The sequence below is a fragment of the Dorea sp. YH-dor226 genome (genome assembly GCF_039832105.1).
Taxonomy (GTDB): Bacteria; Bacillota; Clostridia; order Lachnospirales; family Lachnospiraceae; genus Dorea_A.
The window spans coordinates 1-115,343 of record NZ_JBDOHS010000009.1 but is presented as its reverse complement, the minus strand read 5'-3'; the positions used below and the strand labels follow the sequence as shown (position 1 = coordinate 115,343).

Annotated in this window: 108 protein-coding genes and 5 pseudogenes (1 of these 113 running past the window's edge); 14 read left to right on the top strand and 99 right to left on the bottom strand. The window is 43.9% G+C overall.

The genetic code is table 11. The features are described 5' to 3' along the window. Nucleotides 1–974, bottom strand: the 5' portion of a protein-coding gene (locus ABE547_RS09550) for a transglutaminase domain-containing protein (RefSeq protein WP_347378553.1). It extends 238 nt beyond the left edge of the window; 974 of the gene's 1,212 nt are visible here — the first part of the coding sequence; the start codon lies at nucleotides 972–974; the stop codon falls past the left edge of the window. A gap of 152 nt (nucleotides 975–1,126) precedes the next feature. Here ABE547_RS09550 and ABE547_RS09545 point away from each other — a divergent pair, with 152 nt between their 5' ends. Then, nucleotides 1,127–2,392, top strand: coding sequence for a peptidoglycan-binding protein (locus ABE547_RS09545; RefSeq protein WP_347378552.1), 1,266 nt, complete (start codon nucleotides 1,127–1,129; stop codon nucleotides 2,390–2,392). A gap of 81 nt (nucleotides 2,393–2,473) precedes the next feature. Here ABE547_RS09545 and ABE547_RS09540 read toward each other — a convergent pair whose 3' ends face one another. From ABE547_RS09540 to ABE547_RS09530, 3 genes are all read right to left on the bottom strand, one after another. Then, a complete protein-coding gene (locus tag ABE547_RS09540; protein WP_347378551.1) occupies nucleotides 2,474–3,487 on the bottom strand; it encodes a cytidylate kinase family protein in 1,014 nt (337 codons plus the stop codon). Between the two features lie 141 nt (nucleotides 3,488–3,628). Continuing rightward, complete coding sequence (locus tag ABE547_RS09535; protein ID WP_347378550.1) at nucleotides 3,629–3,814, bottom strand: hypothetical protein; 186 nt, start codon at nucleotides 3,812–3,814, stop codon at nucleotides 3,629–3,631. A gap of 147 nt (nucleotides 3,815–3,961) precedes the next feature. Beyond that, nucleotides 3,962–4,585, bottom strand: a complete 624-nt coding sequence (locus ABE547_RS09530; RefSeq protein ID WP_347378549.1) for a DUF4867 family protein — start codon at nucleotides 4,583–4,585, stop codon at nucleotides 3,962–3,964. Nucleotides 4,586–4,835: 250 nt separating this feature from the next. Between ABE547_RS09530 and ABE547_RS09525 the strand changes: the two genes are divergently transcribed. Further along, nucleotides 4,836–5,129, top strand: coding sequence for a MerR family transcriptional regulator (locus ABE547_RS09525; protein ID WP_347378548.1), 294 nt, complete (start codon nucleotides 4,836–4,838; stop codon nucleotides 5,127–5,129). Between the two features lie 32 nt (nucleotides 5,130–5,161). Here ABE547_RS09525 and ABE547_RS09520 read toward each other — a convergent pair whose 3' ends face one another. The 14 genes from ABE547_RS09520 to ABE547_RS09455 all read right to left on the bottom strand — a co-directional run bounded on the left by ABE547_RS09520 (nucleotide 5,162) and on the right by ABE547_RS09455 (nucleotide 18,020). Next, entirely contained in the window at nucleotides 5,162–5,887 is a 726-nt protein-coding gene (locus ABE547_RS09520; RefSeq protein WP_347378547.1) for a MerR family transcriptional regulator, read from the bottom strand. 85 nt (nucleotides 5,888–5,972) lie between these two features. After that, a complete protein-coding gene (locus ABE547_RS09515) occupies nucleotides 5,973–7,202 on the bottom strand; it encodes a threonine/serine exporter family protein (RefSeq protein ID WP_347378546.1) in 1,230 nt (409 codons plus the stop codon). After that, complete coding sequence (locus ABE547_RS09510) at nucleotides 7,199–7,585, bottom strand: DUF6483 family protein (RefSeq protein WP_347378545.1); 387 nt, start codon at nucleotides 7,583–7,585, stop codon at nucleotides 7,199–7,201. The genes ABE547_RS09515 and ABE547_RS09510 overlap by 4 nt, the downstream gene beginning before the upstream one ends. A gap of 21 nt (nucleotides 7,586–7,606) precedes the next feature. Continuing rightward, nucleotides 7,607–8,386 (bottom strand): arsenite methyltransferase, encoded by a 780-nt coding sequence (arsM, locus tag ABE547_RS09505; protein WP_347378544.1) that lies wholly within the window; start codon nucleotides 8,384–8,386, stop codon nucleotides 7,607–7,609. Nucleotides 8,387–8,445: 59 nt separating this feature from the next. Then, a complete protein-coding gene (locus ABE547_RS09500; RefSeq protein WP_347378543.1) occupies nucleotides 8,446–9,312 on the bottom strand; it encodes a DMT family transporter in 867 nt (288 codons plus the stop codon). A 79-nt stretch (nucleotides 9,313–9,391) separates the two neighbouring features. Continuing rightward, on the bottom strand, nucleotides 9,392–10,423 hold the full coding sequence (gene rseP / locus ABE547_RS09495) for an RIP metalloprotease RseP (RefSeq protein ID WP_347378542.1): 1,032 nt from the start codon (nucleotides 10,421–10,423) through the stop codon (nucleotides 9,392–9,394). A gap of 8 nt (nucleotides 10,424–10,431) precedes the next feature. Further along, a complete protein-coding gene (locus ABE547_RS09490) occupies nucleotides 10,432–11,574 on the bottom strand; it encodes a 1-deoxy-D-xylulose-5-phosphate reductoisomerase (protein ID WP_347378541.1) in 1,143 nt (380 codons plus the stop codon). A 34-nt stretch (nucleotides 11,575–11,608) separates the two neighbouring features. Then, nucleotides 11,609–12,415, bottom strand: coding sequence for a phosphatidate cytidylyltransferase (locus tag ABE547_RS09485; protein WP_347378540.1), 807 nt, complete (start codon nucleotides 12,413–12,415; stop codon nucleotides 11,609–11,611). Next, nucleotides 12,408–13,160, bottom strand: a complete 753-nt coding sequence (locus tag ABE547_RS09480) for an isoprenyl transferase (protein ID WP_347378581.1) — start codon at nucleotides 13,158–13,160, stop codon at nucleotides 12,408–12,410. The genes ABE547_RS09485 and ABE547_RS09480 overlap by 8 nt, the downstream gene beginning before the upstream one ends. Nucleotides 13,161–13,191: 31 nt before the next feature. Then, entirely contained in the window at nucleotides 13,192–13,743 is a 552-nt protein-coding gene (frr, locus tag ABE547_RS09475; protein ID WP_347378539.1) for a ribosome recycling factor, read from the bottom strand. Between the two features lie 16 nt (nucleotides 13,744–13,759). Then, complete coding sequence (pyrH, locus tag ABE547_RS09470; protein WP_347378538.1) at nucleotides 13,760–14,458, bottom strand: UMP kinase; 699 nt, start codon at nucleotides 14,456–14,458, stop codon at nucleotides 13,760–13,762. A gap of 87 nt (nucleotides 14,459–14,545) precedes the next feature. Continuing rightward, nucleotides 14,546–15,904, bottom strand: coding sequence for an MATE family efflux transporter (locus ABE547_RS09465; RefSeq protein ID WP_347378537.1), 1,359 nt, complete (start codon nucleotides 15,902–15,904; stop codon nucleotides 14,546–14,548). 173 nt (nucleotides 15,905–16,077) lie between these two features. Further along, on the bottom strand, nucleotides 16,078–17,400 hold the full coding sequence (locus ABE547_RS09460) for a sodium-dependent transporter (protein ID WP_347378536.1): 1,323 nt from the start codon (nucleotides 17,398–17,400) through the stop codon (nucleotides 16,078–16,080). Nucleotides 17,401–17,456: 56 nt separating this feature from the next. Next, nucleotides 17,457–18,020, bottom strand: coding sequence for a TetR/AcrR family transcriptional regulator (locus ABE547_RS09455; protein WP_347378535.1), 564 nt, complete (start codon nucleotides 18,018–18,020; stop codon nucleotides 17,457–17,459). A 170-nt stretch (nucleotides 18,021–18,190) separates the two neighbouring features. Between ABE547_RS09455 and ABE547_RS09450 the strand changes: the two genes are divergently transcribed. Both ABE547_RS09450 and ABE547_RS09445 read left to right on the top strand, forming a co-directional pair. Next, nucleotides 18,191–18,742: a flavodoxin domain-containing protein gene (locus tag ABE547_RS09450; RefSeq protein ID WP_347378534.1), complete on the top strand. Its 552-nt coding sequence runs from the start codon at nucleotides 18,191–18,193 to the stop codon at nucleotides 18,740–18,742. A 39-nt stretch (nucleotides 18,743–18,781) separates the two neighbouring features. Further along, a complete protein-coding gene (locus tag ABE547_RS09445) occupies nucleotides 18,782–20,026 on the top strand; it encodes an amidohydrolase family protein (RefSeq protein ID WP_347378533.1) in 1,245 nt (414 codons plus the stop codon). A 298-nt stretch (nucleotides 20,027–20,324) separates the two neighbouring features. Here the strand turns inward: ABE547_RS09445 and ABE547_RS09440 are convergent, their stop codons facing one another. From ABE547_RS09440 to ABE547_RS09265, 36 genes are all read right to left on the bottom strand, one after another. Further along, entirely contained in the window at nucleotides 20,325–21,869 is a 1,545-nt protein-coding gene (locus tag ABE547_RS09440) for an amino acid carrier protein (protein WP_347378532.1), read from the bottom strand. A 20-nt stretch (nucleotides 21,870–21,889) separates the two neighbouring features. After that, nucleotides 21,890–23,116 (bottom strand): glycoside hydrolase family 3 protein, encoded by a 1,227-nt coding sequence (locus ABE547_RS09435; protein WP_347378531.1) that lies wholly within the window; start codon nucleotides 23,114–23,116, stop codon nucleotides 21,890–21,892. Continuing rightward, nucleotides 23,106–23,936, bottom strand: a complete 831-nt coding sequence (locus tag ABE547_RS09430) for a zinc-ribbon domain-containing protein (RefSeq protein WP_347378530.1) — start codon at nucleotides 23,934–23,936, stop codon at nucleotides 23,106–23,108. The genes ABE547_RS09435 and ABE547_RS09430 overlap by 11 nt, the downstream gene beginning before the upstream one ends. A gap of 26 nt (nucleotides 23,937–23,962) precedes the next feature. Next, on the bottom strand, nucleotides 23,963–24,766 hold the full coding sequence (locus tag ABE547_RS09425) for a M15 family metallopeptidase (protein WP_347378529.1): 804 nt from the start codon (nucleotides 24,764–24,766) through the stop codon (nucleotides 23,963–23,965). Between the two features lie 22 nt (nucleotides 24,767–24,788). Next, nucleotides 24,789–25,619: a zinc-ribbon domain-containing protein gene (locus ABE547_RS09420; protein ID WP_347378528.1), complete on the bottom strand. Its 831-nt coding sequence runs from the start codon at nucleotides 25,617–25,619 to the stop codon at nucleotides 24,789–24,791. Between the two features lie 23 nt (nucleotides 25,620–25,642). Beyond that, nucleotides 25,643–26,140, bottom strand: a complete 498-nt coding sequence (locus ABE547_RS09415) for a hypothetical protein (RefSeq protein ID WP_347378527.1) — start codon at nucleotides 26,138–26,140, stop codon at nucleotides 25,643–25,645. A gap of 27 nt (nucleotides 26,141–26,167) precedes the next feature. Next, on the bottom strand, nucleotides 26,168–26,419 hold the full coding sequence (locus tag ABE547_RS09410) for a hypothetical protein (protein ID WP_347378526.1): 252 nt from the start codon (nucleotides 26,417–26,419) through the stop codon (nucleotides 26,168–26,170). 1 nt (nucleotide 26,420) lies between these two features. Continuing rightward, a complete protein-coding gene (locus tag ABE547_RS09405) occupies nucleotides 26,421–27,608 on the bottom strand; it encodes a toxin glutamine deamidase domain-containing protein (protein WP_347378525.1) in 1,188 nt (395 codons plus the stop codon). 111 nt (nucleotides 27,609–27,719) lie between these two features. Further along, nucleotides 27,720–29,297 carry an AAA family ATPase gene (locus tag ABE547_RS09400; RefSeq protein ID WP_347378524.1) on the bottom strand — a complete coding sequence of 526 codons (1,578 nt, stop codon included), beginning with the start codon at nucleotides 29,295–29,297 and terminating at the stop codon, nucleotides 27,720–27,722. Nucleotides 29,298–29,313: 16 nt separating this feature from the next. Continuing rightward, on the bottom strand, nucleotides 29,314–29,778 hold the full coding sequence (locus tag ABE547_RS09395; protein ID WP_347378523.1) for a hypothetical protein: 465 nt from the start codon (nucleotides 29,776–29,778) through the stop codon (nucleotides 29,314–29,316). Further along, nucleotides 29,778–30,359 carry a zinc-ribbon domain-containing protein gene (locus ABE547_RS09390; protein ID WP_347378522.1) on the bottom strand — a complete coding sequence of 194 codons (582 nt, stop codon included), beginning with the start codon at nucleotides 30,357–30,359 and terminating at the stop codon, nucleotides 29,778–29,780. Before ABE547_RS09390 ends, ABE547_RS09395 begins: the two co-directional genes overlap by 1 nt. Before the next feature lie 11 nt (nucleotides 30,360–30,370). Further along, entirely contained in the window at nucleotides 30,371–31,741 is a 1,371-nt protein-coding gene (locus tag ABE547_RS09385; RefSeq protein WP_347378521.1) for a hypothetical protein, read from the bottom strand. 174 nt (nucleotides 31,742–31,915) lie between these two features. Continuing rightward, nucleotides 31,916–32,098, bottom strand: a complete 183-nt coding sequence (locus ABE547_RS09380; RefSeq protein ID WP_347378520.1) for a hypothetical protein — start codon at nucleotides 32,096–32,098, stop codon at nucleotides 31,916–31,918. A gap of 2 nt (nucleotides 32,099–32,100) precedes the next feature. Then, nucleotides 32,101–34,779: a DUF87 domain-containing protein gene (locus tag ABE547_RS09375; RefSeq protein WP_347378519.1), complete on the bottom strand. Its 2,679-nt coding sequence runs from the start codon at nucleotides 34,777–34,779 to the stop codon at nucleotides 32,101–32,103. Between the two features lie 21 nt (nucleotides 34,780–34,800). Continuing rightward, a complete protein-coding gene (locus ABE547_RS09370; protein ID WP_347378518.1) occupies nucleotides 34,801–35,715 on the bottom strand; it encodes a DUF5336 domain-containing protein in 915 nt (304 codons plus the stop codon). Nucleotides 35,716–35,939: 224 nt separating this feature from the next. Next, nucleotides 35,940–38,183 carry an excinuclease ABC subunit UvrA gene (locus tag ABE547_RS09365; RefSeq protein ID WP_347378517.1) on the bottom strand — a complete coding sequence of 748 codons (2,244 nt, stop codon included), beginning with the start codon at nucleotides 38,181–38,183 and terminating at the stop codon, nucleotides 35,940–35,942. Beyond that, nucleotides 38,173–39,039 (bottom strand): MerR family transcriptional regulator, encoded by an 867-nt coding sequence (locus tag ABE547_RS09360; RefSeq protein WP_347378516.1) that lies wholly within the window; start codon nucleotides 39,037–39,039, stop codon nucleotides 38,173–38,175. The genes ABE547_RS09365 and ABE547_RS09360 overlap by 11 nt, the downstream gene beginning before the upstream one ends. 156 nt (nucleotides 39,040–39,195) lie before the next feature. Then, nucleotides 39,196–40,026, bottom strand: a complete 831-nt coding sequence (locus ABE547_RS09355; RefSeq protein ID WP_347378515.1) for an MBL fold metallo-hydrolase — start codon at nucleotides 40,024–40,026, stop codon at nucleotides 39,196–39,198. After that, nucleotides 40,026–41,165, bottom strand: a complete 1,140-nt coding sequence (locus tag ABE547_RS09350) for a 2-dehydropantoate 2-reductase N-terminal domain-containing protein (RefSeq protein WP_347378514.1) — start codon at nucleotides 41,163–41,165, stop codon at nucleotides 40,026–40,028. Before ABE547_RS09350 ends, ABE547_RS09355 begins: the two co-directional genes overlap by 1 nt. Next, the gene (locus ABE547_RS09345; protein WP_347378513.1) at nucleotides 41,158–42,330 is read right to left on the bottom strand and encodes a hypothetical protein; all 1,173 of its coding nucleotides are present in this window, start codon (nucleotides 42,328–42,330) and stop codon (nucleotides 41,158–41,160) included. Before ABE547_RS09345 ends, ABE547_RS09350 begins: the two co-directional genes overlap by 8 nt. A gap of 27 nt (nucleotides 42,331–42,357) precedes the next feature. Beyond that, nucleotides 42,358–43,764 (bottom strand): FGGY-family carbohydrate kinase, encoded by a 1,407-nt coding sequence (locus ABE547_RS09340; RefSeq protein WP_347378512.1) that lies wholly within the window; start codon nucleotides 43,762–43,764, stop codon nucleotides 42,358–42,360. Beyond that, entirely contained in the window at nucleotides 43,761–44,774 is a 1,014-nt protein-coding gene (locus ABE547_RS09335) for an alcohol dehydrogenase catalytic domain-containing protein (RefSeq protein WP_347378511.1), read from the bottom strand. The genes ABE547_RS09340 and ABE547_RS09335 overlap by 4 nt, the downstream gene beginning before the upstream one ends. Nucleotides 44,775–44,795: 21 nt before the next feature. Continuing rightward, on the bottom strand, nucleotides 44,796–45,959 hold the full coding sequence (locus ABE547_RS09330) for an ROK family protein (RefSeq protein ID WP_347378510.1): 1,164 nt from the start codon (nucleotides 45,957–45,959) through the stop codon (nucleotides 44,796–44,798). Nucleotides 45,960–46,046: 87 nt separating this feature from the next. After that, nucleotides 46,047–46,946, bottom strand: coding sequence for an ABC transporter permease (locus ABE547_RS09325; protein WP_347378509.1), 900 nt, complete (start codon nucleotides 46,944–46,946; stop codon nucleotides 46,047–46,049). 3 nt (nucleotides 46,947–46,949) lie between these two features. Further along, complete coding sequence (locus tag ABE547_RS09320) at nucleotides 46,950–47,870, bottom strand: ABC transporter ATP-binding protein (protein ID WP_347378508.1); 921 nt, start codon at nucleotides 47,868–47,870, stop codon at nucleotides 46,950–46,952. A gap of 101 nt (nucleotides 47,871–47,971) precedes the next feature. Further along, entirely contained in the window at nucleotides 47,972–48,157 is a 186-nt protein-coding gene (locus tag ABE547_RS09315; RefSeq protein WP_235248266.1) for a PspC domain-containing protein, read from the bottom strand. 230 nt (nucleotides 48,158–48,387) lie between these two features. After that, entirely contained in the window at nucleotides 48,388–48,603 is a 216-nt protein-coding gene (locus tag ABE547_RS09310; RefSeq protein WP_347378507.1) for a hypothetical protein, read from the bottom strand. 91 nt (nucleotides 48,604–48,694) lie between these two features. Beyond that, nucleotides 48,695–49,138, bottom strand: coding sequence for a helix-turn-helix domain-containing protein (locus ABE547_RS09305; RefSeq protein WP_347378506.1), 444 nt, complete (start codon nucleotides 49,136–49,138; stop codon nucleotides 48,695–48,697). 10 nt (nucleotides 49,139–49,148) lie between these two features. After that, the gene (locus tag ABE547_RS09300) at nucleotides 49,149–50,210 is read right to left on the bottom strand and encodes an alpha/beta hydrolase (protein WP_347378505.1); all 1,062 of its coding nucleotides are present in this window, start codon (nucleotides 50,208–50,210) and stop codon (nucleotides 49,149–49,151) included. A gap of 119 nt (nucleotides 50,211–50,329) precedes the next feature. After that, complete coding sequence (locus ABE547_RS09295) at nucleotides 50,330–50,965, bottom strand: N-acetyltransferase (protein ID WP_347378504.1); 636 nt, start codon at nucleotides 50,963–50,965, stop codon at nucleotides 50,330–50,332. A 2-nt stretch (nucleotides 50,966–50,967) separates the two neighbouring features. Further along, nucleotides 50,968–52,029, bottom strand: coding sequence for a ribosome small subunit-dependent GTPase A (rsgA, locus tag ABE547_RS09290; protein ID WP_347378503.1), 1,062 nt, complete (start codon nucleotides 52,027–52,029; stop codon nucleotides 50,968–50,970). A gap of 1 nt (nucleotide 52,030) precedes the next feature. Then, on the bottom strand, nucleotides 52,031–52,663 hold the full coding sequence (locus tag ABE547_RS09285; RefSeq protein ID WP_347378502.1) for a TetR/AcrR family transcriptional regulator: 633 nt from the start codon (nucleotides 52,661–52,663) through the stop codon (nucleotides 52,031–52,033). 115 nt (nucleotides 52,664–52,778) lie between these two features. Further along, complete coding sequence (locus ABE547_RS09280; protein ID WP_347378501.1) at nucleotides 52,779–53,162, bottom strand: hypothetical protein; 384 nt, start codon at nucleotides 53,160–53,162, stop codon at nucleotides 52,779–52,781. Beyond that, on the bottom strand, nucleotides 53,163–53,315 hold the full coding sequence (locus ABE547_RS09275) for a hypothetical protein (RefSeq protein WP_347378500.1): 153 nt from the start codon (nucleotides 53,313–53,315) through the stop codon (nucleotides 53,163–53,165). A gap of 272 nt (nucleotides 53,316–53,587) precedes the next feature. Beyond that, the gene (locus ABE547_RS09270) at nucleotides 53,588–55,387 is read right to left on the bottom strand and encodes a 3'-5' exonuclease (RefSeq protein ID WP_347378499.1); all 1,800 of its coding nucleotides are present in this window, start codon (nucleotides 55,385–55,387) and stop codon (nucleotides 53,588–53,590) included. A 96-nt stretch (nucleotides 55,388–55,483) separates the two neighbouring features. After that, on the bottom strand, nucleotides 55,484–56,101 hold the full coding sequence (locus ABE547_RS09265; protein ID WP_347378498.1) for a MerR family transcriptional regulator: 618 nt from the start codon (nucleotides 56,099–56,101) through the stop codon (nucleotides 55,484–55,486). 221 nt (nucleotides 56,102–56,322) lie between these two features. Between ABE547_RS09265 and ABE547_RS09260 the strand changes: the two genes are divergently transcribed. The 3 genes from ABE547_RS09260 to ABE547_RS09250 all read left to right on the top strand — a co-directional run bounded on the left by ABE547_RS09260 (nucleotide 56,323) and on the right by ABE547_RS09250 (nucleotide 59,992). Continuing rightward, nucleotides 56,323–57,024, top strand: a complete 702-nt coding sequence (locus tag ABE547_RS09260) for a TetR/AcrR family transcriptional regulator (protein ID WP_347378497.1) — start codon at nucleotides 56,323–56,325, stop codon at nucleotides 57,022–57,024. 122 nt (nucleotides 57,025–57,146) lie between these two features. Further along, nucleotides 57,147–58,418 carry a hypothetical protein gene (locus ABE547_RS09255; protein WP_347378496.1) on the top strand — a complete coding sequence of 424 codons (1,272 nt, stop codon included), beginning with the start codon at nucleotides 57,147–57,149 and terminating at the stop codon, nucleotides 58,416–58,418. Nucleotides 58,419–58,693: 275 nt separating this feature from the next. Continuing rightward, a complete protein-coding gene (locus ABE547_RS09250) occupies nucleotides 58,694–59,992 on the top strand; it encodes a hypothetical protein (protein ID WP_347378495.1) in 1,299 nt (432 codons plus the stop codon). Between the two features lie 57 nt (nucleotides 59,993–60,049). Here the strand turns inward: ABE547_RS09250 and ABE547_RS09245 are convergent, their stop codons facing one another. The 7 genes and pseudogenes from ABE547_RS09245 to ABE547_RS09215 form a co-directional block, all read right to left on the bottom strand. Beyond that, nucleotides 60,050–60,814 (bottom strand): SDR family NAD(P)-dependent oxidoreductase, encoded by a 765-nt coding sequence (locus ABE547_RS09245; protein WP_347378494.1) that lies wholly within the window; start codon nucleotides 60,812–60,814, stop codon nucleotides 60,050–60,052. A 469-nt stretch (nucleotides 60,815–61,283) separates the two neighbouring features. After that, complete coding sequence (locus ABE547_RS09240; RefSeq protein ID WP_347378493.1) at nucleotides 61,284–61,493, bottom strand: hypothetical protein; 210 nt, start codon at nucleotides 61,491–61,493, stop codon at nucleotides 61,284–61,286. 100 nt (nucleotides 61,494–61,593) lie between these two features. Then, a pseudogene (locus ABE547_RS09235) lies at nucleotides 61,594–61,782 on the bottom strand (VOC family protein); the annotation flags it as partial. Nucleotides 61,783–62,158: 376 nt separating this feature from the next. Beyond that, on the bottom strand, nucleotides 62,159–62,947 hold the full coding sequence (locus ABE547_RS09230; protein WP_347378492.1) for an ABC transporter permease: 789 nt from the start codon (nucleotides 62,945–62,947) through the stop codon (nucleotides 62,159–62,161). Next, the gene (locus ABE547_RS09225) at nucleotides 62,944–63,867 is read right to left on the bottom strand and encodes an ABC transporter ATP-binding protein (protein WP_347378491.1); all 924 of its coding nucleotides are present in this window, start codon (nucleotides 63,865–63,867) and stop codon (nucleotides 62,944–62,946) included. Before ABE547_RS09225 ends, ABE547_RS09230 begins: the two co-directional genes overlap by 4 nt. Continuing rightward, nucleotides 63,864–64,985 carry a helix-turn-helix domain-containing protein gene (locus ABE547_RS09220; protein ID WP_347378490.1) on the bottom strand — a complete coding sequence of 374 codons (1,122 nt, stop codon included), beginning with the start codon at nucleotides 64,983–64,985 and terminating at the stop codon, nucleotides 63,864–63,866. Before ABE547_RS09220 ends, ABE547_RS09225 begins: the two co-directional genes overlap by 4 nt. 92 nt (nucleotides 64,986–65,077) lie before the next feature. Further along, nucleotides 65,078–65,341 (bottom strand): hypothetical protein, encoded by a 264-nt coding sequence (locus ABE547_RS09215; protein ID WP_347378489.1) that lies wholly within the window; start codon nucleotides 65,339–65,341, stop codon nucleotides 65,078–65,080. A 384-nt stretch (nucleotides 65,342–65,725) separates the two neighbouring features. Here ABE547_RS09215 and ABE547_RS09210 point away from each other — a divergent pair, with 384 nt between their 5' ends. After that, complete coding sequence (locus ABE547_RS09210; protein ID WP_347378488.1) at nucleotides 65,726–65,983, top strand: AbrB/MazE/SpoVT family DNA-binding domain-containing protein; 258 nt, start codon at nucleotides 65,726–65,728, stop codon at nucleotides 65,981–65,983. A 72-nt stretch (nucleotides 65,984–66,055) separates the two neighbouring features. On the opposite strand, the pseudogene ABE547_RS09205 reads toward ABE547_RS09210, so the two are convergent. The 6 genes and pseudogenes from ABE547_RS09205 to ilvD all read right to left on the bottom strand — a co-directional run. Beyond that, nucleotides 66,056–66,520: pseudogene (locus tag ABE547_RS09205) on the bottom strand (GNAT family N-acetyltransferase); the annotation flags it as partial. Nucleotides 66,521–66,571: 51 nt separating this feature from the next. Further along, nucleotides 66,572–66,826 (bottom strand): annotated as a pseudogene (locus tag ABE547_RS09200) (GyrI-like domain-containing protein); the annotation flags it as partial. Next, nucleotides 66,826–67,176 carry a TIGR04076 family protein gene (locus ABE547_RS09195; protein ID WP_235415436.1) on the bottom strand — a complete coding sequence of 117 codons (351 nt, stop codon included), beginning with the start codon at nucleotides 67,174–67,176 and terminating at the stop codon, nucleotides 66,826–66,828. The gene ABE547_RS09195 and the pseudogene ABE547_RS09200, both read right to left, overlap by 1 nt. Nucleotides 67,177–67,189: 13 nt before the next feature. Continuing rightward, a complete protein-coding gene (locus tag ABE547_RS09190) occupies nucleotides 67,190–68,101 on the bottom strand; it encodes a YafY family protein (protein WP_347378487.1) in 912 nt (303 codons plus the stop codon). A 324-nt stretch (nucleotides 68,102–68,425) separates the two neighbouring features. Next, a complete protein-coding gene (locus ABE547_RS09185; RefSeq protein ID WP_347378486.1) occupies nucleotides 68,426–69,412 on the bottom strand; it encodes an ornithine cyclodeaminase family protein in 987 nt (328 codons plus the stop codon). Between the two features lie 132 nt (nucleotides 69,413–69,544). Further along, nucleotides 69,545–71,224, bottom strand: coding sequence for a dihydroxy-acid dehydratase (gene ilvD, locus ABE547_RS09180; protein WP_347378485.1), 1,680 nt, complete (start codon nucleotides 71,222–71,224; stop codon nucleotides 69,545–69,547). A 243-nt stretch (nucleotides 71,225–71,467) separates the two neighbouring features. On the opposite strand from ilvD, the gene ABE547_RS09175 reads away from it, so the two are divergent. After that, nucleotides 71,468–72,337: a LysR family transcriptional regulator gene (locus ABE547_RS09175; protein ID WP_347378484.1), complete on the top strand. Its 870-nt coding sequence runs from the start codon at nucleotides 71,468–71,470 to the stop codon at nucleotides 72,335–72,337. A gap of 78 nt (nucleotides 72,338–72,415) precedes the next feature. Here ABE547_RS09175 and ABE547_RS09170 read toward each other — a convergent pair whose 3' ends face one another. The 10 genes and pseudogenes from ABE547_RS09170 to ABE547_RS09125 form a co-directional block, all read right to left on the bottom strand. Further along, nucleotides 72,416–73,123, bottom strand: a complete 708-nt coding sequence (locus ABE547_RS09170) for a GntR family transcriptional regulator (RefSeq protein ID WP_347378483.1) — start codon at nucleotides 73,121–73,123, stop codon at nucleotides 72,416–72,418. 100 nt (nucleotides 73,124–73,223) lie between these two features. Then, the gene (locus ABE547_RS09165) at nucleotides 73,224–73,904 is read right to left on the bottom strand and encodes an aminotransferase class V-fold PLP-dependent enzyme (RefSeq protein ID WP_347378482.1); all 681 of its coding nucleotides are present in this window, start codon (nucleotides 73,902–73,904) and stop codon (nucleotides 73,224–73,226) included. 11 nt (nucleotides 73,905–73,915) lie between these two features. Then, complete coding sequence (locus tag ABE547_RS09160) at nucleotides 73,916–74,104, bottom strand: hypothetical protein (RefSeq protein ID WP_347378481.1); 189 nt, start codon at nucleotides 74,102–74,104, stop codon at nucleotides 73,916–73,918. Further along, nucleotides 74,104–74,412, bottom strand: a pseudogene (locus ABE547_RS09155) (group II intron reverse transcriptase/maturase); the annotation flags it as partial. The pseudogene ABE547_RS09155 and the gene ABE547_RS09160, both read right to left, overlap by 1 nt. Nucleotides 74,413–74,933: 521 nt before the next feature. After that, a complete protein-coding gene (locus ABE547_RS09150; protein WP_347378480.1) occupies nucleotides 74,934–75,218 on the bottom strand; it encodes a hypothetical protein in 285 nt (94 codons plus the stop codon). A gap of 20 nt (nucleotides 75,219–75,238) precedes the next feature. Further along, nucleotides 75,239–75,862: a response regulator transcription factor gene (locus tag ABE547_RS09145; protein ID WP_235232906.1), complete on the bottom strand. Its 624-nt coding sequence runs from the start codon at nucleotides 75,860–75,862 to the stop codon at nucleotides 75,239–75,241. After that, the gene (locus tag ABE547_RS09140; protein ID WP_235232905.1) at nucleotides 75,859–76,890 is read right to left on the bottom strand and encodes an ATP-binding protein; all 1,032 of its coding nucleotides are present in this window, start codon (nucleotides 76,888–76,890) and stop codon (nucleotides 75,859–75,861) included. The genes ABE547_RS09145 and ABE547_RS09140 overlap by 4 nt, the downstream gene beginning before the upstream one ends. Continuing rightward, on the bottom strand, nucleotides 76,887–78,527 hold the full coding sequence (locus ABE547_RS09135; protein WP_347378479.1) for a hypothetical protein: 1,641 nt from the start codon (nucleotides 78,525–78,527) through the stop codon (nucleotides 76,887–76,889). Before ABE547_RS09135 ends, ABE547_RS09140 begins: the two co-directional genes overlap by 4 nt. A 142-nt stretch (nucleotides 78,528–78,669) precedes the next feature. After that, nucleotides 78,670–84,432, bottom strand: coding sequence for a hypothetical protein (locus tag ABE547_RS09130; protein WP_347378478.1), 5,763 nt, complete (start codon nucleotides 84,430–84,432; stop codon nucleotides 78,670–78,672). A gap of 235 nt (nucleotides 84,433–84,667) precedes the next feature. After that, nucleotides 84,668–85,582 (bottom strand): annotated as a pseudogene (locus tag ABE547_RS09125) (reverse transcriptase domain-containing protein); the annotation flags it as partial. Nucleotides 85,583–85,755: 173 nt separating this feature from the next. Between ABE547_RS09125 and ABE547_RS09120 the strand changes: the two are divergent. Next, nucleotides 85,756–86,307 (top strand): hypothetical protein, encoded by a 552-nt coding sequence (locus ABE547_RS09120; protein ID WP_235232902.1) that lies wholly within the window; start codon nucleotides 85,756–85,758, stop codon nucleotides 86,305–86,307. Nucleotides 86,308–86,368: 61 nt separating this feature from the next. Next, nucleotides 86,369–86,986, top strand: coding sequence for a hypothetical protein (locus ABE547_RS09115; RefSeq protein ID WP_235232901.1), 618 nt, complete (start codon nucleotides 86,369–86,371; stop codon nucleotides 86,984–86,986). A gap of 359 nt (nucleotides 86,987–87,345) precedes the next feature. On the opposite strand, the gene tsf is transcribed toward ABE547_RS09115, so the two are convergent. The 17 genes from tsf to larB all read right to left on the bottom strand — a co-directional run bounded on the left by tsf (nucleotide 87,346) and on the right by larB (nucleotide 107,225). Then, the gene (gene tsf / locus ABE547_RS09110; RefSeq protein WP_347378477.1) at nucleotides 87,346–88,281 is read right to left on the bottom strand and encodes a translation elongation factor Ts; all 936 of its coding nucleotides are present in this window, start codon (nucleotides 88,279–88,281) and stop codon (nucleotides 87,346–87,348) included. A 34-nt stretch (nucleotides 88,282–88,315) separates the two neighbouring features. Further along, the gene (gene rpsB / locus ABE547_RS09105; protein ID WP_347378476.1) at nucleotides 88,316–89,050 is read right to left on the bottom strand and encodes a 30S ribosomal protein S2; all 735 of its coding nucleotides are present in this window, start codon (nucleotides 89,048–89,050) and stop codon (nucleotides 88,316–88,318) included. A 196-nt stretch (nucleotides 89,051–89,246) separates the two neighbouring features. Further along, complete coding sequence (locus ABE547_RS09100; protein ID WP_347378475.1) at nucleotides 89,247–90,374, bottom strand: NlpC/P60 family protein; 1,128 nt, start codon at nucleotides 90,372–90,374, stop codon at nucleotides 89,247–89,249. A gap of 167 nt (nucleotides 90,375–90,541) precedes the next feature. Further along, a complete protein-coding gene (locus ABE547_RS09095) occupies nucleotides 90,542–92,068 on the bottom strand; it encodes a glutamate synthase subunit beta (RefSeq protein ID WP_347378474.1) in 1,527 nt (508 codons plus the stop codon). A gap of 12 nt (nucleotides 92,069–92,080) precedes the next feature. Further along, on the bottom strand, nucleotides 92,081–96,610 hold the full coding sequence (gene gltB / locus ABE547_RS09090; RefSeq protein WP_347378473.1) for a glutamate synthase large subunit: 4,530 nt from the start codon (nucleotides 96,608–96,610) through the stop codon (nucleotides 92,081–92,083). A gap of 135 nt (nucleotides 96,611–96,745) precedes the next feature. Next, nucleotides 96,746–97,696, bottom strand: a complete 951-nt coding sequence (locus tag ABE547_RS09085; RefSeq protein WP_347378472.1) for a CPBP family intramembrane glutamic endopeptidase — start codon at nucleotides 97,694–97,696, stop codon at nucleotides 96,746–96,748. A 139-nt stretch (nucleotides 97,697–97,835) separates the two neighbouring features. Further along, a complete protein-coding gene (locus ABE547_RS09080; protein ID WP_235250214.1) occupies nucleotides 97,836–98,327 on the bottom strand; it encodes a prolyl-tRNA synthetase associated domain-containing protein in 492 nt (163 codons plus the stop codon). A 16-nt stretch (nucleotides 98,328–98,343) separates the two neighbouring features. Further along, complete coding sequence (locus ABE547_RS09075; protein ID WP_235250216.1) at nucleotides 98,344–98,898, bottom strand: XRE family transcriptional regulator; 555 nt, start codon at nucleotides 98,896–98,898, stop codon at nucleotides 98,344–98,346. 79 nt (nucleotides 98,899–98,977) lie between these two features. Further along, the gene (locus ABE547_RS09070; protein WP_347378471.1) at nucleotides 98,978–99,904 is read right to left on the bottom strand and encodes a tRNA-dihydrouridine synthase family protein; all 927 of its coding nucleotides are present in this window, start codon (nucleotides 99,902–99,904) and stop codon (nucleotides 98,978–98,980) included. 10 nt (nucleotides 99,905–99,914) lie between these two features. Further along, nucleotides 99,915–101,144: a [Fe-Fe] hydrogenase large subunit C-terminal domain-containing protein gene (locus tag ABE547_RS09065; protein WP_347378580.1), complete on the bottom strand. Its 1,230-nt coding sequence runs from the start codon at nucleotides 101,142–101,144 to the stop codon at nucleotides 99,915–99,917. A 67-nt stretch (nucleotides 101,145–101,211) separates the two neighbouring features. Further along, nucleotides 101,212–101,730, bottom strand: coding sequence for a GNAT family N-acetyltransferase (locus ABE547_RS09060; RefSeq protein ID WP_347378470.1), 519 nt, complete (start codon nucleotides 101,728–101,730; stop codon nucleotides 101,212–101,214). Nucleotides 101,731–101,767: 37 nt separating this feature from the next. Next, on the bottom strand, nucleotides 101,768–102,469 hold the full coding sequence (gene tsaA, locus ABE547_RS09055) for a tRNA (N6-threonylcarbamoyladenosine(37)-N6)-methyltransferase TrmO (protein ID WP_347378469.1): 702 nt from the start codon (nucleotides 102,467–102,469) through the stop codon (nucleotides 101,768–101,770). A 13-nt stretch (nucleotides 102,470–102,482) separates the two neighbouring features. Then, a complete protein-coding gene (locus tag ABE547_RS09050; protein WP_347378579.1) occupies nucleotides 102,483–103,337 on the bottom strand; it encodes an aldo/keto reductase in 855 nt (284 codons plus the stop codon). Nucleotides 103,338–103,386: 49 nt separating this feature from the next. Next, the gene (locus ABE547_RS09045; RefSeq protein WP_347378468.1) at nucleotides 103,387–104,220 is read right to left on the bottom strand and encodes a deoxyribonuclease IV; all 834 of its coding nucleotides are present in this window, start codon (nucleotides 104,218–104,220) and stop codon (nucleotides 103,387–103,389) included. A gap of 3 nt (nucleotides 104,221–104,223) precedes the next feature. Then, the gene (larE, locus tag ABE547_RS09040; protein WP_347378578.1) at nucleotides 104,224–104,991 is read right to left on the bottom strand and encodes an ATP-dependent sacrificial sulfur transferase LarE; all 768 of its coding nucleotides are present in this window, start codon (nucleotides 104,989–104,991) and stop codon (nucleotides 104,224–104,226) included. A 55-nt stretch (nucleotides 104,992–105,046) separates the two neighbouring features. After that, on the bottom strand, nucleotides 105,047–106,480 hold the full coding sequence (larC, locus tag ABE547_RS09035) for a nickel pincer cofactor biosynthesis protein LarC (RefSeq protein WP_347378467.1): 1,434 nt from the start codon (nucleotides 106,478–106,480) through the stop codon (nucleotides 105,047–105,049). Beyond that, the gene (gene larB, locus ABE547_RS09030) at nucleotides 106,464–107,225 is read right to left on the bottom strand and encodes a nickel pincer cofactor biosynthesis protein LarB (protein WP_235250234.1); all 762 of its coding nucleotides are present in this window, start codon (nucleotides 107,223–107,225) and stop codon (nucleotides 106,464–106,466) included. The genes larC and larB overlap by 17 nt, the downstream gene beginning before the upstream one ends. Before the next feature lie 166 nt (nucleotides 107,226–107,391). Here larB and ABE547_RS09025 point away from each other — a divergent pair, with 166 nt between their 5' ends. After that, nucleotides 107,392–108,297, top strand: coding sequence for a DegV family protein (locus ABE547_RS09025; protein ID WP_347378466.1), 906 nt, complete (start codon nucleotides 107,392–107,394; stop codon nucleotides 108,295–108,297). Between the two features lie 54 nt (nucleotides 108,298–108,351). Here ABE547_RS09025 and ABE547_RS09020 read toward each other — a convergent pair whose 3' ends face one another. The 5 genes from ABE547_RS09020 to ABE547_RS09000 form a co-directional block, all read right to left on the bottom strand. After that, nucleotides 108,352–109,053, bottom strand: coding sequence for a DUF5714 domain-containing protein (locus ABE547_RS09020; protein ID WP_347378465.1), 702 nt, complete (start codon nucleotides 109,051–109,053; stop codon nucleotides 108,352–108,354). Nucleotides 109,054–109,158: 105 nt separating this feature from the next. Then, nucleotides 109,159–110,082 (bottom strand): alpha/beta hydrolase, encoded by a 924-nt coding sequence (locus tag ABE547_RS09015; protein ID WP_347378464.1) that lies wholly within the window; start codon nucleotides 110,080–110,082, stop codon nucleotides 109,159–109,161. Nucleotides 110,083–110,261: 179 nt separating this feature from the next. Then, complete coding sequence (locus ABE547_RS09010) at nucleotides 110,262–111,050, bottom strand: ABC transporter permease subunit (RefSeq protein WP_347378463.1); 789 nt, start codon at nucleotides 111,048–111,050, stop codon at nucleotides 110,262–110,264. Then, nucleotides 111,047–111,931 (bottom strand): ABC transporter ATP-binding protein, encoded by an 885-nt coding sequence (locus ABE547_RS09005; protein WP_347378462.1) that lies wholly within the window; start codon nucleotides 111,929–111,931, stop codon nucleotides 111,047–111,049. Before ABE547_RS09005 ends, ABE547_RS09010 begins: the two co-directional genes overlap by 4 nt. Then, entirely contained in the window at nucleotides 111,931–112,545 is a 615-nt protein-coding gene (locus ABE547_RS09000) for a TetR/AcrR family transcriptional regulator (RefSeq protein WP_347378461.1), read from the bottom strand. Before ABE547_RS09000 ends, ABE547_RS09005 begins: the two co-directional genes overlap by 1 nt. 235 nt (nucleotides 112,546–112,780) lie before the next feature. Here ABE547_RS09000 and ABE547_RS08995 point away from each other — a divergent pair, with 235 nt between their 5' ends. Then, entirely contained in the window at nucleotides 112,781–113,860 is a 1,080-nt protein-coding gene (locus ABE547_RS08995; protein ID WP_347378460.1) for an acyltransferase family protein, read from the top strand. 76 nt (nucleotides 113,861–113,936) lie between these two features. After that, nucleotides 113,937–114,866, top strand: a complete 930-nt coding sequence (locus tag ABE547_RS08990; protein ID WP_347378459.1) for an alpha/beta fold hydrolase — start codon at nucleotides 113,937–113,939, stop codon at nucleotides 114,864–114,866. Nucleotides 114,867–115,343 lie beyond the last annotated feature (477 nt).

Sequence of the window (115,343 nt, the reverse complement as noted above, 5' to 3'; positions counted from 1 at the left end):
TATTCCGTATAGTACAGTCCATTTACCACATAATAATTATAATCCATCTTTGTACATGCCGGAAGTGCTGCATCAGTATCCGGGATATGTGTGCCGGAGATCTGTGTATCATCACAACACATATAATCATAACTTACGTTGCCCTGCCAGGCAGCAGTATCTTCCCCTTCCGACTCCTGGAATACCGGATCCCCCCAGGTTGTATCCACATAATAATAATCCCCATTGCAGAGAACGAGATTCCACGCATGCGTCTGACCTTCTTTTGTAGTTCCGGTTACATAAGTACAAAATACTCCCATACGCTCCAGAAGATACTGTGTTGCTTTCGAATATCCCGCACATACAGAACGATGATTGACAAATACACTGTAGATATTCTGGTTGTCAGAAGCATTCATATCGTAATCCACCAGATTAACAATATACTCGTATACATACAGAATCTTCTGATAATCATCTGCTCCCTCAGGCACTCCTGACAGGCACTGATCCGCTGCCATCTGAATCTCCTGTTCCATCTCAGACTTTTTCTGTTCATCGTACAGATATCCCGGTTCCAGTATTGTATACATTTCATTTCCGTCATATGCTGTAGCCGTCGTTGTACCATCACACCAGAAGATCTCCGGAAAATCTTTCATCACATATTGGAACAGCGCATTGGCCCGGTCTGCTTTCGAAGCATGAATACAGATCGCATCGATATGATCTCTTACTCCCTGCAGAATCTCCTGATACGCCTGTCGTTCTTCCTCCGCAATCTGCTGATAGTAATACTTTCCTTCCAGTTCTTCCTGGCCGACCCGAACCTCCTGATATACAATCTCACTCCCGAACAACTGCTCCCGAATCCAGGAAATGCCTTCACTTCCCGCTGTTCTGATACAAAGAACGGCGAGAATCAGACATAACACAGTCAGAATACCCGACAGGAAACGCATCAGACAGCCTCGTTTTTTCTTCTTATTCATAGCTTCCCCCATATGTATTATGATGAATTATTATACCTTTTTTCATACAATTATACAAGTTTTATAAATGACAGGGAGCACACTTCAGCTAATGTAACCAATTCATTTCCCCTTCATATTATATAAGTGACAGATTTTTCATGAGGTAATATATGAACGCTTTCAACGCCACCGCGCAGGATACTCCCGACAAGGGGCGGCTGCAGATCAATATAACATCTGACATCACTGCCTACCCCGTGTCCGGCGCCTCCATCTCTATCTCTTATACCGGAGTCCCTGACAGTCCGATCGAACAGCTTAAGACAGATTCCTCCGGGCAGACCGAGACCATTGAACTGGATGCTCCTCCCCTCGACTACAGTCTGGATTCCCGCAGTGAAGAACAGCCTTATGCCGAATATACGCTAAATGTCTCTGCCCCCGGATATGAACCGGTCAGTATTGCAGGAACAGAGATTCTTCCAACCATTACAGCAATTCAGAATATTTCTCTCAGACCAATGGACACTCCTGAACCTTCAGAAAGCGTCTTTGTGATTCCTGCACATACATTATATGGAACTTATCCGGCAAAAATACCCGAAGAAGAGATCAAACCAACTACAGAAACCGGCGAGATCGTATTAAGCCGTGTCGTTGTCCCGGAATACATCGTCGTTCACGACGGAAGCCCCCGTGATACGACTGCCCGCAATTATTATGTGAAATACAAGGACTATATTAAAAATGTTGCTTCCAGCGAGATTTACGCCACATGGCCTGCTGATACTATTCGGGCAAATGTTCTGGCGATCATGTCTTTTACTCTGAACCGTGTGTATACGGAGTGGTACCGAAACAAAGGCTACGACTTTACGATCACATCCTCTACTGCATTCGATCACAAGTGGATTCCGGAGCGCAACATCTATGACACGATCTCACTGATCGTGGATGAATTATTTGCAGATTATCTGTCCCGTCCCAATGTGCGCCAGCCAATTCTGACCCAGTACTGTGACGGAAGACAGGTACAGTGTCCGAACTGGATGACCCAATGGGGCAGTCTGTCTCTTGGAGAACAGGGATATTCCCCGATTGAGATCCTTCGCTATTATTATGGGGATGATATGTACATCAACACAGCAGAAGCCATCTCCGGCATCCCTTCCTCCTGGCCGGGTTATACCCTTGAGATCGGCTCTTCCGGTCAGAAAGTCCGCCAGATGCAGGAACAGCTCAATGTCATCGCCGGTGCTTACCCTGCAATTCCAAAGGTTACGATGGATGGCGTCTACGGTCCTGCAACCGCCGAAGCTGTCCGGGTATTTCAATCTGTCTTTGGACTGCCACAGACCGGAGAAGTTGATTATCGTACCTGGTTTAAGATATCCGAAATCTACGTTGGAGTATCCAGAATTGCCGAGTTAGTATGAGTATATTGATTACTTTGATAAAGCCGGGAAGAAATCCTTTTTGCTGATTTCTTCCCGGCTTCTGGATCATATCCATGATTCTTAATACAGACTCTGAAGAATCTCCACGCATTTATCAATTCCAAGTTCTCCACTGTCCAGAGTTATATGATAGTTCTGTGCGTGTCCCCACTTCATATCCGTGTAAAAACGATGATAAGCCGCGCGGCGTTTGTCCTTTTCCTTTAGACGCTGCATCGGAGTTTTCTCCTGCTCTCCATATATCTCAACAATTCGTTTTGCACGAAAATCCATACTTGCATGAATAAACACTTTCAGACAATCGGCCTTATCACGCAGAATATAATCCGCACATCTTCCTACGATTACACAGGGGCCCTTTTCTGCCAGTTCTGTTATGATCTTATATTGAATCTGCCACAGATAATCTTCATTGGTAGGACCAAATGCCCGGTTGGAAAATGCAGGAGAAAGGAATCCACCCGGTGCATACTTACCGGCATCCTCAATATACTTTTCTGCAAATCCGCTTTCTACAGCAATTTTATGAATTAACTCGCTGTCATAGCAAGGAATCTCCAGTTTTTCTGCCACTTTTTTTCCTATCGTTCGTCCTCCGCTTCCGAACTCACGACTGATTGTAATAATTCCAAGAGAAATATAGAAGAAATATTCTTTTGAATGCAGATACGTTTCTTCATTAACGGTTCCGCCAAACATTGCGATAATCTGATCAGAAAAGATCAGATATATTACAGTCAGAACAATACTGCTGACAAGCAGCATGACAACTGCATTTCCAACACTCTGTTTTGCAGTCTTTGTTTCCTTTTTTCCCAGAGAGATACTGACAAATGCACAGCATCCGTCTCCAATCATAACTGCAATGGCCAGTGCAACAACCGTCAGTGGAAATACCACTGTATTGGCCGCATTTCCATATGAACCCAGATAACTGGCATTGGCAATGAAGATCTGATCCACGATATTATACAATGCACCTACCAGTAACGAAATGATACAGGGAACCGCATATTTTCTCATTAATATGCCAATTTCTGTCTCCCCTAAAAATTGATTTGATTTTGTTTCCATTGGTTTCACCTTCTTTTCATTTTTTATCACTAAAAAAAGCGTGCATCCTCTTTTGCCGGATTTACGCCAGAGGCTACACGCTTTCTTATTAGTCCAGATAATTTCCAACCGGACTTGCATTATACTGTTTGATTATCTTTATCATAATAGATCCATCTGACTGTTCCGTCTCTTCGATGATCTTATACTGTGTATGATGTCGCTCCAGTCCTTTTTGTACTGTTCTACCTCATGCTTTACAAGATCCACAGCATAATCATGACCCACATCTTCTTTCAACATAAAATGCAATGTCTGACATATACATGCCGCTTTTACACGTTTCATTCGAAAACCTCCGTTTCACATAATAAAAAGAGCAGCATTCCCAACTGGATTTACGCGGGAATGCTACTCGTTGTATATGGATTATATCATATTTTTAAAATATTTTTCAAAGGTCATTTTGAACAAAAACAGAACATATATCTCACATTATTTTGCCAGATCGATGTTCTCTCCTACCAATCCATTGACTGCACCCTCGATCTTTGCTTCTTCATGTGCGATCAGCCATTTGTTCTTTGCAAAAAGCAACTTGTCGTCAAAAGATCTACTGTGGCATGTCATCAGGTCTGTATTCGTATCTTTCGGCAGAGCTACTACACATTTGAAACCGTTGTCATCTGCATTACAAGGTGCATAATGTAAAGTGGTCGCATAAAGTTCTACGCCAACGCCGGCCGGGACAAAAAATGCCTCTACCTTGCTTGTATCATATGTAAACAAATCCTCAATATCCTGCTGTTTTCCAAGAAGAAGAATCAAATCTGTAATTGCAATATCAATCTCAGAAGATCTGTGATATTCCAGAGCATTCAGTTTTGTATTCTTTCCAATACAATATCCGATCTGTGTCGGCATCTCCCCAAAGAAGCGCATCTTAATATCAATCGAAGTTCTTCCGGTCTCCAGTTCCGGAACAGACGGTACATATACTACATCCTCCGGGATCTCATAATTGCCCATGGTCTCGATGATTGCATTAAAATCATAATGTGCATCGAGAACACGTCCATATTGTGCAAATTCTTTGTCAGTAATTTTTTTAATTTCCATAATGCTTCTCTCCTTTATTTCACCTAGAGATTCCCTTGCATGGAGCAAATATTCATCTCATGTTTCTATTGCTTATATTATACTCCTGTTTGGCATAGATTTCGACCTAAATTTTTGTGACTTATCTCTAAAAATCTACGCATGTTTTCTATTTTAGAAAATTTACGCTATTTTTTTGAAAAATCTCTTGACCTTCCAGTTACTCCACCCCATATAATGTCCATAACATCAATGAAAGAGGTGAATTCCAATGAAGATAAAAGAACTGGAAACCCGAACCGGCATCAAAAAAACAAACATCCGTTATTATGAAAGAGAAGGTCTTATGACTCCTCATCGAAACGATGAAAATAATTATCGGGAATATTCCGAAGAAGATCTGCGGCAACTGGAACGAATCAAGGTTCTTCGCCTTCTCGGCATATCGATCACAGATATCAAAGATTTGAATAAAAGAGGATTGGCTCTGGAGGACGCGGTAAAAGAACGGCTGCAGCAGCTGGATGAAGAAGAAAAGATGCTTCCATTTAATCCTTCAAAGTAAACAGGAGGCAATTACTGGTTGCCTCCTGTTTACTAATGTACAAATATCTCGATTGCCTGAGCGGCAAATTCAGCGGTTCCGTCGCCGCCGGCTTTATCAATATTACGCTTCATACGCTCATCACCGACATACATCTGTCCCAGGCCGCTTAATATTTCCTTGGTGCAGGTATAATAATGTTCTGAAATAAATGACTGTAATGTTTCGATCTTTTCCTGTACACGGTTATCCTCAGGTGAAAGATGCTGCAATTTTCCGATTTCCGCAAAGATCTCCATCATCTGATCTGCTGTGTCTCTGACCTCATTCTCTGTTTTTTCTTTCATTTTCTCCTCACATTCTTCGTAGGCTCTGGTCTGTCCCCATCTTTCCTTAACTTCCTCGGCATACTGGTTCCATTCACTTTTATCAAAAGCGTCAAACTCCATTTTATAGACTCCTTTCTCCTGGATTTCACGGGCAAATGCGATCAGTTTTTCGATGTGCTTCTTCTGCAGCTCCAGAAGTGTGATCTGCTGTTCCAATGCTTCTGCCGGATTAAAATTTGGACTGTCCAGTATCTCCCTGATCTCCTTCAGAGGGAACCTAAGCTCCCGAAACAGTAATATACTCTGTAAACGACCAAGCGCTGTATCGTCATACAGCCGATAGCCTGCTTCTGTCACCTTTGCCGGTTTTAACAGATCTATTGCATCATAATAATGAAGTGTGCGCACACTTACACCTGTGAGTTTACTGACTTCATGTACTGTTCTCATTTTCCCTCTCCTCCTGCTTCCTCCCGTGTGAGTACATTATGAGGTATGACGCAACGTCAGGGTCAAGTGATTTTTCAATTTTCTTCTATACTTTTTTTGCACGCACATACCGTGTGGCGATCTCCACAATCAGAAATCCAAATGCAATCGCCGCACACGTCTGCCCGAGCGCAATCGTCTGCTGCTTCGCCATCACATAGTCCGCCTGAACGATCCCATGCATCAGGTAGAACAGGGTTGCTCCCGGAATCACGGGCATGATCGACGTGGTAAGAAATATAGTTGCCGGTGCTTTGTGAACCCGGGACATTATGTAGGAATAAGCTGCCACAAATGTTGCTCCTGCAAGTACAGCTGCCATATCATTTTCATAATAATGCTGAACCAGAAGATAGCACCCACAGTTAATCAGGCCGCCGATTCCCGCCCAGAAAGACTGCCACAGTGCCGCCTTAAAAACCAGTGCAAATCCCATACTTGCCACACCACAGGATATCAGCTGTACCGCAATGCTTGGTGCAATATACATTTCATACATATCCCCTTCAAACAACAGCATTGCAAGCCCGGTCCCACAGGCAATCGCGACTGCTCCAAGACACGCATGAGCAATGTTCAGTATTCCTGAAAGATAAGCCCGGTCCAGCACATCCCGAATCCCGTTTGTAACGCCAAGACCACTGATCAGTACCATATTCAATCCCAGAACGATTCTGTCCGGATGATGCCCCAGTCCGAACCTGGCCACCAGAAAAACTGCAGCCGCCGACAGAAAGGCGACGATAATATTATATACCGCAAGGTTGTCTTCCTTTTTCCCAAGTATATTTCCAAAATATACTTCTACAAGAGCACAGATTACAATACCGACCAGAGTATCCACCACATCACATCCGAAATATACACCGAATCCAACGCCTCCCAGAATCGCCGCAAGATATGCGAGATATACCGGCTGAGGCTTTCGGTTCATAACTTCGTTGTATTTCTCTCTGATCTCTTTTACTGACGGTTGATTCTGACAGATATATCTGGACAGATTGTTCAGATAGTCCAGACGGTCATAATTGAACCCAACCTTATGTATCCTCCGAATCTGTGTAATATAAGGCTTTCCCGGCGGTTTTATTGTCGCCTGTATATTACTCTGGATCACAAAAGCATTGCACTGTTCTGTGCCGTAACTCTCCATCATTCGATAGATACTGTCTTCCGCACGGTTCGTTTCTGCCCCGCTTTTTACCATCTCTTTTCCGATATCCAGAACTACATTCAGTAATGCTTCGAAATCCATATCCTTTTGTCCTTCTCTCATTCTATCATCTCCAGAATTCCTGCATATCCACTTCGCCTCGCAAGATTCTTTAATCCCTCCAGAACCTCTTCTTCCGAATAATTACATTGCTTCAGAAAATCATTCCCTTTCCTGCTGACATACTCATAAAAGAGCAACGCTTCCTCCACATCCGCCTGATTCTGATAGTCGATCTTTTCAAGCAAACTATTTTCCGCTTCATTGATATGCCCATTGTCTGTCAGTTCCTTCCATTCCGGTTCTTTCGAACCGGATACCTGATATTTATTTTCCGGTGGAAGGGTCACCTGAACATATTTCTTTCCCAATATCAGACTGGCAAGTACACGGACTGATTCTTTGATCATACGCATGATATAATCCTGCTCATCTTCGTATTGCATAACGGATACCTCCTGGTAAAGTCAATCATTTTTTTCCTGCTGCGTCTTCCTTGCCGTAACAGATGAAGACATAATATATTCACCAATAGAAAGTTCCCGTCCCCATCGTTCCTCGTATTCTTGTGATACATGCTTTGTCGTGATCTCCACATCCTGAAATCCGGCCATTTTTACAATATTTTCCAGTTCTTCCACCGAAGAAGCGCCGGACACTCAGCAGGAATGCATCTCTTCACTTTCCTTCATCTCCTCCGTAAGCTCTTTCATGATTACAATATCACAGATGGAGATTCTTCCTCCCGGTTTGAGCGCACGATAAATCTCCCGGTATACGCGCGGCTTGTTATCTGAAAGATTGATGACACAGTTGGATATGCATACATCCGCTGTATGATCTGCAACAGGAAGATTCTCGATCTCTCCCAGTCGAAACTCTACATTACGGATCCGGTTTTCCTTCGCTATTTTCCGGGATTTTGACAACATCTCCGGCGTCATATCCACGCCGATCACCCGTCCTCTTCTTCCAACTGCTTTTCCGGCAATAAAACAGTCCAGACCGGCACCGCTCCCCAGATCCAGAACCACTTCTCCGGTCTGAATATGCGCTTTCCGATGCGGATTGCCACATCCAAGTCCCATATTCGCACCTTCCGGAGCCATCGCCAGTTCTTCTGCCGTATATCCGATACTGGCTGACATCTCTTCCGATGAAACGACTTCATTTAAAATGGTTTCCTGATTCCCTCCCAGAGCAATCTTTCCATAATCTTTTCTTACCTGTTCCTGTACTGATTCCATAACGTTCCCCTTTTTACATCATGTTCTTATATCCAATATATACTGCCTGTCTGTTTTCGTCAATTCTGAGTATCTTCCTTCCGGGCCAGAGTTGTATACATGGCAACTCCCAGTATGACCATTCCTCCGATGATCTCCCGTATCGTCGGGATCTCTCTCAGAAACAAAAATGCATACACAATTCCGTATACTGTTTCCAGACCGGAGATCAATCCGGCCGTCTGCGCCTTAACTTTCTTCTGAGCCGATACAAACAGTGTATATGCAAATGCGGTACAGATACAGCCGATAAACAGTATTCCTGCCGCGTCCTGAATCCGCATGCGGATTCTGACAAAAAATACGACCGGAAGAAGTACAAGCGCTGCCGTTCCCTGTTCATAGAAACAGATCAGCTTCCCATCGTATTTTACCGCAAAGTAACGATTTGCCAATGTCAGGATCGCATAAGTGACACTGCAGATCATTCCCCAGATGATTCCCATCGTCATTCGGTTTTCAAGAGAAAACTCCGGAATTGTAATGAACACTCCGACCAGAAGAAGAACCGCTCCCATTACACTCTCTTTACGTATCTTCTCATGATAAACGATCGGCTCAAGAAATGTCAGAAACAACGGATATGTAGAGAACGTGATTGTTCCGATTGCCACAGAAGACACCTGAATGGACTGAAAAAAAGTAGTCCAGTGTATCGCAAGCACTGCCCCGATCACCATGATCAACAGATAATCTTTCCGCTGGTCCAATCGGAGTTTTTCCTTTTTTATCAGAATCATACACAGTAGAAGTATCGAAGAACACACGACTCTCCCCAGTGCAACAAACACTGACGGCACTTCCACAAACTGTCCGATTACTCCTGACAGTCCAAACAGCATTACCGCCACATGAAGATATATAATTGATTTCTTATCTTGTTTCATTCTCTCTTCCTTTCATAACCATAAAAAAGATATATCCGATAACCGGAACCATCCCGGCCATCGGATATCACATCTTCTGTTACATAAATATTCGGCGTATATCGTTATACATTACAAACACCATCAGCACCATCAGCAGCACAATTCCGACCAGATGTACATACCCTTCTTTTTCCGGTGGTATTCTCTTTCTTCTCACAGCTTCTACTGCCAGAAATACCAGCCTTCCTCCATCAAGAGCCGGAAGCGGCAGCAGGTTCATGACACCCAGATTCGCGGACAACAGAATCGCAATATTCAAAAGCTCTGCCAGTACCACAAAGGTTCCGTAAGACTTGCTCTCCTGATAGGTATCATCCACCACATTTACGATTCCGACAGGCCCGGACAACTGGTCCGCACCAATCTGCCCCGTGATCAGCATTTTCAGGCTGTCCAGCGTCGTACATATCCAGAACTTCACCTGATAAGCGCCGTATTGAACTGCCGTAACCGGATTGGCTTTGAAGTAACCGGAACTTGTAACACCAATTCTGGTATATCCCCGTTCTTCGTCCATCTTTGGTGTCAATGTTACCGTCATCTTCTCTCCGTCACGGATAAACGTGACTTCCACATCCTCTCCCTGATGGAACTGATTATAGAAGTTCACCTCCCGGAAGAGATTGATCTTTTTGCTGCCCATCCGGACAATCCTGTCACCGGCCTGCATTCCTGCCTCCGCAACCGGATAGCCACTCTCCACTTCACTGACCACAGGTTTGTCATATCCGATCATCGCAGTAAGTATCACGGAAAAAACCAGCGCCAGAATGAAATTAAAAACAGGGCCTGCAGCGATCACTGAGATTCTTGCCCACACAGACTTATTGTTAAAATTGTTCGGAGAATCTGTTGCTTCCTCATCCTCTCCCATTGCACAGAATCCACCGATCGGAAGAATCCTGACAGAATACTTCGTTCCTTTGTATTCTCTGGAATAGATTGCAGGTCCCATGCCAATTGCAAATTCATCTACATCGATTCCATTCTTTTTTGCAAGCAGAAAATGTCCCAGTTCATGAAAGAACACAATGAAACTGAAGATTAATATTGCCAATATAATACCCAAATTATTCCTTACCTCCTGCTGTTGATTCTCTCATAGGTTGCCGCCTCGGTCTCCAGAATCTGTTCCAGAGTCGGGTTATCTATATTTTTATGAGCCTTCATACAGTCTTCTATGATTTCCATGATTTCCAGATATTTGATTTCCCGTTTCAGGAACTGGCTGACTGCCAGTTCATTTGCCGCATTGAAAACAGTCGGAAGGCTTCCTCCTGTTCTGCCAGCCTCATATGCAAGCTTCAATCCATAGAAAGTCTCCATATCCGGTTTCTCAAACTCCAGCTTTCCAAGACTCCAGAAGTCAACACGTTCTCCCGGAAGATATCTTCTCTCCGGATAATACAGCGCATACTGAATCGGAAGCTTCATGTCCGGAGTCCCAAGCTCTGCCATAATAGCTCCATCCACATATTCAACCATCGAATGAATGATACTCTGTGGCTGCACTACAACCTGTACCTGATCCACGTCTACACCAAACAGCCATTTTGCCTCGATTACTTCCAATCCTTTATTGATCATCGTGGAAGAATCAATCGTAATCTTCTGACCCATGGACCAGTTCGGATGCTTCAGCGCATCTTCCACTTTGATCTCCAACAGCTCCTCTGCCTTTCTTCCACGGAACGGTCCGCCGGAAGCAGTAAGAAGAATCTTGTGAATAGCTTTCTGTTCATTTCCCTGCAGGGACTGAAATATTGCACTGTGTTCACTGTCCACCGGCAGAATGGATACTCCTTTTTCCTTCGCCAGAGGCATGATCAGATGTCCGGCTGTTACCAGCGTCTCTTTGTTGGCAAGCGCAATATCTTTTCCTGCATTGATCGCTTCAATCGTCGGACGGATTCCGATCATTCCGACCACTGCTGTTACCAGTATTTCCGTTCCGGACATGGTTGATACATCCAGAAGCCCCTCCATACCGGACACAACCTTTGTATCCGTATCTGCAATCTTTACTCTCAGCTCCTGTGCTTTATCCTCAGACCACACAGCCACAAGCCTCGGATGAAATTCCCGGATCTGCTCTTCCAGAAGTCGGATATTACTTCCGGCTGCAAGTCCGAGCACTTCGATATCTCCATTCTCCCGGGCCACCTCAAGCGTCTGAGTCCCTATCGAACCCGTCGAACCTAATATCGCTATTTTCTTCATATTCTACCTCTTTCATGAATGCTTTCATATAAGATTACAATGTTCCGGCAAGGAATGTTGCCAGATAATAGATGACAGGTGCCGTAAATATTACACTGTCAAAACGATCCAGAATACCGCCATGTCCCGGAATCAGCTTACCATAATCTTTAATCTCATGATTTCTTTTAATTGCAGAAGCAGCCAGATCTCCGACCTGAGAGATCATGCCGCCGACTCCGCAGATGATCGCATAATGCAGCACATTGGCATCTGCACCTGCCCAATGATTGGCTGCCAGAGCAAAAAGTGCACCAAGGAGTGCAGCTCCGACTACTCCTCCGATTCCGCCTTCTACCGACTTTTTCGGACTGAGCTTCGGCGCCATCTTATGCTTTCCGATCAGCATACCCACACAATATGCACAGGTATCACATCCCCAGGAGCTTAAAAAGATCAGCCACACAACAACCGCCCCATCCGCAAGCATTCTCGTCTGATATACGTAAGAAAGCATAACCGCCACGTAAAACAGCCCAAAGAACACCGTCATAACCTGCTCTGCTCTGTATGTCGGAAATGTAAATACATACACTGCCATAACAACTACAAGGAAAAGAATGGTGAGCAGGGTTACATATTCCATATGCGAACTAATCACCAGAGCATAATAAACGACTGCCGCAAGATATCCTGTCAGTCCCGGCAGTTTATTGTGCACTCCCACAACCTTGTATAATTCTGATAACCCGATCAGACTGATCAGAGCCAGGAATCCAAACAACAGTCCCCCACCGTTTCCGACCGTAAGAATCAGTACAATTACAAGCACAATTCCGCTTAACAATCTTGTCTTAAACATTCTGTTTTTCCTCCTTTACGCCTCCGTACCTTCGATCTCTGGCGTTATACTGCTCAATCGCCTTTAACAGCTCTTCTTTCGTGAAATCAGGCCACGGAACGTCTGTAAAATAGAATTCTGTATATGCCAGCTGCCATAACAGATAATTGGAAAGTCGGAGTTCTCCGCTGGTTCGGATCATAAGATCCGGATCCGGTATATCATGCGTATCCAGATAATGTTCAAAGATCTCTTCATCAATCGCTTCTGTCTTTATCTTTCCGGCAATGCAATCATCTGCAATCCTGCGGACTGCGCGAAGGATCTCATCTCTGCTTCCATAATTAATGGCAATCTGAAAATTCAGGCCGCCATTCTCCTTTGTCGCCTCCTCAAGCTCCAGAATCCGTTTTCTGATATCCTCATCTAATCTTGATATATCCCCGATCACACGCACCTTCATGTCATTCTTTGCAGCCGTTTTCAGGCAAGTCTTCATATAATTTCTCAAAAGCGACATCAGTGCATCCACTTCATCCTTCGGACGGTTCCAGTTCTCTGTAGAAAATGCATATACCGTCAGATACTTGATCCCCATGCGCCATGCTTCCTCGCAGATACGTTCTACATTCTTGCTTCCCTGTGCATGACCATAATTACGCGGCATTCCCTTCGCTCTGGCCCAACGCCCGTTTCCATCCAAGATAATCGCAACATGCTGCGGTACATTCATATTGTCTAATCTCCTTCTATAACGTAAGGACAGCCCCAGTCACCCTGGGCTGCCCTCATCTTACTTATACTGTCATTACTTCTTTGGACTTCTTCTCCACTGACTTATCAATCTCTTTTACATATTTGTCTGTCATCTTCTGAAGATCATCTTCCATATCCTTGATCTCATCTTCAGATACTTCAGAACCTTTCAGTTTCTTTACTGCGTCAATTCCGTCACGGCGGATGTTACGGATTGCAACCTTTGCAGCCTCTCCTTTTTTCTTAACATCCTTTACCAGCTCTTTTCTTCGCTCCTCTGTAAGTTCCGGAAAAACAAGACGGATCGTAGAACCATCATTGGTCGGATTGATTCCAAGATCAGATACCTGAATTGCTTTTTCAATGACCTTCAGCATCTTCTTCTCCCATGGCTGGATCTGGATCATACGTGCTTCCGGAACGGATACATTCGCAACCTGCTGAATCGGAGTCGGTGTTCCATAATAATCTACAACAATCTTGTTCAATACATTCGGATTGGCACGTCCGGCACGGATTGCACTGAGCTCTCCGTCAAGATTCCCCAGCGTCTTTTTCATCTTTTCTTCATAAACATTCAGTCTTGCATTCATAGTTTTTCCTCCTCATTTATGATACGGTCACTTTTGTTCCCGTAAATGTTCCCTTCATAGTTTCTACAATGCTGTTCTCTTCATTCAGTCCGAACACCAGCATCGGCATCTTATTCTCCAGGCACATGATCGACGCGGTAAGATCAACCGCCATCAACTTTTTGTCGATGATCTCCTGAATTGAGATCTCATCATACTTTTTCGCCTGCGGATTTACCTTCGGATCACTGTCATAGATTCCGTCAATCGCCTTTGCCAGAAGCATTGCATCTGCCTCAATCTCAATCGCACGAAGAACTGCTCCTGTATCCGTAGAAAAATACGGATGTCCGGTTCCTCCGGCGAAGAAGATGACCTTTCCCTCATTCAGCGCTTCTACTGCAGCGTCCTTGGAAAACAGAGTCGTAAATGCTCCGCATACAAACGGCGTAAATACTTCTGTCTTCATTCCTGCATAACGAAAGATATCGGACACGTAGATACAGTTCATGACCGTCGCCAGCATGCCGATCTGATCTGCTTTTACACGGTCAATCGTCTCACTGGTTCTTCCCCTCCAGAAATTGCCTCCTCCGGTCACAATCGCAACCTGAATTCCATCATCTACCAACTGCTTTACCTGCTTTGCTACGCCCATACAGGTTGCTTCATCAAATCCGGTCTTTTTATCTCCTGCGAGAGCTTCCCCGCTGAGTTTCAACAATACTCTTTTCATAAGTTCATGCTCCTTAATTGTATGTTCTATGCTTTCTTTGCATAATTATTATAAATTATATCACAGGAAAACGAAAAAGGGAATATCTTACCTGTGAACTCCGGAATTATCTTCTGTTTTTTTCGTGACATTTTTCATAATCCCACAATACATGATGATAAGAAGACCTCCTGCGAGTATCCATGCCGTCGGACTGGCCAGACAAATTCCGGTATAGCTTCCAACGCGGGATGCTGCGATCGCTGCCACACTTCTTCCGATTAATTCTGCAATCCCTGCTGTCATCGGCAGCAGACCATATCCCATTCCCTGGATGCCATTCCGATATATATTGACGAATGTCAGGAAGATCAGAGAACCTCCAATACATTTCAGATAGATATCCACATATCCGGTGATCTGACTGATATTCTCTGATACAAATAATCCTGTCATATATTTTCCGGCAAAAGCAAGAACAGAACCTGCCACAACAGAATATGCAATCCCGATCCATACAGCACTTCGAAATCCATCGCGGACTCGTTCTACCCGCCGTGCTCCCATGTTCTGTGCACAATAAGTCGCCATTGTGGTTCCAATGGCAATATATGCCTGTGTAAATACCTGCTCAATCTTGTTGGCGGCTGAGAACCCTGCAACTGCCACAGATCCGAGCAGATTCAGTGCAGACTGAACAACAATCGTTCCAATCGCTGTGATAGAGTACTGGAATGCCATCGGAAGACCGATTCCCATCTGCCATTTTGCCAGATTCCAGTTCATTTTCCATTCTTCCTTCCCCGGATGCAGAATCGGAACCTTCTTTACAATATAGATCAGACACAGAATTCCGGATATCCCCTGTGAGATCACAGTCGCATATGCAGCCCCTGCCGCGCCCATCTGAAATACAATGATAAAGAGAAGATCCAGGATCATGTTTAACAGTGCTGCCAGGATAAGAAAATACAAAGGTCGCTTACTGTCTCCCACCGCCCTTAAAAGACTGGAAAGAAGATTATAAAGTACCTGTGCCACAATTCCTCCACAGATGATCATGATATAGCTGTAGGCCTGATCATACATGTCGGCCGGTGTATTCATCCAGCACAGGATCTTCTTCATCAATATCATACTTAAAAATGTGAGAACGACTGAGATGATTGCAGAGAGAATGGCCGCTGATACCACAGACTGGCGCACCGCCCGCATATTTCCTGCCCCGAAGTGCTGTGCCGTAATTACGGTGAATCCTGCAGTCAGTCCCATCAGAAATCCAAGAATCAGAAACATCAGCGTTCCACAGGATCCAACTGCCGCAAGAGCCGTATTGCCGACAAATTTACCAACTATTACGGTATCCACCATACTATATAACTGCTGAAATATATTTCCGACCAGAATCGGAAATGTAAAGTTCAATATAATCTTTGTCGGGTTGCCTGTTGTCATATCATTGTGCATCTGTATATCCTCCAACTTCAAAAGATTTTTGGCATATGACAGGACTGTCGCAAATTTAATTCATTTGCGACAGTCCTGTCAAAAAAACTTTATTCATTATATAGATCGTATGTGTCAATTTCAAGATGTATTTTCCACAAAAAATATGACTTTTTAAAATACTTTTTTATAATTTAGCCGATTCCGCCCATCACAATTCCCAGAATCAGAACCAGAAAACAGATCGGACAAAACAGATATTTGCTTACATAATAGACCTTGCTGCTTATTTTCTTTTCCCGTCCTTTATTTACCTGTTCTTCTACATATTCCTTACCGCAGATCCAGAAGAACATGATCGCAGCAAGTCCTGCTCCCAGCGGGCAGATGTAGATGGACAGTACATCCATCCATCCGGACACGATCCCCTGAATGCAGACTGCCACAACAGCGCTGAAAACACCCGTAAGCGCACATGCTTGCACCCGTCCGAGGCCGAACTTTTCCTGTACAGTCGCAATTGGTGCCTCATAAAGATTGATCAGGGAAGACATTCCCGCAAACAACACTGCCACAAAGAATATAATCGCAACCACATGTCCGCCCGGCATGGATTTGAACAGATTGGGCAGGAAGATAAACATCAGTCCCGGTCCCCCCTGATTCAGCTGGCTTCCGGTTGTTGCCATCGCCGGTATGATCACCAGCGCTGCGAGAAGTGCCGCCAGAGTATCAAAGAATGCCACACGCCCTGCGGATGCAGGAATATTCTCCTCATCAGACAGATAGGATCCATAGATCAGCGTTCCGTTTCCGGCAATTGACAGGGAGAAAAATGCCTGCCCAAGCGCAAAGATCCAGGTGGTCGGATCCGCAAGCGCTTTTGGATCCACACGGAAAATATATCGATATCCTTCACTTGCTCCCGGCTGAAAAAAGACATAGATTCCCAGTATCAGAAACAGAATGAAAAACACCGGCATCATGACTTTATTGGCTTTTTCAATCCCGCTTTTCACACCCAGCATCAGAATCAATACAGCCAGAACCAGAGCTCCCAGCAGCCATCCATTATTTCCGAATGCGGAAGCCATACCTCCAAACGCCGCTCCAAATCCTTCCACGTCATTCGCAGCAAGTGTTGTACCTGTAAATGTTCCAACCGCATACTTCAGGATCCATCCAAGCACGACCGTGTATCCGATCGCCATTGCAAGTGATCCCAGAACCGGAATCAGACCGATGGCTTCGCCTATTTTCCGATTCCCCTTCCTTTCACACGCATATCCAAATGCATCCACCGGACCGGATCTTGTGGCTCTTCCGAAACTCATCTCTCCAATGATTCCGGTTGATCCGATCAGGATTACAAAGATAAAATAGGGAATAATAAAGGATCCTCCCCCATATAATGACACTCTGGTCGGAAACATCCAGATATTTCCCATTCCTACTGCTGACCCGATACAGGCAAGGATAAACCCCCATCTCGAGCTGAATGAATCTCTTTTTTTCATAATTGTACCTCTCAATATTATATAATTTTATTTGAATGTAAGCATAGACCATTCCCTCAGGTCTCCACGGAAGGCGATAGAATCCTGCATATGGAATTGCTCACAGAAACTGCGTATTCCTGCGGACTTTCCTTCATCCCGGTCTCCAGCCACCGGAACAGAAGATTTCCGAATCCACCTGCAGAATACTCCATAAAATATTCTGCCTGCGATCTGCTTCCTGCCCGTTCCTCTCCGATTCGCTTTTCCATCACTCTGTGAGACAGATGCCCCGTTGCATAATACAGAATATAGAGTCCAAGTCCATTTTTGTGCATCAGAAGAAGTCGTTCCCGGTGCCTGTACCAGAATTGAAAATAGTCCATGGATATCTGCCGGATATCATACTTTTCAAGTGCCGGATATCCTGTCCGGTATTCTTCACAAAGTCGTTCCAGCCAGTTTCTCAGGACTTCTTCCTTTCCACCGTACAGACGGTAAAATGTCCTCCTGGAGACTTCTGCCTTATCGGCAATCTCTGACACGGTAATTCTTTCATATGGTTCTCTGCCCAGCAACATGAAGAAAGCATCTTCTATCATATGCCTGGATATCTCCTGTTGTCTCTGATGTCCATTCATACCACCATTCTCCAAACTGTCACAAAAAAGCGATTATGTAGCACTTTCCATCCTGTTATTGATTTCTTATATTGCTTTAGTATACTATAGAAATGAAAATGTTACAACTGTGACATTTTATACTTTTCAACGTATTGTTATATTTTACATCATATGATCCGGAGGTTATTATGAATCAGACAATTGTAATATATGAATCAAAATATGGATCTACCAGGCGCTATGCTGAATGGATTGCCGGGGCTCTGTCCTGCCCGGTTCTTGAAAGACGGTCCGTTCGTCCCTCTTCCCTTTCCGAATATGACACGATCATCTATGGAGGCGGTCTGTATGCAGGCGGTGTCAGCGGCATCTCACTCCTTACAAAAAATTATGATTCCATCAAAGAAAAAAATCTTGTTTTATTCACCTGTGGAGTTGCCGATCCACAGGATAAGAATAATGTATCCCACATCCGCGAAGGACTGTCCAGGGTTCTGACCCCGGATATGATGAACGCGATGCAGATCTTTCATCTGCGCGGCGGTATTGATTACTCCCGTCTGAACTTCATTCACAAGTCCATGATGGCTATGCTCCACAAGGTCATGGTCTCAAAAGACCCTTCCGAGTTGACCGAGGAAGATCACATGATGCTTGATACTTATGGAAAAAAGGTGGATTTTTGCGACCGGAATTCCATAGAACCTCTGGTCAGATATGTTTGCTCTCTCAATGCATAAATGGTATAATATAATTAATATTTATGCAAAAGGCAGGGAATGAATATGATTATTTGTGCAAAACACATCATTACCGGTGACGGTAAAACAGTACTGGAAAACCAGGCAGTTGCTATTGAGAACGGAAAGATTAAAAAGATTGGAACCAAAGAGGCACTGATTGCTGAATTCCCGGAAAAAGAGGTCAGAGATTATGGAGATGCGACTCTTTTACCGGGTCTGTGCGATATGCATGTGCATCTTGGCTACTGGTTCTCACAGCCTGACAGCTTCAATTACAATGATCAGCTGATCACTTTGTATGCATTACAGCACGCACAGGCCGCCTTTGAACGCGGCATTACCAGTGTACGTGACATGACTTCTGCAAGAAAGCTATGTGCTACATTAAAGATGGCTGCGGAAAAAGGATTTATCACAATCCCGAGAATTACACATGTTGACAATGGAATGTGCATGACCGGAGGTCATGGATGGGATGATGATATCGCCCAGGTAGACGGACCATGGGAGATCCGCAAAGAGATCCGCCGCCAGGTGCGTGACGGAGCAGAATGGGTGAAGATTCTTACTACGCATAGAAGCCATATCCCTGAGTATACGCAGGAAGAACTGGATGCGGCCGTCGATGAATGCCATCGCAGAGGCATCAAGTGCGGCATCCACGCCGGAACCCAGCCAGGAATTCAGATGAGTATTGATGCCGGCTTTGACACCATCGAACACGGTACTTTCATGACTTATGAGCAGGCACAGCAGATGGCGGAAAAAGGACTTGCCTGGACTCCTACCATTATGGCTTATACTTATCTCTATGAGATCACAAAGAAAAACCTGGAAGAATGTGCAGGAAAACCGGTCAATGATCCTGTTATGCAAAAGGAAATGGCTAACTGGGAGTATTTTGAACCGGCTTACAAAGCTTATCGAGATAACTTCAAAAAGTTTTATGATACCGGTGTTACCATACTTGCCGGAACAGACATGGTCGTATACGGTTCTCCGCTTCTTCCGCTTCCAAGAGAACTTCAGTACATGGTAGAATACGGTATCACTCCGGTGCAGGCTATCCAGACTGCAACCTCCAATCCTGCAAAGGTACTTGGCTTCGAAAATGAACGCGGACTGGTTAAAGAAGGTCTGGACGCAGATCTTCTGGTAGTCGGCGGTGACTTAAGCCAGGATATCACCCTTTTGAATGATGTAAAGCTTGTCACTCTTGGAGGAAAACGCGTCTTCGAAGACGGCATCCGGTATGTAGGAACCGGCAACATGTTTATGTGATTTGCATAGTTTATTGCATTTTCAGCATATGAACTGAAGGGGACACCGCAGTAACGGCTATTCAGCTGTTACTGCGACGTCCCCTCTTTGCACATTTATCTACTCCTCCTGTCTTAGACAAAAGGCCGTCCTTTGTGATAGCCTTTTTCAGGTGACTGCAATTGCAAAAAATCTCTACTGGGTCATCTCAGAGATTTAATAAGAAATCCGTCACATAACATAGAGTGATGACGTTGTGGCAAAAAATATAGTTGAGACTGGGCGCTGCGCGCCTTAGTACGACACTCCCTTTTTATACCTATTTCAAATTCTTTGCACGTTCATCCCAGAAAGCACAGTCATTTCTTCCGATCACTTCTGATGTAAATGGAGTTCCATCATTCTTCTTATAATGTTTCGTTGCCCGCAGCACATATCTTGAACCCACATATACAATCGGAACATTGAAAAATACAATCAGAATATTTCCCAGATCTGAAAATGCCCACAGATTTCCAAGTTCCAGTCCTGCAATATTACAGAGGATACCAAATGCAGCTACAAAAAGGGCAATTCCTCTGACGATATTAATAAACCCTCTGTCTTTTCGGATACGGTTTGCTGCAATCTCAGAAAAGCTGATCATTCCAAGAAGACAGGTGTAAGCAAACATGCCAAAACACAATGTAATCAGGAAAGTTACGATTGCATTTGCGGCCGTTCCCGGTGTCAGCTGTGCAATTGATTCGGTAAATTTCGGCAATTTATCCAGACCAGCCCACGCTTCTGCATTTGGTCCGTCCCAGCAGTGCGCCATCACCACAACAAATCCGGATAGTGTACAGATCACAATCGTATCCAGAAAAACACCGATGGATGCCAGAATTCCCTGCTCGCAAGGATGCTTCGCATCAGAAGCTGCCGCAGACATGGTAATGGTACCCTGTCCTGCCTCGTTGGACATCAAGCCTCGCTTTACCCCCTGTGCAAGCACGGTTCCAAACATACCTCCAAAGAATGCTTCCGGTCGAAAAGCACCGGAAAATACTGCACCAAAGAAGTATGGAACCGATCCGATATTCAGAACGATCAGAACCAGAACCGTCACAATATAAAGAACTGCCATCACCGGCACCATCTTATCTGTCCACTTTGTTACTTTTTTGATTCCTCCGAAAGCAATGATCGCGGTCAGAACAATCGTCAGCGCACCAACCACATAATAAAATGCAGAATCGGAAGCAATGGATGATCCCGTCACAATCTCAGCCATTCTTCCAAGAGAAGATACAACATTGAATCCCTGTGCGGGAAGACAGCAAAATGCATACAGGATATAAAGCAGTGACAGAAATACCCCAATCCATACCTTATTGCCAAGAAGCTTTCTTCCATAGAACGGAAGACCCCCAATAAACTCATCGTCCTTCTTTTCTTTGAAAATCTGCGCCAGAACACCTTCCATATAGGCTACCGCCATTCCGAAGAACGCAGAGATCCACATCCAGAATAATGCTCCAGGTCCTCCTACTGCAATCGCTCCCGTTACGCCAATGATATTTCCCGGCCCCACGCGCATGGCAGAGCTGAGAAGAAATGCCGCAAGCGGAGAGATTCCCGTATCCACCGTACGCTTCTCCATCATGATTCCGATTCCTTTTTTAAAATGCGTCACCTGCATGAATCCAATCCGGAAACTGAAAAAGATACCGGAACCTAATAACAGGATAATGGCAAATGAAAAGTTACCCAGCAGAGGAATGGAAGCATACCATTCAAAATTCGTCGGAAAATCCCATAAAAAATCCGATAAAGGACCGATAAACGCAAAGATACCATTAATTGATTCAAAAACCTCTTGCATATTTTATTCTCTCTTTCTTTTTATTTTATCTGTAGTTTTACAGATAAGATTCTTGTTACCGACTGATCGATTCTCTCCTGCGATATTTCTCCGTTACGAACTGCCTCTATTACCCCTTCATAGGCAGACCGGAAATCCGCAGGCATCAGGATCAGATCCGTCCCTGCCTGTATAGTCTTAACAGCCGCTTCCGATGAAGAATACTGTTGTACAATGGCCCCCATATTCATAGCGTCTGTAATGACAATGCCGTCATATCCCATCTTTTTCCTCAGTACTTCTGTGATCATGTGTTCAGAAAGAGAGGCCGGTTCCTGATTCCCCGTGATCCCCGGCATAGAGATATGTCCGACCATCACAAAAGAGATTCCATCCGCAATCCCCCTCTGAAATGGAATCAACTCACACGATTCCAACTCCTCCAGTGTTTTATCAGAATATGCATATCCGGCATGTGTATCTGCCGAAGTCGTCCCGTGTCCCGGAAAATGCTTATATGTCGCATATATACCGGATTCTGACAATCCTTCCGCCACTGCCTGACACATATCGGAGACAACCTGTGGATCCGTCCCGAATGAACGTTTTTTTACAACCTGATTCTCCGGGTTGGTCAGTACATCCGCAACCGGTGCAAAATCAACATTAAACCCCAATTCTGCCAGAGAAGCACCGATGGACGCACCAATCTCCCTGGCCCTGTTCGTATCATTGGCCTGTCCGATCACGGACATATTTTCAACGGCCGGAACATTAAACTTTCCGGTTCCACTGATCCTTGCAACCGTTCCTCCTTCTTCATCCACACACAAAAGTGCCGGAAGGCCGATCCGTTCCATGCTGTAGGACTGCACATTTGCAAGCATCGTCTTCACCTGTTCCGGTGACTGCAGATTACTGTCCAGATATACAAATCCACCAACCGGAATCTGATCAATCGCATTTCTGGTCGCATCTGCCGCTGCAATGACAGGATCCACTCCTTCTACAAGTGATTCCGGCAGCACAATAAACATCTGGGCCACCTTTTCCTCAAGTGTCATTGTCTGCAGATACTGATTGATCTTCTCTTCCATCTCATTCTCTTCGTTTTTCTGTTCTGTATCTTTCCCACCTGCATCTTCAGTCGACGCTTCCAGCGGTGTCGCGTCTCTTGTCTTCTCATCACCGCTTTTTTTACTGCTGCAGCCACTGCACAATAACAGAAGTACGGCGACCGCCAGCAGACTATATCTTCTAATCTTCATATTCCACAATATATCCTATCTTTCCACTGAAATACGGAACCACACTGATAATATCATTCGGTACATCATTCCAGGTCCACCTGTTCTCATTTTCATAATAATAAAAATCCATGCAGTCTTCTGCTATATCACCATCCTGAAAACTTGGTTCTCCCTGCATCCATTCGCCATATGCCCAATATTCCGGTGAATTAAGCACATCCCCATAGAGTTCATTATTTTCATCCACCCAGTAATAATCTACGCCATTAGCATCACGGCGTCCTCCAAGTCGGAACTGGATCTTATTGTATCCCAGTCTGGCAATGTCCGACAGAATATAATTATATTCCTCTCTGCTGTTGATATGCACCAGATATCCGCCGGCCTGTCGCGCTTTGGCAAATGCTTCCTGCCATGTGCAGTCATCAATTACATAATCATATCTGTGAATTCCACCTTCCGTTGAGTCATATACCGGTTCTTCCTCTTCGACATCTTTTTCTGACTCCTCATCCACTTCTTCCTCAGACATATCTTCGCTGCTTTCTTCTTCCTTTTCTTCCTCTTCAGCCAGAAACTCTTCCATATCAAAGACATCTTCTTCTGCGTCTTTATTCTTTATAGTTTTTACAACCAATCCAAGCACAGCGGCAAGTACCAGTACACCGACAATCAACAAAATCTTCTTCTGATCATTCATTCCTTTTTTTGGCGGAGCCGGCTGCATTTCCGGCTGTTGCCACGGCTGCTGTTCTGTCCTGAATTCGACAGGTGTTCCACAGTTCGTACAGAACTTTGCATTCTCCTTTACTTCCATTCCACAATTCGGGCACTTCACTTTTTCATTCCTCCTCATTCCTCTGATTATTCCGGACAGAAAACTTCTTCTACCGGATAATCTTCCTCATCCGTATAATGCCACCATTCTCCTGCATATGGCCGAAACCCGTTTTCTGTCATTAAACGTTCCAGTTCCTGTGCGTTTTTCGCCGCATCCAAACCACAATCACTATAGTCGCGATCCGCCCTGGCTGAAAAATCATCAAATCCGGAGGGCATCGGAATCTCTTCTCCATTGTCTCTTACAATTGTAATATCAACAGTATTTCCTCTGCTGTGCGAAGAATATCCCTGATTCGGATTCGCCACATATGTAGCATTCGGACAGATATTCCACAGGGTAAACTGTGCCGATACCGGTCGGAATGCATCCCATATTTTCAATGAAAATCCTCCCTGCTTCAGCTGTTCCTGCACCTGCATCAGCTTTTTCACTGTCCCAAAGCGGAGATATGCATCCGAAAAATCATAGATCTTTTGCCCTGTAAAGTTATCTGTTGTTGCATACTTCAATTCTACAAAAATATCCGGCAGATACACTTTTACATTGACAAATGTCTCATCTGGCACCTGCATATCCGGCTCATCGTCAGCATTATTTTCTTCTGTTTCTCCTGTTTCCTCTGATTCATCATTCCCGGTTTCTGATTCTTTTTCCTGCTGCTCTTTTTCCTGCTGCTCTTCTTCCGGATCCGAATGCTCCAGATCCTGAGTTGCCTCCACATTGCTCTTATCCTCTTCACCGGAATGCGAACAGCCGCTGATTCCTGCTGCAAACGCCAGAATCAGGAGCAGAACACTTATTCTGAATAATATACGTTTATACATTCCCATCATCTATCCCGCAATCTTAGAAAAACTGAATTTCTGATATGACGGTATCCGAATATTTCGTTCCCGGATATACAGATACGATCATAAGCGAAATCGAACCGGTTACCATTTCTCTGCTGAAATGAATCTCCTGCATGCCATTGATATCCTGAAGCGCACAGTCTTCTGTAGTTCCATCCGTATATATGACACGAAGCACTGACGGTCTGGAATTCTTACTGTAAAGATCCGCACTTTTCTGATATCCGGCATTAATTCTCATTCCACTGACCCTGCAGTTCGCATCAAAGCATATGGTAATTGTCTCAGACTCTCCCTGTCCGGATGCCCCTTCCACCCAGGCTGTAGAAAGACTGCCATCCATCACACGTTCCGGGCTGTGCGTCATATTGTATTCAGCGAGAGAAGAGGACGCAGTAATGCTGGTTACATGAACTTCGCTCACGGATGGATAAGCCGGAACGGCCGCGGAACTTTCATTCGCGGTTGTATCCTGATCTGATGATTCTGATACATCGGATGTATCTTCTTTTTCATTATCTTCTTCCTGTGACTCTTCTGTCTCTTCTTCTGTTTTTTCTGACTTTTCTTCCTTCTTCTCTTCTTCTGCGGAAGCCTGATATTTTTCATCAGTATCATTCTGACGCATATTTTTCACAATCAATCCGGCAGCTACTGCAATCACAAGCATCGCTGCCAGTATAATGATCTTGATCTTATCACTGTCTGTCCCCGACTTTATTACGGATTTTTCAGGAGTCATATCCGGCTGATCTACCGGTGTCCCACAATTTGTACAGAATTTTGCATTATCATGTACTTCACACCCACAACTTTTACACTTCATTCTCTCACCTCAACTCTGTCTAATTAACAGGAAATCACAGATACCGTTCCATTGGAACTGATGGCCCTGCAACAGTCCACATATACTTCGATAAAATCATATCCTCCGCGCATTGCAATTCCCCTTGCCTTTTCCAACCCATTCGGCAATGTTTCTCCGGCTTTGTAGTGCTCAATAATACCGCCTGCTACATCCAGCGTATGGACTTCATACGGTCTTCCCAGATAGCAGATGGATACATAACCAAGAAGGATGCCCGACAGCTCAATCTCCGGAAATTCCTGACGGATCGTGTTAATAATGCTGTCAACCTTCGCCTGATTATGCACATGTCCGCCCGCATCCAACTTATGCATTGCATCCATGTATGCTTTGGAACGGGGCTGTCTTAAGAGTCTGTCCAATTTCATCTTATCAATCTGCTGTGTCTTCTGTTTCTGTTCCTGATTACAGGTTGCACTCAGAATACTGTTTGTCTGTGTCTCACTTTTCTGTGGTGTTCTTAATATTGGTCTTGGCATTCTTCATATCCTCCTATATCCTGTCATTTATTCCGTTTCTACCAATACAGCCTTTTTCAACAATTCAAAATTTTCTTTCGAAGGAAGGACAAAATCACTGATTTCCCCACGTTCCTTATCGATCGCAATTCCACTGTTTCCAATCTTTGCCATTCCCGGGCGACCTCCAAATGCGATCCAGCTCTTTTCTGCATCATAGAACTTTGTAATCTCCTGACTGCCATTTTCCAGATAATATCTTTTTGCAATCTCCAATGCTTCACTTTTTTCTACCATCATTCTAAACCCCTTTACAACACTCTGTTATTTTTTTCGAAGTTTTTGCATCATCGATCCGACAGTAAAGAGTACAGTTATCTTTGACATTATCAAAATACCATGATACATCCGATTCTCCGGTCTGCGGATCTGTAAAGTACGTCTTTCCATCCCTCTGTTCTGCAATAAATGTATGTCCGCCGTCTCCGACCTCCCACAGAACTACAACCTGGGCACGAGAGCCGTCACCCCACTCATTCATGGCGCTTTCAATATCCGCTTTTCCATCTCCGATCGTAGCCTGAATATCAGCGTCTTCCCATACTTCAAATGGATGGTAAGACAGATAATCATCCGCATCCGTACACGGAAGAGCTGTGACATCATAGCCTCGCTCCCTCATCTCATAAGTGGGAACGCATCTCTGACAGTTGGTTTGCCATTCTATACCGGACTCAAAATTCGGATTTGTTGCTTCCAGATTCTCCTGCGGAGACATCTCAACAGACATCCTTTTCCACTCTTGTGTGTTGTCATTTTCTTTAAGCGGCGGAAGCTCATAATCCGGGAACTCCTGCTTATGTAATCTTCGCCACTCCGGATCCTGAGAATAGGTCTCATAGTCTTCTCGCCCATAATTATGCGCATTCATATATTCTGTGAGATTCTCATAAGAAGTTTTTTCTTCCACAAGATCTTTTTTCGATTCCATTGACTGAATCTTTTCATCCAGTTCTTCCTTCTGTGCCTTGAGATCATTATACTCTTTCAGCGCTTCTTTGTACTCATCTGATCCAATTTCTTTTGACAGTACATCCTCAAACTTTCTATCCATCTCTTCGCTCATCTTCTTTTGTTCGAGCAAAGCATTCTCAAGTCTCTCTTCCGGCAGTTCTTCTGTTTCTTTCGATATCTCTTCTGTTTCTTTCGCTACCTCTTCTGTTTCTTTTGTCTCATCCGGCACTTTTTTCTCTGTCTCCCCGGCAATTTCTTCATTTTTAGCGCAGTCACTGAAGTCCTCTTCTTCCATCTCCTGAATCTCAGATTGTTTTCCAATGGTTCCTTCTTTCAATTCACAGTCTTCAAAACTTTCATCCATTTCCCCGGTTTCAGATACGCTTTCAATATTCACCGTGGTTTCCTGTACTTCACTGTGCCCTTCTCCTCCTTCCGCAGAGGAATGGCCACCGGTTTCCATATTCCCTGACATCACTTTCTCCTATCATTCCATAATTACCCCTGAAATCTCCTGTTACATATAAAGCAGACGCGGATGCCCTTCTGTATGACAGATAGTCCTCCGCGTCTGTGACATGATCAGCTATACTAATACTTTTCGTGTCTTTGGTCCGCTCTTCTTAAGGGCAATCTGCTCTCCACCAATCGGTTTTCCGGAAGCCGGCACGGCTCTTTCTTTTCCCCAATCTCTGATAGACTCAATCTTTTCAGGACTTGTCTGTGAAAGCGGCACAACATTATTGAATGCATTGATGATATTCTCTGCACTCATAACAAAATTATCATTTGCAATAGATCTATATGCCAGGTCTCTGACCGTTGACTCAAGGTCAGCACCTGTAAATCCATCACTCAGTTCTACAATCTTATCCGCAAACTCTCCACTGAATTCGAGATTCAGATATTTACGCATATACAAGGCCAGAATATCTTTTCTTTCCTCTGCTGTCGGCAGATCAACAAAGAACAGTTCATCAAAACGGCCTCGTCTCAGGAGCTCTGATGGGAGCATAGATACATCATTTGCAGTTGCAACCACAAACACCTGTTTTTTACACTCCTGCATCCAGAACAGGAACTGTCCTACCATTCTGGTCGATACACCGCCGTCACCTGAACCTCCCGTGGCTCCAGACAGACCTTTTTCAATCTCGTCAATCCAGAGAATACACGGAGATACATTTTCCGCAGTCGTCAATGCATCCTTCAGCTGCTGCTCGGACTGTCCCACATAGCTTCCCTGAACTGTCGCAAAATCCAGTCGGTATAATGGAAGTTTCCAATTCGCAGAAATCGACTTCGCAGAAAGAGATTTTCCACAGCCCGGAACACCAACCAACAGAATTCCCCGCGGCGGCTGAAGGCCTTTGGAACGGAGCTCGTCTCTCTTTTCCGGAGTCAGAAGCTCTTTTTTCTCATCCAGCCATTTTCGAAGTCCGGCCAGACCTCCGACATCCTTGACACTCTCATCCACATCAATTTTTTCAAGTCCTGAGATATCAGAAAACAATCTGTCCTTCGCATAACGGATCTCATCCATATCAGACTTGCGGATGCACTTATTCGCAATCAGTGCTGCAATTACATTTTCCGCTTCAATACGAGTCACGCCTGCCAGTGTGGATGCAGCCTCCCGAATATCTGTATTGTCCCACTCAATCGGAATCTCATTTCGGTAATCATCAATATACTCTTTGATAATAGCGTACATCTCATCTTCGTTCGGCAGATCAATCTTGATTGTCATGCCCTGGCGCTGCAGCTGATTCCATACAGAATTATTCGTCAGTACAATTACCATTCCGCCGGATTCATTTGCCAGATTTACCAGTGCCAGTATCTGTTTTGAATCACTGTTTTCCGTACTGAGATCAGGCACCTCTGTCAAGACAATCGTGAGGTACTGCTTTCTCTTCATCTGCTCTGTCATAAAGTCAATTGCGCCATATACAGACTTGTCATCACACAAAGATTTATCCGTTGAAATATCATATACACCTTTCGTCAGCGTATGTGCATAGAATGGAAGCTGCAGTTCATCTGCAATCTCTTTTAACGCATCGAGTGTACGACCAGGCTCAATCGTATTGATAGAGATGAACGGAATTCGTGCAATCGAATATCTTTTCAGCAATTCCTTACTTTTATTAATATCGCTCATTTCACTCTTCTCCTTTTCAGATCGCATTCACCTTGTGATTTTTCACAATACTGAGCAGCTTTCCACTTCTGTCATACTTGCGCTGATTATCCAGTGCGGACTGTTCCAGCTGCTCCTGCCTTTCATTGACATAATCAACTACTAACTGTACATACTGCTGTCTGTCCTTTTCCGGCAGTACCGGCAGATTAATGGCTCTTGCCAGAAAAGCATATTCTTTTCTGGCAGCAAGTAATGCCTGAACGAGTGCGCCTTCGCTCCATCCTGCTCGCTGCATATCTTTATTCAACTTATCTGTTGCATGATTCAGCCTGTCATTTACGGCATCGATCAAACGCTTCACAAACCGGTCTGCAACTCCTGCCTGCCATTCGATCGTGCCATTCTGCATCGCTTCCAGAACTTCAAAATCATCTGTCCTGGCTTTGAAGATTTCAAGTACATTTACCCATTCTGCATATGTATGTGGTGCCGGTATCATTATCTCTTCTTCCTCCTGACCATAACCTGTGGAGGTACCATATCCCAATCCGGAAGTCCTTTTGCAAATACGCTCTCCGGTTCCTGATATACCACATCCCGTTTTATTTCTGTCTTTTTCACCGGCTCAAATGCAGGTGCCGGTTCCACCTTTTTCACCGGCTCAAATGCAGGTGCCGGTTCCACCTTTTTCACCGGCTCAAATGCAGGTGCCGGTTCCACCTTTTTCACCGGCTCAAATGCAGGTGCCGGTTCCACCTTCTTCACCGGCTCAAATGCAGGTGCCGGTTCTACCTTTTTCACCGGCTCAAATGCAGGTGTCGGTTCTACTTTCTTCACCGGCTCAAATGCAGGTGCCGGTTCTACCTTTTTCACCGGCTCAAATGCAGGTGCCGGTTCTACTTTCTTCACCGGTTCAAATGCAGGTGTTGCTTCCGGCTTTGGCTCTTCCGGTTTCACCAGACGTGTACCGCAAGCTTCACAGAACTTGGAATCCGGTTCATTCAATTTCTGACAGTTCGGGCATGGTATCATTCCTCCCGCAACTGAATTTATAAAATCCGCTTTTGATCTTGCATTCATCGTCTTCCCCCCTACATCTTGATTCTTCTGTTAGTCTCAGCAAGTTTACGTACATACTGATCCGGAGATATCTGCTCCAGGAAATCAACTACCTTCTGGCTTTCTGCATCCTTTGCAGCAAACTCGGCTCTGAAATCAACCACTTCTGCGAGCGTCGCCCGTATCAGCTGTGAACCATTCGTACGTTTCTGTTCATACTGTGCCTCAATACTCTGACGATTTGCTTCAATCTTCTTTTTCTTGGAGAAATGATTCAGTACCAGCCCTGCTCCTGCAATCAACGCGATCAGTCCCAGAAATACGCTTCCGGCAATAAACATGAACACACCAATTGCGGCAACGGCTGCTCCTGCGTACAGGCTGTATGTATCAAATGCAGACATCACACACTGTGCAAGTGCATTTGCTTTTTCATTGTCTACAAGGGTATTAAACTTGTAGATCAGCTCTGCTTCATTCTGTCCGTCTGTTGTCTTATCATTAAATGTATCAATATTGATCTCGATCTCATTCGGAATCTTCATGCGATTCTGAGCAATGACATCATTATAGGCATTACTTACCCATTCCTTTGACAGCGCAAGTGCAAATTTCTGCGTAGAAACGCTGGAATGAGAGCTCTCCGGCTTCATTGCCGCATCAGTCAGCAACTGGGTAAAGTCTTTATGCGTTTCAAATGCGGTCTGTTCTATTGCCATATTCTGTTTTGCTCTGTTTTCATCTCCGCCAAAATCAACTACAAACTGTTCGAATTTTTCTTCTTTTCGCAGCGGCAATTCTTCGTCATCAAAATCCGTCACCAGACTGTTCAGGATCTCATCCAGCTGCTCTTTAATGGAATCCGTAGATGCTTCCTGTGTAAAGATATTGGTAAAGTAATCCAGCATCTTGGCATGAAGATTGGCTCCTTCCAGAATATCCTCCAATACCGGCCATGTCTTACTGTACTTCTTCAGGTATACATAAGAATTGGTATCGATTGGCTCACGCTTGGCATTAATAGCGTCTGACCACTGTGCTGTCTGATTTTCAAAAAAGCCCGGTTTTTCGGAAAGATGTTCCATCCAGTCTCCGATCTGTCTGGAGATCACACCCTCAGAATCTGCTCCCAGAAGTCCGCCGGCATATGCATCCAGGACAATGATTGCTTTTCTGTCAAGATCTTCTTCATCCTGATTTTCCAGATAACGCTGTGTCCACTTCAGGCATGCCTGTTTCCGATCCGCTCTTCTGCAGATCAGGGCAAAAAACAGAGACGTCTTTTCATCATTACGTTTAATCCCTTCTTTCAATGCCTTTTCTGCCAGTTCCGGCTGGTCATTGATCCATGCGGCAAGTGCAACCAGACAAGGTGCAAGCCAGTATCCCGGTGTGGAGATCATGATTTCCTCAGTAGCACTGCTGATCGTATCTTTCTTTACAATTCCAAGGTCATCAGCCTGAAGGATACCTGTCGTTGTTCTTCTGACGATATCATAATGACCATATTTCTTCTCCAGTTCCTGACGAATCTTTACCAGACGGGTTTCTGCCTGTCCCAGTCTGTTCGCCCGAACCTATACATTTACAAAGTCGTGGAATTCAGCAGCAAGACTGCCGATCTCATCATACACGACTTTCACGTCATTTCTTACTCCTCCGATCTCCGAATCCAGAGTCTGAAGATCTCTGTGGATCGCTCCCAGATTATTCTCAATTGCCCTCAGGTCGGCCGGTCGAATTGATGTAACTTCTGCCATACTTAATCCCTCCTCATAGTGTGTATATATCTTAAATAGTCAGCCAGGATTTTCTGCCGCTGCCCATCATTAAGATCTCTTCTCTTCTGCAGAATATACCCGATACAGCATCTGCTGACAAAATCATTTTCCCGATTCAGTCCCTGCATCAGACCTGCATTTAAAAACATGTTCAGAACAGCCGGATGATAGCTTCTGGCCGCCCACTTTTCCAATACTTTTTCTGTATCTACTCTGCTGTCAATATAGGTTTTGACCCTTTCATAATACCTGCATCGGTGTTCACAGAACGTACAGCCCATATGATGTTCCGTAACCACATCATATCCACTGGCGATATCCTGTACACGCCTTTGCACTTCCCGGATTACCTCCTGACGATTCTTCTCGTAAAATGACTGCACCAGCGGTAGCTTTACGCATTTGGGCTTATTGTCTCCTTCCGCATATACTGCTGCATATCCTCTTCTCAGGGAGCTCAGATACTCAATCTGTTCCGGATTCATGTTCATCGCCCGTCCCATGGCCTCTCTGTCCTCAAGAGCGACTGTACGGTGCACGATCTTCAGATTCGTATTTTTTATCGTATCCGGTGCGATCTTTGTCGGAATCTGATCCGCGATAATGATTCCCTGTCCAAAGGTTCGGATCTCTGCAAGCAGATTACAGAAAAACTCCACCGACTTCGCCCTGGTATTGCCTCCTTCACCGCCTTCCGATACATTTTTCAGAAGACGATGTGCTTCTTCTATCATCAGAATATGTGACAGATCTTTACTGCCCTTCGTCATAAGCGATTTGCGGTATTCATACAGCTGCACCAGCAGGATGCCGATCACAAAGGATTTTGTCTCGTCATCTCCCAGATCCTCCAGTTCCATGACGACCGGTCTTGACAACAGTTCCCGGATCGGAACCGACTTGTGTGTATTCATCATGGCACCCTTGCCGCCGATCATCAGCGAATATACCCGGGCCTGAAGTGCTGCCTTTACATTAGACTGTACTTCCTGATAATACCCCATATTGTCTACCACTACGGCGATCTTATTATAGAGATCCGTAAGTGTCGGATACTCGGTAAGTCCATACAGGTTCCGGTTTTCTACGATATCCCATCCCCTGTCGCTGTAGATCTCGTACACCGCCTTTTCCAGCACATACGGCATCGGCGGATACAGATCAAACGCCGCTTTAAATGTCGACAACAGATAATCTATATGTGTCTGCAGTGAGATCCCCGGATTCGTCTCAAATGGGTTAATGCGATATCTGACAGACGTATCTGTCGCTTCGGCTCCCAGTGTGAATACCAGCAGATCCTCAAATCCTTTCAGATTGCGAAGTTCCCAGTACTCCCGTTTTGCAGATTCAATTACCATAAAAGGAACCCTGTTTTGCCGTTCCCCGGCATTCCACAGTGTATTCAGAATCGACTTGGAGGTATTGGTCTTTCCTCCTCCGGTGATTCCAATGATCAGAGCATGCCTTGTAAAATCATTTTTCTCGATACAATATTTATTCTCTACAGACAGACTGCTGTTACGTCCGGCCATGCTGATATCTCCGATCTCAACCGGGCACTGCATGCTCCCTTTTGTCCTGTCTGCCACATCAAATTCCACGTATTCATCTATGTAATATCCCGGAAATTCTTTTGTCGGCAGCTGACATAAGGTTGCAAGCTGATCACTGTTCAGCAGCGTCTGGAATTTATAGATATAAAGTGTGATATCCTGCTGGAATCCGTCTCTGTGCCATCTTCCCAGCGGATGAAGGTCCTGATTCTCGATCAGATCCGCCATCATATAGGTATTGGATATCACGTCTCTGATCGAATTGTATTCTATCACGCGAAATGGTTCCGGTCTGGACTCTTCCCCGGAAAAGCTTGCCTTAATGATATTTCCGAGCCGTATCGCATCCAGCTGATTATCCGACGCATAATAACCATTCATTCTCCACATTCCTCTTGAGATACCATCCTTCAGATATCCTTCCAGGATCTCAAGATTCTCAAAATAATTTTTACTGTGAAAGTCCTGCTTCTGTGCCGTCAGATTGCCCTGTGCTCCTCCGGAAACCGTCTGATTGATCAACGAAAAGACCTGTTCCATCTCTTCGAGAATCCTCTCATGCCCAAAAGTCACAGCGATATTACTGATTCCGGAAGCCAGTATGATATAAGAGAACTTCCTGCCAAGCATTCCCCGGCAGATATTCTCTATCTGAAAGCTCTTTTTCTCTGCATTCGCCTTATCCGTCGGAATTCCCGTAAATAGTCCTCCGTATTCTCTCGGACAGCTCCGAAGCGGATTATCTCTGACATATTCCATATCAATTCCCGGGTATTCCGATTCGTAGGAAGATTTCAGGCTGTCCAGCAGCACCTTCATCGTACCGATATAGATGTTAATCCCTTCTCCGTCTCCTATGACAGCATATGCAAATGGAACTCCGTGTCTGACACAGCTGTTCAGTATATCTCCCACCATCAGTCCTGTATTCAGATTCTCTTCACAGGTCCAGAATCTTGTAATTCCGCAGATCTTCAGAAACTGCATGTTCCGACATTCTTCATATCCGTCTGAACGAAAATTACCATTGGGAATCATATCCAGTTCTTTTCTGCATACTGCAATATTTTTTTCCGAAGAAGTATAACCATACTGTACGTTCATAATACCATGCCTCGTCTTACGTTATTTTTTCCTTGTAAAGAAAATGCCAAAAAGAACAGCCAGAATCTTAAGGATGAACGGAAGACCGGTCAGACATAATACGATAATAACGGCCCATACAATTCCACCTGTGCCAAATGCAGTAGAAATGCAGAATAACAGACCGAAAACAATAAGAGTGATGACCCACGCTACAGCGGCCGGAATCGTACGGTCCGGGCGGATCGTCGTTCCACTCGCTTTATTCTTGATCATCTTTGCGACCACATTATTGTTGGAATCTCTGTATCCATATACTTCTACATCATTATTTTCAGCAACTGCACCGGAATTCACTTTTCCATACACAATCACCTGATCACAGGCATTTCCCAGTGCATTCAAAGCACTTCCGCTGTAATCCGGGAACACCTGAAACATTGTGATATCATCATCCAGCGATATCGGGATTCCGGAGAACAGTGCCCGGAACCATTTTCCGATAAAAGACTTCTTCTGTGTATCCACCGATATGTTCTTCGTAATTCCGCTGCATATCGGCTGATTTCCTTTGGAAGCTGCCTTTCCCGCATGTGCTCCTCCTGTCTTCGTATTTCCCGGATCCACCGTCGTCTGTCCCTGTGAGGAAACAGGCACCTGTCCCGCCTGATATACCTTCACCTGATCATCTGCCTCCGGAACAATACTGTTCCCATACGGATCCGTATTCACAAGGGATCCACCGCCGCCAAGAAGAACTTTTCTTGTTCTTCCGCTTCCGGTACCATAACCACTTTCTCTATCATTGCGAGGCTCTGCATAATCAAGAACAACCTTCCTGGTACTGTTATTCTGCATCGCAGATGCATAAGGATCCTGCCCGATCGCACATAATTCACACACATCGCCTTCGTGTTCTACATCATTTACTCCACATATCCTACATTTACAAGCCATAAAATCCTCCCTCTAAACCTCGACAACATCTTATTAAATTCTACAAAATTCGAACATATTTGTCAATGAATCCCTTTATTTTGCTGATCTGACTAATCCCTTTATTTTGCTGATCTGACTAATGTAGATCAATGTTACCTGTATAAAACCGCAAAAAGCCTGCGAACAGCTGAAAACAAAAAAGAGTCTTCAGACTGTCAGCAGGCGATGTCTTTTGCGTCATTTTATGATTTTGCAAGATATTTTGCCGTAATGGTATGTCCGCTACTCAGCATCTCGAGAGGTGATCCTGTAAATACGACTTCCCCTCCGTGTGTTCCTCCATCCGGTCCTATGTCAATGATATAATCCGCCATCTTCATGACATCTGTATTGTGCTCAATGACGATTACTGTGTTCCCTCGTCGAATCAGGGATTCGAACAATTCCATCAGTTTCCGGATATCAGAGGCATGAAGTCCCGTAGTTGGCTCATCCAGCACATAGATGTGCCCCTTGCCCCTCAATTCTTTTGCAAGCTTCACTCTCTGACGCTCTCCGCCGCTTAAGGTTGATAACGGCTGTCCGAGTGACAGATAAGGCAGTCCCACCTCCAGAAGTGCCTCCAGATGCTTTCTGATCTTCCTATTCTCCCGAAAGAATTCTGCCGCATCTTCTACACTCATATCCAGCACTTCCACAATACTTTTTCCCTGATACTTACACTGCAGTGCCTCCTCACTGTAACGCTTTCCACCGCAGCTTTCACAGACAGTGGTTACCGGATCCATGAATACCAGTTCTGTGGTGATGGTTCCTCGTCCTTTACAGACCGGACAGGCACCTCGACTGTTGAAGGAAAATAGTCCCGCATCAGCATTGCAGGCCTTTGCATATACCTTGCGTATTTCATCAAAGAATCCCAGATAGGTGCAGGCAGTCGAACGACCCGTTGCTGTGATTGCGCTCTGATCCACCAGCACCACACGATCCTGATACTCCTTTGCAAACACATCCCGGATCAGAGATGATTTCCCCGATCCCGCAACCCCTGTCACAACGGTAAGCACACCAAGCGGAATATCTACATCCACATGCTTCAGATTATGGACTGCGGCATCTCTTACCTGCAGCCACCCGGTCGGCTTTTTCGGCACTTCCTTAACCGGAATCATTTCTTTCATCGCATCACCGGTTCTGGTACCGGACAAAAGCAGATTCTCGTAACTTCCCTGAAACAGGATCTCTCCGCCGCCCTTTCCCGCAAGCGGTCCCACATCAATCACCTGATCCGCAATGCGGATGATATCCCGGTCATGCTCCACCACCAGAACCGTATTGCCCTTGTCTCTGAGACTTTCGAGCAAACGGATCATCCTGTGAACATCTCTCGGATGCATTCCCGTGCTCGGCTCATCGAAGATATAGATCATCCCCGTCAGCGAACTTCCCATATAACGTACCAGTTTCAGTCTCTGTGCTTCTCCTCCTGACAGTGTGGAGGATTCCCGGTTCATGCTGAGGTAGGGCAGACCGATGTCTATCATACGTCCCAACGCTTCTGTCAATGATTGTACTATAGACTGTGCTCTAGGATCCGTGATCTTCTTAAGTTCCTCATACAGCCTTGAAAATTCCATCTCACACATATCCATGATGTTATATCCATGAATGCGGCAGGACAAAGCTTCCGGATTCAGTCTCGCTCCTTTGCAGTCCGGACATACGATCTCATCCATATATTGATTAATCTTCTTCAGTGTATGGTCACTTTGTTCCTCCGGCCCTTTCATCAGACAGAGTCGTTTAAACTGGTTATATACACCTTCTATTTTCTTGTCCAGCCTTTCCCCACCTTTGATACGACTTCCATACAGGAGAATATTCTGTTCCTCTTCCGACAGATCCTTCCATCTCTTATGAATGTCAAACAGATCCGGTCTCCGGTACAGCTTCCAGTAATATTTTCCCGGTCCAAAGGCAGGAAGATGAAAGATTCCTTCCTCGTACGTCTTTTCTTCATCGATCAGCTTATGAATATCCAGTTCCATGATCTTTCCGATCCCCGCGCAGGTTTTACACATTCCGTTCGGATTATTAAAGGAAAAATAAGATGCCGGTCCGATATGTGGTTCCCCGATCCGGGAAAAAAGAAGCCGCAAAGAAGCATACATATCACTGATGGTTCCCACGGTAGACCGGGCGTTTCCGCCCAGTCTGCTCTGATCGATCACAACAGAAGGATTCAGATTGTCAATATATTCCACATTTGGCTTTTCGTATTTGGGAAGTCTCCCCCTGATCCAGGCGGTATATGTCTCGTTCATCTGACGCTGACTCTCTGCAGCAATCGTATCAAATACGATACTCGACTTTCCGGAACCGGACACACCGGTAAATACAACAATCTGATTCTTCGGTATTTCCAGCGATATGTTCTTCAGATTGTTCTGCTTCAGTCCTCTGATTATGATTCGATCAGTCTTCATCTGTTCCTCCTGCTCTCTTAACCGGAATCTGTATCTCGGAAAGCCATTCCTCTTCCGTATCTTTATTCCAGACGCCGTCAATATATTTTTCCCGGATATCTCCGCAGATCTCATATCCATTTTCTTCAATATACCGCAATACAGCTGCATAAGATCGTGAAAACTCGTTGTAAGATCCCCTGTGGTAGATACAGGCAGCCTCGATCTCCGGCAGTTCCTTAAACTTCACATCATCCGTATCTTCCTTTTTCTCTGTTACCGCCTGACACACTTCGATCAGGATCTGTTCTTCCTGATACCCCGGTTCCAGATATCTTGTAAAACAATACTCCGGAAGTGCACATTCACATCCCAGTTCTTCCATTCTCGCTCCAAGCGACGGCATCAGATCAAACAGTGCATCATACGTTTTCACTCTTTCCTGCATACCTGCAACTACAACAGAAGGAACGGTCCGGATCAGAACCGGCGACTGAAGTCCTTCCTCTCCTCCGGACAGATATCCGTCTATCATGGCCATCTGCATGGTCAGTTCTGCAATCTTGGACATAATCTCTGCTTTTTTTCGGTGCAGAAAAGAAACCGAATCAGGGCTGTCGTTCAATCTGCGGATATCTTCAATGGTAAAACCAGCCTGCTTCCATGCCGTGATCCGATGCAGGACTGCCATCTGATCCATCGTATAGTAGCGGTATCCGTTTTCTTTATCCACACTGGCCGGAAGAAGCAGTCCCTGCTCTTCATAAAAGCGCAGGGTTTTAATCGTGACATGGTTCATCTGTGCAAACATACCGATCCTGTACAGATAACTGCTTTCTTTCTCTGGAAAACATGAGTGCTCTTTCTTCATTTTCATGATTCATTCTCCTTCATTTCTATATTATCTGGAGTCATTGTACAGCCTCCCCATAAGGGGAGAGTCAAGAGCTTTTTTCACTTTTTGTTATCAGCTGATCATTTCCGTTGTGGTTCCTGTATAATCTCAAAAAGTCGGATTACAGACCATCAAATTTTAATCTACGATATATCTCTCTCCCGGAACAAAAATATGATAAGACTGTGCAGGAGTCTGTTTATGAATGATATCCACAAAACTGCCGGGATTGACTGCATTAACTTCGTACAGATCCCAGTGCACCGGCACCAACAGTCTGGCATGTGTATGAGAAGCAATCGTCACGGCTTCCATACTGTCAAAACATCCGATAATGTCTTTGACATAACGGCGATAGTAATCTCTCCCGTTGATTGGAAGAATCAATGCGTCACAATTCATAATCCGCTGTTCCAGTCCATCATACGGGCAGCAATCTCCTGAATGGAAAATGCGTTTATCTCCCAGCACAAACAAAAAGCCCGTCTCTTGATAACCACCTTCTTGATCCGGATGTAATTCTTCATGTGCCGCCGGTACACCAATCACATGAATATCATCCTCGAAAGCCACCTCCTGATCTGCCTGTACCTTACAGATACGGGACATTGGAATCCCATATTCCCGCAGTGCCTGACACACAGTTGCACAACCGGCAAATACTGCCTTTTTGCTACAGTCCGCTACTGCTTTCAGTGTATACGGATCCGCATGGTCATAATGAGTGTGTGTACAAAAAACATAGTCTACAAAATCCAGTTCTTCTCCCCGGATAGGAGTCTCATACAACCGCTCCCATCGTACCAGATCCGAACTGCAATTTCGGTCCACATAATCAGAAAGATAACCGTCTACCATCAGATATTTTTCATGATATTTTATAAGAAAGCCTACCTGCCCCAAATAAAACAGAGCCACCTGTGAAGGCAGAAGTTGTGTACCTAGTACAATTTCTTTCAAGCTACGCATCACTTATTTCTCCTTTCCATCATCTTTGTATTCTCCGGATCATTTTCGGCATATGAATCTTGAATTTTTTCAAGTTTATGATATTGTTCCATGACAACATCAATCAGCTGCTGATCTTCAAGACCGCCGATTTTACGCAAAATTTCCTCCGGTGTATGGGTGCGGCGGATCTCTTTCCAGGCATCTTCATCCTCTCCGTCATATAGAAGAGCAGCGGCGGCTGTCATAGCCAATACTTGACAATCCTCTCTATGGCTGTAGACCAGTTTCAAAGGTCCCATAATTCGCTCGGTGGATCCCAGCTTTCTCTGTGGTTCCCTTGCATTTCTCTCTACAGTATCCACAATAGTTTTACTTGTGAATTTTGCCCGGGAAAGCAGGGCAAACTCTTTCTGATCTTCCGGATCATAACAAAACTCTTCGCAGAGAACCTTGTTGGTTACCTCATAATTCTGATCCAACAGCTCCTGAATTACCGGGCAGTTGGCAGCCTGCGAATAATCTTTGTATCCATAGATATAGCCCAGATAAGCTATAACAGCACTGGCCGCATTGTAAGTAAACAATTTTCTCGTCAGGAAATTGCCGAAATTCTTTACCGGACGAATAGTATCGGCTTCCGGTACATACCCTTCCAGAAGATCTGCATCAAACTGGAGGTACGGATAATTCTCAGAATCAATCCCCAGCTCACCTTTTTCTGCTGTCGTTGTACAGAATACAGTCGCCTGGCTGACCAGCACATTTTCCATGTCAACAGCTTCCCGGAGAACCCCTGCGGGATTGGAAGCATTTTCACAGGTGATAATATATACTTTATGATTCTCCGGCAGTTTTTCCTTCAATCGAATACCCACATCTTTCAGATTGACACCACCCACAGCCACAAAAAGCAACTCCACATCTGAAAAATCTGCCTGTTCCCAGGTCACTGCCTGATACTTTGTAATCTTCAAAGGTTCCCGCACATCGCCAAAAAAACGGATTGGAAAACCTCCTTTTGAGACAGCCTCCTGTAGTTTTTCTACCAGTATTTCGTCTTTGTCTACGAAAGTCACGGGAACATGTCTCTCTCCCAACAGCCTTGCCACAAATCCCCGTCCGGTTTTTCCGGCACCTATAATCATTGTTCTACTCATGGATCATTCCCTCTTTTTTCAGATAGTCGATTTTTTTGCGGATCAGTCCTGCCAGTTCACCATTCACATCCAGCTTACAGACATTTTCCAACACATAGTTTACCCCTTTATCTTCCCTCATATGACGCAGTTCCAGAGCTGAAGAATCTTCATCGTTGGTATAATAAATGGCAGCCGCTATGCCTGTAGCCAGACTCTCCGGACGAATCCCAAAGGATTCCACCATCCTGGCAGAACCCACCAGACGATCATCCGGGCCCAGCTTACGCAGCGGATCACGCGCATTTCTCTCTAACGTATCTACAATCACACGGTTCTGCAGTTTATTCAGAGAACCACGGGTAAATGCAAACTGCTCCTCTGAAGAAAATCCGTATTTTTTGCAAAGGGCAGCCGATGTTTCCCGATATACACCTTCCAGAAGTTTCACAATACGTTCATCATTGGCAGCGTCAGATAACACCGTATAACCAAGCAGCGCACCTACAAAGGACGTGGTGCCATTGGCAGCATTGTAAGTATAGAATTTTCTTTCCAGGAAACCACCGAACTCATCAATCAGATGCAGTCCAAGAATGTTTGGCAGCTGTCCCACAAGACGTGATGCATCAACATGCAGTTTCCAGTAATCCTGCACATTGACCCAGAGCGGATCTTGTTCTTTCTGCTCCTGTGTCGCATCGATGCCGCTCCTGAGAATCACGGCTTCTGTAATGCCAACTTTTGTCTCAAAATACTCCCTGGCCTCCTCACTGATCTGAGCTCTGATGCCTTCATGCAGAACGTCTGCCGGCTTTTTCCAGTTTTCGCAAGTAATGAAATTGATATTGCCACCATTTCTTGATTTTTTCTCGATACCCCCGGTCAAAAAAGGAACGATCTCCTGCAGATTTTTTCCACCTACCGCATTGAACACAACATCAGCCTCTGCGACTGCATTCATAATTGCTTCCTTTTGATCATATTTCAGACATTTTGCCCCCTTGACCTCACAACTTTTCTCATTGTTTCCCAGTACATTGACGGTATATGCTCCACGCTCATTGATCAGATCCGCCAGTCCGCTCGCTTTTTCTACGAACACAAATGGAATGTCACTCAGATACAGCAGATGCCCGATAAATCCTCTGGCGATTTTGCCTGCACCGAATATTACACAACTCATTTTCCCTGCCTCCTAATAAAATGTTTTTTAAAATTTGCGAAATACGGGTTTTAACCTTTGGTATATTTCTCGATAACTCTGAAAACGCTTCTCTAATGCCGGTACTTTCCGCGGCAGAACAGGAATACCATAATGACACATAGCACGAACAGCGGATTCTTTATCTTTATACAATCCTTCACCCAAAGCTGCCAAGATACATGCGCCATAGGCCGAAGTGTCCGGCTCTGCAGCCACCACAGCCGGTATGCCGAACAGATCTGCTTTCATCTGGTTAAGTACCTGATTGCCCGCAGCTCCTCCGGAAACGATCACATTTTCCGGCAAAAAAGTCAGATCTAAATGACGGAAAATATCCAATGTACTAAAGGCCACACCCTCCAGCACTGCATAGGCCATCTCCTCCCTGGTCGTTTCTGAGGAAATGCCGAAAAACACGCCTTTTGCCTGCTCATCAAAGATGGGGGCACGTTCTCCATTCACATAAGGAAGAAATACCGGCGGTTTTTTTCCGTTTTCTATACTGTTCAGAATCCTGTGGTAGTCATCCGGATTCAGCTTTTTCAAATCATACATATTGATTCCGTGAGCCAGGGAGGCGCCGCTTGACGCTGTTACACCATAGAGTACATTTCCCTGAAAATAAGGAGAACTGATCATCCGCGTATCCACCTGCAGATGTTCTGTAATTACTCCCACATGCTCACTGGTACCGGTCACATCATACATCTGTCCCGGCTGAGTAATCCCCATCCCCAGAAGCGATGCATAATAATCATTGCATCCGTTATATACCGGAATTCCCTCTTTTATTCCAGTTAAATAAGCCGCTTCTTTCGATACTTTTCCTGTTTTCTTACACGGATCAGTCAATGGAGGCAATGCTTCCTCCGTCAGTCTCAGGTACTCCAGCATCTTCTTACTGTACTGCCCTTCCGTCTGGCTGGCCAGCCCTCTCCAGGAATACGGATCACTGCAATCTTCTTTTGTAAGAAATCGAAGCATCCATTCTTTTGGCTGACGCACCGAATCTATATGTTCACGTCCTGCATACTTTTTCTGCAGCCAGAGGATACGCGGCATTGGATAGGACAGTATATCCGGATGATTCATGGAGATTTCCTGTACAAAAGTTTCTTTGGAAAAAGAATCTCGAATTTCTTTTAGTTCTGCCTTACCTACCGGCTCCTGCCAGGACAGTACTTCTTTTCCATTCACAATGTATGTCCCTACTTGGGATGACAGGCCGATTGCTGTAATTTTATCTTTATTTTTCAGCTGACCGAAAGCCCGGCAGATGCTCTCAGCCCACTGTTCTGTCACAGGACGATTCATGCTGCTGTCATAGACTGCCTGAGCCCGCCCCACCGTATGTCCCTGATCGATACACAGGATCTTGACCGAAGAAGTTCCCAGATCTATTCCCGCGATCATAATGTAAACACCGCTTTCACAAAGCCTTCCGGACGGCTTCGCACCATCTCGATTCCTCTGGCATAATCCTCCAGTCCCATTTTTTCGGAGACAAAGTCACACATATTAACCACACCGCTGCTGATCAGGTCAATAGCTTTCTGGTGCATGTTCCAATTGTTTCCGGCACCAATCACCTTCAGGTTGTTGATATGAATATCATCCATACATATCTGCATCGTCTTTCCTCTTCCATAACCTTCCAACACCACTGTACCACCCTTGCGGCATAGCTTCAGTGCGCTCTGTATACATTCTTCCATACCTGTGGCATCAATAATTACATCCGTTCCATCCGGATGGATCTTTGCCATCTCTTTCATCAGATCCTGTTCCGCAGCAGCAATGAAATGATCCGCACCATGCTGTCTGGCCAGTGACTCTCGCCTGCGGCTGGATGCACATACCACCACATCTCTCAGACCCATGGCTTTTGCTACTGCCAGTGTACACAGACCAATGGAACCGGCTCCCATAATCAGACAGGTATCGCCTAACTTTGCCCGTGATTTCTTCATGGTTCCCAGGGCCACTCCCAACGGCTCACAAAGTGCCGCTTCCTCAAAACTAATCTGCTCCGGAATCCGACACAAGCCATAGGCCGGAACGAGCACATACTCCGCATAGGCGCCATTTCTTTTAAAGCCGATTTCTTCGAAACTTTTACAATAACGCCATTCCCCTCTTCTGCAGGCCGGACAGGTCAGGCACACCACATCATTACTGCCAACCACCCGTTCTCCTATCCAAGATTCATCTACACCGGCACCTACACTATCCACAATACCACTCCATTCATGCCCCGGAATCAGCGGATAGTTTGCCGCGATACGCCCATCCAGTACTTCAAGATCCGTTGCACAGATGGCTGCCGCCTTAACCTTTACCCGCACAAACCCTTTATCCGGTTCTGGTATTGGTACCTCTACCAGATTTATATTTCCCGGAGATTCAATTCGCACTGCCTTCATCTTATCTACCTCCTGATCTGTTTATTCAATACTCTGGAACTTACATTCCTCATAATTTGATTCTTCATCTGTCCATTTTTCCTGATTTGCCGTAACTGTATGCATTCGAGTCTCCAACGCAATCAGTGCTGCTCCGGCTGCTGCTTTATTTACATCATATGCATGCAGATGCAGTTCTCCTTTCGGGAGATAATCCCTTATTTTCTCCTTTTTTTCCTGAATCTGCTGCTCCAGTGCACAAAAAAACATGGAATGAATTTCCATCATTTTTCCGCAAACCAGGATCTGATCAATCTGAAACAATATCGCGGTATTAATAATGGCTGTTGCCAAATATCTGGCGGCTTCACTGAGATATGTTTCCAGAAACTCCGGCTTCATGTGTATCATCTTTTCTATTTTCATCCCACTGCGCTTTTCAATCCCCGGAATCGTTGCATAAGCAGCCAAAGTCTCCCCTTCTTCCCCCACCAGTGTATGGCCAATCTCCAGAAGTCCCGTTCCCTTATAAAAACATCCATCCCGGTAAACCGACATACCGATACCATAATCGATACGAAAAAGAATGACATTCTGACCAAAAGCGGCCACGTTGGATGCCACCAGACAATCCGGGTCATGCGTCACGAAAACCGGCAACTCATACCGTCGGAAAAGAATCTCCCTGACCGGTACATTCTCCCATCCGTCACAGTCTTCCAGGCAGATTGATATTCCTTTTGCTTCATCTACCATACTCTGCATAGAAACACCCACGGAGAGAATCCCTTTTTCTTTATATTTTTCCACCAGAGGATCAAGCAGATCATATATCGACCGTAACAGAGTATTTCTATTCTTCCAGTCTGCCTCAGCCTGAATCATCTCAACCTGCTCATTGCAAAGAGTTAAAGTTACCGCAGTCAGACAACTTTTATTGACATCAATACCCACCACAAAATGTCTGTCCTTATTAATCTTCAGTACCAGCGGCCTTCTCCCAGGGCCGGCACTGCCTTGTTTTTCTTCTATCAGATATTGCTGTTCCAGAAGCCGGGACACAATCTGAGAAATCCCGCCCCAGCTCAGTCCTGCCAATTGTTGCAGCTGGCGACGTGTCACTTCTCCATGTTCCCTGATGAGCTGAAGCACTTCCATCAAATTGGTTTCACGCATGTTGGTCTGCGTAATGATCTTCTGCGTCATAATAGTAATGCTCCTTTCATTTCAATTATATCACGCCGTGATATAATTTCAAGCATTATCTTTTCATCCAGAAACTTCCTGTCCCGTCTACCCCTGATTCTTTTCCGGAACTGCAGTCATCATAAGATATACAACGCCCAGCACCAGCACTGCCCCGATCATTACGACCAGCATTTCTGTCGTGGTGACTACATGATCACGGAACACCGGATTACAGTCCAGCGAATCTGCGATTCCCGTAACCACCTCATCCGGAAACCCTTTCGCTTCCATCTCCTCAAACACGCCTCGAAGCATGTGATTCTTGAGCATGGAAGTCCCATATGTACTGGGAAGATATGACATTCCCTTCTGCAGGCCCTTCGAAAAATTCGAAATCGGCATATATGCGCCGCAGATAAATCCATAACCGGCACTTACAATGGTTCCTACCGCAGACATCTGTCCCTGTGTTTTCAATGGGTAGCATACAATACTGGACAGAACTGTACCAAAAAGGATCAGAACAACAATATCAATCACCAATAACACAATATCTCCTGCATTCAGATACCATCCCATTGTCTTGATATATCCCAGACATATGACAAGTGCCAGAAGATTTACCATCAGGGAATTCAGTACCGTAGAGAAGAAATACCCGAGGTATATGACAGGCTTTTTCACGGGTGCCACATTAAAGTCTTTCCTTGAACCATTGGCTCTGTCCTGTACCATCGTCAGATTCACACAGAATGTTACCGTAACACAACTCACTGCAAGAAGCGCTGCTGCAAGCTGGGAAGCCACGGTTCCGTTAATCAGTTTCCCGGATACATCCAGAAATTCCGGCAGTGAAGACTCAAATGACTGCTTATATACATTTGCCAAAAAGGTACCATATAAAACAATCAGAATGATTGGCGTGATCAGAGAAGAAAAGAGCATTCCTTTATCTCTGAAAAACAACTTTCTGTTTCTGTTGATCAATGCGAGTAACGTTTTCATAATCTACTGATTCTCCTCTCCAAGTGACTTTCCGGTAACCGCAAGGAACACATCATCCATGCCTCCCTTGACCACCTCATAATCTCTGAATAATTCCTGATGAGACACAATTAACTCTGTAGCAGCCGCCGTTGAAGGCACAGCGATCTGATATCCGTCGCGGATGGCTTTATACTCCATATCCAGTGTTTTTATCTCCTCTTCTGTTACATCATACAGAGACACATAATCCTGTACATAGCGATTCTTAAGTTCCAGCGGTGTACCTTCCGCCACAATACTTCCGCTGTCAAGAATCACAACATAACCTGCAGAAGCTGCCTCCTCCATGTAATGTGTTGTTAAGAATACCGTCATATTCTCCTCAATTCTCAGATGTTCAATGACATTCCAGATCAGTTTCCTGGTCTGCGGATCCAGACCTGTGGTCGGCTCATCCAGGATCAGGATTTCCGGTCTGTGGATCAGCGCCCTTGCAATATCGATCCTTCTTCTCTGACCCCCGGAAAGTTTTCCGATCGGCCGATTCATAAACGCCTTAAAATCAAGGATTTCTGACAGTTCTCTTAATCTGTTTTCAAAAGCTTTCCCGGTAATTCCATATAGAGCCGCGCGGCTTTTTAAATTTTCCTTCGCCGTCAGCGGCTGATCCAGGATACTGTCCTGAAATACGACTCCGATCGCTCTTTTGGTTTCCTCCATCGAATGCTCCGCATCCATACCATTTACCAGTACTGTTCCGCTGTCTTTTTGAAGCTGCCCGCAGATGATGGAAATCGTCGTACTCTTCCCGGCACCGTTAACTCCCAGAAACGCAAACAATTCCCCTTTCTTCACCTGAAAGCTCAGATCTCTTACCGCTTTCACATCACCAAACGATTTGTTTAAATGTTCAATTTTTATGATGGTATCTGATTGATTCATAAGTCAATATCCTCCAGTTTTTTCTGCATTTCTCAAAATAAGGACTTATGCATTTACCTCATGCATGTCCTGATCTCCTGTATCTCTCACATCCGTCAACCTTACGGGGTTGGCGGAATGATGATTGCGGCAATAATATATGCCAGAATCCCGCTGCCTCCCATAACGCAGAACAGCACCCAAAGAAGCCTGACAAATGTAGGATCCACATTCAGATATTCTGCAATGCCGCCACAGACACCATCTAACATTCTATTTTCTTTTGATTTATAAAGTCTTTTGTTCATCTTTTCATTCCTCCACTGATTAATTCCATTCAAAAACATCTTTCCATGTCTTTACAACCATTATAAAAAACATTCTGTTGACCCGATAGATGTATTTTACAGTGAAATGTGTCATTTTTATAGCGCCGGAGGATACACAAAGCCGATGGCCTGTGAGCACTCTCACAAGTCATCGGCCATGCCTCTCCATGGATCCCATCTTCCCATACATTCTTCAGCTCCGATAATGATTATCGATTGTTATTTTCGTCTTCTGCTTTCGCTTCATTTCCTTTACAGGTTCCATTTCCGTTATGGCTTCCAATTACCTGATTTTTCCGTGGCGAAAACAGCATTCCCAACAATACTCCCGTCAAAAACAACACAGCACCCGAAAGTACGATCTCACGGTCGGTGTATTTTCCTTCATTGATACTGTTGATTAAAAGTTCACATTTCTTTCTCATATTCGTCTCCTTTTCATGTTGTATATGATGAATTATACTCTTTCTCCATACGTTTCAATAGGTACATATTATAGGAAAATGTGCCTTTTTTTCAGAAATCCTCTGATTTTATGGAAGCAAAGTTCATGGCTTCTTTCACCTTTGCCTCAAAAACTTCCGCAGGAACAAGCGCGATTCCCTCCTGGTCATCACTTAGAACAATCAATCTCTGTCCTCCGGTAAGACCGAATATATCCCGTACCGCCTTGGGAATAACAAGTTGTCCCCGCTCATTGATTGTAACGGATCCCCAGATGTTTTTTCCTTTCGGTGCCGGCGGGATGGCGGTCTTGCCATCAATCGTCTCCGATTTTAACAGACTGTCAATTGTGATTCCATATACGTCTGCCAGTCGCTTACATTTCTCAATGTCCGGAATAGTAGCTCCACTCTCCCATTTTGCATATGCCTGACGTGAGATACCGATTTTTTCAGCCAACGTTTCCTGTGAAAATCCATGGATATTGCGCAGCATAATCAAATTGTCTTTCAGCATCGTGTCCTCCTTACTCCTGCAGCGAATTCACTGCTGTAATATAAACATCACTGTGAACCGTATGTATAATGTGGTCGCTGGTATCTGTTTCAACCAGACGGCAGTTGTCGCCAATATAAGATACCGCACGTTCAGCCTGTTCACGGGACGCGGCACAAAGAAAAGTCCCGTTTTCGCTGATACTCTCTTTTGCATGCAGATATATGCAGGGAACCTTAATCGAAGACAGTATCTCTTCATGTGTCAATCCGTGATTCCAGCTCAGATCATAAAACCTCTCACCATATGCAAAATCATACTCTTTTGCATATTCGAATACAATCCATATAGATGACGGAAGAAATCCGATCCGAACCGCTTCATCCGGATGCTTCTGATGATACTTTTCCGCATAATCTGCGATACCGGGCATGGCATTCTTCATAAACAGTTTCCCCCAGTAACAATTCCTCAGATAATATGCTTCCCAGCATTCTTTTTTTGAAGACTCGTTATAGTCGTGAAGCGGCTGATAGGTGTCCAGATATGCAAAGCTTTCTTCCCATCCTTCTCCCTCTGTAGAGAAGATCGGAGGATCTTCCAGCACCGCACCTGCAATATTTTTACCGCCACAAGCCGCAAGATAGGCAGCCGTAATTGCTCCATTGGAATGTCCTGCCACAACCGTAGGACCACCTATCACATGATCAATAAACCAGATCAGATCATCACCGTTTACATCAAGATAGTACAGATTTTCATCATGCGAAGATTCTCCATGACCATACACATCCACCGCATAGATATGCCAGTTTTTACTCAATTCCGGTAAAACGAGTGCATAATCCTCCCACATACTCATCTGTCCGTGGATAAGCAGAAGTGCTGGTCTGTCATTCTCCACTTCTCCATAGTTTATCATGCCTCCGTCAGGCAGTGTTACCTGCTTTTCTTCTGCTCTCACCTCTTTTAGTGCTTTCTCATACTTATCGTACCAGTGCATATTTTTGTACCAGTAAAAATCAAAAGCCGCTGCCAACATTACAATTACGATCAAAACAACTATCCCAACAATTTTCATCACTTTCTTCATAAGTATCCTTTCTTTTTTCTTAACCTTATGAAAATTGTAACCTATAGTTGCCTGATAATCCATGATACAAAGATGTCAAAACAATCAAATTTCTGTTATGTATAGTTGCTTCCATATGATCATTCCTCCTGGAATAACTGTCCCGGAAGTTTCAATTTTTCTTTTACCGGAAACCCCTTATCAAATGATTCCACCTCTGCTTTATCCACAAAATATCCCTGTGGTGTTGCATACTCACCGGTAATGCCATCCAGATATCCCGGAATCAATTCCTTACACAAAAAGAAGGATGCATCTTCGCCTTCCGGCAAACCATGGTAACGAATGCCGAATGTACTTGCCGTGGTAAATCCACTCTTTCCATAAAAGTCAATGTTGCCTTCAAAGCAAACAGCACCACAACCAAGTTCCTTCGCTTTTTCTAATGAGTAGTCCAAAAGAATTTTCCCATATCCCTTTCGCTTTCGTTCCGGTGTAATGCAGATCGGTCCCATCGTCATGATCGGAATCTCTCTGCCGTCATCTGCCTTGATCTTTGCTCTCATAAACATGTTCTGACCAATCAGCCTGCCATCCTGTTCCATCACAAAATCAAGTTCCGGAACAAATGCCGGATCGTCTCGAAGCTGATTCAGCACATAATGCTCATAGCATCCCGGACGATATACATTCCAGAAACTTTCTCTTACCAGATTTTCTACTTCTCGATATTCTTCTTCTTTTTCTAAGCGAATATTAATATTGTTTGTATTCATTTTTATCCCTTCCTGTTTCTTTTATTGATTTTTGCAATCGTTTTAAATTTTTGCTTTTTCTCAGCCAAATATCCTTCTGCGTCTTCCACATATCGATTCTCATTCATCAGTTTTTGATAAGAACGAAGTCGATCCATTGACAATTCTCCTTGCTCCACTGCCTCCTGTACTGCACACCCGGGCTCTCTGCCTGAATGTGTACAATTACGGAAGCGACATCTTTGTGCCAGCTCCTCGATATCTGAAAATGTCTGATCGATTCCGTCTCCGGCATCCCACATCCCAAGTTCACGCATCCCCGGTGTATCGATCACCATGCCTCCGGAAGGCAATAGAATCAGCTCACGATGCGTTGTCGTATGCCGTCCTTTGTCATCATTTCTCAGTCCATTGGTATCCAGATATTTTTTACCCAGCAGACAATTGATCAAGGTAGATTTTCCCACACCGGAAGAACCGATAAATGCAATTGTCCTTCCCTCGGTAAGATACGGATATATCTGCTCATAACCGGTTTTCTCCTTCGCATTTGTCAACAGAATATCCACACCCGCTGCAACAGAAGATACTTCCTTAAGCTTATGATCCGGATCCTCACACAAGTCCGATTTTGTCAGGACAACAACAGGCAATGCACCGCTGTTCCAGGCAATCGAAACATATCGTTCCAATCGTCGAAGATTAAAATCTTGATTCAGAGACATACACAAAAAAACGGTATCAATATTGGCAGCAACCACCTGCTCTTCATTTTTTTCACCGGCCGCTTTTCGGATAAAACTGCTTTTTCGCGGAAGCACATGGTGGATCACTGCGTTACCGCCGTTTTCATTCCAATCCGCCATAACAAAATCACCGACTGCCGGATACTCCGATTTTGTCTGTATCTCATAGTGAAATCTCCCTGATATCTCTCCCAGTTTTTCTCCCTGTGAAGAAACCAGCCTATATATTCCTTTTTCCTGTGAAAGAATCCGCGCAACGGTCAGACCTGCAAATTGCTCCGACGATTTTTCAAAACTCTCAGACAGACCATACTGTTTCATAGGAATCTCATGTTTCATATCACTCTTTCTCCTTCCCCGGATCCATCATATGGCTCTGCATAAAATATTTTGCATGATTACGGAGAATTTCGACATACTCCTCATTATTTCCGGTTTTATCGGACATACTGATCAGAAGAAAAAGCGGAGCATAATATTCTACCGCAAGCTGTCTGGGATTTTCCTGTTTCAATACGCCTTTTTTCATCATCTCTCGAAACAAGTCTTCCATATATGCAACCGGTCCTGCAATCAGGCACTGGCTGTAAAGCTCTGCCATTTCTTCGCTTCTGTACTGTTCCAAAGTCAACATTTTTCGAAATGGAGATGCAAAATCATCCTCTGTCCAAAATTTTAATTGTTCAATGGTATACTTTTGAATATCCTTCACAGATGTATGTTCATACGAGTCCGGCATTGTTTCATATTGTTCAGCCGGCACCCGGTAATCCCTGGCACGCTTTGCATCAATCTGTATCATTCGCTCAACAATGCTGTCAAAGATGGCACGCTTGTTTTTATAATGCCGGTACAGAGCACCTTTCGTTATGTTAAGCTCCTCTGCAATCGTTCTGACAGATACAGCCTCATAGCCATCCCTTGCGAATAACTGCAATGCCGTTATTAATATTTTTTCCTTTGTATCAGCCATATTGCATTCCCCCATGTGACATGTGATAAATCATTCTTTTTACGCTCGTAAACGGTCGTTCACATTTATTTTAGTAAACGACCGTTTATTTGTCAAGCATATTATGATTGCCTTTTTATTTTACAACCTCATTCCACTCTGCCCCGTTCTCATCCGTCCAGGTATCTGTTCCGTTATAGGTAAAATGACGCTCTATACGATCCAGATAGGTTCCATCTGCCAATTTATAAACGGTCGTCTTATCACCACGAAGATTTACAATCTCTACTACATCTTCTCCCGGATAATTGCCTTCTGTAGTCGTTTTTTCTGTCGCATCACCCGCAGGTTCATTTTCTGTTTCTTTCTCTTCTTCCGGAACTGTTATCTTCAATTCACCCGAATCCTTTGTCTCTTCTTTCTTTGTACTGTCTAAGTCCTTTTCGTCTGACTTTACGCTACAGGCACAAAGTGATATAGACAAGATTACAACCATTACACTCAAAATAAATTTTTTCATTTATATACTTCTTTCCTTTTCAATATCCGCTTCAATCATCTCAGGCATGGGAATCCCTTTTTTTTTCAAACGTTCATAATCCTTCATTTCTGACTCCATCTTATTTCCAAACTGATAATAATCACATGGTTCATGATGGATTTGTTTTAGCACGTATTCCTTCGTCCCATCCGTAACCAGATAAGAATATCCCCTTTTCCATGACCCAGCAATTTTATTACTTCGAATGACTTTTCATTTACATACATCTTTTCCATTTGCAGGATCCTTTCACTTTATTCCAGATTACACCTTATATTGTATAATAGTGTAGCGGCTGCATATAGGCACTTTTTATATGCGTATGTGTCCCTTTTATAGATACTTCGTTCGTTCATAAATGTAATTCTCCGGGTGAACAGGAAATCTTTTTTTATATCATATCTTTATATTAGAATATCTGACCTCTGTTCCGGCAGGAAAGGAGACGGTCTTCCCGTATAGAAAAGTGTCAGCTTATGCATAGCTCTTGTACATGCAATATAGAGCAGATTCCTGTCATAATCCGAATGATAATTTCTGTCATCTGCATCAGGTACAATGACCTCATCAAATTCCAGACCTTTTGCCATCCGAATTGACGCAATGGACACCCCATTGGTGAACCTGGTACTGTCCTTCGAGAGTAAATGAACTGCATACTCTCCGGAAATCGCGTTATATAATCTCTTTGCATCTGCACTCGTCTTTACGATAATTCCCAATGATACATTTTCTCCCTCCTCAAATTGTCTGATCCGAGCCGTAATAGAAGCAATCTCATGATCAACGTTTTCACAATATATGGATCCCGGCCGTTCTCCATGACGTTCCACCATTTCAAGCGATGGCTGAGCACAGACCTTTTTTGCATATTCCATAATCTCATAAGTAGAACGATAGCTCTTATTCAAGGCAACAAACTCGGCATCCTTATATATTCTTCTGATTTCATCCAGCGAATGAAGATGGCAGGGATTCAGTATCTGACCAAAATCTCCAAGAATGGTTTTCTGACAGGGATACATCATATTTAAGACTGCAAATTGTATCGGTGTATAATCCTGCATTTCATCAATTACCAGATGCTTCACAGATCTGTTTTCTTCTATCCCTTCGTATGCAGCCATCAGATAGAGAAATGGAAATACGTCTTCCCACTCCAGAGTATTCTCTTCAGATAATACAAACATGTCCTTCTTATCCGTATATTGATAGAAATCCTGATACAGAGCAAGCATGTCCCTGATCATGAGCCTTTTATTTAAACTTTTCAGTATGACATTTGCCTTTGGCACTTCTTCCCACTTTCCCATCAGGGAGCATAAAAATTCTCTGACATCCCCTGCAATATCCGGTAAACTCCGTTCACAAACCGGTTCTTCCCCAAGCTCCGGTATGACACCAGATATATAATCCGCAAACACCTGATTAGGTGATAGAATCATTACATCCTCTGCGGTAATCTGATGTTTGAAGCGATACAGCAAAAATGCAATCCTGTGAAGCGCAATAGATGTTTTTCCGGAACCTGCAACTCCCTGTATAATAAGCGTATTGGCTCTCTCGTTGCGAATGATGACATTCTGTTCCCGTTGGATCGTGGAAATCATAGATTTCATCTTTTCATCCGACGTATGAGCCAGTTCCTTTTGCAGAATCTCATCCTGCACATTTGCCGAACTCTCAATGGCATATTCCATAGTGCCATTTTGTATTTTAAACTGTCTTTTACGTGTAAGCTCTCCTTCTATCCGACCAACCGGTGCCTCAAATCCGGCACGACTAGTCTCATAGTCATAAAATATTCCTGAGACCGGTGCTCTCCAGTCAAAAATCAGTTTTTCATTGCAATGTGTAAACCCAAATCGTCCAATGTAATAGGTATCTGCTTCTTCCTCTCCGTCGGGAACAAAGTCAATTCTTGCAAAATAAGGAGTATCTTTCAGTTTTTCCAGCTTTTCACGTACTTCTACAGCAAATGCGCCTGTTCGATCCGTCTGATTCAATGCCCATTCATTCTGAAGTATTTCATGGCGATCCATCTCATTCCGATATTCAGCCATATATCTCTTTGCATCTCTGTACGCCTGATCTAACCGCAGGACGTCTTCCCCTGCTTTCTTCAATGCGGTATCTATGATTTTCAACGTATGGTCAAGATGCTCAAGTTCATCCGGAAATGGTACCGTATCCTGATGTTTCATATATATCCCCCACTTTCTTATAATTTTTTTTGCGCATATCGGATAAAGAATACCACCAACGCAAAGGCTGGTGGTATACTGTAGGGTTTGAAACTGTCATTCTTTCATTTTTTTCAATATCGTCATAATGTTCTCTGCATTTATTTTTGCTTTTGACAGCGATAAGAGCAGTCTGTCACAGGCTGTAATAATATCATCATCTTCCCGGGGTGTATCAAGTATTTCCCGAATATCTGATTCGGGATTCTTCGAAAGCTGCCGCATCATCCGTCTGATTGCTTCAAGAGAATAGTTGGCACACCGCAATACCCGAATAATTTTTAATTGTCTGATATCCGCATCTGTATAAACACGATATCCGTTTTTCATTCTCTTCACTGCTATCAGACCATTCATTTCCCAATTACGCAGCACATCTACCGAAATATCTAAATATTCGGATACTTCCTTTCTCTTCAGGGACAGCTGACTTTCATGTACTTCTCCATGCAGTATGTCCTGCACGATCTTCTTTCGCAGGCCATTTTGCAGGATCTCAATTTCAAATCCAAGACGTGCGATCTGTATTTGACAGATGTGCAGATCCGTAAATACACGATATCCGTTTTTCTCCCGCACCGGTTTTGTGATCAATCCCCATTTCTCATAAAAACGCACGGTATTGGGATGTATTCCCATCATCTTTGCAACTTCTGATGTTCTGTATTTTTTCAATCAATCTCCTCTCCGGTTACGTTTCCTTATCGCTCTTTCTATGTGCGAATCTATTATACCGGAGGATTTTCGTATGGACAAGTATATATCATGTGTTCTATACCAGGCTGCTGAGACCAGACTACTGATTTATGAAATAATCACTGTCTCCATCTTGAAAAGCTTATACTCACCTGCTATAATTGGTTTGCAAACCAATTTGTATGGCAGGGGGTGATGAAATGGCAGTACGAAGCGACGGGCTTCAGACGGAAAAACGGATCTTGCAGGCTTGTGTCAGGCTGTTTCTGGAAAACGGATACCATCAGACGACCATGCTGCAGATTCTCAGGGAAGCAAAAGTTTCCTCCAGCAGTTTTCAGAATCTGTTCCACAGCAAGGACGGCGTTTTGATGGAGCTGGTAAAATTCATGTTTGAAAACCAGTTCGGCATTGCCAGAAACGTTACAGGCGCTGCGCTCCCGCCGGTGTATGTCTATGCGGCGGAAACTGCGCTCCAGATCACGCTGACGGAGCTGAATGAAAATCTGCGGCAGATCTATCTGGAAGCCTACACGCAGGAACACCTGCTGGACTACATCCAGCGTGCCACGGCGAAGGAACTGCATGGCATCTTCGGTCCGTATCAGCCGGAGCTTACAGAGCAGGATTTTTACGAGCTGGAGTGTGGCTCGGCAGGACTGATGCGCGGATATATGGCTAATCCCTGTATGGGAGAATTCACGCTGGAGCGGAAACTGAACAAATTCGTGACACTGGCACTGCGGGGCTATAAGGTGCCTGAGGACGAGCTGCAGAGGGTTCTGGCCTTTCTTGCAGGGCTGGATATGCGCGGCATTGCCCAGTCTGTCATGGAGGAACTGTTTCGCCGTCTTGCTATGTGCTATGAGTTTTCCCTGGACGGTCTTCTGCCGCAGGGGTAGAAGCAAACAAAGAGGATTTGCAGGGGAGTACTCCCTTGCATAGGGAAATTCCCTATGCAATCTCCTTATGAACAGATTCCTTTTCTGAGGAGTACAGAGAAGAAAAAAAGAAAGGAAAGATTATGAAGAAACGATTTTTCAGTATTTTGCTGAGCCTTTGCATGGTGCTGATGCTCTTACCGGTCACGGCCTTTGCTGAGGATGACCCGACGATTACGATCAGCGGCGCGGATGTGGTCTGCGCACCGCAGGACTACGAATTCACCGTAACGGTGTCGGAGGGCGTGACCCTCGACAGCAAGTTCGGGTTTGACACCGGCAGCAGTGGCAGTGACAGTGATCTGACGGTGGATGATGACGGCGTGGTCCGCGGCGTGATGCCCGCGGAATGGTACAACGTGGAGAATGGTAGTTTCCAGCTAACAGTACACGGAAAGACGAAAGACAACCATGATATTTCCGCAAGCAAGACCGTTACGCTCAAGCCCGGTCACAGCTTCGTTGACGGTGTCTGCCAGTGGTGCGGCGCGAAACAGCAGTACACCGTGGAGTATGACGGCGGCGCCGAATTCGGCCTCCAAGTGGCCTTCAAGACCCACGGCGTGGATCTGCCTCTTGCCGAAAAGACCTTCCACCGCGAGGGCTATGTCCAGACCGGCTGGATGGGCTCGGACGGCATATTCTATGAGCTTGGCGGTGTCTATACCACGGACGCGGATGTGACGATGTATGCCGCGTGGGAGAAGATCGTCACCTTGACCGTACCTTTCACCACAACGGTAGAATTGGGCGGCAACACAGCTCCCGGCGAGACGACGTTTGATCTGGCGATCGTGGGCGCCTATGCAGGCGAGGATAGCTACGCGGACGTGACCGTCTCCGGCTCCGTCACCACCGACGGCGCAGGCGACTATACGGGCACGCTGACTCTCACCGGCCCAGATGATCAGCTCTGGAATATGCTCTGCGAGGGCGCATTCGTACAACAGGTGAATGCAGGCGAAGAAGGCTGGACCTATGACGACACAGTGTGGGGTCTGCTTCTGGATGGAGGCGTTGCCCTCTCTACGGATGATGCAGCGCCGGAATATACCGTGGTTATCCTCCCGGCAACCTGTGAGGAGACGGATAACGGTGTATACTACGACCTGGACTGGGAGGCTGATCCGCTGGATGAGATGAGCTTTACCAACATCTATACCAAATCCACAACCAAGCCGACAGAATCGACCAAGCCAACAACAAATAATACGAATACCGGGGTAACAACAAGCGTGCAAACCGGCGATAACAGCAATCTCATGCTGTGGCTTGTTCTGTTCGCTGTATCCGCTATCGGTGCAATTGGCACAGGTGTATACAACAAACGTAGGAGAAACTCCCGCACAAAATAAACGGAACAAATAGAGTAGGCGGATGAAGTTTTCATCTGCCTACTTATCTAAGTATTATTATAATGTTCCACCAAAATCTGTCTGCAACGCCTGACCGGTATAACCACTATCTCCAACGAATTTTCCCTGGACGGTCTTCTGCCGCAGGGATAGAAGCAAACAAAGAGGATTTGCAAGGGAGTACTCCCTTGCATAGGGAAATTCCCTATGCAATCTCCTTATGAACAGACTCCTTTTCTGCGGAGTACAGAGAAGAAAAAAAGAAAGGAAAGATTATGAAGAAACGATTTTTCAGTATTTTACTGAGCCTTTGCATGGTGCTGATGCTCTTACCGGTCACGGCCTTTGCAGAAACACCTTCAGAGAGGTACGCACTTTACATCGTGTTTGATCACGGAACGCTGAACGGCAAGCAGGGCTCCATCTGTAAGGGAACTAATTATAAGGCGGGCGACAAATACGATATCCAAAAAGACGTGTGCGGAGATACAGGTTATCTCCTGACGGATTACGAACCGTATGAAATCGTGGGTTGGACGAATCTTACAGGTACTTTTCTTAAAGGGGACATCTATGCACGGGCCATTTTCAAGTTGTCAGCACCCACCATCAACGGTGCAAATCAGGTCTGCTCGCAGCAGGACTACGAATTCACCGTCACGGCAGCGAAGGGGCTGAGCGTCAGCGAGTTCAGTTATACTGTAGGCGAAGCGAAGTATACCGACTCCATCACTGAACAAGACGGTGTACTCTATGGCCTTATCCCCGCTTCGGTCTATGCTTCAGATATTGACAGCTTTACTCTTTCAGTAACGGGAACAGCACCGAGCGGAGAGACTGCAACCGACAGTAAGACCGTCAAGGTCATTCCGGATCACAACTTCGCGCACGGCGTCTGCACTATCTGCGGCGCGCAGCAGGAGTTCACCCTGAGTGTACCTTTCACCACAACGGTAGAATTGGGCGGCAACACTGCTCCCGGCGAGACGACGTTTGATCTGGCGATCGTGGGCGCCAACGCAGGCGAGGAGCGCTATGCGGATGTGACCGTCTCCGGCTCCGTCACCACCGACGGCGCAGGCGACTATACAGGCACCCTGACTCTCACCGGCCCAGCTGATCAGCTCTGGAATATGCTCTGCGAGGGTGCATTCGTACAGCAGGTGAATGCAGGCGAGGAAGGTTGGACCTATGACGACACAGTGTGGGGTCTGCTCCTGTCTCAGTTCGTTGCTTCTTCCTCTGCGGACAGCGCAGAATATACCATGCTCATCCTCCCTGCAACCTGCAAGGAGACAGATGACGGTGTGTACTACGATCTGGACTGGGAGGCTGAGTCGCTGGATGAGATGAGCTTCACCAACATCTATACCAAGTCCACAACTAAGCCGGCAGAACCGACAGAATCGACCAGGCCAACAACAAATAACACGAATACCGGGGTAACAACGAGCGTGCAAACCGGCGATAACAGCAATCTCATGCTGTGGCTTATTCTGTTCGCTGTATCCGCTGTCGGTGTAATTGGCACGGCTGTATACAACAAACGCAGGAGAAACTCCCGCACAAAATAAACGGAACAAATAGAGTAGGCGGATGAAGTTTTCATCCGCCTACTCATCTAAGTAATATTATAATGTTCCACCAAAATCTGTCTGCAACGCCTGACCGGTAATTGCACGAGACTCATCACTTGCGAGGAATAACAGAATATTTGCCACATCATCCGGCATACATGGCTGAACTTTCAAGTCACTGTGTTTTGCCATCTGTCCCATCATATCCGGATCCAGACTTGCCGGATTTGTTCCGGCTACCATAGGCGTCACGATTGTTCCCGGACAAACTGCATTACAGCGGATATTCGTTCCCGCGAATCGAAGTGCTGTGTGGCGTGTAACACCAATAACGGCAGCTTTGGAAGCAACATAAGCAGCTCCTCCACATCCCATAACCCCCGCAATGGATGCTACATTCACAATTGATCCATATCCCGTTTTGGACATTTCAGCTGTTGCCGCACGCATACAGTACATCGTTCCTTTTTGATTAATTTCAACAATACGATCCAAATCTTCGTCTTTAAAGCGATCAATTGGTTTTAATCCCTCTTCCAGTACTCCTGCATTATTTACCAGAATATCTAACTTTCCATAGGTTTCTACAGCTTTAGCAACTAATGTATCTGCATCTCCTTTTTTGGAAATGTCTGTCACTACCGGAAGCACTTCTCCGCCATCTTCTCGGATAGCTGCCGCAACCTCTTCGAGTGGTTTTTCCCTTCTGGCTGTAATGATCACCTTCGCACCCTCTTTTGCAAATAATTTTGCTGTCGCAGCACCTACACCGGAGTTACCTCCCGTGATGATAGCAACTTTTCCATCTAATCGTCCCATCTTAACTTCCTCCATTTTGTTATTTTTTTAACATTTTCTTAATTATAACTGTTATTCCATATTACGTCAATGTAAAAATATCTGAAACACCTTCCTTAATATTATTATCCAAATACATTCAATACTCCATGTGCCAGAATCCAAAAAGAGCCGTCACCAACAGGTAGATTTTCCATTCTTTTTTGATATAACATCTTAGTTTGTTCCAAATAGTCCCTCTGAAAAGTATCTCCTCAAATACAGGTGTTATGATTCCACTATATAGAATCATAAGCATATTCTGTAATGAAAGTCCTCTGATAAGAAACAAAGTGACTATAAAAAACAATACTGTAAAAAACGTTGCGAAAAAATATATCTTTTCAAACTTTACCGGCAACACAGAAAACTCAAAAGTTTTTCATCCATGAATTGAAATGCTATACGCTTTATTCCAAGAAATATCCTTTCGAACTACGGAAACCAGTATTCACTTATTCTTCCTGGATATTTTGTAATTCGTGAATGCCAGTAACAACTGTGCGATTGATAAAACGGTAAATAAGAAACCAAGTTCGATTCGTCCACGGTAAAAATGACCATAGCAGACCACATGGTCACAAGCGATCCGATAGGTAATGATAAAATAAAGAGCATAGATACCCGAAACTGCCAATGTGATCAATACGGCTGTTTCCATAGCTTTTTATCCGCTTAAGCCGGACAGATTCCAAATCTCATAGACCTTTCCGAAAATAACGCCCATATGTTCATAATGATTCCACCAAGTCTTATAGTAATTAATTGTTTCTATCAACCGTAATCTCTATCTGATTTCCTTCCGGATCAAGTATACAACTTTCGTAATATCCATCACCTGTTGTACGTGGACCACTGATTACTTCATATCCGTCATCCTTTATTTTCTCTGTAATTCTGTCCACATCTTCTTTTCCACCAACTGCAAATGCAATATGTATCTTTCCAGATTATTTACATACATTGTAATATGATCTATACGCATATTTTTCACCTCCGTAATCCAATTTACTCCATCATTGATTTCTAGTTTCAATGATATCCTGTTCCAGAAAAATGACCGGAGCCACACGGATTCCGGTCTGTTTTACACTGCATTTTTCATACTATGTGGAATTTTCCATTTGCAATGAAACCAATCTGGTGCACTCTCCTTTGCATCAGATTCTATGCATTGAAATTCTTCCACTTCCTATTCCCTGATGAAAATAATCCGCATGAACTGATACAGGTGCTAACATAACAATTTCAGAGGTTGAATTTTCATCATGGCCTCCTTCTCTTGTAGGCGATAACGGAATAATCAAAACTCCACATAACCATCATCTATTTCAGCAGTTTCTCATAAGTAAATCTTCTTGATGCCCCTCTAATAAGCAATACATCAATTACCACCAAAACCATACCCAATCCCAAAAGAAGCCCTGAATTTACCAGAATGACACCTGAAAATTGTCCTATGACGAGTGCAATAATCGGAAAAATCAGGAATACCGCACGTTGCTGGGCTTCTTCCATGGTTTGTGCCTTTGCGGAACCTCGCACTGTTACGGCGATCGCAATAAGCGAGACAGCCGGTGCAATAAACAGCAAAATAATAAGCCAGCTAATGTCAGGCATCAACGCATTTCCGGTCAAAAATAACATTTCAATTTCTAATACAAGCATCATTGCAGCAAAGGAGATGTATGAAACCATCATTCCAACTGAAAATCCAGCCAGTATTTTGGATTGAAACAACTGCTTTAATGAAAGCGGAGAATAAAGCAGAGTTTCCAACGTATGTTTTTCCTTTTCTCCCACAAAGGAGCTTGCTGCCATAACAGACGATGCCATAACAGGAATTATCAGGAAAAAAGCAGGCATGATTTTATTCAGCACAAGCCCTAAAATCATCTGTTCCTGATCGTGCGCCTCTGCGGTAATCGGCAACATCGTCAATAATCTCTGAAAATCTGAGATTGACCCCGGAACCAGTACCGTAACAAACACAATAATTGACGGCAGTACAATGGAAAGTGCTAGCGGCACCATAAGCATCACCATTAACACCTGCTTATTTGATGTAATACCTCGAATATCTTTTTTTATAAGGGCAAGTTGTTGTGCATTCATATATTTCCACGCTCCATTTCTCCATGCTTCCTGTCAATGAGGGAAAAATAAATTTCCTCTAATGACATCTTCTCTGTCGAAACCTGATAGATATCGCCGCCCGCCCCAACAATTCTTTTGACGATGAGCGGAATTTCATCCTCTGAATTCACGCTGATATCATAGGTGTGCTCTCCGATTTTTTCATATTCCATATCCTTTGGCAGACAACTTGCTTTCACCCGTACTTTCACTTTATCGGAAACCATAGAGCGAAGCTTTTCAATATTTCCGGCCGCAAATAAACTGCCTTTATCCATCAGACCGTATGTAGTACATATTTCCTGTGCATAGCGCAGCTGATGGGTGCATAAGAAAATCGTTGTTCCGCATGCGGCAAGTTCCTGAATCAACATATTGACATTTTGTGCACTTTCAGGATCAAGTCCGGAGGTAGGTTCATCCAGAAACAAAATCTCAGGGTCATGCATCAAGGCTCTGGCAAGTGAAAGACGCTGACGCATACCGGTAGAATAGGCAGACAGCTTGCGATGCTGTGCATCTGTCAAATCCAGTCGTTCCAGAAGTTCCTTTGCTCTCTTTTCACAATCAGACCGATTCATGCCAAATAGTGTGCCGTAAAAAATAAGATTTTCCATTCCCGATAAATGATCATACATTTGTGCATGTTCTGTAATCACACCTGAGATTTGATGTAACTCTTCCGGATTTTGGACAGGATCAATATCAAATACTCTGCAATTGCCACTTGATGGAGTAAGCATACCACAAAGTAATTTGATTGTTGTAGTCTTTCCTGCTCCGTTAGGTCCCAGAAAGCCAAAGATCTCTCCCTTCTCCAGGCAAAAGCTGATATGATCGACTGCCTTGTTTCCTCCGATATAGATTTTAGACAAATTATCCGCTAATACTGCACTCATATCGCACCTCCCAACAATTTACATTTTAATCTTTCCACAATTCTCTGAAATTGAGGTTCATCAGAAAGCGCGGTAAAAGCAGGATTCCTGACAACACCGTCGACCATACTTTGACGGATAATCTTGTCATCGCGTGGTAAGGAATCTCCTAAATCCAGCGTTTCTATCCACTCTCCAAGTAAATTGAAATAATCGTCTCCTCTAAGCTTAAGCGGATAAATATCTCCTGTGACAAGTTCTGCATATTCCTCAAGAATTTCAAGGGCTTTATCTGTATTTCCCGCCATTGTATATCCCTGGGCACTAATGATGTAGAATTTCACCAACAGTGCAGGATGAAGATTTTTCAAGTCAAAATACTCAATAACAGCAAGTGCTCGTCTGTATGTTTCCTCAAACTGTTCCGTCTCATCAATGCAAAGCGACAAATAGTTGCTGAGTGCATCAAAAAGAGACAGCATATGTTGATAGATTCCAATCTGTAAAACTGATTTTGCCTGTCTTTGCTTACCGAGCATCTGATATGCCGTTGCAAGCAATGTCTCTGAACTGATAATCTTGTTACTTGTTCCCTCCAACAGCTCTGTCACTTCTTCCGCTTTCCCCAAAGACAAGGCGCAGAAGGCTTCCATGTTAAGTGCAAGTCGGCATAGCTCAGCGTCTTCACTTTCACATTTTACACGAATAAAAAGCTCTTTCGCCTCCTCAATGGCCGCCATGCTTCTGTCCCTGTCACCGGATTCCATACTGTTATTCACAATCAATGAACCTATTTGAAAAAGTAACGGAAAGCATGAAAAATACTTTTTTGTAATTTTGCGGCACTCCTCCATAACCTCATCAAAAGGTTTTACTGAAAAATCGTAGGACAGGCTCAAATACAATTTATGAATATCCTCTTTACACATCTGCGGCTCGTACCCCATTAACTCATCAATACTGATATTAAAAAAAGCGGCAAGCTGCGGGAGAAATGTGATATCAGGATAGCTTTGCCCGATTTCCCATTTTGAAACAGCTGCTTTGGAAACACCGATGTAGTTTGCAAGCTCATCTTGTGTAAGTCCTTTTTCCTTACGCTTCTTTATAATTGTTCGCGCAATATTGATTTCTTTCATGTTTATCACCTCTACTATTATAGTAACAGTAGACAAAATCAACTACAATGGATTCATAATTGATTTAGGTTAAAAAAATCAACTGTTAGTTGTCACACTGGCGCACTATAAATATTGTACCCTTTTTCCGCCAGTTGCTCGTTCACTTTTCTATCTTTTGCTGATCCGGCTACCATACCTAACAGCATACCAATCGGCAGACCAAAACACATTCCTAATGCTCCATGCTCAAACAACAAATTGCCAAATGCGAGTCCAATCGATATTCCAAAGCACATTCCCATACTCGTTCCCATCCTTTGAAATCTATGACTCATTTTTTCCTGTTCTTTTGATTTGTTTTCTTCTGTTTTCATCTGAAATTCTCCCTCCGATTCAGTTTTCTTCATCATTGATTTCTAATTTCAATAATATCATGTTCAAAAAAAATGACCGGAACCACACGGATTACGGTCTGTTTTACACTGGAAAACAGCTGAAAGACTGTTGAAAACGTTCTTACATCCGGTTGATTTTCTCCTGCATCGTCTCTCTTGCGTTTTCATTTTAATGGAATCGGACAACAAAGGTTGTCTACCAGATCCTTTTGTAAATGTATTGCTCTCTGTTTTCATATCTATCATTTTTTCATTGGTTTCTTATAATTTTTCTTTTACTCCGTTTACTTTCTACCTTGAATTGGATATAATAGAATTAACCTCAAGTTTTCTTTAGATTTCAAGAATAGAAAGGATGATTTTATGAACCTTGCAAAAATTTCTTCAAACGGTCAGATCACAGTTCCGGTTGAAATCCGCCGTCTGCTCGGTCTGAAATCTGGTGATAAAATTCTGTTTTTGCAGAAGCAAAATGGTGAAATTGTAGTCAGCAATGCCTCTGCCCAGGCAATCCGCAAAGCACAGGCTGCCTTTTCCGGTGTGGCTGAGGAAATGGGGGGCTATAATGAAGATGATATTCAGGCACTTGTGGACGAAGTACGATACGGAAAGGGAAGATAATTATGCGGATTCTGATTGATACAAACATCCTTTTTTCTGCATTGCTCTTTCCCCGGTCAAAGCCCGCAAAGGCTCTGCTTCTTTGTCAAATGGCAGATACCAGAGCTGTACTCCATTGTCTGCTTCATCACAGGGTTCAAATCCTTTATATTTCAGGAACTTAGGATCTGAAAGAAATGGTTTCTTTTTTGCACACGACAAAATACATAGTCCTTTCTTTCCCTTCTGTTTACTGTCTTCCGTACAATAATTGAGCAGTTCGCCGGCGTATCCATGCCCCTTGAAAGAACCTGCAACCCACAGACAATCAATATACATATATCCTTTGGCATCAATTGGATTCCATGCATACTATGCAGGAATATATTCGATGAAACATTTCCCTCTCTCTACACTTTTCAAGAAAACCAAGCCTTCATCAAATCGTTCCGAAAGCCATGATTTTTTCGATGTAACCTGTACATCCTTATTATTTGAGATTGCGCAACAGATGTGCTCTTTCTCCAGATTTTCTTTTGTAACCTGGATAAATTCCATCTGACATTCCCTCCCTTTTTTACTAATCTCATTCATACCTTTATCCTTACCTTACAATTTACATATTGGATGCCTGATTACAGTCTTCCATTTCTCAGGAGCAACCTTTCTTGCATCAGACATATATATCTCATGGTGAAGTCTGCCATGGCTGAAGTCATTACGATATCCATGATCTTCCAGATATTTATCCATAATCGCAACTGTTGCGGGCTCATCATCAAACGGTCCGTGATGCATGATCTGAACACACAACCCCTCATCAACTGTAAGGAATTCGGCTCCGGAACAGTCCATTTTCTTCTCTACTCCTGATAATATTTACCCTTGTAAAAATTCTCTGCGCCTGTCTTTTCGACAGTCATTCGAAAGCATACACATCCGTCCGGACAAACATAGTCCTTCACATTCGCTTCAATTCCTCCAACAAGCGTTAAATCTCCGCCGCTTCTGACAGCCTGCATATCACCGTAAAGGATCTGCATCATTTTAGAACATATTCCATAGCCCTGCTCATTCACAGGACAGCCGTATGTACAGGTGTATTTATCTCCTATTTCTTCACCATTTCTGCATAGGTGTTCTGTATGGTCACCTCTCAGAAAACCTGTTACCTCTATTGAAAATCTATATTCTTCATCATACCATTTCTTCATTACCTTAACCTCCCTATTCTTTCCTGTATTTTTCTGCAAGTTCCGAAGCGATACGAAACAGTTCCTCCTTTATAGACTCCGGTTCAAGAACAGTTACTTTGTCCCTGCATGAAAGCATCCAGGACAGCAGGCTCTCATCATCAGCATAATCATGCTCAAACAGAAGCCTTCCATCCGGCATCTCTGTAAAAGAGTCTATACCATATTCTTCCATCAGATGCCATTTCATTGACGGATGAAAAACTGCTTTTATTTTTCCCTGTGGCGGAAACACCTTCTCATTAGATAAGTCCGGTATTGGAACTGCTCTTCTTTTTTCAAAATTTCCGGCATGTACCAGTTCTGCCATTCGATTCAGTTTGAACATTCGATAGTCGTTCCTTAGCAGACAATATCCATAAACGTACCAGCTTGACCATTTGAAAATCAGAAAATACGGTTCCATTTCCCTCTCCGTATTACCGCCCGGAGCATAATACCTAAACTTTAGTGTCTTTCCAAGCTCGATCGCATCCTGAATCAGTTCAATCTTTGGTGACAGAGAAGCCTTATCCCATGATGACAGATCGATAAGAATCGATTCATTTCCACTGACAAAATCAGAGGATCCGGCCTTGAGTTTTTCCATAAGCTGCCCATAATAATGGCTGCCGCTTACGCTGTCAAGACTTCGAAGACCGGCCATGATCATCTGCATATCCTTCGATGACAGAATCGTCCGATCCATCTTATAGCCATCCATGATGCGAATACCACCGCCTGCACCCTGTGATGTAAAGATCGGAATACCGGCCTTGCATAAATCTTCAATATCTCTGTTTATTGTTCTTCTTGAAACCTCAAACTTTTTCGCCAATTCCGGAGCAGTTATTTTCTCTTCCTGTAAAAGAATAGAAAGAATACCGATAAGCCTGTCTATTTTCATATCTCTTTCACTTCCTGATTCATTATACCATCTGTAACACGACACCTGTATGTCATGTTCAATTTATATTATACACAAAATAATAAGGTAAGCAACAAGGCACGAAGCTTCTGCTTCGTGCCTTGTCTGAGTTTCCAAATTAATCCAGAGAGAAATAATTCGGCTTTATATATTGTATTCGGGGAAACAATATTCTTAAAAATTTGCTTCTACATACAGATCTTTGTCATCAATCTTATGTCATTCTTAACTTCCTCGCTTCTTCCAGGATACATTTTAATTGAAATATGCGGCATATTACTTCCACCTTTCTTTCTGTTAACCTTATTTTAATTCAAGTCCGATTCCGAGTTCAACCGCTCTGTCATAGATGACCTTAGCTGCGCAGAGATCCTGTGCTGCCACGCCAACTGTCTCGTATACAAGAATCTCTTCATCGTTTTCTCTTCCGGCGATCTTTCCGAGAGATACATCTCCGATATTTCCTGTAATGTCAGCTTCAGAAATAATTCCTTCTGCCATTGGAATCAGAAGATCTCCGGTCTCTGCAAGAGCTGCGCTCACAGAATCACAATATATTTTACTTGCTCTCGGGAGCACTGCCGGATCCATCTCATGCTTATGTGGTTCGTATGTTCCCACACAGCTGATCGTACATCCCGGTTTAATCTTTGTTCCGTCGAATACCGGCTTTGGTGAAGGAGTAACCGTAATAAATACATCTGCATTTTCCGTTGCTTCATCAGCATTGTCAGCCGGTGTTATTTTGGTTCCGTAATGCCCCAGCTCTTCACTCATTGTCTTACAGAAGTTTTCCAGTCTTTCCCGGTTCAAATCATAAACCTTAACTTCTTCAAGATCACATGCACAAATCATAGCCTCAAGCTGTGTTGCAGCCTGTCCGCCTGTACCGATCATTCCACCGATCTTTGCATCCTTTTTAGCTAAAAGCTCAAATGCAACTCCTGATGAAGCACCTGTCCTTAACTGCGTAACATAATTGCCGTCTAAAATAGCCTGAACATATCCGGTTTTACCGTCAATCAGCATCGTCTGTGCCGGAGCACTGATCAATCCCTTTTCAATATTCTTTGAGAAAATATTAATAACCTTCACCGCTGCTGCATCAAGACTCTCTGCATAAGCCGGCATAAACAGGAACTCGCCTTCTGTCTTTGGTGCCGGAATTTTTACTCTGAGCGGGATATCTACTGTATCCTCTGCTACCATCTCAAACGCATTCTTGACAGAAGCGATGATTTCTTTCATTGTAATAACTTTTTTGATATCTTCTCTTGATAAATATAACATGTGATATCTTTCCTCCTGATTCTTTTAAATATTTGCTATTCAGCGTTGTTTTCTCTGTCCTTCTTATTAGAAATCATAAAAGAAATTGCCATATAAATCAATACTACTGCAACAATATATGTCGAAAATCTCTTATACGTGATGATAATTATAATTTGCACTCAGATCCCATGGCTGCATTGCACCGCCCTGTTCTGCCGGTCTGCAGTTCTCTGCATAGATCTTAAGCACACCCTTTTCCTGCTTCAGTGCCGGACGAACCCAATTCTTTCTTCTCTCCGCAAGAACTTCGTCTGACACAAGAAGATTCACATTACCGCCTGCGATATCCATCTCGATCTCATCGCCATTTTCGATCAGTGCGATCACTCCTCCATCATAAGCCTCCGGAGAAACATGACCAACGATTGCACCGTAGTTAAATCCTGAGAAACGTGCATCTGTGATCAGACCAACACTCTTGTGAAGATCTTTCGCGATCAATGCATCGATACTGAGCATAAGTTCTTTCATACCAGGTGCGCCTTTACATCCTTCGTAACGGATGACAATGATATCACCCGGAACGATCTCTCCGGCCATGATCGCATCGTAAGCCGGCTGATCTCCCTCAAAGACTTTCGCCTTACCCTTAATGTACATGACTTCTTCAAATACAGCCGTAGGTCTTACGATTGCACCTGCCGGAGAAATGTTACCACGAAGAATCTTAAGTCCAGGTTCTTTTGCAACCGGGTTATCAAGAGAATGAATGACCTCGTTCGTCTGAGGCTTCACTGTTGCAAGAATATCTCCCCATGTATTTCCATAAATTGTAGGAGCATCTGTGTGAAGCTTTGACTCAAGCTGTTTCATAATTCCTTTTACACCACCGGAATAGTGAAGATCGACAACTGTGTATGGTCCACTCGGAATTACTGCATTGATACAGTAAATCTCTTTTGCATATTTTTCAAAGTCAGCAAGTGTAAGTTCAATTCCAAGTTCATATGCATAAGCCAGAAGATGAAGTACTGCGTTGGTAGAACCGGCAACTGCCATATCAAACATAATTGCGTTTTCCAGAACGTCTTTTGTGATGATATCCTTTGGAGTTCTTCCTTCTTTTGCCATTTTTACCATATATTTTCCGGCAGCTCTTGCAGCTCTGAGTCTTGCATTGTCAGATGCAGGAATGGTGGATGTTCCCGGCATAACAAGATTCAAAACCTCTCCAAGCATCTGCATTGTATTGGCAGTTCCCATGGAAGGACATGCACCAAATGATGGACATACGCACTCTTCCATTTCCATAAGCTCCTCTTCACTTGCGCCTGAGAATCTTGCTGAATCAAGGTCCGCCTCAACAACCGTCTTTCCGCAATAGTTCCCTGCCTGCATTGATCCGCCTGTAACAACCATAGCCGGAATATCCAGTCTGCATGCTGCAAGATAACATCCTGCAATGATCAGATCACATGATGCAACACAGCAGATTGCATCAAAATTGTGTACTCTTGATACGAACTCAATTGACATTGCTACAATATCTCTTCCGACCTGTTCGTATTTCATCTCATCTGCACCATTCGCAACGTTTCCGCATGTTGCCGGAATTCCAAACTCAACCGGAATACCTCCTGCTGCCCAGATACCTTCCTTCACTGCTTCAGTAACCTGACGTAAATGTGCAGTTCCCGGAGATGCTGACATATAAGAATTAGGTACCCCAATATGCGGTTTCTTACGTATATCCTCATCCGAATATCCGGCAGCCTTCATCATTACTCGACGGTGAGCAGTCTCCACTCCATTCCAATAACTGTAGCCCATTTCATTTCCTCCTTTATAACGTACATGTTTGACAATTTATTATCATTATTCTGTTTCCATCATACACTTTTCCGTATGTAAGAAAAAGCTACAAAAACTTACTATCTTATTCATTTTTTCTAACATCTTGACAAACCCACCCATTTTTCGTTATAAATAAAGTAAATCTAACAATATATAATAGAATTTGTTACATTTACTACCATTCACCAATTGTTTTCATTGTAAAAAGGAGTACTCGCTATGAATAAATACAAAGTGATACTGACCGTTTATGAGGAGAAAAGCATATCAAAAGCTGCAAACAAACTGAATTATACTCACTCAGCAGTCAGTCAAACGATCAAAGCCTACGAAAAGCAATTGGGGGTTTCCCTCTTTTGCCGCACCAAACACGGCATGGAGGCAAACCCATTTTGTGAAAGCATCTTTGATTGCCTGAAAGCGGTCTGTTTTGAACTCGATCATTTGGAGCACATTGCCAGGGATCTCCAGAGTGTAGACAAAGGCAAGATCCGCATTGGAACGATCCAGAGTGTCGCCTATCACTGGCTTCCGGACCTGTTAAAAGACTTTTCCGAAAAATATCCGAATGTTGATTTTCATATGACAGTAGATGGATTTCAGGGATTACATAAAAGACTGGAAGATCGGGAAGTTGATTTGATCTACACCACATCTGTAGCCGCGGAAGGCATTTCTTTCATCCCTCTTTTCAAGGACGAATTGATGCTCGTCACTCCGGTGAATCATCCGCTTGCAGACAGATTATACGTTCCATTTGCAGATATTAAAGACGAACCCTATATCCTTCCTTCTGATGAACTTGATTATGAGACAGGCGAACTTTTCCGCCAAAATCAGATAAAACCTCACATTCGCTATCGTCTTAACGATGATTATGCGGTATTGAAAATGGTGGAACAGGGATTTGGGATAACTATTCTTCCGAAGCTTCTGATCCATAATGCTCCGTTCGACATCTGCGTCAGGCCATTTGCAGAACATTTTTATCGCACGATCGGAATCGCATTCAATCCTACCGAAGGAGTACCGCGTGTAATTAAAGAATTCCTGAATCACGTGCAGGAATACACAAAGAAAACTTTATGAATATTATCAGACCAATAGAAAATATTCTGCACCATTAACTTTTATAAAAGAGCTAAACTCTTGAGATTCAACATCCATTTAGTCATAATAAATCTGCCAGTCACCATCGATACAGTTGCCCATGGATGTCTCAATCCACGCCACCGCTCCATCGGTGTCCCTGTCGCGGATATAAGACCACATCGTATAATTACTCTCATACAATGCCTGCACTCCATACAAATCACAGAAGCGCTCCCACATGGTAAAAATAGGCGCTTTAAAGGATTGGAATATAAGCGGAATCAATGTATTTCCTGACATAAGGGCAAATTCATGCTGGAATTCAAAAGCTGCCTGAATAGCTATAGATACTTTGCTTGCATCACGGATCTCATTCACTTTACCAAGAAGAAGTTCCACCTCTTCATCAGTGATACGGTCAATACAGAGTCTTGCCGCCAGCGTATCAAGCGCAATCCGCACTTCAAAAATGGAACGGATTTCCTCATTGCGGATACGGCCCCCGTTATATTTCATAATAGAAAGAAGCGTATTGATCGTCCCTTTTCTTCTGTAATCAGCCACATACGTTCCACTCCTCGGTTTTACTACCAGAAATCCCATCTTCTCAAGTTCTGTGATCCCGCCATTTACAACTGCACGGCTAACCTGCATCATTTCCGCAAGCTGCCTCTCCGGCGGCAATTTTTCTCCAATCTTAAGCTTTCCCGAAAGAATCATATGTTGAAGCTGCTCCACAAATAATTCACGCAGTGATGGTGAACTGATTTTCTTAAATTCCATACTCTGCCTCCTGCTCTGATCTGGTATGTCCAATAACCAATTCTATATCTTTATTATAAAGAAAAAGGACCGTTTTGCAACAGTCCTTAACCTTTTTCAATTACTCTGCCCGTTCCATAGCAAGCCTGTAATCTCTCTGATCTGTAAATATCTCGTTCTTATATGGATTCTTCTTCTGCTCTTTTGCCCGTTTGATAATCACTGCCAGGCATAATACATTCGCTGCCAGAGCAATCAGTGCAACGACTCCCTGCATGGTCGGATCAGCTGCCGTCGGACGAACTGACGGATCCATGAATCCATCTGCATAGATGATTGGAATCGTTGTAAATCGGCTTGCATCCTGGAAAAGTGGGAATACCTGTGCAAACATGCACCAAAGTGCCACACGGATATATTCAACATGAAATCGGTCTTTTATATTATTTTCACTACTGTGGCACAGTGCTTTTTCAGCCGCATTTGCAGCTTTAATTACAGAATCATGTTCAACTGATGATATCAGGATGCGCTTCTTATCAGAGAAACGAAGATAATCCAGAACACCAAGGATTGCCATGTTATTTGCTTCGCTTCCGCTAGATGTGAATATAATCTGCCCCTCTTTCGCCCCTATGAAATCTGCAACATTCTTCCGTGCTGTTTCAATCGCTTTTGCTGCCGTTCTACCAAACTCATACTTTGTACCCGCATTACCATATTCTGTAGTAAGATATGGCATCATAGCTTTCAAAACATCCGGATGGATTTTTGTAGTTGCAGCATTATCTAAATAAATCATCCCATCACTCCTTAATGAGAAATCTCAAGAGTCGGGAACTCATCTTTATACCATGTGAAATGAAGCTCAGAAGCCTTGTCCATATCAACCACCTGTCCATCTTTGACAACCAAAACATTTCTTGGGTCATGTTCGTCATATAAAATCAGAGTTCCTTTATCATATTTTTCACTAACTGCTTGCGCTAACATTAAGTTCATACTTTCTGCATCTTTAATGGAGTATATTTCCCTCTAAGTATGCGGTTGATTAACTCCTGTTGATGTTCCTTTAGGTATGGCAGGGCTTCTTCAATGGTCATTCCATCAATACCTGCCGCCCCTTTGTTCGCCTTCACTCTTTTATACGCTCTGTTAAGATTATCTTTATAAAGAATCGCTTCCAAGAGCTTCGACTGTGCACTGTCTCTTTCTTTCCATATCCGATTGAACGACCTTGACGCTTTCGCATACCCTTCATGTTCCGCACTATCTCTTTGCGAACAGCCACTGTTCGTGTTTTCTGTCATAAACGGTCATTCCTCCTTTCTCGGTCATACTCAAGGCTCCTACTGATTCGGTCCTTCACCCGAATGAGGCGTGCTTCATTTTGGCTACTATGACCTCTGCTGACTTCTGTGTGTTCAGCAACACCTCGTGATGTTGGTTTCTCCTCTCAGAGCGTATCACACAGACCTCCCTAGGTACCACACGTTTCCTTCTCTCCATCCATCTGCCACATTTATCATGCATGATTCCGTGTAGTTATCGGGCTTCGACTTGTGTTGCAGTCTTACCCTCATGCATAACCTCATATGTGATTTCTATTCGTCAGACCAGAGATTTGCCCGTGGGTTAGTATGTTACCCACATCCAGCTTCCTTCAGATTCCACCTCACGGTGGACACCCTTGCCTTCGGCTATATCCTTCCCACTACCGGGCGGATTCAGGACTTGCACCTGTTGGAAACGTGCGCCGCTAGGCGCACAATAACAAAAGCAGACAAGAGCCATTCGCATTTCTTGTCTGCTTTTATCCGACTATTCAGATTTAAATAACTTTAACCGCACGGGTAGTGATTGCAAAAGCGATCTCTGTTAGTGCCTCTTCAAAATCCGGATCGTCGGAGAATTCGAACGGAATTCCTGCCTGCATCAACATATCGCATAGATGCTGTTTTTGGGATTGCGTCAGATATTTAATTCCGATAGATACCAAACAAGAAAACTCCTCACTGGCAGCAACACCTCGCAAGATTCTCTGGTGAAAATCAGTTTTGCTCATTGCATTAATCTGTTTAATACATTTTTCTACATCAACCATGTATGTTACCATTAATATCATCCTCCCCCAATTTAATATTTTGGCAGAATCAGCCGCTTTTCTACCACCTCGGCCACCAACTGCAAGGTATTCTGGCAGCCCGTTTTCTGCAAAATATTCTTGATGTGGTACTTGACTGTATTTAGCGTAATATCCAGATCCGCCGCAATCTCCTCATATTTTCTGCCTTGCGCCAGCTCCCGAATAATATCAAATTCCCGAGTGGTAAATTCATTGCTGTTACTGTATCCAATGCGAATCACCGGCGTGTCCTCGGGATAAACATATTCGCCGTTCATCACCCTGTCGCAAACCTCCATCAAGTCAGTGTTGCTATATTCCTTATACCAAAAGCCGTTACAACCACACGCTTTCGCTTTCTGAATAAAGGAATGTTCCGGCATGGAGGTCATAATAATAATCTTGATTTTTGGATTATACTGCTTGATCTTTGCCGCAGCTTTCAGGCCGGATTCTTCGTCAGCCGTACATACATCCATCAAGATTAAATCGACACTTCCACGCAGACAGGCAATTTCTGCATTGGCTGCATTTTCTATGGAGGCGTACAGGACATATCTTTCTGATTTGGCAATCTGGCTCTCAATGGCATCGCGGGTAATCCTGGAATCTTCTACAACTAGAACCTGTATCATTTTCGTCCTCCTTTCTGGGGTTCATCAAAATCAAAGGGAATATCCACAAGCAGGGAAACACTGTTGTCGCAGAGTACTTTCAGGGTAGCTCCTTCTTGTTCTAATCGTTGCCGCAATGCGCTAAGACCATTGCCCTCCGTAATTTTTGAAACAGTAACGCCGCCGTTGTCGGATATCTCTATATGATAGTTTTTCTCGTCTTGCTCAATTTTTACCATCAATTCTGTGGCGTCCGCATGGCGTACCGCATTGGTGAGCGCCTCCCGAATGGCGGCATACAAAAGCTGTAATGCCTTGCGGCTTTTGGGCTGTTCTCCAAGGAAGGTAACCTTACAGCCAATCAGCTCCGCAACCTGCATCAGTTCAGACTGCAGAGAGGAATCGGGCACCGTCCATACTGTAGAGATATTGGAAAAATCATGAATGGCGCTGTTCCAATTTTCCCTCAGTACATCAGCGTTCTCAGCCAGACGGTCTTCCGTAATCGCCTTAGTGGTGGCCAGCAAACAATGCCCCAGCTCATCATGGATATGCATTTTCGCGGCAAGAATCTCTTTATTCAAATTGATTTCCACGATACTGTCCAGCAAGGCTTTCTGCCGCTTTTGAATCTCCTGCAGCCGGATAGTGTTCTCGTACAGTTCCTCGCTGAGCCGGTAGAGTTCTGTAATTTCCGCCGCCTCAACCTGAACGGTATTGGAATCAAGAAACCTCAGCTCAAAACGCCAGACCGAGTTGTCGGAGAAGCGGAAGAACAACTGTTGGTGGGTGCTTTCATTTTCATTGTTCATATCTTTTGGCAGCCAGGATTGGGTTAGCTTTTCCGCCTTGCCGTTATTAGCAAAGTTTGTTAGCTCCTCCCATGCCGTCTTTGCGTTCAGAATTGTATGTCCGGTCAGCTCCAGCATCAGTTTGTTCATCTTCTCATTAACGAGAATGACCCGTCCATCCAATGCGGAGAAGCAGATTCCGCCGGGGTAAGAGTCGATGGCTTTTTTAATCATTTTAGCTGACGTATTCTTTTTCATGACTGCACCACCTCTCCCTCCTGCAAGAGCAAAAGCCGATAACCTGCCGGAACCTTTTCTGCCTGAAGACGATATCCACCTTCTAAAGAACGAGGAACAAACTCGTGATCTGTACCGGTAATCTCAAAGCAAACCGTATCGCTGATTCGGATTGCCATAGAGGTCAGACAAAAATCCGCCTCCTCCAGAAGCGCTTCCAAGACCTTCATAATGAGAAGAATCAGCTCTGGTTCTAAATTCGATGTGGGGCAAAAATCCAAGCTTGTTCGAATACCGACATTCTTCATACATTTCGCCATATCCTGTAAGCTGATGGCTAAATCGCCCATCGGAATCGTCTGTTGCTCCTGATAAGTGAGCCGCAAGTTGCAGAATCGCTTGATATACGTGCCGATGAGGCAGATGCGTTTCCAGTCATCCGCCGTAATGTTTTTGTTCGATAAAAGTTCTGTCAACAAAGTAAGCTGCCCGGCCACCTCCGAGGATAGGCTGTCGTAAATATCATTGCGCGCCTGAATACTTGTCTCATCCGATTGAATGCGAATTTCCTGCGCCAGTAGATCCTGTTTTTCTTCCAATTCCGCATTCAGTCTCTGAAGCTCCCGCAAAGCTTGGTTGATCTGCGAGAGATCGGTTTGCCAGACCATATACCCGCCCGGGATTTGGTGCAGGTGCATGATAATATCTTCCGTAACAGAAAAATGCTGATTCAGCTTTAGAGCTTCCAGCATAGCAGGCGTGATTTCCGCCGTATTTTCCGATGCTGCAATCGTCTCCCCGCTTGATGGGAGAATCTGCATCGCCACCGTAGACCGCCGGAACACTTCCTCGTACTGCGTGTTTACCGGAATCAGTCCGACTAGGATATAAAGCTCCCAGCAAAGCACAAGAATGAAAATCAGTCCCGCCGAATATTCCACAATCTCAAACCGCACAACGTAGGCCGTCGCAGCATAAGGAATACTGAACAGGAACAGTAGGATCGGTTCATAGAAGGGGATCAGCTTCCGGTAAAGCGGATCTGACTTTGTCGTACCATTTCGTTGATAAATCACATATACCTGATAACTGATGATACTAAGTCCCCAAATATAGATGATATATGTGCCAATGTATGGATGAAAGTATAAATTCGGCTGTGGCTCATTTGGCACGATATAATAGAAAAAATGATACAGATTATCGTTCAATGCCATCACACTCAGAAAACAAGCCGGGATCAGGAGCAGATACCACTTTTTGCTGATCCGGTAATCCTCCGGCCTGCCGAGATAGAATGCGCCGTAAAGACCGAATAGCGGTATGAAAATGGCTGCTATATTGATAAAGTATCCGGTAAAGCGCATCCAGGGAATATTGACATAGAGGAATGCATCCTGGATAAAGCGAACAGTTAAATACAGGATACTGACGATATTCTGCGCCGTCAGGTGGCCACGCATGGCTTTCTGGGTAATTTTTGTTGTAATGGTATGCTGCCAGCAGAAGAGCAGAAACATATAGACCGCCCAGACAAGATATGGACGCAAAAAATCCTCCGGCAAGTACCGCATGCTGAACTGCCGGTATGCGGAAATAACAAACAACAAAATAGCTGCCGCAAAAAGTCGAACAATATATTTTTTACGCTCACCCATCATATCCCCCCTTTCTACTGAAAGATAATTTTAACCAATCTACAATGAATAATAAAAGTATTATAACATAAAAACAATACCCACAAGCGTAAGATGCAGAAAGTACCATTCGGCTTGTGGGTATTTCCCTTTTAATTAAATCTTATCTTTTCTTTTTGCGTTTGATAACGCATATACTGCCGGCCCCCGCTATAGACGCCACCGATAATGTGATCCACAGAGTCAGATCTGCGGAGTCTCCGGTCTTTGATGATGTTGTATCAGAAGTTAATTTTTCATTTTTTCCGGAGGAATTCTGGTTTCCATCTCCGGTGTCCGGAGAATTTGTTCCCCCAGATTCTTCTTGCTTCACAATCTTTAACTTCACATCAAGCTTACCATCATCAAAAATTACCTGAACGACGTGCTCGCCGTTTGCCAGTTTCTGAAGACAGGAAGGCCATAACTGAATACCGAGAACAGTTCCCGGATTTTCACCTCCGTCAATATCGTAATCAGCCGAATCCAGCCGTGTTCCATCAACCGTCACATTTCTGAAATGCTCAAGGCTTCCTTCTTTTTCAGGAGTTCTTCTTATAAACAACGGCAATGTCTTATTCGAATCTTTTGTCCAAACCAGATCGCCTGTCCTGATGATCTGATAATCAATGTCCGGCTGTTCTGGCTGTCCGGTTGGCGGTATTTTCTGTTTCTCTACGTGATTGTTGTCATTCTTACATACCCGGATCATCTCACCTGGTTCATCGGCGGTTGGTTCTTTACTGATTGTCCATTCACCCCAGTCGTGACCCTTTGGTAAAATAATCAAATCATCTTTTGAAACTTCTTTTTCACCATTCGTATCTTCAAAATACTTTCCGCAAAGATCACAATAATAATACTCTCTGTTTCCTGCTTCCTCACAAGTGGCTTCTTTTGCCCCAACTTTTGTTATACTGTGAATATGTTGAACCAGTTTTGGAATCACAACATCTTCTTCCGTGAGTTCCTTTTCACCATTTTCATCTGCAAAAATACGTCCGCATTTACAATGATAATACGCAATATTACCATCTGCTTCATAAGTGGCTTCTTTTGCCAGAACGAATACCAGCTCGTGTGTATGTGTCAATTTCGGGATCACACGTGTCTCTGCATGCGTACTATTATTCTCGCAGACACGCTGTTCCTGTCCTTCTTGTTCTTCCGTTGCCGGAACTATAACGATCCATTCACCCCAATGATGTCCTTTAGCCGGAATCAAAATATCCTCTTCCGAAATCTCCTTTGTACCCTCTGCATCTTTGAACCGGCCACCACATTCTTCACAAAGATAATATTCTATATTTCCGTCTGTTTCACAATCTGCTTCAGTGGCAGTAATTTTCTGCAGAACATGAACATGCTCCATAATCGGAACCTTCCATTCTATACGATACCGATAGGTACCCTCTACTTTCGGTACGGTAAAGGTATAATTTGACCAATTATCCAAATAGTAATAATTCTGCTCAGCATTTATCTCTACCGTATTGGATTCATCCCTAATATTGGTCAGAATCAGTGTTGGCTTCATTCCGTTTCCCTGATAATAATTATTGAAATTATTACCGGCGCCATCTGTCAGTTCACTCATACTGAGCACAATCTGCTTTCCTGCTTCTACAGAAGCCTCTTGCGTTGCTTCACCATTCATAAGAGCCGTCACATTGCCGTGGAACTGATTGGAAAGTTCGATATTGGTATTCGTATTTTCAGCAATATCTACTGTCTTGCTAATATTAATATTACTGCCATCCTTCAGTCGCGCTGAGATATAAATATTCTGTTCTCCTGTCTGGCAGACGATCTTTTGTCCATTCTCTACAGTCTGATCATTAACCCAGCCATCTGGCGAATCATAAGATACTTGAACAAGATCGTAAATAGTCGACCAATTCAGTGTAACCGTAGTCTCTGAAGAATTCTCCGGCAGTTCAAGGACTACATCCTGATCTGCTATTGTTATCTCCTGCCTGTTATGAAGGGCAACTCCATTTATCGTATAATCCGTCTCAATTTGATAATCTCCGGGAGCCAGTAACATCGTATCTGAATTTGCAGTAAAATCATAATTCATCAAGCAAATCACACTCTTTTGAATCTTGGCATCGCTTTCCTTATATGAAATCTTATGATAATCCTTCTTCAATTCTTTCAGATCAACCGAACCTTCCATTGTTCTTGGATCCATTTGATAAATTGCTGAATTATCACTGCATACAAGAGAAACTGTTTTGGCATTTGTAATATTCTTCCATATCGCATCATCAAAACAAATCACCGACTGGCCATCTTCAGTTTGTTCTACCGAAAGTCCATACGAAGATTCTGAGCCCCCCTGATTCTTCATAATTAGCAATGCATTTGTCAAATCTCCGGACGCATTGGTTAATACAACTTTTTTCGAAGTATCCTGTAAATGGATGGTTTGTTCAGAAGACAATTCATCCAAATCTTTTTCTATTGTTTGATAGTGTCCATTACAAGAATAGTTAATCTTAAGATGAACGTCTGAAATACCTTCGCCAATATATACCGTTTTGTCAAGCCAACAGTAGCCCGGCAACATTTTTCCATTTAGCTTTGCACAGGAAACTGAAATACTTCTTATATTCTCTGAATCTGCTGTTACCATTACCTTGCCAGATGGATTTCCCGAAATTTCTTTATTCTGAATCTTATTCAATGGGATTAGATCCATTCTTTCATCATTACCGACAATGAAAACCTTACAATCTTCAGAAGGTTTGTAGGACTCATCAAAATATATAGTCTCTTGATAAATCGTTTGTTTTGTTTTGTCATCATATGTAACATGACTGACAATCTCATAACAATCTGGATCAATCTTTTCAAAAGCATCTTCTTTTTCAACTACAAGTTCTGTTCTGGGGTTTCGTCCTACACAGGTAAACGATATACCCTTTTTGATTTTAACAGAAACAGGGATCTCTCCTGATATTGTTTTTGTCTCACTTGTTCCATCTTGATAAGTCGCTATGACTTTCAGTGTATGAGAATCTTTCTCAGCCAAATATTTTATCGGGAGCAGAGCAGAGTATCGATCTTTTCCATCACATTCATAAGTTTCTGTCCATGCATCCTCATCCAGACTAAATTGAACGGATTTCATCCACTTCCCATTTTTAAAAAGGGCTGAAACAAAGGCTCCTTTATCTGTTTCTTTTAATTCAATTAATTCCGGACTGATCTTAACAATTTCCGGAGCCTCCATTTTTTCAGCTCTCAAAACTTTTGTTGCCGTATTATTTTCAATGGTACGTTCTTCTACATATTCTGTCTTATTTTCCAAAGAAACGGTGATTTTATTTCTCTCTTTCTGAGGAGTCATGGTAAAACTTAAATCTGCAGATCCAAATGGTCCAACATACACGTTTTTCTCTGTATAGACAGTCTCTCCCTCTGCTGTCACACTGACATCTGTCCATCCACCACGTGGTCCACGATTATAAATTGTAAAAGGAATCTCCATTTTTTCTCCGATTATATTTTTCTCCTGATTGCGGATATTTTCTGCATAGATTGCAAAATCCGGGATACACCGAATATCATCTAACGTATCCAGGGAATCTGAATAAAACAGTGTTGAATCATCCGGTACCAATGTATTATATTCCGTATCTGCCGTCACCTTATAACTACCCGGATTTGTATCATAATCCCGAATAACAGTATTTACTCCCTGTTGAAAAGTATCTGTAACAAGAGCAACATTATAGAGACCTGACAAACCATTCGTTGTTATGCTTCCTATTTGTGTACCATTTACTTTAAATATCTGATTCGTCGTATCTTGATAAGCATAGGATAATGCTTCATTACTTAATCGACCTGTTGTGACTACTACATTTGCATCCGGATGAGAAGCGAAATCATCCTCTGTTAATCCTGTATTTCTTTTTCGTTTTGACTTGGAATTACCAAATAGTTCTAATATTTCTGCATTTGTATAACTGTTATTACCAAGCTGATAATATGCCCTATTCATTCCCCAAAATCCCTGCATTCCGCGTGCAAGACTATTTATTTTCACTTGACTCTTAACGCTTCCTACATTCGTGCATTGAGATCCATATACCAGTTGTTGGAAATAAAGTCCAAACTCCTCATCGCTCATATCTGAATATCGGATCTCATCCATTTTATTCAAAATTTCTATAGCCTTTTCCGGTCCTGCCGTAAAGAAGGAAACTTTTCCTTGGGGCGTGCTTTTAATGGCCTTGATTCCAACGCTCGCCATATGCATCAACAAATGCGCACTTGCTTTATCTTTCTCGCTTTTCTCAATGGTAGGATTAGACATCACAGCCATATATTTCCCTGCTTTTGCAGCATCAGACATATCACCAAAGACCTTTGAAATGCCTTTGGAAGCTTCTAATATATCCTTTGTATAATCTTTTGTCCCTACTTCAAACGCATCCCATGCCGTATCTCGAATGATGGATTTAACAAAAATTTCACCACCACCCATCTCTTTGCCGGAAAATGCTTCCCAAACTTTATCAAATATGAGCTTCGCATCCTCTTCTAAGTTAACAAAATTTGAAGCCTCTTTTAAATAAGTACTTATAGCGTCAAGATAATCAGCTTTCTCCAAATTAGCACTTGTTAGAACATAACACGCCACATGATCTCCAATTGATGTCCCATCTAATTTTGTTTGTTTATACTTGATTCGATTCTCTTGTGGTTCCGCTATCATATGACTAAAAACATTTGTTTCAATCGTAATTTGTTGCTGTTTCCCCTCTTCATCAATATATGGATAGGTTGCTGTCAGTGATATTGGATTCTCTTCACTAATTCCCCCCTCTTCCATATTCAAATGGCAAAGTTCAATAACTCTCTCTTCTGTCCATTCGTTGCTCCGTCTTTTCATAGAAGCTTTTGCCGAATCATTTGGAGTTTCAAAATTATCTGCAAATTCCGGCTGATCTATCGTATAATAAGAACTTTTCTCCTGATAAAGCGCCAGCCTCCACGCATCAATTTCCTTAACATCATCTGTTTTTTCAAAAGAAATAGATTGTTTAACATTTTGCTTACCGGAAGATACAATCAGTTCTCCTTCAACATTTGAAACATCATTCTCTTTCATAAGACCCAGATCACAAGACACCGTAGTCGAAACTGACTCCCCTGTATCCAACGTATAATTTTCAATTGCCGGTGAAAAGATCAAATAATCTTTCACACTATCACTTGCACTCAATGTAAGATCTGTAATTTTCTCTCCATTATTTGTGATACGATACGCTTTTTGAGCAGGTGATCCACTCTCTTGTGGTACGATACTCACATTGAAATCACTCTGTTTACAGTGGAAAAGAATACGTTTCTGGACAGCAGCGGACCAAAAACCTTCCTCACCATCATTCACATAGGCTGTAATAGGAATCCGATATGTATCTTCTGCAGCATTTTGAAGAAACACACTCAATTCAATTTCCTGTGTTTCCTGTGGCTCAATGACCATTTTTGCATTTTCAGAACCTTCCTGCACGAAATTAAGATATATATCCTCATAACTATTCTCAGCTTCCAGATAATATTGGACCATCTTCTCAGACTTATTGGTTACTTTCACCTTCACAGTCTGTGCATAATCCCTGTCAAGGGTAACTACATCACAGGAAAAATCAAGAATACCATTATTAAAAATTTCCTCGGTTCCTTCATCTGGCTCTTCCTGTTTCGGTGTAACCGTAATCGTATTTTCTCCTCCATCCGCCGAAAATATCAGCTTGTCCGAAGATGGATTTGCCATGACTGACAACGGAAACATTTGCACAATCATTACCAATAATAAAACGCCGGCTATGATTCGTTTTCTTTTTTTCTTTAATCTTCGCTCTCCCATACTCTCAAACTACCTCCATCATGGTCCTATTCCTCTATTTAAATCATTTTATCAAGTATGAAAACAAATTACCCCACACAAAAAGGTAGTTTTTTCAATTAATTTTAAAAATCATTCAAAAATATGCCGTACATAATCCTTTTTTATGTAAAGATTTTGGCAGAATCGAGTAGGAGGGAGTGATTAGCTCCCGTCCTCTCACACCACCGTGCATACCGTTCGGTACACGGCGGTTTCAATAGTTGACGTGCACAGACTGATAGGCTGTGGCTAAATCATAAAAGCCACTGTTTATCAGTCTTTCTTTTGTCATTGCTCTTTTGACCGTCGTCAAGTTTGCGCAGAACCAATGACCTCTGCGACTGTTAGCCGCCATATATGCATAGTATTCGGGAATCCCCATTTTAATCAGATTTCTCATCTTAGTCCTCGGGAGTTTCCATTGCTTCCATATGCACATTCGTATTCTGTGATAGAGCCATCCGTTGATCTCCTCGATATTATTCTTCATGCTTGCTATTCCGTAGTAGTTAAGCCATCCTCTCGCATACACCTTGATTTTTCCAAGGCTTGGCTTGATTGACTGTACAGACTTACGGGAAGATAACTCTTTCAGCCTCGACTTAAACTTCTTCCATGACTTTGAATGGACTCGAACATAAATACCGTTCCCATTCTTTCCCAATGCAAAGCCAAGGAACTTAAAATTTCGGATTGCAAACACGCTGACAGTACGGCTTTTCTCTCTGTTTACTGTAAGCTTCAGCTTTTCTTCAAGAAAACTTGTACTGCTTTCCAATAGGCTCTCCGAGGCTCGTTTGCTCTTTGCAAGGAGCACGATGTCGTCCGCATATCTTATGCATGGAACACCTCTCCTCAAGAACTCTTGGTCGAACTCATTGAGATAGATATTCGCAAGTAGTGGCGATAGATTGCCCCCTTGTGGCGAACCTTCCTCTGTCTCGATTACCACTCCGTTTTCCATTACTCCGCTTTTCAGATAGCGCTTAATCAGTTGCACCACTCGTTCATCCTTTACATTCTTACGAAGTAAGTTAATAAGGATTTCATGGTTGAGTGTGTCAAAGTATTTTGATAAATCCAAAACTACAGCAAATGTATATCCTTGCTCTGCATACTCCTTCACTTTATGAATCTGCTAAACGTACATACGAAGCTGCTGTTGAGCTTTTCGCATTCCTTTGTAAAGAATATGGGCTCAACCCGCTCGCTGACGGAGTAATTATTTCTCACAAAGAAGGTCATGCGAGAGGTATTGCTACAAACCACGGAGACCCGGAACATTTATGGAAGGGATTAGGTATGGGATATACAATGGATACGTTCAGACAGGCTGTTAAGGCTAAAATGGGCGGAACTACTGTAGTAACACCGCCGTCTAATCCTTCTAACCCGACAAACAAAAACTTCCCTGCTACTCCGTTTACCGTACAGGTAATCATTTCTGACTTGAATATCAGAAAAGGTGCTGGTATGGGATACGCTACAACTGGTGCTTACACTGGCAAGGGCACATTCACTATTACCGAGGTAAAAGATGGATGGGGCAAACTGAAATCTGGTGCTGGATGGATTTACCTTGAAAACGCATCTTACTGTACTATCGGTTCTACTGTTGGAAACACAGGCAATAAACCTGCTACGCCAAAAGTTCCGTATACAGTGCGTGTCAATGTAAGCGATTTGAATATCCGTAAAGGTGCTGGTACTAACTATGCGAAAACAGGTAAGTACACAGGCAAAGGGGTGTTCACAATTGTTGAAGAGAAGGCGGGAGCAGGCTCCGCTAAAGGCTGGGGTAAATTAAAATCCGGCGCAGGCTGGATTTCTCTTGACTTCTGCGAAAAAGTCTAATAATGATGGCGGGATTACATTTCCCGCCACCTTTCAATAAAAATTATGGATGGTGGTAATCTTGATTAATTATATCGAATACTTGAATTTGCCAACCAAGCTTGCAATAGGTATTGTGGCCTTGTTTTTGGCGTCTCAAATATTAGGTGAGATATTAGAAATAAAGGGAAAAGTAGTTCCTGAATGCATTAAATTGCGTAAATACTTTAAACATAAAAAGCAGGAGCGCGAAACTTTGAAACAGGTTCCTGAAATGCTTAAAGATGTAAAGGAAACATTAAATGAATTCAACTCCCATTACAGTGTCGATAATATCAAATTGCGTGATGAGTGGATTGAGAATGTTAATCATAGTCTCCAAGAAAACGATAAGTGGATAAAGGAACTGGATAAGAAGTTAGATAAGAACAATGCTGATACGCTCTCATTATTGATTGATAGCAAACGTAATACAATCATTAATTTTGCGGCAAAAGTAATTGATAAGAACTGTATGGTGACCAGAGAGCAATTTAATCGTGTGTTTAAGCTCTACGCCGAATACGAGGAAATCATTGAGGCCAACGGTTTAACAAATGGAGAAGTTGATATTGCATATCGCATTATCAAAGAATCGTATGAGACGCATATGCGGAATCACACATTTGTTGAAGACGCTCTGGGATACGACGTGAACTAATTTGTCACTAATAATATACATTATTCGGGACAAAATAAGATAGGCAGATTGGGAACAAAACCAGTCTGCCTTCTTTTTCTGCAAAAGTAAAGGAGTGGCTCACCACCACTCCCTGTACTACATATGTGTAAACTTACACTGTAACTCATCATTATTTTGCGTAAACTTCGCTGAAGATACTTCAGATTTCTTGTACGCAATTCTCTACGCAACTTTGACGCAAAACACTATATCGAGATGCGTAATTTTACGATAGTTTATGATAGGTTACTCAACTTACATATTTGAACCTTAACCTGCCAAATCCCTTGATTTTACTGGGGTTTAGCGGTCTCTTACTCAGAAGTTTGCCGAGATACTTACATTCCCATCTGAGCTGCAACTTCAGCTGCGAAGTCTTCGTTCTTCTTCTCAAGACCTTCACCTGTCTCGTAACGAACGAATTTCTGAAGCTTGATCTCTGTTCCGTTTGCTTTTCCAACTTCCTGGAGATACTTAGCAACAGACTGTTTTCCATCCTCTGCTTTTACATATACCTGATCTAACAGACAGATTTCTTTCATCTCTTTGTTGATACGTCCGTTGATCATTCCCTGAATAACCTTCTCCGGTTTCTGAGATTCCTTCGGATCGTTCATGATCTGAGCAAGAAGGATTTCTTTCTCATGCTCAATGTAATCTGCCTCAATATCAGCCTGGCTGATGTACTTAGCATTTAATGCTGCAACCTGCATAGCTACGTTCTTAAGTGCATCTTTTACTGCATCGTTAACAACTGCTGTCTCTGCAACAACTAATACACCGATTCTTCCGCCACCATGGATATAAGATACAACTGCTCCATTGTCAATTGTAACTTTCTCGAATCTTCTGATGCTGAGCTTCTCTCCGATCACTGCAATCTTCTCTGTCAGTGCATCGTTAACAGTCTTGCTTGCATCTTCATTCCATGCTTCTGCCATGAATGCTTCCATCTCTGTATTCTCTGTAGAAAGTGCCTGATTAACAACAGCTTTTACAAATCCCTGGAAATCAGCATTCTTTGCAACGAAGTCTGTCTCAGAGTTAACTTCAACGATTGCTGCTGTGTTATCACCCTGAACATCTGCCATAACGATACCTTCTGCTGCAATACGTCCAGCTTTCTTAACAGCCTTTGCTTCACCATTTTTTCTCAGGTATTCAATAGCTGCATCCATATCGCCATCTGTTTCGTTAAGAGCTTTTTTACAGTCCATCATTCCTGCGCCAGTCATTTCTCTTAATTCTTTTACCATCTTAGCTGTAACTGCCATGATCTTGTCCTCCAATATACTTTCATTAAGAATTTTATTCTTCTGTTGCCTCTACTGCTTCTTCCACGTATTCTACGTCTTCTGCTGCACCCTGATTAGCCTCGATTACTGCATCTGCCATCTTGGATACGATCAGTTTTACAGCACGGATAGCATCATCGTTTCCAGGAATTACATAATCCAGTTCTTCCGGATCACAGTTTGTATCTGCAATACCGATAAGTGGAATTCCGAGTGTGTGAGCTTCCTGAACACAGATTCTTTCCTTCTTAGGATCTACTACGAAGATTGCATCCGGAAGTTTCTTCATTTCTTTGATTCCGCCAAGGTTCTTCTCAAGCTTCTCCCACTCTTTTTTGATCTGGATAACTTCTTTCTTCGGCAGTACATCAAATGTTCCGTCTTCGGACATTCTCTCGATATCTTTCAGACGAGCAACTCTGCTCTTGATTGTCTTGAAGTTTGTAAGCATACCTCCAAGCCATCTTTCATTTACATAATACATTCCGCAACGTTCAGCTTCTACTTTGATAGCATCCTGTGCCTGTTTCTTTGTTCCAACGAACAGGATTGTGCCACCTTCTGCTGCAATATCAGCTACTGCCTGATATGCCTCATCTACCTTACCTACAGACTTCTGTAAGTCGATGATGTAGATACCATTTCTCTCTGTGTAGATGTATGGAGCCATCTTAGGGTTCCATCTTCTTGTCTGATGTCCAAAATGAACACCTGCTTCTAAAAGTTGCTTCATTGAAATAACGCTCATGTTTCTTTCCTCCATCTGGTTTTTTTCTTCCGCATATGTGTAAGCCCTTGAAACCGGCTTGCAATCAAGCTTTGGCACCATCTTGGACAACCATATGCGTGTTTTTTGCGACCATACTATAATATCACAAAAGCCTTGCTATTGCAAGGCTTTTTTATCTACATAATAGATTGTCTCATACTCTTTTTATTCTGTCTTACGGACGACGAACAAAAATCATACCGGATTGTACCGGACCAACTTTTACTACATCTCCGGTATGCGGCGCATGAATCATCTGTCCACCGCCGATATAGATACCACAGTGGTTATATGTTGTACAAACATCTCCCGGCTGTGGATCACTGACTCTTGGCCAGGCCATGAAAGTAAATGTGGTACCAAGACGGCTAAAACTTCCTGTCAGGCAATAGCTAACGAAACCGGAACAGTCAAAACTGTTTGGTCCACATGCGCCCCAGACATAAGGCTTACCAAGCTGGCTGTATGCTCTGCTGACAATAGTACTTCCATTGGCATTCGGACCACTTACTGTAGAACCGCCGGTATTTCCTGTATTACCGGTATTTCCTGTGTTGCCGTTATTTCCTGTGTTGCCGTTATTTCCTGTGTTGCCGTTATTCGTATTATTGTTGGTGTTATTATTCGTATTATTGTTATTATTATTTGCTGCTGCAAGCTGTGCCTGACGCTCTGCTTCCTGGCGGGCAGCCAGTTCTCTTGCCGCTGCTTCTACCGCTTCCTGAATCTCAGCATCCAGATCGGCCACTTCATCCTGCTTTGCCGCAATCGTTGTATTCAGCTCGTCTTCCTTCGCTTCGTATTCCACCTGCTTCGTCTGAAGTTCTTTTTCATCTTCCTCAAGACTGGTCTTCAGCTCAGCAATCTCCTGCTTCGTCTCAACATATTCCTGCAGCTGTTCTCTGTCATATGTATGAACATTCTGAACATATTCGGCTTTGCTGACCAGCTCTGTGAAGTTATCAGCGGTAACCAGTGCTTCAAATGCAGAGGTATTACCCTCTTCATACATATACTGGATACGTTTTTTCATTGCCTCATACTGTTCTTTTTCTTTTTCCTCTGCATCTTTCAGGTCACTCTCTGCCTGAAGCTTCTGCTCACCTATAGAGATCAGTTCCTCTTCCAGATTACCGATCTCGGATAAAATTCCCCTTAACTGTTCCTGAAGAGAAGATACCTCGCTTTCTTTTGCTGCTTTATCTTCTTTCAATTTATCAACGGATGGCGCTGCCATAACCGGTGTTACGATCAATGAGCTTGTAGCGATAGCTGCTACGATTCTTACTCCAATTTTTTTCATATTCACTCTTCTTTCTTACAAATATTATACTCTTTACCCTCATTCGATATAGTAAAAGACAAAATACACCTATATCTGAGAATCATTATACATGATAAGAAAGTGTTTTGCAATATTTTTTAACATTTTCGTAACAATCTTTCTCTGGAAATCTTATCCATATTGCCTTATTGTACATACATATTCGTATATCCCATCAGACTGATGTCTACTTCTCTCGCTGCTTCACGGCCTTCACGGATCGCCCATACCACCAGTGACTGTCCTCTGTGCATATCTCCTGCGGTAAACACATTTTCTCTGCTTGTCTGATATGCCCCTTCTGCAGTCTTTACATTTGTCCGCTCATTAGTTTCTACGCCAAATGCTTTCGTAACGTATTCCTGACTTCCGAGAAAACCGGCTGCAATCAGTACCAGATCCACTTTTACCGTATATTCACTTCCTTCAATTTCTGTCATGAGCATCCGCCCGGTCTTTTCATCTTTTTTCGGCTCCAGTCTGACAAGAACTGCTTCTTTCACATTTCCTTCCGGGTCTTTCAAAAACTCTTTTACCGTTGTCTGATATACCCTTGGATCCTGTCCGAACACAGCTTTTACTTCCTGCTGTCCATAATCCGTCTTACAGATTCTCGGCCACTCCGGCCACGGATTCGTCTCTGTCCTCCGGTCAGGTGCTTTCGGCATCATCTCCAGCTGAAGCACCGACCTGGCACCATGACGCATGGATGTTCCCACACAGTCATTACCGGTATCTCCTCCGCCGATTACCATAACATTCTTCCCTTTTGCACTGATATAGCTTCCATCCTTTAATGACAGCTTCCAGGAACCATCCTGCTTTTGTTCCGCAGAATTCCAGAGTGCTTTTGTAGTAGATTTCAGGAAGTCTACTGCAAAGTAAATTCCCTTTGCATCTCTTCCCGGCACTTTGATATCTCTCGGATTGGAAGCACCGCAGCACAGAAGTACGCGATCATATTCTTTTAATAAGGAAGAAGCTTTTTTATCTTTTCCGATATTGCAGTTCGTAACAAACCGGATTCCTTCTTCTTCCATGATTGCGATCTTTCTGTCAATAATCTGTTTTTCCAGCTTCATATTCGGAATACCATAGCGCAGAAGGCCACCGACCTTGTCTTCTCTTTCATACACGGTAACACTGTGTCCTCTGCGATTGAGCATATCTGCCGCTGCCAGTCCCGAAGGGCCGGATCCGATCACGGCCACCTTTTTCCCGGTACGAATCTGTACCGGTTTTGCAGCCGCATATCCTTTTTCATATGCATTTTCGATGATCCCATATTCATTGGCTTTTGTAGATACCGGATCTCCATTCAGGCCGCAGGTACATGCCGCCTCACACAGAGCCGGACATACTCTTGATGTAAATTCCGGAAAATTATTGGTTTTTTTCAGGCGGTAATATGCCTCCTCCCAGTTGCCGTGATAGAGCAGATCATTCCATTCCGGTACCAGGTTGTGCAGAGGGCATCCGCTTGCCATTCCCATAAGCATCTGCCCGGACTGGCAGAAAGGAACTCCGCAGGACATGCACCTTGCCCCCTGGATCTCCTGTTCTTCTTTTGACAGGGGCGTGTGAAATTCATAAAAATGCTTAATCCTTGATTCTGGTTCTTCAGCCTTCTTGTCCTGTCTTTCATATTCCATAAATCCTGTTGCTTTTCCCACTTTTCTCGCCCCCTATCTTCTTCCTGCTTTGATCGCATAAAATGCTTCATTCTTAGCCTGTTCACTGCTCATGCCCTGCTCCTCCATCTGAAGGATCGTAGTCAGCATTCGCTCATAATCAATCGGAATAATCTTCTTGAACTTCGGCAGATAGCTCTTAAAATCATCCAGGATCTTCTTTCCGACCTCAGAATTGGTATTGGCAACGTGTTCTTCAATCATGCCCTTCAGTTCATTTACATCGATTTTGGATGTCACATGTTCAATATTGACCATCTGCTTATTGACATTGGTATACAGATCATTGTCCATATCCAGAACATATGCGATACCACCGCTCATTCCTGCCGCAAAGTTTTTGCCTGTCTTTCCAAGCACTGCAACACGTCCGCCGGTCATGTATTCACATCCGTGATCACCGACACCCTCTACAACTGCTGTTGCTCCGGAGTTACGTACCGCAAACCGTTCTCCGGCGACACCATTGATATATGCTTTTCCACTGGTGGCTCCGTATAATGCAACATTTCCTATTATAATGTTATCTTCATGTCTGTATTTTACGCCCTTTGGAGGATACACGATCAGTTTGCCTCCGGATAACCCTTTACCAAAATAATCATTACTGTCTCCGACCAGTTCCAGTGTCAGTCCTTTCGGGATAAATGCACCAAAGGACTGTCCGCCCGCACCTTTGCAGTTGACAACATAACTGTCTTCGGCAAGTCCTTCCGGATATCTTCTGGTAATCTCGGATCCGAAAATGGTTCCAAAGGTACGGTCTGTATTGGATACATCCACTTCAATGCTTCTCTTCTGCTTCTTTTCCAGCGCCGGAAGCAGTTTTTTCATCAGAACTCTCTCATCAAGTGTCTTTTCCAGTTCAAAATCATAGACCTTTTTCGGATTAAAGATCACCGGCGTATCTGTGCCTTCGTAAGGATTATGCAGGATCTGCTCCAGATTCAGGGCAGCTGCTCTTTCAGAAGTCGGAGTTTCCTTTACTTTCAGAAGATCCGTTCTTCCAACCAGCTCATCCAGTGTCTTCACACCAAGTCTTGCCATATATTCTCTCAGATCCTGTGCAATGAACCGCATAAAGTTCACCACATATTCAGGCTTTCCGGTAAATCTCTTTCGAAGTTCCGGATTCTGCGTTGCCACACCGACAGGACAGGTGTCCAGATTGCATACCCGCATCATAACACAGCCAAGCGTTACCAGCGGAGCCGTGGCAAATCCGAATTCCTCTGCACCAAGGATTGCCGCAATCGCCACATCACGTCCGCTCATCAGCTTTCCGTCGGTCTCGATTCTGACTCTTTCCCGAAGGCCATTCTGTATCAGCGTCTGATGAGTTTCCGCAAGTCCCAGTTCCCATGGAAGTCCCGCATTATGGATCGAACTTCTCGGCGCCGCACCGGTTCCTCCGTCATAACCGGAGATCAGGATCAGCCCTGCACCTGCTTTTGCAACACCGGCAGCAACGGTACCGACACCTGCCTCTGATACCAGTTTTACAGAAATTCTTGCATTTTTATTTGCATTTTTACAATCATAGATCAGCTGTGCAAGATCCTCGATGGAATAGATATCGTGGTGCGGAGGTGGCGAGATCAGGCTGACTCCCGGTGTGGAATGACGTGTCTTCGCAATCCATGGATACACCTTACCGCCCGGAAGATGTCCGCCTTCTCCCGGTTTTGCACCCTGCGCCATCTTAATCTGAATCTCTCTGGCACTGACCAGATAACGGGATGTTACACCAAATCTTCCGGATGCTACCTGTTTGATTGCTGAACAGCGGTTGGTATCGAGGCGCTCGATCTCCTCGCCACCCTCTCCACTGTTAGACTTGCCATGTAATTGATTCATTGCAATCGCAAGTGTCTCATGTGCTTCTTTTGAAATGGAACCATAAGACATTGCTCCTGTTTTGAATCTTGTGACGATCTGATCTACACTCTCTACCTCTTCAATCGGAATTCCTTTTTCCGGATAATTAAATTCCAGCTGCCCCCGCAGATTGATATGCTCACCCTCTGCGTTCACCATCTCTGTGTACTTCTTAAACATCTCATAATCGCCGCGTCTGGTTGACTGCTGCAGCATATGGATCGTCTGCGGATTATAGAGATGCCTTTCTCCGCCGCTTTTAAGCTTATGCTGCCCGACACTGTTCAGTGTCATATCCACTTCCAGTCCCAATGGATCAAATGCCTGTGAATGCCTTGCAATATAGTCTTTGGCGATTTCTTCAATCCCGATACCTCCCACACGGCTGACGGTATTCGTAAAATATTTTTGAATGAACTCCTGCTTTAATCCAATCGCTTCAAAGATCTTTGCACCCTGATAGGACTGGATCGTGGAAATACCCATCTTGGATGCGACTTTTACAATTCCGCTGATGATTGCATGATTATAATCATTTACCGCTGCGTAATAATCCTTCTGAAGCATATCTGTATCGATCAGCTGCCGGATCGACTCATGCGCCAGGTATGGATTGATGGCACAGGCTCCGTAGCCGATCAGTGTTGCAAAGTGATGTACCTCTCTTGGTTCTCCTGTTTCCAGTACGATTGCGACAGATGTTCTCTTCTTGGTCCGTACCAGATGCTGCTGCAGCCCTGACAAAGCAAGCAGAGAAGGCATTGCAACGTGATACTCATCTACACCCCGGTCCGAAAGAATCAGGATATTGGCGCCTTCATGGATGGCACGATCCACTTCGATAAACAGATAATCTATTGCCTTTTCCAGACTGGCATTCTTATAATAGACCGTCGGAATCTCTGCAACCTTGAACCCATCTTCTTTCATATTCTTGATCTTCAGAAGATCCGTTTCTGTCAGAATCGGATTATTCACCTTGAGCATCTTGCAGTTTTCCGCTTTTTCTTCCAGAAGGTTTCCATCTTTTCCAATATATACAGTTGTTGATGTTACCACTTCTTCCCGGATGGCATCAATCGGAGGATTCGTAACCTGCGCAAACAGCTGCTTGAAATATCCAAAGAGATTCTGATGCTGATCAGACAGCACTGCAAGCGGTGCGTCAATTCCCATGGCAGCCGTTCCTTCTGCTCCATTCTTTGCCATATTCAGGATTGAAGTCTTTACCTCTTCATAAGAATATCCAAACGCTTTCTGAAGTCTCTTACATTCTTCCGCTGAATAGGATGGAACCTTCTGATTTGGAATCTTCAGATCCTTAAGCTCAACCAGATTACTGTCCAGCCATTCACCGTAAGGCTGTCTTCCCGCATATGATTCTTTCAGTTCTTCATCATCGATGACTTTTCCTTTTATCGTATCAACCAGAAGCATCTTGCCCGGATGAAGTCGTTCCTTGACAACGATCTTTCGCGGATCAATATCCAGAACTCCAACTTCCGATGAAAGGATCAGTGTATCATCGTCTGTAATATAGTATCTGGAAGGGCGGAGTCCGTTTCTGTCCAGAACAGCTCCCATGCAGTCTCCGTCGCTGAACAGAATAGATGCCGGTCCGTCCCAGGGTTCCATCATCGTCGCATAATATTGATAGAAATCCTTTTTCTTCTGAGACATGCTCTTATTATTCGCCCATGGTTCCGGAATCGCGATCATGACTGCCAGCGGCAGATCCATTCCACTCATCACCATGAATTCAATCGCATTGTCCAGCATTGCAGAATCGGAACCTTCTGTATTGATCGCCGGAAGGACATTATGAAGTTCACCTTTCAGATACTCGGACTCCATGTTCTCTTCCCTTGCACGCATCTTATCCATATTGCCGCGAATGGTATTGATCTCACCATTATGAACAATAAAACGGTTCGGATGCGCACGTTCCCAGCTAGGATTCGTATTCGTACTGAATCTGGAGTGTACCAGTGCGATCGCGGCTTCATAATCCGGATCCTGCAGATCCGTAAAGAAGGATCTCAGCTGGCCCACCAGAAACATGCCCTTATATGCGATGGTACGGCTGGATAAGGATGCCACATATGTATCATCCGCACTCTGCTCAAATACGCGGCGCACGATATATAACTTTCTGTCAAACGGAAGCCCTTTTTCCACCTTCGCCGGACGTTCAATGAAACCCTGCATAATACAAGGCATACATTCTACCGCCCTGCTGCCGAGTACCTCCGGCTTTACCGGAACTTCTCTCCATCCGAGGAAATTCATCCCTTCTTTTTTTACGATCACCTCGAAGATCTTCTTTGCCTGATTCTTCTTCAGCTCATCCTGTGGAAAGAAAAACATTCCCACACCGTAATCTCTTTCAGAACCTAAAAAGATGCCGAGAGGTTCGCAGACTTTGGAGAAAAACCTGTGTGAAATCTGCAACAAGATTCCAACTCCATCGCCTGTCTTACCTTCGGCATCTTTGCCAGCTCTATGCTCTAAATTTTCTACAATCTTTAAGGCATTCGCCACTGTATCATGGCTCTTCTGCCCTTTAATATTTACGATTGCACCTATTCCGCAGTTATCGTGCTCAAACTCAGAACGGTACAGTCCACTTTGCTGAACTTCATTCATTCCGTCTATATACCTGTTCCTTTCATTTATTTTTCCTAACTATACTACAAAGTTCCATTCTTGTAAATAGTAAATATTTTAAAAGTTGTCTGATAATCTGACATTAACATCCCGCAAAGAAAAAAATCTGGCAGTTTAAACCGCCAGATTTTCATCTCCTGCTTTTTGATTTGGAATCTCAGGTTTTTCCTCAATTCTCTGCATCCACACATACATAGTTGCCGATACGGTCGCACACAGCACGGTAAGAACCCCCATACGTACAGGATTCTTCACCAGCCAGTCATACATCTGGAATTGCGTAGCCAGCACCGACAGAAGATTCATCGACATATGCGCAATGATCGGCGCTTTCAAAGAACCATACTTTTCATACACATAGGTCAGCATCAATCCCAGTATGAACCCGTAGATCATCTGTATCAGATTCATATGCAGCATACCAAATACAAGTGATGAATAGATCGCTGCATAACGATAAGATGTTCTCGCCCGCATTCTCTGAAAGAATAATCCCCGAAATACATATTCTTCGCATATCGGCACCAGAACTGCAAGACAGATGATCTGCAGAATCAAAGGAGCAGAATATAATGCATTCATGGTTGTCATATACGTCTCATCAACTGCTGAAAGATTGCCGATGATGATCAGATTATTAAGTCCGAGACTCATTGCCAGCGACATGATTACAATTGCAGCATACTTCCAGATCGGTGCTTTCCGATTGGGTATTATTCCCTGCATCTTCTCCTTCACACGATCCCTGTGAAACATCACTGCCATAACCGGAATGGTAATGAGCGCCTCCATTCCTTCCACAAGCGTACTGTAATCTATATATTTGACTACAATCTTCTCATACAGCTCCATCATCTTGTCCTGATTATCCATCAGTGAATTCAAAGCCTCTGTTGTTGTATAATGTGTACCGATATATACCATCATGAGGGCGATCATCGCAGCCATCCCGACTCCGATACCAATTGCCCATTTAATCAGAATCGGGCCCCACAATTCCCAGAATCTTTTTCCATAGCTTTCCTGAGAGATCGGAGGAGTCTGTCTGCTTTGCTGTTGTTCCATATACTTCCTCGCTTTCCTTTCTTACAGGAATTCTGCCGGACGCAGACATTCCATCTATACTGAATACTTTATCTATTCTACTTCTCCATCTCTCAACATGCAATAAAAAAACTATAAAATCACCATAAAAAAATATCTGTTATAATTTAATCTTCACCACATCCACATCCAGATTCCAGAGAAACTTATCCAGATCTTTAAAAGATATAAACACTGTCGCTGTATTTTCCAACGGATGAATTCCCATGCTCTTACATCTGCTCAGATTCTTATCAATAAAAAACTCCACGTTATGCTCTGTATCATTCATAAGAGCAAACGGAGTCACGCTTCCCTGCTTTACTCCAAGATATTTTTCCAGTCGTTCTTCAGAAGCGAAGCTTAAGTTTCCGGCACCAAGCTGTCTTCCGAGTGTCTTCAGATCCACTTTGGTATTCTCATCAGCTGTTACAAGAAAATGTCTCTTTCCTTTGGAATCTCTTAAGAACAGATTCTTACAGAGAGTCCCTTTTTCCGGGAGTCCCAGTCTGTCCATATCTTCCATCGTATGAACCGGTTCATGCTCAACGACCTCATACTTGATATTCATCTTTTTCAATGCGTCATATACCCGCTGTTTCTGATCTTCCATGCTGCAAAACTCCTTCCTAGTTTGGGTAGTGAACTACAATATTCGCAGTTACCATTTCTGTTCCCGTGTTCTTATATATGTATTCATCAAAAGCATTGTATGAGGCAGAATCTCCTGCTTTTAATGCATACTCCTTATCCTTGAATATCAGCGTAAGCTCACCGGAATATACGGTTATGAATTCCCGTGTGCCGTTCATCTGACGATTCGCCTGCATCATCCCGCCTGCATCAAATTCCAGATCGAAGATCTCAAAATCCTGTCCGTTTCGGAAGTTAAAGATCGGGTAGAGACGGTATCTTCCGCCATCACCTGTAAGCGGTGCAACTTCTCTTTTTCCGGTTCTGGAAAAAGGCATCGGCTTATCTGTGGTAAATGCCGTGACCGGGACTTTTAACCCCAGTGAAAGCTTATACACCGTTGAAATCGTTGGATTCACTTCTCCACGCTCCAGCTGACTTAACATGCTTTTACTGATCGATGTAAGAGATGACACCTGCTCCAGACTCAGTCCCTTTCCCTTTCGTATCTCTTTTAAATTCACTGCAATCAATTGATTCAGATGATCCAAGCGGATTCCTCCTTCAAAAATTCCTGTATATAGAATTTTTTTCTATTATATTGCATATTAATTCGAAAGTAAAGAAAAATCACAGGATTTCATTCACTGCTTCTATATATCGATCCAGTTTTTCTGCTTTTTTTATCTTTTTCAACGACTTTTCAGCTGTTGGAAACAGGTATCCCATATAACACCAGATCTCTTTCATCTTAAAAAGAACATTCTTATCTCCGGAATTCACTTCTCTGTAATCATTCAAAAGCCTGTCATGGAATATGCGCAGTCTTTGTCTGTCAACTTCCCCGGATTTCCTGGTTCCTTCAAGCTCTTCCGTAAGGCATGGGTTATAGATCACGCCCCTTCCAAGCATCAGGACATTTGTCTGCGGAAATTGTTCCCTGATTCGGCCAGCATCTTTCACGGTAAAGATATCCCCGTTATAACACAATGAATGATGACTGTTTTTTACTGCATAGTTATACATCTCCAGATTTGGAGTATTTTTATAAAAATCCTGCTGCACCCTCGGATGAATGATGAGTTCTTCCAACGGATATTGATTATATATCCGCAGAAGTTCCTCAAACTCCTGCGCATGAAATTTTCCGATTCTTGTTTTAATTGATACTTTGATATCTGTCTTTTTAAACACCTGATCCAGGAACCGGTCAAGTTCCTCCGGCTTCGCCAGAAATCCTGATCCGCGATACTTTGAAACCACCGTTTTCGACGGACATCCCAGATTCAGATTCACTTCTCTGTATCCGTAATCTTTCAGTTTCCCGGCAGTGCGCAGGAAATCCTCAGCACAGTTTGTCAGTATCTGCGGTACCAGATACATTCCCTCATTATGTTCCGGGAGAATCTCATTTTTCTCCCTGGAATTAAAATCTTTCTTAGTATGCGGCACCAGAAACGGTGTGAAATACTTGTCCATCGGACGGAAACAGCTGTGATAGGCCCGCCTGTATACATAAGTTGTGATTCCCTCCAGCGGGGCAAGATAATACTTCATATTATTCCTCCTAAAGCCTGCGGGTGAGCAAAGACTCGTCTTCCAGAAGTTCCTCCACCGTATGAAATCCCAATTCTTCCAGAATCTTCAATACATATGGATTCTCAAGCGGTGTCCGAAACTCTGCGGCTTCTGCATAATCATCTACATATTGTTTTCCTTCTTCCCGCGAAAGAAGTACTTTGGGTCCTCCGACACATCCGCCGACGCAACCCATTCCTTCAAAAAAACTGGCATCCGTCTTTTCAGCCCGGATCCGTTCGATCATTTCCATACAGGCTCTGGTTCCATCAGCCTGCTCTGCCTTTACTGCAATATTCCGGTCTGCCCTTAGCTGTTGAACCATATTTTCTACAGCCCGGCTCACTCCTCCGGTACGCGCATAGAGTCTTCCGGCTTCAGATGCATGTTCTTTCTTCATATCTGCAAGCTTCCCGGGATGAATGTCGGCCGCAGTCAATATATCCTGCATTTCCTGAAATGTCAGTACATAATCCACCGCATCTGCAATATCCGGTTCTTCTGCCTCTTTCTTTTTTGCCAGACATGGTCCTAAAAATACCGTAACTGCATCCGGATGAAGTCTTTTTATCATACGCCCGCATGCAATCATTGGAGAAACGGCTCCCGGAACATGCGGAAGAAGCTCATGGAAGATCTTACGTATCATGGCAATCCACACCGGACAGCAGCAGCTGGTCAACTGGTAATCCCCTTTTTTCTTTACATGACGGTCGTATTCCAACGCTTCTTTCAGCGTCAGAATATCAGCAAACAGTGCTACTTCCACCATACCGGTAAAACCCAGTGCCTTTGCCGCAGTCCGAAGCTTTCCAAGCGTGACATCTTTCCCAAACTGCCCCACGGCTGCCGGAGCCACAAGAAGATAAACCGGTTCTTTTGCCTCTCTGACCGCTTTCATCACAGGCAGCACATCTTTTCTCGCTGTAAGCCTCTCCATACTGCATGCATCCATACAGGCGCCACATCCGCTGCAAAGCTTTGGGCTTATTGAAAGTTTCCCCTCTTCATCCCTTATGATGGCATCAAAGATACAGCTTTGCCGGCACGCCCTGTCATATGCGCATTTCTCACAATCACTCACCGGAATCACCGGTGCATACTTTTCCGGATGCAGCAGACAGTCCAGATGCCTGGAATCATACTGCGGAGGAAGTGGTTCTTCCAGTTTCACTTTTCTATTCAGAATATCTTTGTATAATTCATCAAAAGTTTTCATCATCTTTCCGCCCTTCAGACATTTTTATCTACATTATTGGTTGAAAAATGATGAATTATACGCTTTCCTAATCTGTCAGAATCCTTTCAAACGCCACTCGAAGATCACCGTCTTCACATCCTCCGACCAGACGTATCGTTCCACATGGTTCAAAGCCTGCTTTTTTCAGAGCATGCTGCATCGGCAGATTTCCCGGATGTGTATCGATACGTACCGTCTCAAAACCGGCTTTTCTCGCCAGTTCAAATCCATAGGCAAACATCCGGCCCGCGACTCCCTTTCCCTTACATCCATCGGCTACACATACCCGGTGCATGGAAGCATATGGGATATCCGTCAGCCATTGTCCATCAATTTCCTTGTACGAAGGATCCGGTGTCGTCTGGAAAGCAAAAATCCCCTGAATCACACCATCCTCCATTGCAAGATAGGTGCAGGCATTGATCACATCCTGCTCCCAGACTTCTCTGGAAGGATATCCTTTTTGCCACTGGTCCAGTCCCAGACCGTGAAGCTGCTTTTTCGCGTCTTCTGTAATCTCACACATACGGTCAATGTGTTCCTTTTGTGCAATGATAAATTCCATCTCTTTTCCTCTCAATCCATACCTGATATTTTTCTTTTTACGATCTGTTCTGTCCGCTCTGTTGTACCTCGCAGACAATCAGTTTTCTTTCCATCACCTGAAATCTTACTTCAAGACCTGCATATGCCATTCCATAGATTCTCTGCGGATCCTTCTGATACGATGGCCTGGGATCCTGTGCAAGGATCTGCATCAACGGCCCCCTCTGTTCTTCCGGAACGACTGCAAGCCATTGATCAGGGAATTCCACTTCCAGACAATATTCCTGTACACGTTCAGCAAATCCTCCTTTCGCCTCCGGATGACAATCCACATATGGAAGATACGGTTTGATGTCATAGATCGGCGTCCCATCCATAAGGTCCGCACCTCCTACATACAACACCATCCCCTCCAAATCCTCTTTTTCCATGCCCAAAAGGCTTACACAGGATAATCCAAGGGGGTTCGGGCGAAACGGTGAACGGGTGGCAAATACCCCTACCCTTTCATTTCCTCCAAGTCTTGGCGGACGAACCGTTGGACTCCACTCCTCCCTGACCGCCTGTGAAAACTCCCAGATCAGCCAGAGATGCGAATACCCTTCCAGCCCCCTTAAGGCATCCGGATTCCGGTATTCCGGTTCAAATACAATCTTTCCTTTCGTATCCGCGAGCCCACTCTGTCTCGGAATCCCAAACTTGGTCGGAAAATCCGTACGAATATGCGCAATCGGTTTTATAATTCTGCTTTTTTCCATCACTGTTCCCCTGTCAGAAACGGACTCTTTCTCTGTCGGGATGTTCTCCTGACCATCCCGCCTGCGGCATGGTATCCAGACGATACATATCTTCCATCGAGATCTCAAATGAGAAAATATCCTGATTTTCTTTCATTCTTTCCATCACAGAGGATTTTGGCAGAGGAACAATATTCCTCTGTACAGCATATCGAAGACAAATCTGTGCCGGAGATACCCCATATTTTTCAGACAGATCTCTTATCAACGGCTCTTCAAGAACTCTTTTCCGTCCGATCGGGCTCCATGCCTGTACCAGGATCTGATGTTCCTGGCAATAACGAACTGCCGCCTCCTGTGTATAGCCCGGATGAAACTCCAGCTGATCCACCATCGGCTGAATCCTGCAATGGTTTCTGATATTTTCTATGTGATGAGGAAGAAAATTGCTAAGTCCGATTGCACGAATTCTTCCCTCCTCATACAATTCTTCCATCGCTCTCCAGGTCTCCGCATCCAGAGACTTCCAGTCATCATAATCCGGTGCAGGAAGCGGCCAGTGAATCAGGTAGAGGTCCAGATAGTCTGTCTGCAGTCTTTCAAGTGTTCTCTCGAAAGCTTTTTTCGTCTCCTCATACCCCATCTCCTCTTTCCAGAGCTTTGATGCAAGGAAAAACTCACTCCTTGGAATCCCGCTTTGTTCTATAGCCTGCGCAAGATATTCTTCCGTCCCGTAAAATGATGCTGTATCAAAATACCGGTAACCGGCTTCTATCGCCATCCGGATAATATCTGCGCTCTTTCCGTCCGCAGCTTTATAGGTTCCAAAAGCCACACACGGTATCTGTACTCCGTTGTTCAATGTATAGCAATCACTGATACTGGTCATCTTCATACTGTTTCCTCCTGTACACTCTAATATCTGTTCTGTATTACTTTCATTCACACAGCTGCTGCTTCAGCATCTGTATCTCCTGTCTGTGCCCCGCATCATCCAGAGGCGTTTCCAGATAAAACGGAAGTCCTGAAAGTGCCGGATGCTTCATCACCCTGAGCAAAGCCTCCAGTCCGATCTTTCCCCCTCCGATTACTGCATGACGGTCTTTATGAGAACCAAAATCTTCCAGGCTGTCATTCAAGTGAACGGCCCGCAGATGTTTTAATCCCAGAACGCGATCAAACTCCCGGATCACCCCGTCCAGATCATGTACAATATCATAACCTGCTGCAAAAACATGACAGGTATCCAGACAGATGCCGATTCTCTCCGGATGTCTGACTCCGTCCCGGATTGCCCTTAACTCTTCAAATCTTGTTCCGATTTCAGTTCCTTTCCCACTCATAGTCTCCAGAAGTACGGTGATCGATTCATTACCGGTAATTGCCTGATCCAGGCCTGCAATAATATTACGGATACCTGCTTCTGTTCCAATGCCGGTATGGCTGCCCGGATGAAAGACCATATTTTCTATCTCAAGTGCGTCCATTCTTGCAACATCCTCCCGGATCACCATGCACGCGAACTCATAGACCTTCTCTTTTTCACTTGCAAGATTCATCGTATAAGGCGCATGTGCAAGCAGGGGACCGAATCCATGCTCTCTTCGTATCTTCTGAAACTTATCGATCTCCTGATCCGTATACTCTTTATACGTAGATCCTCTGGGATTCCTGCTGAAGATCTGCATGGTATTTGCTTCCATCGCCACCACATTCTCAGCCGTTTTTGCCAGTCCCTTTGCAATTGACATGTGAGTTCCTATCGTATACATCTTCTACCCTTTCTGCTGCAGGTCATGGAGCAATACATCCTGACTTCCGGATCGGAATCCTTCCATGTCAATCGTCACATATACATACCCCTCTTCTTTTACCTGCTTCACTACTTCTTCACTTCGCTCCAGAAGCATTGGAATATCTTTCTTATCAACTTCTATTCTTACCAGATTGCCGTGAACTCTCGTTCTGACATTATAAAAGCCCATCGCACGGATGCTCTGTTCCATAGCATCCACTTTCTGCATTTCTTCATATGTCAGATGCGTATCGTATGGAAAACGTGTTGCAAGACATGGTGTTGAAGGTTTTTCCGCAGTTGATATGCCAAGTTCCTTTGCCAGCCTTCTGACATCCGCTTTGGTAAATCCCGCCTCAACAAGGGGGCTCTTTATTCCAAGCTCTTTTAATGCCTGAATTCCCGGGCGGTATTCCCGTGTATCATCCAGATTCGTCCCCTCGATCACTGTGTGGATTCCCAATCTTTCGGCTTCTTCCTGAACTCTCGTAAACATATATTTTTTACAGCGATAACAACGGTCTTTCGGATTATCCTCAATTCCGGCTTTCTTCAGTTCATCCACATAGATAATCTTATGAGTTGCACCGGCCTCTTTTGCCGCTGCTCTGGTTATATCCAGTTCTGCTGCCGGATGGAGTGTTGTATGAAGCGTCACAGCATGCACCGTCGTTCCATACGTTCCGCATTTTTTGCAGAGCAGCCATAACAAAAGCGAACTGTCAACCCCTCCCGAAAAAGCCACCATGAGATTCTCTTTTGCGTACTGTTCTAACACTTCCCACAACTTTTTACACTTATCTTCATATCCGTCCATGGCCTTCCTCCTGAATGATCTGATACATCTCAGAATATGATTTTCCACTTTTTTCTGCGAGCTCTGATACGCTCTGATATTCCGGATAGACCCGTGTCTCTCCGTCAGATTCACACACTTTTACATATGCTTTCCCGCAGGACGTCTCAATTTCCCTGCTCTTTCGTTTCAGTATCGTACGATCCATTCGGACTCTCCTGATTCCGATCGTCGTTGTCTCACGGAAAAGAATCTCCTCCATGGTTTTGATCTGTTCCTCTTTGCACAGAACATTCAGCTGATATGCCGGGCGATTCTTCTTCATATATACCGGAGTAAAATGCACATCTCTTGCACCGGCCTTCATCAGACGATCCATCACATATCCAAGGCATTCTCCGCTACAGTCATCGATATTGGTCTCCAGTTTCCAGATGGTATCTTTTTCTGCCAGATTCTCTGATTCCTCTATCAGCATTGCCCGAAGGATGCTCGGAACCTCATATGCCCTCTTTCCGGCTCCCATACCGGTTTTTATAATTCGAAACTGCTCCGGAAGATGATTGGATGTGCAGATTGCTGCCGCAATCGCAGCTCCGGTAGGCGTTACCAGTTCACCCCGACGCTTTGTCGCATGCAGAATCAGGCCGTGTTCCTGCATAATATTCATAACCGCCGGAACCGGAACCGGAAGCATTCCATGCTGACAGCGGATCTGTCCGCATCCTTCATATAATACCGGAATCACCGTCTCTGTGACACAAAGCTGATCCAGACATACTGCTGCCGCTATGATATCTACAATTGAATCTACTGCTCCCACCTCATGAAAATGAACCTGTTCCAGGGTCGTTCCATGAGCTTTTGCTTCTGCTTCTGCCAGTATCGTAAAAATTCTGACCGCAATCTCTTTTGCATGAGAAGTCATCTCCGTCTGTTCTATGATCTCCATGACCTCCCGAAGCCCCCGATGCTCATGTTCATGATGATGCCCATGTTCCTCGTGATGATGCTCATGCTCCTCGTGATGATGCTGATGCTCCTCGTGATGATGCTCATGCTCCTCGTGATGATGCTCATGCTCCTCGTGATGATGCTCATGCTCCTCGTGATGATGCTCATGCTCCTCGTGATGATGCTCATGCTCCTCGTGATGATGCTCATGCTCATGATGGTGCTCATGGTCTTCCTTCCCGAAAAGATATTCCATGTCATGATCATGATTCTCATGGTCCTCATCCAGAATTACCTGAAAATCACAGACATCAAGTCCGGCCTTTTTCACGCGGCTGATCTCCACACGAAATCCCGATACCGGAACAGAATCCAGTACACGCTTCAGTACTTCTTCATCTGCTCCGAGATCCAGAAGTGCAGCCACCACCATATCTCCACTGATTCCGGAATAGCATTCCAGATACAACTTATTTTTCTTCTTCATGTTTTTTCACTCCCAGTCGATTAATCTGTGAAGCCATATACCCCGCTCCATATCCATTATCAATATTTACAACTGCAATTCCATTGGCACAGGAATTAAGCATCGTCAGAAGCGCAGATATCCCCTTCAGATTTGCTCCATATCCCACAGACGTCGGAACTGCAATGACCGGCTTGTCCACCAGTCCTGCCACAACACTTGCAAGCGCTCCTTCCATACCTGCCACTGCTACGATGCAATTGGCAGATTGTATGAGATCCATCTGCGAAAGCAGACGATGTATTCCACTGACCCCTACATCATACGCTCTCTTTACAGAATTACCAAGATATTCTGCCGTCTGAGCCGCTTCTTCTGCAACGGGAATATCTGCTGTTCCCGCACTGCAGACTACGATACTGCCGATTTTTTCTTTTTCTTTTTTTTCTATTTTTACAATTCTTGAAACCGGATCGTACTCGATCTGGGGGAAATATGCTTTCAAAAACTCATACTGTTCTATGGAAGCACGCGTCCCCATAACTTCTCCCTCAGCTTTCACAATCTTTTCAAAAATATGAAGAAGATGTTCATCCATCTTTCCATTGCAGAACACAACTTCTGCTGCTCCGCTGCGAATCTTCCGGTGTGTATCGATTTTCGCATACCCCAGTTCCTCAAATGGCTCCTTTCGCAGATACCCTTCCGCTTCAGAGACAGATATCTGCCCACTTTTGACTTTTTCCAATAATTCTCTCGTATCCATATGTACTTCTACTCCAGATAAACTTTTTAGACAAATTTTCCTTACAAGTTTAACACTTTTTACAGACGACTGCACTAACTTTTCCTGTTTCTCCATCTTTATTTTTATAAATATCGTGCTAAAATAAAACTATAACGATTCGAGATAAACGATAGGAGTGTTTGCTATGGAATTTAGATTCAATATTGTAAGTGATGGTTCCTGCGATCTTCCGGAACAAATGACAGAAGAAAATCAGATTCGTGTTGTTCATTTTCTGGTGTCTTTTGACGGAGAAACATACCAGAAAGAAGGAATTGAATTAAAACTGGATGACTTCTACCAGCAGATGGTCGATCATCCACAAAGATTCCCCATGACTGCAGCACCATCTCCGGAAGACTATTATCAGGTTTTTCTGGATTCTGCCAGAAAAGGACAGGATATCCTGTGTATCTGCATCTCCGGAAAATTAAGCTCTTCCATCCAGTCTGCACAGATTGCAAGACAGATGCTCCTGGAAGATTATCCTGACATTCACGTAGAGATTCTGGATTCTCTTGCCTGCACACTGATGCAGGGTGCATTCGTTCTGGAAGCATGTCGACTGCGAAATGCAGGAAAAACTCTTACCGATGCAGTAACTGTCATGAAAGCACTGATTCCAACCGGTCGAATTCTGTTTACCGTCGGAAGTCTGGAATATCTTCAGCACGGTGGTCGGATCGGTAAAGTGACCAGTATTGCCGGCTCCTTATTAAACGTCAAACCACTGATCACACTGGAAAACGGAGAGATTCATTCCTCCGGAATCAGGCGCGGACGCAAAAATTCTCTCAATGGCACGATACAGTTATTAACAGACTATCTGAAGGAAACACATATGACTCCTGGTGATTATACAATCCTGATTGGATACGGATACGATGTCAAAGAAGCGGATTCTTTTAAGAAACTGGCACTTGGAAAACTGCGGGAAATCTATCCAGATGTACCGGACATCCCGGTCTTTCACATCGGAGCAACCATCGGAGTACATGCCGGTCCATATTCCATCGGATTTGGAATCGTCAGGCGAAGCGACCGCATCTGATTCAAGGAAACTCGAAAAAAAGGATAAAAATAAGGGCTTTAACCAGCCCTTATTTTATCCTTTATAATATGGACAATGCCTTTTCAGGCATTGCTGATTCTCTTGTGAAAAATCACATTGTATCTTCTTCGGAAGTTCCATATCAATCCCCAGACTCTCCTGTACAAATGCAGCAGCCTCTTTTGCCGCCGTAAAAGAATCCCTCTTGCAGCATCTTGGGCCGCCAAGCTTTGCGATCGCACCCAGTGCTCTTGAAGTCATCTGATTCGAATATCTCCAGGAAGTTCCGGTAAGCGGATTTGCCTTCGTAATTATACTCATAAAGATCCCTGCACTCACTGCCGCACCACAGCATCCCCACATGCCACAGGCGCCTCCCGGATACTCGGATCCTCTCTTTTTCATCTCTTCCAGCGCATCCTCATATGCAACCTCTCCGCCACAATTACGATATGCTGTCAGAAGTGCAGCTCCTACCATAACATGATGCTCCGGTCCATGCATATAAATATATGGATCCATCATCAGCATCTGCATGATCTCAATCGGATTCTTTGACTGACTGTTTCGGCAGCCGTTCATGATTACTTCAATTCCACGCTTCGCATGACATTCGTCACATACAAAATGCCCATCCTCACAGCTAGCATAACTTTCAAAAGTCCCATGACACATACTACATTCCATCTTTTTTGCATGTTCAAAATAAACCAGTGGTTTTCCGCAGACCAGACAGGCGCCTTCTCCTCTTGTCATATGTACCTCCCCTTTCCAATACCATCTTTTTGATTCTTCTGTCCAATATAGTATCACATTTCCATAGTATTGGATACAGGAACCTGTCGTACCGAATAATTATTTTCAAATCACCATATCAACATCTTTCCTCAAAATATTACATACCAGATCCATATCTGTCAGATGAATATAATGACTGCTGTGCTCTGCCTGTATCCATTCCCCGTCTGACACACAATCCAGATAGGCATGCATCAGTTCCTGCCAGAGTACTTCAATCTTTTCTGCCTGTTCTTCTGAAGCACCGCCAAATTCCCGGATCTCTTTTCTCGCAATGTCGGAATCATGCGTGATCAGAACGATTCGCATCTTTGGAGCGTTTTTTTGATCCAGGAGTCCCATCAGATGAAACATATCATGCGCCGCTTCATACTCTTTCAGCGCAGTCTCATATGTCTGTGATCTGCCCAGCATCGCCAGTATCTCTTTTCTTTCTTCCTTCGAAAATTTATCATAATAATAAAACGGCGGTGCTTTTCGCATGACCATTCGAACCATCCATCCCAGATGCATTCTGGTAAGCCGCAGATTCATCTGAAGCCCTTCCGTCTTATCTGCTCCACTCTTTTTGAATTCCTCCTCTGTCAGTTCCATACGGAACCGGTAATCTTCCGGTGAAAGAGGATCCAGAAGTACCAGTTTTTCCACCATCTTCGGATACATCTTTGCGAATTTCCAGGCATATAATCCACCCTGAGAATGTGCAAGAATCGCAATCTTTTCTGTATGTTCAACCTGTTTCAGAAGCTGATACAATTCTGTTGCAATATTTTCCGGTGTCCGCTCCAGACGAGATACACTGCTTCTTCCATATCCCGCCCTTTCATAGAGCAGCACGGTATGTGATTCTGCCAATCGCTCTGCAATCCTCCACCATTCTGCCACGGAGGCTCCAAGTCCCATCTCAATAATCACATCCACTTTTCCGTTCCCAAAGATCCTGTATGCCAGTTCTGCAGAACCGACAGAATTTTTTTCTATCTTCATATCATGTTCTCCTCTCATGACAGCACTTGTCTTCAGGTGACTCCTTCCCTCTGTCTGATACTTCAATTTTACAGAAATCCTCACTCCGTCGATAGGCAGGTTTTTCATACGATTGTGTCAGTTTTATAGAAAAAAAAGGAGAGTACATGATGTACCCTCCAAAAGGAACTTTACGAATACTATACACTGATATCTTTTTTCCGATAATACAGAATTGCCACCAGTATGCCGACAATTCCATAAAGAATTCCTATCATCAGCAATTTTTCATCTACCGCTGCTTCTGCCACAATATCAGATGCGTCTGCATAAGCAAATGGTGTTACATATTTTAATCCTTCTGCTTTGTCACTGATATTGCGGATAATGTTCAGGAAATACAGGATCGTTGCAATACCGATCCCGGTTCCCATCGCACTCCCCTTAAGAAATGCAGAGATTCCAAAGCATACGCTCATTACTTCCAGCTGCATTACAAGAAAAGCCAGATGCAGAAGCCAAAATGTCTTTCCCTGCATCTCTTCCCCGATGGCTGCAAAACTTGCAACGGATACAGCTGCGATGATTCCGTTCATCAGTAAAAGCTGCATAACGCATGCGCCCCACTTTTCCATGGTAATCTGAAGACGACTGATCGGATGGGTCAGAAGGAACTCTGCTGTATGATCCTTTTCTTCTTTTGAAAGAGCTGTAATACCCAGGAGCGCTGCATAAAATGCTCCGCCAAGTCCCAGAATGTTTCCACATTCTACCGCATAAAATCCCATTACCTCTCCAAAATTCACCTGATCCATACCAAAGGCAGCCGTAAAACCTCCCATATTGGAGAACATTTCCGATACTCCATCCATCTGTTTTTTCATCTCCGGATATAATACCATGCATACAATGATCATGGACGCAATTCCTATGGTCCAGATGATCAGTGCAAGTCTTCCTCTTTTCATCTCATGTCCGAATACTGTCATGCCTGCACACCACCCTTCTCATAATAATGAAGAAATACTTCTTCCAGCTCAGGTTCTGATATGATCAGATCCTGGACATCTATCTGATTCAATACTTTTAACAGTTTTGACATATCTCCTTCATACAGAAAGCTCACCCGCTGACCTGTCGTTTCCATCCTTCGGATTCCCTCAAGTCCACCAATCTTATCTCTGGTTTTTATCTCCACTTTCCGGCACTGCTTTCCGGCCAGCTGTTCTACACTGCTGCATGCGATCAGTCTGCCCTCCCGCAGAATTGCCGCCCTCCCACAATGTTGCTGCACTTCTGACAACACGTGTGACGACAGAAGGACACTTCTTCCTTTTTTATGACATTCTTCTACCAGATCAAAAAATTCTTTCTGCATCAACGGATCCAGCCCACTGGTCGGCTCGTCCAGGATCAACAGCTCCGGATCATGCTGAAAAGCGCTTACGATTGCAACTTTTTTCCGGTTTCCTAACGACAGCTCACTGATTTTTCGTTTCTCATCCAGTGCAAAGCGCTCACACAGGTCTTTTCTTCGCTGTTCACAGTTTTTTCCATATAGCTTTGCAGACAGCTTCAACACTTCAGCCACACGCATTCCGCTGTAAAACATTGCCTCTGACGGAAGATATCCAATCCTGGACAGGATCTCTTTCTGCTGCCTTCCCACTTGTTTTCCGAATATCTCTGCAGATCCTGAAGTCGGCGATACCAGTCCTAAAAGCACACGCATGGTCGTACTCTTACCTGCACCGTTCGGTCCGATAAAGCCAAAGATCTCTCCTTCCTTTACATCCAGATTCAGATCTATGATTCCTCTGCTCTTTCCGTAATATTTTGTCAGATTCTCTGTGCTGATAATCGCATTCATTATTCTCCCTCCTTCAGATACACTACTTTCCAGAAATCCATCATTTTGTGAAACTCTTGTTCCAGTGACTCTACTTCAAGCGTCCCACTCTGCACTTTCTCCCATAGATAGCCTTCCGTTGCCCAGTACATTTCGTTTAACATCATCTGCAGATCAATCTCCGGACGAAATTCTTCCGGATTGAGCATACTCAGAGATACCCCCGCCTTCTGCTGGATATACCCCGCATAGCTTTCCTGGATACAGGCAGATACCTCCGGATCTTTTTCATAAAATGCTTTCATAACAAATGCTGTGAGTTCCGGATACCGATGCATGATCTTTACCTTTGCATTCAATCCCCGTTCCATCATCTCAAACAGGCTGTCCGGATCATAGCATCGTTCTTCCCTGAGCGCTTCCAGCGTTACTCTGCATGCCTCATCCCATAAAAACAAGTATAGTTCCTTCTTATTGCGGAAATAATAAAACAACAGCGATTTGCTGATTCCCGCTTCAGACGCTATCTCTCCTACCGGGCTTTTTTTGTAGCTGTTCTGACTGAAGACCCGATATCCCGCATTAATGATCCGCTGCCGCTTTTCTTCCGGCAGGGACAGAAATCTCTCATTCATCTTTTCTCCCTTTCTCTGACCGCTCTGGTTAATTACTATTATACCTGACTGACCGTTTTTGAGAAGACCCCTGAGGGGAAATAATCAAATAGAAAAACTACTTTTCACAAAAAATGTTACAAAATTATGAACAAATTACTCGCTTTTTTCTGCGTTTTACTTCTTGTTCATCATCAGAATTAGGAGTAGAATGAAGAAAGTTTTGATTCCTATTAGATTTCAGGGAGGGAAAATCATGTCATCATCAAAGCAGCGAGACTATTTATTCGACAACTACAAAGCTTTTTTGATCGTTCTGGTTGTAATCGGACATTTTATCGAAAACAGCTATGACAACAACCTTTTTTTAACGACACTCAAGTGGCTGATCGTATCATTTCATATGCCGGCCTTTATCTTCATCTCCGGATATTTTTCAAAAAGAAAGCTTCCTTTCCGTGTATTGATCCAAAAGCTTGTTATTCCTTACCTCATCTTCGAATTATTGTATTACTTTTTATACGTTGTGATCATTCACAAACCAACGGGATTGTATCTGATGTATCCAAAATTTTCACTGTGGTATCTGCAGGCTCTCTTTTTCTGGAGACTTCTGACACCTTATGTAAAAAAAATACCACATTATATGATCATCACCATTGCAGCCGGTCTTCTGATCGGATGCTCCACAATGTCAGGGAATCTGCTGAGCATTCCAAGGACGCTTGTATTCTTCCCGTTCTTTCTGGCAGGAACAGATTTCGACAGAGAAAAGCTGACCCTGCTCCGAACCAGACGTAACCGGATAGTTGCAGTCATTCTGATTGCCGCTTTCACAGTCTTCCTGATTCTGAACCCGTATTGCAGGACCGTTTCTCCGAAAGTATTTTACGGAAGATATAATTATCATTTTCTGGGACAGACTCTTACAGAAGGAATTCTCTGCCGGTGTATATGCTACCTCATTGGATTTGTCATGGCATTGGCAGTTGCACTGCTGATTTCCGACAGAAAAACGTGTTACTCCTATATCGGTACGCGGACAATGGCGATCTATCTGTTTCACGGACTTGTCTATTCCACAATTAAGGGATGCAGCGGCATTCTTTCAGACGTCCACTCTCCGGCAGAATCAATGCTTCTGATCCTGTTTTGTGTGATACTGGTTGGAGTATTATCGATTCCGCAGCTTTCAACGATGACCGCGGCAATCTCCGATATTCGGCTTCCTCACCCTGCATTTTCAAAACCACGTTTACGGGACATCCTTTCTATTCTTTCCGCACCTTATCAGGATCCGTTTTATTATTCCCGCTTCTGGTGGGTATTTCATTGACAGATACACCTCCGAATCCTAAAATAAAAGTAACAGGATTATCTTGATAATCAGGAGACATTGGAGGTGTATTATCATGTTACATGAAGTAAGTTTCAGATCCTTTAACGAGCGGGATGAAGTACAGGGATGGATCTATGTTCCGGCTGCGAAACCAAAGGGCATCGTTCAGATCATTCATGGATTCGGAGAGCATTCCAGAAGATATCTGCATATGATCGTTGCATTTCTTGATGCCGGTTTCATCGTTGCCGCAGATGATCATGTGGGACACGGAAAAACAGCTATGGTCAACGACACTTGGGGTGACTGGGGAGAAAAAGGATGCCACACTATGATGGAAGATGAGCATACTTTGAAAGAACTGGTATGTGAGAAATATCCGGATCTTCCGTATTTTCTGTTCGGACACAGCATGGGATCATTTATCGCAAGAGACTATGCCGCAAAATACGGAGACGACCTTGCCGGAATCACGATCTGTGGTACCTGTGGTGTATTCCGCAATGCAGACGTTGCTGAAGAAGCTTTGAAAAAAGCAGTGGAAGAAGGACACGGAAAAGAATGTAATCCGGAATATGCAGGAACTTTGCTTGGCTGGATGTGCGAGCGCTGCGGCGAGATCCGGATCGGAAATGAATGGATCTGTGCTGACCCGTACGTACAGACAGACCATGCCGAAGATCCATTTGATGCATTTACAAAACCGACCAGCAATCAGGCGATGTATGATTTCACACAGATGATGAGCGTCATCACAGGAATCGAATGGGCCAAGAAAGTGCCGACCACACTTCCGATCTACAATATCGCAGGCGACCAGGATCCGGTCGGCGAATACGGAAAAGGCGTATATGAAGTGGCAAACTGGCTGTGCGACACCGGCCACAATGTAAAGACCCGCCTTTACTCCGGATACCGCCATGAGATCCATAACTACAATGCGATCAAAGGTGATGTAGAACAGGGCATCATTGCTTTCATGAATGAAGTATTAGAGAAATAATGGATAAAAGAAAGATCCTGCGAGAGATTCCATGCTTTTTGGCATATGATTTCTCACAGGATCTTTTTATAATACACAACAATTATTCATATAGTCTTCTTATGATCTTAAAATTGTTCGTGAAATGTCCCATCTTTATATAAGCCAAACTTCACACCATATCTCGCCAGCAGACGATTGATGCCTTCTGTATGATCAATCAGTTCCCTCATCTTTTGTCGCCTCCTCCGGATATCAGAAAAGGCGCCCGAAACTTTTTGTTTCGAGCGCCTTCGCTTACCCTTTTATATTTCAGTATATTACTACAGCAAATCTACTTTGTCAAGAAATTCACTTATTACAGTGCCATTTTATATGTATAGGTGTCAATGATTGGTAACACTTCACCCCTAAGATAATGTCAAGGGAAAGGTGGAGATTCTCGAAGAGAATACTACCTGACCTTGACATTATCCTTTATGATATACTGGTTCACGG

Bases quoted from the DNA above. Each gene is read 5' to 3' on its own strand.
- ABE547_RS09245 (WP_347378494.1), bottom strand. From the start codon at position 60,814: ATGGGACGATTAGATGGAAAAGTTGCTATCATCACGGGAGGTAACTCC.
- ABE547_RS09000 (WP_347378461.1), bottom strand. From the start codon at position 112,545: ATGAATGAGAGATTTCTGTCCCTGCCGGAAGAAAAGCGGCAGCGGATC.
- ABE547_RS09025 (WP_347378466.1), top strand. From the start codon at position 107,392: ATGGAATTTAGATTCAATATTGTAAGTGATGGTTCCTGCGATCTTCCG.
- larB (WP_235250234.1), bottom strand. From the start codon at position 107,225: ATGGATACGAGAGAATTATTGGAAAAAGTCAAAAGTGGGCAGATATCT.
- ABE547_RS09540 (WP_347378551.1), bottom strand. From the start codon at position 3,487: ATGGAAACAAAATCAAATCAATTTTTAGGGGAGACAGAAATTGGCATA.
- ABE547_RS09050 (WP_347378579.1), bottom strand. From the start codon at position 103,337: ATGACCAGTATCAGTGATTGCTATACATTGAACAACGGAGTACAGATA.
- ABE547_RS09370 (WP_347378518.1), bottom strand. From the start codon at position 35,715: ATGGCTTGTAAATGTAGGATATGTGGAGTAAATGATGTAGAACACGAA.
- ABE547_RS09315 (WP_235248266.1), bottom strand. From the start codon at position 48,157: ATGAACAAAAGACTTTATAAATCAAAAGAAAATAGAATGTTAGATGGT.
- ABE547_RS09425 (WP_347378529.1), bottom strand. From the start codon at position 24,766: ATGTATAAACGTATATTATTCAGAATAAGTGTTCTGCTCCTGATTCTG.
- ABE547_RS09045 (WP_347378468.1), bottom strand. From the start codon at position 104,220: ATGTATACGATAGGAACTCACATGTCAATTGCAAAGGGACTGGCAAAA.
- ABE547_RS09295 (WP_347378504.1), bottom strand. From the start codon at position 50,965: ATGAATACAAACAATATTAATATTCGCTTAGAAAAAGAAGAAGAATAT.
- ABE547_RS09305 (WP_347378506.1), bottom strand. From the start codon at position 49,138: ATGCTGAAAGACAATTTGATTATGCTGCGCAATATCCATGGATTTTCA.
- ABE547_RS08995 (WP_347378460.1), top strand. From the start codon at position 112,781: ATGTCATCATCAAAGCAGCGAGACTATTTATTCGACAACTACAAAGCT.
- ABE547_RS09385 (WP_347378521.1), bottom strand. From the start codon at position 31,741: ATGATCTCCACACCGGGATACTGGCTTGCACCTTGTCTGGTTGCACTT.
- ABE547_RS09405 (WP_347378525.1), bottom strand. From the start codon at position 27,608: ATGTCAGGGAATATGGAAACCGGTGGCCATTCCTCTGCGGAAGGAGGA.
- ABE547_RS09160 (WP_347378481.1), bottom strand. From the start codon at position 74,104: ATGAACTTAATGTTAGCGCAAGCAGTTAGTGAAAAATATGATAAAGGA.
- ABE547_RS09070 (WP_347378471.1), bottom strand. From the start codon at position 99,904: ATGAAGTATTATCTTGCCCCGCTGGAGGGAATCACAACTTATGTATAC.
- ABE547_RS09020 (WP_347378465.1), bottom strand. From the start codon at position 109,053: ATGACAAGAGGAGAAGGCGCCTGTCTGGTCTGCGGAAAACCACTGGTT.
- frr (WP_347378539.1), bottom strand. From the start codon at position 13,743: ATGAATGCAAGACTGAATGTTTATGAAGAAAAGATGAAAAAGACGCTG.
- ABE547_RS09415 (WP_347378527.1), bottom strand. From the start codon at position 26,140: ATGCCAAGACCAATATTAAGAACACCACAGAAAAGTGAGACACAGACA.
- ABE547_RS09340 (WP_347378512.1), bottom strand. From the start codon at position 43,764: ATGATCGCGGGAATAGATCTGGGAACTTCTTCGGTCAAGATCCTGTGT.
- ABE547_RS09175 (WP_347378484.1), top strand. From the start codon at position 71,468: ATGAATAAATACAAAGTGATACTGACCGTTTATGAGGAGAAAAGCATA.
- ABE547_RS09130 (WP_347378478.1), bottom strand. From the start codon at position 84,432: ATGGGAGAGCGAAGATTAAAGAAAAAAAGAAAACGAATCATAGCCGGC.
- ABE547_RS09240 (WP_347378493.1), bottom strand. From the start codon at position 61,493: ATGGAAACAGCCGTATTGATCACATTGGCAGTTTCGGGTATCTATGCT.
- tsaA (WP_347378469.1), bottom strand. From the start codon at position 102,469: ATGGAAAAAAGCAGAATTATAAAACCGATTGCGCATATTCGTACGGAT.
- ABE547_RS09310 (WP_347378507.1), bottom strand. From the start codon at position 48,603: ATGAGAAAGAAATGTGAACTTTTAATCAACAGTATCAATGAAGGAAAA.
- ABE547_RS09545 (WP_347378552.1), top strand. From the start codon at position 1,127: ATGAACGCTTTCAACGCCACCGCGCAGGATACTCCCGACAAGGGGCGG.
- larC (WP_347378467.1), bottom strand. From the start codon at position 106,480: ATGAAGAAGAAAAATAAGTTGTATCTGGAATGCTATTCCGGAATCAGT.
- ABE547_RS09010 (WP_347378463.1), bottom strand. From the start codon at position 111,050: ATGACAGTATTCGGACATGAGATGAAAAGAGGAAGACTTGCACTGATC.
- ABE547_RS09490 (WP_347378541.1), bottom strand. From the start codon at position 11,574: ATGAAGAAAATAGCGATATTAGGTTCGACGGGTTCGATAGGGACTCAG.
- ABE547_RS09535 (WP_347378550.1), bottom strand. From the start codon at position 3,814: ATGAAACGTGTAAAAGCGGCATGTATATGTCAGACATTGCATTTTATG.
- ABE547_RS09120 (WP_235232902.1), top strand. From the start codon at position 85,756: ATGGGATATACAATGGATACGTTCAGACAGGCTGTTAAGGCTAAAATG.
- ABE547_RS09350 (WP_347378514.1), bottom strand. From the start codon at position 41,165: ATGAGTAGAACAATGATTATAGGTGCCGGAAAAACCGGACGGGGATTT.
- ABE547_RS09530 (WP_347378549.1), bottom strand. From the start codon at position 4,585: ATGGAAATTAAAAAAATTACTGACAAAGAATTTGCACAATATGGACGT.
- ABE547_RS09380 (WP_347378520.1), bottom strand. From the start codon at position 32,098: ATGGCAGAAGTTACATCAATTCGACCGGCCGACCTGAGGGCAATTGAG.
- ABE547_RS09270 (WP_347378499.1), bottom strand. From the start codon at position 55,387: ATGAAACATCAGGATACGGTACCATTTCCGGATGAACTTGAGCATCTT.
- ABE547_RS09185 (WP_347378486.1), bottom strand. From the start codon at position 69,412: ATGTTATATTTATCAAGAGAAGATATCAAAAAAGTTATTACAATGAAA.
- ABE547_RS09440 (WP_347378532.1), bottom strand. From the start codon at position 21,869: ATGCAAGAGGTTTTTGAATCAATTAATGGTATCTTTGCGTTTATCGGT.
- ABE547_RS09330 (WP_347378510.1), bottom strand. From the start codon at position 45,959: ATGACGCAGAAGATCATTACGCAGACCAACATGCGTGAAACCAATTTG.
- ABE547_RS09325 (WP_347378509.1), bottom strand. From the start codon at position 46,946: ATGAAAACGTTACTCGCATTGATCAACAGAAACAGAAAGTTGTTTTTC.
- ABE547_RS09230 (WP_347378492.1), bottom strand. From the start codon at position 62,947: ATGAATGCACAACAACTTGCCCTTATAAAAAAAGATATTCGAGGTATT.
- ABE547_RS09145 (WP_235232906.1), bottom strand. From the start codon at position 75,862: ATGATACAGGTTCTAGTTGTAGAAGATTCCAGGATTACCCGCGATGCC.
- ABE547_RS09395 (WP_347378523.1), bottom strand. From the start codon at position 29,778: ATGATACCGGCACCACATACATATGCAGAATGGGTAAATGTACTTGAA.
- ABE547_RS09320 (WP_347378508.1), bottom strand. From the start codon at position 47,870: ATGAATCAATCAGATACCATCATAAAAATTGAACATTTAAACAAATCG.
- ABE547_RS09510 (WP_347378545.1), bottom strand. From the start codon at position 7,585: ATGCAATACGAAGATGAGCAGGATTATATCATGCGTATGATCAAAGAA.
- ABE547_RS09500 (WP_347378543.1), bottom strand. From the start codon at position 9,312: ATGAAACAAGATAAGAAATCAATTATATATCTTCATGTGGCGGTAATG.
- ABE547_RS09225 (WP_347378491.1), bottom strand. From the start codon at position 63,867: ATGAGTGCAGTATTAGCGGATAATTTGTCTAAAATCTATATCGGAGGA.
- ABE547_RS09335 (WP_347378511.1), bottom strand. From the start codon at position 44,774: ATGAAGGCAGTGCGAATTGAATCTCCGGGAAATATAAATCTGGTAGAG.
- ABE547_RS09005 (WP_347378462.1), bottom strand. From the start codon at position 111,931: ATGAATGCGATTATCAGCACAGAGAATCTGACAAAATATTACGGAAAG.
- ABE547_RS09135 (WP_347378479.1), bottom strand. From the start codon at position 78,527: ATGGGTGAGCGTAAAAAATATATTGTTCGACTTTTTGCGGCAGCTATT.
- ABE547_RS09390 (WP_347378522.1), bottom strand. From the start codon at position 30,359: ATGAATGCAAGATCAAAAGCGGATTTTATAAATTCAGTTGCGGGAGGA.
- ABE547_RS09015 (WP_347378464.1), bottom strand. From the start codon at position 110,082: ATGAAGATAGAAAAAAATTCTGTCGGTTCTGCAGAACTGGCATACAGG.
- ABE547_RS09215 (WP_347378489.1), bottom strand. From the start codon at position 65,341: ATGAAAACAGAAGAAAACAAATCAAAAGAACAGGAAAAAATGAGTCAT.
- ABE547_RS09400 (WP_347378524.1), bottom strand. From the start codon at position 29,297: ATGAGCGATATTAATAAAAGTAAGGAATTGCTGAAAAGATATTCGATT.
- ABE547_RS08990 (WP_347378459.1), top strand. From the start codon at position 113,937: ATGTTACATGAAGTAAGTTTCAGATCCTTTAACGAGCGGGATGAAGTA.
- ABE547_RS09465 (WP_347378537.1), bottom strand. From the start codon at position 15,904: ATGCACAATGATATGACAACAGGCAACCCGACAAAGATTATATTGAAC.
- ABE547_RS09080 (WP_235250214.1), bottom strand. From the start codon at position 98,327: ATGGAAGATCAGAAACAGCGGGTATATGACGCATTGAAAAAGATGAAT.
- pyrH (WP_347378538.1), bottom strand. From the start codon at position 14,458: ATGAAAAGAGTATTGTTGAAACTCAGCGGGGAAGCTCTCGCAGGAGAT.
- ABE547_RS09300 (WP_347378505.1), bottom strand. From the start codon at position 50,210: ATGAAGAAAGTGATGAAAATTGTTGGGATAGTTGTTTTGATCGTAATT.
- ABE547_RS09375 (WP_347378519.1), bottom strand. From the start codon at position 34,779: ATGAACGTACAGTATGGTTATACTTCTTCGGAAAAAAATATTGCAGTA.
- ABE547_RS09210 (WP_347378488.1), top strand. From the start codon at position 65,726: ATGAACCTTGCAAAAATTTCTTCAAACGGTCAGATCACAGTTCCGGTT.
- ABE547_RS09365 (WP_347378517.1), bottom strand. From the start codon at position 38,183: ATGAAGACTGATCGAATCATAATCAGAGGACTGAAGCAGAACAATCTG.
- tsf (WP_347378477.1), bottom strand. From the start codon at position 88,281: ATGGCAGTTACAGCTAAGATGGTAAAAGAATTAAGAGAAATGACTGGC.
- ABE547_RS09345 (WP_347378513.1), bottom strand. From the start codon at position 42,330: ATGAGTTGTGTAATATTCGGTGCAGGCAAAATCGCCAGAGGATTTATC.
- ilvD (WP_347378485.1), bottom strand. From the start codon at position 71,224: ATGGGCTACAGTTATTGGAATGGAGTGGAGACTGCTCACCGTCGAGTA.
- ABE547_RS09285 (WP_347378502.1), bottom strand. From the start codon at position 52,663: ATGGCTGATACAAAGGAAAAAATATTAATAACGGCATTGCAGTTATTC.
- ABE547_RS09085 (WP_347378472.1), bottom strand. From the start codon at position 97,696: ATGGAACAACAGCAAAGCAGACAGACTCCTCCGATCTCTCAGGAAAGC.
- ABE547_RS09445 (WP_347378533.1), top strand. From the start codon at position 18,782: ATGAATATGATTATTTGTGCAAAACACATCATTACCGGTGACGGTAAA.
- ABE547_RS09060 (WP_347378470.1), bottom strand. From the start codon at position 101,730: ATGGAATTTATCATTGCACAAAAGGAACACATTGACCGTATGTGTGAG.
- ABE547_RS09525 (WP_347378548.1), top strand. From the start codon at position 4,836: ATGAAGATAAAAGAACTGGAAACCCGAACCGGCATCAAAAAAACAAAC.
- ABE547_RS09190 (WP_347378487.1), bottom strand. From the start codon at position 68,101: ATGAAAATAGACAGGCTTATCGGTATTCTTTCTATTCTTTTACAGGAA.
- larE (WP_347378578.1), bottom strand. From the start codon at position 104,991: ATGGTGGCTTTTTCGGGAGGGGTTGACAGTTCGCTTTTGTTATGGCTG.
- ABE547_RS09260 (WP_347378497.1), top strand. From the start codon at position 56,323: ATGGCAGTACGAAGCGACGGGCTTCAGACGGAAAAACGGATCTTGCAG.
- ABE547_RS09065 (WP_347378580.1), bottom strand. From the start codon at position 101,144: ATGAAAACTTTTGATGAATTATACAAAGATATTCTGAATAGAAAAGTG.
- ABE547_RS09355 (WP_347378515.1), bottom strand. From the start codon at position 40,026: ATGCGTAGCTTGAAAGAAATTGTACTAGGTACACAACTTCTGCCTTCA.
- ABE547_RS09420 (WP_347378528.1), bottom strand. From the start codon at position 25,619: ATGAAGTGTAAAAGTTGTGGGTGTGAAGTACATGATAATGCAAAATTC.
- ABE547_RS09255 (WP_347378496.1), top strand. From the start codon at position 57,147: ATGAAGAAACGATTTTTCAGTATTTTGCTGAGCCTTTGCATGGTGCTG.
- ABE547_RS09450 (WP_347378534.1), top strand. From the start codon at position 18,191: ATGAATCAGACAATTGTAATATATGAATCAAAATATGGATCTACCAGG.
- ABE547_RS09485 (WP_347378540.1), bottom strand. From the start codon at position 12,415: ATGTTTAAGACAAGATTGTTAAGCGGAATTGTGCTTGTAATTGTACTG.
- ABE547_RS09250 (WP_347378495.1), top strand. From the start codon at position 58,694: ATGAAGAAACGATTTTTCAGTATTTTACTGAGCCTTTGCATGGTGCTG.
- ABE547_RS09455 (WP_347378535.1), bottom strand. From the start codon at position 18,020: ATGAATGGACATCAGAGACAACAGGAGATATCCAGGCATATGATAGAA.
- ABE547_RS09435 (WP_347378531.1), bottom strand. From the start codon at position 23,116: ATGAAGATTAGAAGATATAGTCTGCTGGCGGTCGCCGTACTTCTGTTA.
- ABE547_RS09520 (WP_347378547.1), bottom strand. From the start codon at position 5,887: ATGAGAACAGTACATGAAGTCAGTAAACTCACAGGTGTAAGTGTGCGC.
- ABE547_RS09100 (WP_347378475.1), bottom strand. From the start codon at position 90,374: ATGAAAAAAATTGGAGTAAGAATCGTAGCAGCTATCGCTACAAGCTCA.
- ABE547_RS09460 (WP_347378536.1), bottom strand. From the start codon at position 17,400: ATGAAAAAAAGAGATTCATTCAGCTCGAGATGGGGGTTTATCCTTGCC.
- ABE547_RS09360 (WP_347378516.1), bottom strand. From the start codon at position 39,039: ATGAAAATGAAGAAAGAGCACTCATGTTTTCCAGAGAAAGAAAGCAGT.
- ABE547_RS09140 (WP_235232905.1), bottom strand. From the start codon at position 76,890: ATGAAAAAGAATACGTCAGCTAAAATGATTAAAAAAGCCATCGACTCT.
- ABE547_RS09150 (WP_347378480.1), bottom strand. From the start codon at position 75,218: ATGGTAACATACATGGTTGATGTAGAAAAATGTATTAAACAGATTAAT.
- ABE547_RS09165 (WP_347378482.1), bottom strand. From the start codon at position 73,904: ATGATTTATTTAGATAATGCTGCAACTACAAAAATCCATCCGGATGTT.
- ABE547_RS09280 (WP_347378501.1), bottom strand. From the start codon at position 53,162: ATGAAAAAATTTATTTTGAGTGTAATGGTTGTAATCTTGTCTATATCA.
- ABE547_RS09195 (WP_235415436.1), bottom strand. From the start codon at position 67,176: ATGAAGAAATGGTATGATGAAGAATATAGATTTTCAATAGAGGTAACA.
- gltB (WP_347378473.1), bottom strand. From the start codon at position 96,610: ATGAATGAAGTTCAGCAAAGTGGACTGTACCGTTCTGAGTTTGAGCAC.
- ABE547_RS09220 (WP_347378490.1), bottom strand. From the start codon at position 64,985: ATGAAAGAAATCAATATTGCGCGAACAATTATAAAGAAGCGTAAGGAA.
- rsgA (WP_347378503.1), bottom strand. From the start codon at position 52,029: ATGAAACATGAGATTCCTATGAAACAGTATGGTCTGTCTGAGAGTTTT.
- rpsB (WP_347378476.1), bottom strand. From the start codon at position 89,050: ATGAGCGTTATTTCAATGAAGCAACTTTTAGAAGCAGGTGTTCATTTT.
- ABE547_RS09515 (WP_347378546.1), bottom strand. From the start codon at position 7,202: ATGAGAGAAGGACAAAAGGATATGGATTTCGAAGCATTACTGAATGTA.
- ABE547_RS09410 (WP_347378526.1), bottom strand. From the start codon at position 26,419: ATGATGGTAGAAAAAAGTGAAGCATTGGAGATTGCAAAAAGATATTAT.
- ABE547_RS09170 (WP_347378483.1), bottom strand. From the start codon at position 73,123: ATGGAATTTAAGAAAATCAGTTCACCATCACTGCGTGAATTATTTGTG.